The organism is Cupriavidus necator (assembly GCF_013141915.1).
Lineage (GTDB): Bacteria > Pseudomonadota > Gammaproteobacteria > Burkholderiales > Burkholderiaceae > Cupriavidus > Cupriavidus necator_B.
Map to the genome: position 1 here is coordinate 57672 of NZ_SROX01000002.1, position 111381 is coordinate 169052.

Consider the following 111381-nt stretch of genomic DNA (forward strand, 5'->3'; position numbering starts at 1 on the left):
CCGCCACCTCGCGCGCATTGGCGCCGGACTGCAGCTTGATCGCGGCCACCTGTTCGGCGGCTTCGAGCAGCTCGGGGTTGGAGGCGTTGAAGATCTGCAGGGTCTGGCCGATGGTGGTCAGCACCGGCTGCTGCGCCAGCACGTCGGCGGCGCTTTTCTCGGAGCGCGTCCATGACTGCATCGCCGCCTGCAGCAGCGGCTCGGCCGCACCGGTGGTGGCGCGCACGCGCTTTTCGTCGCTGCCTTGCTGCAGCGCGTTCAGGTCGCCCGACAGCGCGTCCCTGGATTGGCGCAGCTGGGTAAAGGCCTGCGCATTGCCCAGCAGCGCGACCGGCACCGCCTTGCCCAGGCGCTGCGAGTGCATCAGCATGTCGCCGGCAACTTCGATCTGCGCGGCGCCATTGTTGGCGATGCGGTTATCCAGGTACACCGAGCCCAGCAGCGCCACCAGCGACACCACCACGCCCACGGTCAGCAGCCGCTGCTGCGACGCGAACGGCATGCGGCCGAGCCAGCGGCCGATGTGCTCCAGCGGGGTCGCGCCCAGCCCGGCGGCGGCGGGCGGCACGGGCGCGGGTTCGGGGCCCGCGGCATAGGCTACGCCGGGTTCACGCGCGAGGCTGGTGGCAGCGTCGGCTGCCGGCGTACGCCGGCCCAGGCTGAATCTCTTGAAACCCATGGCACCCTCTTCCGTTTATCGTTGTCATGCCCGGCGGCTCGTGCCGGGTGCGGCAGGCGGTGGCCTGCGCGCGGTCATTGTCTGTGCCTGCCGTAACCGGCCCGCGCGCGTCAGGCGGCGGCCCGGCCCGCTTGCAGGAAGGCGGGCGCGTCCAGCAGCGCGCGCACATCCAGCACCTGCCAGTCGCGTCCCTCACGGTCGGCATAGCGCTGCCCTTCCCATGCCGGCGCGGCGTCGGGGCCGCAGGCCTCGGCGGCGCCGTGCGGCAAAGCCAGGTCAGCCGCATGGCGCAGCCCGGCCACGCGCGTGGCCAGGATCGCGCAGGCGCGTTCCGGGTCGCGCGACAGCACCACGATCTTGCTGCCTGGTTGCAAGGGCGTTGGCGCGCCGCCGCAGAACAGGCTGAAATCGATCACCCCCAGCAGGCTGCCGCGCGCGTTGACCAGCCCGCTGTACCAGGACTGCGTCAGTGGCACCGGGCTGGGCTCGCGCATGTCCAGCACCTCGCCGGCATCGGCCAGCTGCAGCAGCCAGTGGCGCGCGCCGACCTGCAGCGCCAGGTAGCTGTCCGCGGCCGGCAGGCTGCGCGCCTCGCGCAGGCGCCGTGCCAGCATGGCCTGGTAGTCCTGCAGGCGGGTCTGGCGGGCGCGGAGGTCTTGGCGTGGCGCGTTCATGGCGGTCCCCGGAACAGGTGGCAGTGGCTTGCCGTGCGGCCGGCGCGGGCGGCTCAGTGCGCCAGCGCGGCAATCTTGCCCAGCAGCTCTTCGCCGTCGACGGGCTTGACGATGTAGTCCGACGCGCCCTGGCGCATGCCCCAGATGCGGTCGGTGTCCAGGCCCTTGCTGGTGCACATGATCACGGGGATGTCCTTGAAGCGGTCGTCGCGCTTGATCGCGCGGGTGGCCTGGTAGCCGTTCTGGCCGGGCATCACCACGTCCATCAGGATCAGGTCGAAGGCTTCGGCCTGCAGGCGGGCAAAAGCCTGCTCGCTGTTGCTGGCCACCGCGACCTTGAAGCCGCGCTTGCCGAGCAGGTCGGACATGAACAGGGCTTCGGTCGGGGAGTCGTCGACGATCAGGATCTTGTGAATGGCGGTCATGAGGTTTTCCTTCGATTCGTACATGGCGTGCGTGCGGTTCAGGCGGGCAACGCCGCGCCCGCGGCCTGGCACGGCAGGCAGGCCTGCACGGCCTGCAGCAGCGCGTCGCGGGTGAATGGCTTGGCAAGGTGGTCATGCGCGCCGACCAGGCGGCCGCGCGAGCGGTCGAACACGCCGTCGCGCGAGGACAGCATGATCACGGGGATGGCGTGGAAACGCGGGCTCTTCTTGATCAGCGAACAGGTCTGGTAACCGTCCAGCCGGGGCATCAGGATGTCGCAGAAGACCAGGTCGGGGTGCAGCTCGCCCACCTTGGCCAGCGCCTCGAAGCCGTCCTCGGCCAGCACCACCTGGAACCCGGCCTGCGCCAGGAAGATTTCCGCGGTACGGCGGATGGTGCTGGAATCGTCGATGACCAGCACCTTGCGGCGCGGCTGCGGCGCGGTCCCCGGCGTGATGTCCGGCGCGGTACCCGGCACAGGAACGCCAGGCGCCACACCCTGGGCGCCGGCGGTATTGACCCGCTGGTTTTCTTCTCTTTGAGCGACCCGCATGTTGTTCCCGCGACCAGCGGCTCCTGGCGGAGCGCCGGCAAGCACCAGAGAACACCCGTGCGGAGCAGCGCGACCCATGCGCGCCCCGACGGACCCCCGACAATCTTTTTATTTCCCTTCCAAGGCCGGGCTGAGCCCGGCAGTGGCGATGCGTGATCCCCGCATCTGCCCGCCGTCCTCCCCACCGCGGGCGGAGGGACGGCCAGTCATTTTTGCAACAGAGTGTGACAAGACGCCGGGGGGCCGTCAATCCGGTGCGGCCAGGCCCCGGTGGCGTTCTGTCGCATCGGCGCGACGGGGAGCCCCCTGCGCTGTTGCGGTTCTTCTAGATAGCGACCGCTCAGATCGCGACCATCTCGAAATCTTCCTTGCGCGCGCCGCATTCCGGGCAGGTCCAGTTGATCGGCACGTCCTCCCAGCGGGTGCCGGGGGCAATGCCATCTTCCGGCGCGCCTGCGGCCTCGTCGTAGATCCAGCCGCAGATCAGGCACATCCAAGTCTTGTATTCCATAACAGGCTCTGGCCACTCTCCATTAAAATCCAGCGCAGATGGTACCGAAACCGTGCCGCCGGCGCCAGCCAGCGACGGCCGGATTCGGGCCAGTTCCGCCGTGTTCGCACCCGTTAGCGCCTTGTTACCGCACGATTGGCGGGCAATTGCAGCGAACTTCCGCTGTTTTCGCCTCATGTCAGCATCAGGCCCCAGGCCCGCCGAGCACGATCTCCTGCAGTCCTGTCCTCACCTCATCGCCATGTCCCGTAATCAGCAGCTTTTCGACCGCGCCCAGCAGACCATCCCCGGCGGCGTCAATTCGCCCGTGCGCGCCTTCCGTTCGGTGGGTGGCACGCCGCGCTTCATCACGCGCGCCGAGGGCGCGTATATGTGGGACGCGGACGGCCAGCGCTATATCGACTACATCGGCTCGTGGGGCCCGATGATCGTCGGCCATGCCCATCCGGAGGTGGTGCGCGCAGTCCAGGAAACCGCCGCGCACAGCTTCTCGTTCGGCGCCCCGACCGAGGCCGAGATCATCATGGCCGAGGAAATCTGCAAGCTGGTGCCGTCGATCGAGCAGGTGCGCCTGGTCTCATCCGGCACCGAAGCCACCATGAGCGCGCTGCGCCTGGCGCGCGGCTTTACCGGCCGCGACCTGATCATCAAGTTCGAAGGCTGCTACCACGGCCACGCCGACAGCCTGCTGGTCAAGGCCGGCTCTGGCCTGCTGACCTTTGCCGACACCACCCGCAACGCGCCGTCGTCGGCCGGCGTTCCGGCCGACGTGACGCGCCACACCATGGTGCTGGAGTACAACAACGTCGAGCAACTGGAACAGGCCTTCGCCAAGCATGCCGGCGAGATCGCCGCGGTGATCGTCGAGCCGGTGGCCGGCAACATGAACCTGGTGCGCGCCAGCGATGCCTTCCTGCAGGCCATGCGTGAACTGTGCAGCCGCGATGGCGCGGTGCTGATCTTCGACGAGGTCATGACCGGTTTCCGCGTGGCGCTGGGCGGCGCCCAGGCGCACTACGGCATCCAGCCCGACATGACCTGCCTGGGCAAGGTCATCGGCGGCGGCATGCCGGCGGCGGCCTTTGGCGGGCGCCGCGACATCATGGCAAAGCTGGCGCCGCTGGGCGGCGTGTACCAGGCCGGCACGCTGTCGGGCAACCCGTTGGCGGTGGCGGCAGGCCTGGCCACGCTCAAGCTGATCCAGGCCCCCGGCTTCTATGACCGCCTGGCCGCGCAGACCCGCAAGCTGGCCGATGGCCTGGCCGACGCCGCCAGCGCCGCGGGCGTGCCGTTCGCCGCGGATGCCATCGGCGGCATGTTCGGCATCTACTTCCGCGACGGCGTGCCCGCCAGCTTCGCCGAAGTGACCACCAGCGACACGGCGCGCTTCAACCGCTTCTTCCACGCCATGCTCGACCACGGCGTCTACCTGGCGCCGTCGGCCTTCGAAGCTGGCTTTGTCTCCGCACAGCACGACGATGCCATCCTGGCAGCCACGCTCGACGCCGCGCGCAAGGCCTTCGCCGCGGCCTGAGGCGGTTTGCGGCAGCGGCGCGTGGTGCGCCGCCGGCTGCACGCATGACCACAAGGACGGTGCGCTACACTTGGGATTCGTCCAACCGCCGGAGCCTCCGATGCGCGCACCCTCGTCCCACCCGTCGCCCACCCGCTCGCCGCTGTCCGTGTGGCGCTGGCTGGTGCTGGCGGTCCTGGCCAGCCTGCTGTCCGCCTGCGGCTACAACGACTTCCAGACCAAGGACGAGGCGGTCAAGGCAGCCTGGGGCGAAGTCATCAACCAGTACCAGCGCCGCGCCGACTTGATCCCCAACCTGGTCAACACGGTCAAGGGCTATGCCTCGCACGAGCGCGAGACGCTCGAAGCCGTGACCCGCGCGCGCGCCGCCGCCACCAGCATCCAGGTTTCGCCAGAAACCCTGAACGACCCCGAAGCCTTCAAGCGCTTCCAGCAGGCGCAGGGCGAATTGTCCGGTGCGCTGTCGCGGCTGCTGGCGGTGTCCGAGAACTACCCGCAGCTGAAGGCCGATGCCTCGTTCCGCGACCTGCAATCGCAGCTCGAAGGCACCGAGAACCGCATCACCGTGGCACGCCAACGCTATATCGTCGCGGTGCAGCAGTACAACGTGCTGGCGCGCAGCTTCCCGACCAACCTGACGGCGATGATCTTCAAATACCCGGTCAAGCCTTCCTTCACCGTGGAAAACGAGAAGGCCATCTCCACGCCGCCCGCGGTCAAGTTCTGAGGGGATGACCGCCATGGGCACCCCCCGGCGCGGGTCCGCGCTGCCTGGCTGGCTGGCCGCCGCCCTGCTGTGGCTGGCGGCGCTGCTGGGCGCGCCGGCGCTGGCGGCCGACGGCTTCGTCGCGGTGCCGCCGCTGACCCAGCGCGTCACCGACCTGACCGGCACGCTGACGCCGCAGCAACGCGGCGCGCTCGAGAACGTGCTGGCCGAATACGAGCAGCAGCGCGGCAGCCAGATCTTCGTGCTGATGGTACCCACCACCGACCCGGAACCGATCGACGCCTATAGCATTCGCGTAGCCGACGCCTGGCGTGCCGGGCGCCAGGGCATCGACGACGGCGTGATCGTACTGATCGCCAAGGACAACCCGCCCGGGCTGCGCAAGATGCGGCTGGAGGTGGGCCGCGGCGTGCAGGGGTCGCTGACCGACGCCATGTCCAAGCGCATCCTGCAAGACGTGATGGCGCCCCACTTCCGCCAGAACGACTTCTACGGCGGGCTGGCGGCGGGCATCTCGGCGATCCAGGCCACCATCGACAAGGAAGGCCTGGCAGCACCGCAGCGCAAGGGCCAGCAGGCATCGGCGCTGGACCAATGGCTGCCGGCGCTGCTGCCGCTGGCCATCATCGTGTTCTTCTTCCTGAGCGCCATCCTGCGCCGGCGCGGGCCGCAGATCGTCACCAGCCGGCGCGGGCGCGACGTGATCGCCGGCGGCCTTGGCGGCCTGGGCGGCTACACCATGGGACAGGACTGGGGCCGGCGCAGCGGCGGCTGGGGCGGCGGCTTTGGCGGGGGCGGTGACAGCGGCGGCGGCTTTGGCGGCGGAGGCGGCGGCGGCTTCGACGGCGGCGGCGCGTCCGGCAACTGGTGACAGCCCGAGGAACGACAACCATGCCGCATCTCAAACGCGCCCTGCACCATATCGCCACCACGGCCGGCACCGCGCGCAAGCACTTTCCGCCGGAAGCGCAGCAGCAGCTTCACCACGCCGTGCATGCCGGCGAAGCCAGCCACCGCGGCGAGATCCGCGTGGTGATCGAAGCCAGCCTGCCGGTCGGCGACGCCTGGGCCGGGGTCACGCCGCGCGAACGCGCGCGCTTCCTGTTCGGCGCGCTCGAGGTCTGGAACACCGCGGACAAGACCGGCGTGCTGCTCTACATCAACCTGGCCGACCACGCCGTCGAGCTGCTGGCCGACCGGGGCATCGACGCCAGCGTCGGGCCGGCCATCTGGCAGGAGCTGTGCGGCGAACTGGCGCAGGGGCTCAGGCAAGAGCTGTCGGTGCGGCCCGTGCTCGCAACGGTGGCGCGCATCCATGCCCTGCTGGCCACGCATTTCCCCTCGGACGGCGGGCCTAACCCGAACGAGCTGGACGATCGTCCGGTCTTTCTGTAGCGCCCACACCGGCTCAGCGGGCGGCAGCCGCCTCGCGGCGCGCGCGCCGCCCGCCGATCGCATACCACACCGCCGCCAGCGCCTGCAGCGCCACCAGTCCAGCCCATGCCGCCAGGTGCGCGGCCTTCGGGTAATGGCCGCCGGTGGCGGGCCACAGGTCCAGCACGTAGCCGACGCCCACCTGGCAGGCAAAGGTCGACAGGAATACGGTCAGCGTCAGCGCCGTCGTGGCCCGGCCGATCAGGGCGTCCGGAAAACTGCGCGCCAGCACCGCATAGGTCAGGATGCCGCTGGAACCAAAGACGCCATAGGCGGCCCACAGCAGCACCGGCGGCAGCGGCACCTGCGCCATCAGCAGCAGCTGGATCACGATAAAGCCGGTCATGCCGGTGCCGGCAAAGGCATAGAGGCTCACGCCGAGGCGTTCCAGGTGGCGCGCGGCCCAGCCCGAGCCCACGCAGCCGGCCATCATGGCAAAGCCGATCACCGACACCAGCCGGGCGCCGGTGCCCGCATCGTAGCCGGACACATCGCGCAGGAAAGCCCCCACCCACAGCGTCTGCACCGCCAGAAACACGCCCTGGTTGAGCAGCGTCAGCGGCACCACGCGCCAGAAGCGCTCGCTGCCGAGAATCTGGCGCGTGCCGCGCAGCTGCTCGCGCAGGCTTTCCTTGCCGACGCGGGGCTTGTCCGGCGCGCTGAACCACAGCAGCGCCGCCATCGCCAGCGACACGCCGGCCAGGCCGATGCTGACGGTGCGCCAGTCGGTGAACGCCAGCAGCCACGACAGGGGCGTGCCGACCAGCACCGCGCCCAGCCCGCCGATGGCCATGACCACGCCGTTGAGCAGGGGCATGCGCGACAGCGGGAACCACATCGACAGCGCCTGGATGGCGGCGCCCAGGCATACCGACACACCCACGCCGATCAGCAGCCGGCCGGCGGCCAGCCCGGCCATGCCGGGCGCGAGCGCGAACACCAGCGAGCCGGCCACCGCCACCAGCAGCATCGCCGCCTCGGTGCGGCGCGGACCGTAGCGGTCCAGCAGGATGCCCGCCGGCAGCTGGGCGCAGGCGAAGCCAAGGAAATAGAAGCTGGTGAGCAGGCCCAGGTCGGCGGCATTGAGGCCGAGTTCGCGCGTCAGGTGCGGCGCGAAGCCCAGGTTGACGCCGCGGAATATATAAGACACCAGGAAGCCCAGCGAGAACACGGCCAGCACGCGCCAGCGAGCGCTGGCTGCTGCACCGGCGGCCGGTTGCGCATGCGAGGGCTGCGAGGATGCGGAAGACAAGTTTGAAATGGAAGTCGTCATGATGGCCTGCATTGTCTTCCCCATCCCGGTGCAAAGCCAACGAAAGATACCCGCGGCAATTGTGAGTAGAATTTGACGGCCATGGCCAAATCCCCCGTCAGACCCGCCCCACGCCCCGTCCATCTGCCGCCGCTGCAAGCGCTGCGTGCACTGGAGGCCGCCGCGCGCCACCGCAGCTTCTCGCGCGCGGCCGAGGAACTGGCCCTGACCCACAGCGCCATCAGCCACCATGTCCGCGCGCTGGAAACCAGCCTCGGCACCAAGCTATTCCAACGCAGCGGCAGCCAGATGGCGCCCACCAGCGTGGGCGCGCGGCTGGCCGAACAGGTGCGCGCCGCGCTCGACGACATCGAAAGCGCGCTGCGCGAGGCGGGCAACAGCGCCGGGCCGCCGGTGATCCGGCTGCAGGTCAGCGTGATGGCCGACCTGGCCAATGCCTGGTTGATCCGGCGCCTGCCCAGCCTCCATGCCCAGGTGCCGTCGCTGGACCTGCACCTGCGGCTGCATGCGGAGATCACGCCGCCCGACCCGTACAGCGTCGATGTCGGGATCTGGCACCAGCGCATCGACCTGCCCGGCTTCGAGTGTCACAACCTGATCGAAGACCATGTGATCGCGGTGGCCAGCCCGGCGCTGCTGGCGCGCTACCCCGGCTTTACGCTGGCCGACGTGCCGCGCCTGCCGATGCTGCGCTTTGCCCTGCGCCCCTGGCGCGACTGGCTCGAAGCCGCCGGACTGCCCGGCGACGAACCGGAGCGCGGCCCGATCTTCCAGGACGCCGGCCTGATGCTGCAGTCCGCCGTGGCCGGGCTGGGCGTGGCGACGGCGCGCGCGCAACTGGCGCACGACTACCTGGCCAGCGGCGAACTGGTGCAGATCGGATCCACCCGGATCCCGTCAAGCCTGCACTATTGGGTAACCTGGCGCGAAGGCAATCCGCGCGAGAAGGCCATCCAGCAGTTCCATGCCTGGCTGCAGGAACAGGTGCGGCAGGAAGGCGCGCAAGCGGATGCCGCCACCCCCGGCCATGCCGCACCGTTTCATCCTTGAAATCGCTGGGCGCGGCGATGTTGGCAATACGAATCATTTTCGTCCAGGCCCGCGAAATCAAGGGCTTGGAGCCTGGACCGAAGCAACCGCCACGGACCATCCCCCTCCGCCGCCACCTCGTCGCCATGGTGTCCGAGTTTCACGGATGCAACCAAATCGACCAGCGTGCCAGCCGCGCTGAAAAATTTGCTCTCCCCATCCAAACAGATGAGAAGTGACTGAGTTGGCGCGACGCGATTCGTGCGAAGGCTTGTCAACGCGCCGGGTCTTTTCATCCCCCCACCGCTGCCGGCAGGGGCGCGGCACCAAAAGGCTGAGGCCCGCGGTGTCGCCAAATGTCGGCGGAAGATGTATGCACTTCAAATCCTTGTAACGGAAATGAAACTGTTCGAGGGGGCGATCACGTGCCGTATGGGAGCCCTCGGTGGTGAGCGTTTCAAATTTTTCACTCCCTCGTTCAGGGGGACTCGCTGCGCAGCAAATGCCTTGTCGTACACCGCAAGCAACGATCGAGTGCTCTACACGAATCTTTACTGCCGCAACTTCTTTTGCAACGCAACATAAAAACAGGGCACCGCGTAACAAGAGCGGAACGTTTTGGGTCGCGCGGGGCCAGCGGCGCGCGCCCCGCCACATTGCTTTATCTTTCTTTTCAAGAACTTAGCCCACTCTGGCACATTCGTCGCACCTATGTCTGCGCGAACAGAAGCCCGGCACAAAGGGGAAGTCTGAAACGACAGCGGCAAGCACACTGGCCCGCGTTCGCCGATGATCAGTTTCAGGACGACCCCCGCAACCCAGGGCGGGAATTGGACTGGCGCTGTAAGCGAGGGCCACGCGGCAGGATCTGGCCCGCATCGGCACCCGCCATGACATTGGGTGCCGACAAGATAAAGCGGAGGTCATTCAGGCACACGGGCCGTGAGCGCAAGCAAGCGGCCCGTGTCACCTGAATCCCGCGGCATGCCGGTCAACGCGGCGTTCCGCGGGCAGCAGAACGGGGTGAAACAACAGAAATTGGGGAGCGCGCCGCGCGGCATCGCCACGATGCGGCCGGTGCCAGCCTTAGAGCCAACGGAGCGAGCGGCCGGCCATGCCGGCCGCCAGTTCCGCAAAAACAAGAATCCGGGGAAATCTCATGAGCGCGTACGCCAACCGCCCGCTGCTGTACCTGTCGCAGCATCATGACGCCACGCTGTGCCGGCTGTTCGCCCAGCGCGGCTGGAAAATCAGCTTCGCGTCGAACCTGCAGGACTTGCAAGCCTTGCCACCGGGCAACCAGCCGCTGGCCGCGCTGCTGGACCTGCAAGGCGGCTTTGCGGATGCCGAGCTGGAAGCCTTCGAACCCTGGCTGGCGCAGCCGCATGTCGGCTGGATCGGCATCGTCGCCGGCCAGCACGTGCTGAGCGAAACCGCGCGCCGCTTGCTCGGCCTTTATTTCGTCGACTATCACACCGCCCCGCTCGAGCACCCACACCTGGCAGAGGCCCTGGGCCATGCGCTGGGCATGGCCCGGCTGCGGCCCGGCGCACCGCAGGAAGTCCCGCGCACGGCCCGGCCCGATGGCATGATCGGCAGCTGCCCCGCCATGCAATCGCTGTTCCGCGGTATCGAGAAGGTGTCGCGCTGGGATACGCCGGTGCTGATCTCGGGCGAGTCCGGCACCGGCAAGGAACTCGCCGCGCAGGCCATCCATCGCGCCTCGGCGCGGGCCTCGCGCCCCTTCATCGCGGTCAACTGCGCGGCGATCCCGCCCACGCTGCTGATGTCCGAACTGTTCGGCTATGAGCGCGGCGCGTTTACCGGCGCCACCAAGCGCAAGCCCGGCCGCATCGAGATGGCACAGGGGGGCACGCTGTTTCTCGATGAAATCGGCGACATGCCGATCGAAAGCCAGACCAGCCTGCTGCGCTTCCTCGAGACCGGGCGCATCGAACGGCTCGGCGGCACCGAGTCGGTCGAGGTCAATGTGCGGATCATCTCCGCCACCCACGTCGACCTGGAAGCCGCGATCGCCGCCGAGCGCTTCCGCGGCGACCTGTACCACCGGCTGTGCGTGCTGCGCGTGCGCCAGCCCCCGCTGCGCGAGCGCGGCAGCGACATCCTGCTGATCGCCGAACACGTGCTGGAAACCGTGCGCAAGCAGTCGCCGGCACGCATCCGCGGCTTCTCGCCGATGGCGCTGCGCGCGATCCAGCTGCACACCTGGCCCGGCAATGTGCGCGAGCTGATCAACCGCATCCGCCACGCCGCCGCGATGTGCGAAGACGGCGTGATCCAGCCCGAGGACCTGGAACTGGCCGCGCCCGCCGACGACCGCCCGCTGACGCTGGCCGCGATCCGCGAGGCCGCCGAACAGAACGCCATCGTCGAAGCGCTGCAGCGGCACCATGAACGGTTGATCGACGTGGCCGCCGAACTGGGGATTTCGCGGGTGACGCTGTTCCGGCTGATGCGCGACTACAAGCTGCAGGTCAGGAAGAGCGACCTTGGGCTGGTCTGCGTGCAGGGCTGAGCGCGCCTCCGGCAACATGGCCATGCCGCATGCTTCGTCCCGCGCCGCCGGCGCGCTGCGCGCTTGCCTGCCCGACCCCGACACGCTGGGGCGGTTGCTGCGCTTTGGCATCTCGGGTCTGCTCGCCACCGGTATTCACGTCGCCGTGGCCACGCCACTGATCTTCCTGCTGCATGCGTCGCAGGTGAGCGCCAACGGCATCGCCTTCGTCATCGCCAACATCGGCTCCTACCTGCTCAATACGCTATGGAGTTTCGGCGCCACACCGGGACGCGACAGCTACTTGCGCTTCCTGGCGGTTTCGCTGCTGGGACTGGGACTCACGCTTGCAATCTCCGCAGGCGCGCAGGCGCTGGCCGCGGGCTACTGGACCGGCCTGGTCGCGATCCTGGCGGTGGTGCCGCCGATCACGTTCGCGCTGCACCGCTCGTGGACATATCGATAGCCGTTGCATGTCATCACGCTTACCGGCTTTTCCCGGGGGAACAACATGCCCGTAGCAACCGAAAACGCGCACGCGTACGCGCGCGCCGCGGCAGTCCGGCACGGCTGGCTCAACGCCGAACGCGTGCGTCTGTATGCCGCCGCGCTGCTGGTCATTGAATGCGCGTTGGTGGGCGCATGGTGGTATGGCCACTGGGTACTGTCGCATCCCGAGATCCGCTCGATGGGCTGGGACTTTGCCGTCTACTGGAGCGCTTCCGGTCTGGCCCAGGCGCTTGGCGCGCCGGCCGCCTATGACTGGGAACTGCTGCGCGTTGCAGAAAGGCCGCTGCTGCACGACACCTTCGGCCCCTTTGCCTACCCGCCCACCTTTCTGCTGATGGTCTACCCGATCGCGGCGGTGTCGTATGGGGTCGCGCTGCTGCTGGTCTCGGTCGCCGGCATCGTGCTTTACCTTGGCACGGTCAGGGCGGCGCTGGGCAAGGCGCCGGCCATGTGGCTGTTTCCCGCCTTGGCGTTTCCCGGCCTGTGGGCCGCGCTGCTGGCCGGGCAGAATTCACTGATCACCGCCGCCGCCTGCTGTGCGGCGCTGCTGTTAATGCGGCGCAACGCGCTGGCCGCCGGTGCCTGTATCGCGCTGCTTTGCATCAAGCCACAGTTGGGCGTGCTGTTTCCGATGCTGTTGCTGTGCGAGCGGCGCTGGCGCGTGCTCGCCAGCGCCACGGCATGTTCGGCCCTGTTTTTGGCACTGCCCGCGCTCAGCTTCGGACCAGACATCTACGCTGCCTTCGCGCACAGCATGGCCATGTTCCGCGCCACCGTGGCCGAGCATGACACCGTGATCCTGCGCGGCGCGCCGACGGTATTCGGCGTGCTGCGTACCGCAGGGATGGATCTTGCGCCGGCTTACGTCCTGCATGCCATTGCGGCAGCCATTGCCATGGCGGTCTGCGCATGGATCTGGCTGACGCGCGCGCGCCGGGAGCTCAGCGCATCGGCGCTGGTGGTGGGCACGCTGCTGGCGCAGCCTTACATGATCTATTACGACCTGGCGTGGCTGGCGATCCCGCTGGCATTGTTGAGCGTCGACATGATGCGCCACGGCAGCCACTGGCTGGAGCGGCTGGTGCTGTTGCTGGCCTGGCTGGTGCCGGCCCATGCGCTGTTGGTGGTGATCGCGCTGCCGACGCCGCAGGTGGCCCCGGGGGTTCTGCTGGCGCTGCTGTGCGTGATTGCACGCCGCCATCTGCTGGCGCGCCGCGCGGGCCAGCCGGCATAGGCAGGCGCCGCGACCTGCGCGCGCCGGCGCTCAGTTACGCTTGCCGGCCACCAGCGAAATCACGCGCCCGTTCCCCCCTGCGCGGCCAAGAGGCGGACGTTCCTGGCGACGCTCCTGGTAGCGGCGCTTGACCAGGTAGATCGGGCGGCCCTTGGATTCGTCGTAGATGCGTCCGATATATTCGCCCACCACGCCCAGTCCGATCAGCTGCAGGCCACCGAAGAACAGCAGCAGCGACAGCACCGACGCATAGCCTGGCACGTCGACACCCAGCACCATGGTACGGACGACGATAAACATGCCGTAACAGAACGCCAGCATCGCGATAAAGCTGCCGAGGTAGGTCCAGCTCCGCAGCGGCAATGAGCTGAAGCTGGTGATCCCTTCCAGCGCCAGGTTCCACAACCGCCAGCCCGAGAACTTGGATTTCCCGGCGCTGCGCGGCGCGCGCTCGTACTGCACAACCACGGTATTGAAGCCTACCCAGGCAAACAGTCCCTTCATGAAGCGGTGCCGTTCGGGCAACTGCTTCAGTGCATTGACCACGGCACGGTCCATCAGCCGGAAGTCGCCGACATTCTCCGGGATCTTCAGCTCCGACAAGCGGTTGTGCACGCGGTAGTACGCCGCTGCGGTCATGCGCTTCAGGAACGAATCGGTGGCGCGGCTGGCTCGCTGCGCCAGCACCACCTCGGCGCCCTGGCGCCAGCGCTGGACCAGCGTGGGGATCAGTTCAGGGGGATCCTGCAAGTCAGCGTCGATGGGGATCACGGCGTCGCCGCCCGCCTCGTCGATGCCGGCGGTCAGCGCCGCTTCCTTGCCGAAATTGCGGGTCAGGTCGATCACGCGCACGCGTGCATCGCGCCGCGACACTTCCACCAGCGTGGCCAGCGTATCGTCAACGCTGCCGTCATTGACACAAACGATCTCGAAACGGACGCGCGGGATCGATTCCAGGATCGGCATGACGCGCGAGAAGAACGCGTGCAAGGCCTCGCTCTCGTTATAGCACGGCACCACCAGCGACAGCAGCGGCGACTCTGCAAAGTTGCTCATCATTGTTTTCTCCCCGGTGCGCCCTGCCTGCGCGCTTTGTCTTCAGGCATCGCGCGATGCCTTGCCTGTCCGTTCCTGGCGGATCCGCCAGACCCCCAGCGCCAGCGCCAGCATCAACCCCAGTGGCATGGGCTGGAAGCCAAACCAGCTCCCCACCGACATGCCCCATAGCGGCAGCAGCCACAACAGCACCAGCAATTCGCGCTCGCCACGCAACCAGCCGTGGCGGTGTCCATGCAACCCCAGCCACGCAATGGCCAGGCCGAGGAATGCGAGGTCGTAGTCATAGAGATAAGCCGGCACCAGCAGCCCGGCGCACACCAGCACGGCGGCGCGCAGCGCGAAGCTGCATGGACGCGCCCATGCATAGATCACCGACGCCAGCGCCGCCGCCGCGACCATGCCATGCAGCATGGTCGCCAGCACCAGGCTGTCCGACAGCATCTTCACCGCCGCGAACACGGTCGGCATGCGCGGCAGCAATGCCGCACCATGCAGCAGTTCGGCGGCGGCGCGGCCAGCGTTGCCCAGGAAAGCGGCAAAGGGCGCCGTGCCGAACGCGAGTAGCGCCACCAGCGCAAGCGCAAGCGCCGTCGCGGCCATCGCCCCCAGCGCACGCCAGTTGCGAGCGCACAGCAATGCCAGGGGAAACATCAGCGCGAGATGCGGCTTCACCGTCACCAGTCCCAGCAGCACGCCGGCCAACACCGGGCGCGAGCGCAGGCAGGCCAGCCCCAGGCCCGCGCAACCGGCCAGCCACAGCGCGTTCTGGCCTGTGGCCAGCACCACGGCGATTCCCGGAAACGCCACGCCGGCGAGCCATGCATTGCGCGGCAGCGTGCGGCACAGCGCAAGCGCATACCACCCTGCGCCGCCGGCGAGGAAGATGAACGTGGCCAGACCGTACGGCAGCAGGCCGAAGCCCAGCACGAACAGCAAGAACGTGGGCGGATACAGCCACGGCAGCACGCCGTCACCGACCGCCAGCCCCGGCACGGCCGCAAGCTCCACTTGACGCAGCATCGCGTAGTCGTAGGGTGCGGCCGCGCCGTGGGTCAGCGCCAGCTTGGCCGCGCCCCAGAAGACGACGAAGTCCGCGCCCGGGGCAAACACACCGGGCACCGCGAACACGCAGGCACGCAAGATCCAGACGCCGAAATACAGCGCATAGCAGGTCAACGCCACGCAGGAATAAAGATGCATGCGTTCGGCATCCAGCCAATGGACGGCCGGCGCGCCAAACAGCGGCCGGCGCATGCCCGAGTGCGCGGCGCTCATGTCAGGCTCCCACGGCTTGCGCCACGGGACGCGCTTGCAGCGCCCGCACGCGACGCACCGCGTTCAGCATCAACAGCGCCGATACCAGCGGCCCCACCTGCGGCAGGCCGAGCAGCGGATTGGCGTGCTCGAAGACCGGCAACAGCCAGGCCGCCACGAACAGCAGCTTCTCTCGGCCGGATAGACCATGACGCAGCCCGTCTGCAACCAGGCCGGCCACCGCGATGCCCATCCAGGTCAATTCATAGTGGCGCACATATGGTGTAGCCAGCAGTGCCCCGGCTGCCAGCACGGCGGCGCGCAGGGGCGCCTCGCGCGTATGGGACCAGACATAGGCCACTGCGCCCGCGGCGGCGAGCGCGGCCAGGCCTTGCACAACGTATGCCGCCGCCGGGCTCAACCCTGCGAGCTGGGCCGCCGCAAGCACAGACGGCATGCCGTACCAGCCTTGCGGCGTGCCCTCCATCAAGTTTTCGCGTGCCCATGCAGTACTTTGCAGGAAGGCCGGGATCGTCTCCCAACCACATACCGCTACGCTGGCGGAGACAAAAAGTACCGCGGTAACCCCCGCACTAAGCAGGGTCCGCCAATGCCGCCCGGCAAGCAGTGCCAGCGGCACCAGCAATGCCAGTTGTGGCTTGATTGCAAGCAGACCGATCAGCACGCCGGCGAGCAACGGGCGCTTGCCCAGCAGGGCGACCGCACCGCCCGCCAGCGCTGCCGTCAGCAACGCATTCTGCCCCAGCACGGCCGAGATCAACACCGCTGGCGCTGCCACCACAGGCAGCCACAGGCCGCCTTGCGTCACCGGTCCCGCGCCCAGCAAGCGTCCGATGACGCGAAGGTAAGCGTAGCCACTGCCGGCGACGAACAGCAGGTAGCTGAACGGCAGCGGCAGCAGCGCCAGCGGCAGTGCCAGCAGCAGAAACGTCGGCGGATACAGCCAGGGCAGCACAATCCCGCTGTCGGCGCCCAAAGGGCCATAGGCCTTCATCACCTCGAGATGCCTTGCGAGGTCGTAGGCGTGCACGGGCCCTTCGCTGAGCGCCAGGTAAGACGCGCTCCAGAACACAGCAAAATCGACGCCCGGCCGGCTGACATGGCTGTCGGTAAAGCCCCTGCTGAAACACGCCCAGGTCACCATCAAAAGCACAAACAGCAGCAGCACCACACCGCTGTAAAGGCGCACGCGGTCCAGTCCCAGCCATGTGCGCGCACCCTGTCCGCGCGTGACCGGCTGCATCGATATCTGCGTCATGGAAGCCCCCGTTATCTTTTCTGTACGGGCTGTCTCTACAAGACTTGCGCAGCGGATACCTGCAGCAATGAGACGCCCTGTTTTTTTTAGTCTTGTTGCGCCAGGGCATTAACGCAAGCCATTGGCAGGCCGACAGCCTGGCCGGTACGCCATGAAACGGGGCATGGACCACCAACGTTTCGATTCTGAATCACCATTACGCCAGCACCCGCCATGTCGCTGTGCGCAAGGCTCTGCAGGAGAGCACGGCATTGGGTGACCGCCATCGCGAGGCAGCATGCGCTGTGCCGATGTTTCTATCCGGAAACGTTGGCCCCGCAGGCAAACCGGCTCCTCCATCTGTCGATCTCCAGCCGGTGGCCCACCCCTTCGCTTCCCGCGTGCTCAACCAGGCGCCGTAGTCGTCGCGCCGGTCCTCATGCTTATGGTTGAGCCGCACAGGCGCAACGCGATGGCATGCACCGAGGCGGCTCCCGAAGGCCCTCATCCAAAGGTTGCGTCATCCAAATGACTTTGCCGCACAAGCGTTTCCTGGCGGTAACGAGCCTTGGCCGAGAACCGGTTTTTTCCGCCGCGCCGACGCGGGCCGGACTGCGACGTTGCCCGCCAGGCCTTGTGGCACAACGCCTTGCGTGAGGGTGGCCCGCGCTTTGCCTATGCCAGGCATGCGGCGCACTGCCTGACGCACCGCAACTGCCAGCACAGCGCTTGCCGGCAGCCAGACATACACAAGGGGAGCCTGACCATGCCAGCCGATCGCCAGCTCGCGTTTCCGCATCGCCATGCCGCGCAAGCCGCCTGCGCCCGCCGCGGCAGCAGCGTGCGACCGCGCCAACTGGATCGCGCCGGGCACAGCCATCACTCAGCTCGCTGCATGCACGCCTCGGCCGAGCGCCGGCTGCAGTCGCGCAGCCCCCGCGGCGCACGGGCCGGCGCGGGCCGCTGGCCGTTCCATGCCTGCGCCATTTGTGCACCGCCCGCGTTTCGCTTTACCCGTCGCTGAATTACCTGGCGCAAAACCCGAAGTCATGTCGCAAGAAGCCCGCAGGGGCCCCTTCCACAGTAGGAGATTGTCATGCAAACCCTGAGCCAAGCCCTGAAGCAGTTTGTCTCCGATGAAGACGGCGTCACCGCCATCGAGTATGGCCTGATCGCCGCGCTGATCGCCGTCGTGATCATTGCCACGGTAAAGACCGTGGGCACCAACCTCAGCAGCGTCTTCAGCTTCATCGGCGCGGAACTCGCCTGAGCGATTGCCGCGGACATGGTGCGGACCGCATGCGGTCCGCGCCTTTCCACCCTGTAACGCGTTGCCCTTCCCCCCGAGGAGTCAAGCATGAACCAACTGGTTACCCGCCTGCAGGCATTCCATCGCGATGAAGACGGCGTCACCGCCATCGAATACGGCCTCATCGCCGCGCTGATCGCCGTTGTGATCATTGCCACGGTGCAGACCGTCGGCACCAATCTCACCGCCGTATTCAGCTTTATCGGCGCGGAACTGGCCTGACCTGCCAGGGCGGCGCGGCACAGATGCACCGTGCCTGACGCCGCTACGCCACTGACCAGAACGGACCACCCGGAGAGCACCATGACCCCGTTCCAAGCGCGATGCAAGGCACTGATCGAGGAAGAGCATGGCGTCACGTCGATCGAATACGCGTTGCTCGGGGCGCTGATCGCGATGGTCATCATCGGCGCGGTCAGTGCACTGGGCCGCGAGGTGCATGCGCTCTTCAAGCTGATCGAGACGGAATGGCCCTGAGCCGGGCCCGCAACGAACTCCACGACTGCAAGCCATGACCACCCCCGCCCTCGCCTCTTACATCGGCCCCTGCATCGGCCCCGCCGTCATCACCATCGTGATGGCCGCGGCTGCGAGCGACCTCCATCGCAGGCGCATCCCGAATTGGCTGACCTTTGGCGCGTGGATGCTGGCGCTGCCGGCGCAGGTGGCCCTGCACGGTACGACCGGTGGCGCTGCCAGCTGGGCGCTGGGTTGGCTGGCGGGCCTCGGTGTGTTTTTACCCTTTTACCTGCTGCGCGGCATGGCCGCGGGCGATGTGAAGCTGATGGCGGCGGTCGGCGCCTGGCTGGGCGCCACGATGGCGCTGCAGATCGCGCTTGCGGCCTTTGTACTCGGCGGCGCGTGGGCGCTGGTACTGGTGATGAAGTCGCGCCGGCACGCGCAGCTGGTGCGCAATATCGGCGGCATCCTGCGCACCGGCGCTGGTGGCCCGTCGGTGGGATCCATGCCTTACGGCGTGGCCATCGCGGCCGGCACGCTGGCCATGCTCTTTACCAGTCAATGATCGAGCCAGTGGCAATGCGGCGCCCACAGGCAGCTGCCTGAAAAAGACAACGCTTGGAACGCCGAACGGGGGACAGCAATGATCGAGCATAACGAAACAGGCCGCGCAGCACGGCATCTCGAGCCGGTGCCGCCCAGCGCCCACAACGGGCACGCCGATCCCGGCATGGCCCCAACACCCTCCTGGCACGTCATGCCCCGGACCATCGCCGACACGGGACTGGATATCTCCATGCTGCTCGGCCTGCTGCTGAAGGCCGCGTACCTGCACCGCAGCGTCACCCTGGCGGTGCTGACCGACACACTGAAGCTGCCGGCCACCGTGGTCAACGAAGTCGCTGCCGTGGCGGTGCGCGAGCGCCTGCTCGAGATCGCCCACCGCGGCGCAAGCGACCTCGACGTGCGCTTCCGCCTGACCGACGCCGGCTACACCCGCGCGGCCGAAGCGATGGCGCGCTGCTGCTATGCCGGCGCCGCGCCGGTGACGCTGAGCGCTTATCTCGATGCCGTGCAGCGCCACTCGGTCAGCCATACCTCGGTGACCAAGGCCGACGTCACTGCGGCGTTCCACGACCTGGTGGTGCCGCTGCACCTGCTCGATTCGATCGGCATGGCGCTCAATACGTGCCGCGCATTGATGATCTACGGCCCCCCGGGCAGCGGCAAGACTTACCTGGCCCAGCGACTGGGCGCCCTGCTGCCCGGCGCGGTGCCGGTGCCGCAAGCGATCACGGTCGCCGGCGAGATCATCCAGGTATTCGATCCCCTCGTGCATGTGCCGTTCGACGACAGCGAAACCTCGCTCGCGCGCCGCTCGCAGGACCGCCGCTGGATCCTGTGCCACCGGCCGGTGGTGCTCTCGGGCGGCGAGCTGACCCTGTCGATGCTGGACCTGCGCTATGACGGCACCTCTGGCTTCTACCAGGCGCCGCCGCACATGAAGGCCAATAACGGCATCTACATCGTCGACGACCTGGGCCGCCAGCTGGTGGGCGTGTCCGAGCTGCTCAACCGCTGGATCGTGCCCCTGGACCGCAACATCGACATGTTCACTCTTCGCACCGGCGTGCGCTTCTCGGTGCCGTTCGACGTCTGGCCGGTGTTCTCGACCAACTTGCAACCGTCCGAGCTGGCCGATGAGGCGTTCCTGCGCCGGCTTGGCAGCAAGCTGTACGTGGGCCCTCTGTCACAGGACGACTATCGCGAGGTGTACCAGCGCACCGCCGCCGAGTTCGGCCTGTCCAGCACCGACACGGCGCTCGATTTCCTGATGCAGGGCCTGCATTTCTCCGGCGATACGCCGCTGCTGGCGTGCATCCCGCGGGACCTGTTGCGGCTGGTCGCATCGGGGGTGCGCTACCACGGCCACGCTGCGCAGGTCACCGAAGAAGCGCTGCTCAATGCCTGGCAGAGCTACTACGGGCTGCGGCCTGCACCCGACACCCCGCCGCCCGGCCTGCCGCATCGCTGGCCTGACGGACACCGCGCCGCGGGCTGACACGGCAACCCACACACACGGACCATTGCAGGGAGAGTCATCATGAAAAACACACGCGCAATCCTGATGCTGCTGATCGCCCTCGTCGCCGGCGTCGCGGCGGTGGTGTCGGCCTCACGCTGGCTGGTGCAGCAGTCTTCGAGCGCGGTCAAGCAGGTGGTCGTGGCCACCGTTGACCTGAACCTGGGACAACCGCTCAACGGCAGCCAGTTGCGGCTCGTCAGCTGGCCGTCGGGAAGCGTGCCGCCCGGCGCCTTTGACGACCTGAAAACACTGGAAGGCCGCGTGGTACGCACCAGCCTGCAGCGTGGCGAGCCCATCCTCGATGCCAAGCTGGCGCCGATCGGCACCAAGGGCGGCCTGTCCGCCGTGATCAATGACGGCAAGCGCGCGATCACCGTGCGCGTGAACGATGTCGTGGGCGTGGCCGGCTTCGCGCTGCCGGGCAACTACGTCGACGTGATCGTCAACACCAACGAGGAAGCCAGGAGCACGCAGGCCGGCAGCATCTCGAAGATCGTGCTGGAGAAGATCCTGGTGCTCGCGGTGGCGCAGCAGGTCAGCCGCGACGACACCCAGCCCAAGGTGGTCAATGCCGTGACGCTGGAGGTTACGCCGGAGCAGGCCGAGAAGCTGGACGTGGCGCGCAGCGTCGGCACGTTGTCGCTGGTGCTGCGCAACCAGATGGACGTGGCCGACATCAACACCGGCGGCGCCACCAAGGGCACGTTGCTGGGCAAGGCACCGGAAGCGGCGCCGGTCAGGGTAGTCACCCAGACCGCCACGCGCACCGTGGTCAAGACCCGCACGGTGGTAGCCCAGCCGGCACGCTCGGGCAACTGCATCGGCGTGCTGGCCGGCATGCAGGGCGGCGTCGAGTGCTTCTGAGCCAGCGCGCCAAAGATACGGCCCATTCTCGTCAAACCAGACAGGCATCACGCTCCGGGGGGAGATCCAAAATGAAACACAGCCCAACCAACGCCGCCGGCGGCACCCGCATCCTGGTGCTGGCCGCCATCCTCTGCACGCCGTTCGCCGCGGCCGCGCAGGCCGCCATGGAGGCGGGCAACCTGACCAAGGCCACCACGCCAGCCGCCGCCAAGGCGCCGGCGGGGCCGATGCAGATGACCATCAGCATGACGCCCGGAGCGCCGCCGACGGTCGCGCAGAACACGGCGCCGGCACCGGTGCCGGCCGCCGAGGCGCGCGGCCCCAACTGCACCGGCGCGATCCGCCATGAGTCCAACGTGATCGTGCCGGTCGGCAAGTCGCAGCTGATTCCGCTACCGGAGGCAGTACGCAACCGGACCCTGGGCAATCCCAACGTGGTGCAGGCCACCATGGTGTCACCGCAGACGCTTTATGTGCTGGGCCGCAGTGTCGGCACCACCAACATGATCGTGCAGGGTCGCAGCGGCTCTTGCAGCATCATCAACGTGGTCGTCAATGCCGATGCCGGCGGCCTGCAGACCTCGCTTGGGCAGCTCCTGCCCGGCGAGCCCGGCATCCGGGTGATGACCGCCGCCGACAACCTGGTGCTGACCGGCAGCGTTACCAACGCGCAGTCCGCGCAGATGGCCATGGACATCGCCCAGGCCTACGTCAACGCCGCGCAAGGCGACGGCAACAAGAAGGGCGGCGTGATCAACATGATGTCGGTCGATACACCGCAGCAGGTGATGCTGGAGGTCAAGGTGGCCGAGGTCTCCAAGACGCTGCTGAACCAGCTCGGTTCGACCGTGAACCTGCAAGGCGGCTTCGGCTCCTGGAGCGGCGGTCTGGTGACGTCGCTGCTGACCGGCGCCTCCACCGCGATCTTCGCCAGCAAGGCCAATAACCGGCCGTTCGACGTGGCCCTCGACGCGCAGAAGAACGACAGCCTGGTCAAGATCCTGGCCGAGCCCAACCTCGTCACCATCAGCGGCCAGGAAGCCAGCTTCCTCGCCGGCGGCAAGATCTACATCCCGGTGGCGCAGGCCAATGTGCTGAACGGTGCCGGCACGGTCACGCTGCAGGAAGAGGAATTCGGCGTGGGGCTGAAGTTCACGCCCACAGTGCTGGCCAACGGCCGCATCCACCTGAAGGTAGCGCCGGAGGTCTCCGAACTGTCCCCCACCGGCGCCACGGTGCGCGGCAGCAGCCTGACGGGCCAGACGGTACTGCCGGTGATCACCACCCGCCGCGCTTCCACCACCGTGCAGATGCGCGACGGCGAGAGCTTTGCCATTGGCGGCCTGCTGACGGACAGCGCACGCGGCTCACTGAAGGCGCTGCCGGGCGCGGGCGAAGTTCCCGTGCTGGGAACGCTGTTCCGCAGCACGCAGTACCAGCAGGACCTGACCGAACTGGTGTTCATCATCACGCCGCGCCTGGTCAAGCCGATGCAGACCAACAACTACCCGCTGCCAACCGACAGCTTCTCCACGCCCAACCCGCTGTCGCTGTACTTCATGGGCAATATGGAAGGCAACGGCAAGCCGATGCCGGCACCCGCGCCCGCACCGTCGCAGCCGGCCGCGCCCGCCGCAGCGCCCGCCACCGCACCGGCGGCACCGCGCAGCGAAGCCGCGCCGACGTCGGTTTCGATGGGCCCGGTACCGAACGGCCGCCCGCTGAATGAGCCGGCCGCGCCCGCGGCAGCTCCCTTGGCCATCGCCGCCGCGCCAACGCCGGCCAAGGCAGCACCGGCGCCAGCGCCGGCGGCCGCGGCCGCGCCGCCGGCCGATGACACCGCCGGGCGCATCGCGCGCATCGAAGCCACCGCCGCGCGCCTGGCGCAGGCACGGGCCGCCACTACCGCGAGCACCGCCGGGCGCAACGCCTCGGGCGGCAACTGAACCGCGCCACAGGAGAAACGATCATGAGCAAGAACCTTCAACTCCCACGCGGCGCCGCCGCCGCGGTGCTCGGCACCCTGGCCTGCCTGACGCTGTCCGCCTGCATGACCTCGACCCCCGTGTGGGATCGCCAGCGCGGCGTGGCCCTGGCCACGGTCACGCAAATGCAGATCATCAACCCCGACGCACCGGCGGGCCTGCCCACCGTCACCGGCACCGACGGCAAGACCGCGGTAGCGGCGATGCGGAATTTCGACCGGTCGCTGTCGAAGCCGCAACAGGGCGGCTCGCCCGCCATGACCATCGACTTCGGTGCCAGCGGCTATGGCGGCGTAGGCATGGGCGGCGGCTCGCGCTGATCACAACCAATCCGGGAGCGCCATCATGACCAGACCCAGGTTTCACGGCACCGCGCTGGCGCACCGCCACGCACGGCAGCGCGGCGCCGTCGCCATCATCATGGGGATTGCGATCGTGGTGCTGGTCGGCCTGGTCGGCCTGGCGCTCGATCTGGGCAAGCTCTACGTGGCCAAGAGCGAGCTGCAGAACAGCGCCGATTCCTGCGCGCTGGCTGCGGCGCGCGATCTCACCGGCGCCACGCCGCTGGCGGTGTCCGAGGCGGCCGGCATCACCGCCGGCTCCCGCAACCAGGCTTTGTTCCAGCGCGAGCAGGTGCAGCTCGTGGCCAGCCAGAGCGTGACTTACACCGATTCGCTCGACAATCCCTTCCTCAACAAGGATTCGGTTACCTATCCGCTCAATACCATCAAGTACGTGCGCTGCGACGTCGCGCGCGTGGGCATTGCCCATTGGTTCGCGCAGGTGCTCAATGCCCTGCCCGGCGTGGATATCGGACCCAGCACGGTGGCGGCTTTCGCCGTGGCGACCACCACCTCCGCGCAAACCGCCTGTGCGATTCCGGTCTTCGTGTGCCGGCCCGACACCGCCTCGCCGCCGGTGCCAGGCGGCTATACCATCGGCCAGTGGCTGATCACCAAATCAGGCACCGCGGACAAGGATAGTGTGGCCTATGGTGGCGGCAACTTCGGCTGGGCCGACCTGACCGGCGGCAGCAGCGCCAAGGACCTGGCCAGCCAGCTCAAGGGCGCGGGCCAGTGCAACCTGCCGGCCACGGGCACCGAGATCGGCACCACCGGCGACAAGGCTTCCATTGCCGACGAATGGAACAGCCGCTTCGGCATCGTCAGGGCCGGCAAGACGGTGGGAGTCGCCGATTTCACCGGCTTTGCCTATACGGACGCCACCTGGACCGCCAAATTCAACGCCTACAACGGCAGTTCGAGCGACAGCCTGGGCAATGCGCAGCCGAACTTCCTCGCCGCGCGCAGCGCCTACCGCTCGTACCAGGGCGACGCAACCACGGGACTCGACACGCAAGGCAACCCCTCCGCCAGGACCACGCACGAGGCCGGCGCTGACCGCCGGCTGGTGCTGGCGCCGATCGTCGATTGCTCCACGCTCGCCACAGCCGGCACGCACAAGGTCGCGGTCACCGCCTGGGCCTGCCTGCTGATGGTCGAGCCGATGCAAAAGGGCGGCCGCAACGACACCGTGCGGCTGGAGTACCGCGGCGACTCGACCATGGCGGGCAGTCCGTGCGCGACGCAGGGTATGCCCGGCGCGGGCGGCGGGGCCGGCCCGCTGGTTCCGGTGCTGGTGCAATAGGAGACGGCGATGACACGGCTCTTGATGCTGCGCAAGCCAACGCGCAAGCCCTCACCAAGGCGCCAGCGCGGCGTGGCCGCGGTGGAGTTTGGCATCCTGCTGGCGCCGATGGTGCTGATGGCATGCGGCGTGGCGGAATTCGGTCGCGCGATCTACCAGTACGACACGCTGACCAAGGCGACCCGCACCGCGACGCGCTATCTGTCCCAGTTTTCACCGGACGACGTCAGTTATCCGGCCGCCGCGGCCAAGTGTCTGGCGGTGTACGGCAACAGCGCCTGCAGCGGCGACACGCTCGCGCCGGGGCTGACCACCGGCATGGTGGTGATCTGCGATCGGGTCGATTCGAGCGGGTGCCCCGGCCAGTCATTCAGCAACGTCAATACCTACGATAACCCCGGCGGGGCCGGCACGCCGGCCGGTACCGTGAACCTGGTGGCGGTCCGCATTACCGGTTTTGCCTACTCGCCGCTGCAGTCGTTCATTAATGTGTCCGGCCTGACCTTCAGCGACATCACCACCGTCATGAGGCAAGTGCTATGAAATCCCGCGCTCTGTCTTGCCGTCCCACCGGGACCGGCTCCCGCCAGCATGGCGCCACCATCGTCGAGTTCGGGCTGATCGCGGCGGTGTTCTTCACGTTGCTGCTAGGCATCGCCGAATTTTCGCGCGTGCTGTTCTACTGGAATACGGCTGCCGAGGTGACACGGCTGGGCGCGCGCATGGCGGTGGTGTGCGACGCCGGCGACGCCGTCATCAAGACCCGCATGCGTAACCTGCTGCCGTTGCTGCAGAACTCGAACATCAGCCTCGTCTATAGCCCCGCAGGCTGCGACTCGGACGCGGCCACCGCGCGCGCAACCTGCCAAAGCGTTACGGTCAGCGTGACTGGCGTTACGGTCAACACGGTGATCCCGCTGGTGCCGCTCAGTCTCGGCATGCCGCCGTTCACCACCACCATGACGCGCGAGAGCCTGCGTACGGCTACCGGCGGCACCGTCTGCGGCTGAGCGGCCCCGACAGCCGAACCCTGACATCACACCCAAGCATCGACCAGAGCATCGCGAGGACATCATGCTGAAGATCCTGATCGCATCCGAAGACCCCGAAAGGCTGGCGGAAATCACCCGGCTCAGCGCCGCGGTCGGCAACTTCCAGGCCATGTCGCTCCAGGAAAACCTGGCTCGCTTTCCTTTCCACGCCAGTCGCCTGCGCATGGCGGACCTGCTGATCGTGGAAGTGCACGCCATCGGCCCGGGACAGATGCTAGCCATCGAGACGGTGCGCCAGCAGCACCCCGACCTGCCCTGCATTCTGGTCACGCAGGCGCCCGACTCCGAGGTGTTGATCAAGGCGATGCGCGCCGGCATCCGCGACGTGCTCTCCTGGCCGCTCGACAAGATCCAGTTCGCCGATGCACTCAAGCGCGTGGAGGCCACGCACGTGCCACGCGAGCAGGACGCTGCGCAGGTGATCTCGGTGATTTCGTGCAAAGGCGGCGCAGGCACCAGCTTTGTCGCCGCCAACCTGGGCGATGCGCTGGCGCGCCATCTGGGCAAGCGCGTGCTGGTGGTGGATCTGAACCGGCATTTCGGCGACCTGACCCACCTGGTCAGCGACAAGACCCCGCCTTCGACGCTGCCCGAGATCTGCAGCCAGATCGAGCGCGCCGACGCTGCCTTCCTCGACGCTTGCCTGGTGCATGTGGACACCGGCTTCGACGTGCTCGCCGGCGCTACCGATCCGGTCCAGGCGAGCCAGGTACAGAAAGACAAGCTCGAGTGGATCCTGTCAGTGATGCAGCCCGCGTACGACTTCGTCCTCTTCGATATCGGACAAAGCATCGATCCCGTGTCGCTCGGCATGCTGGACCACAGCGACCGCATCTGCGTGGTGGCCGAACCCGCCATCGCCTACGGCCCGCCGGGGCGCCGCCTGATCGAGATCCTGCGTGCCCTGCGCTATCCGGCCGACAAGATCCGGCTGGTACTGAACCGTACCGGGCGCAAGAACGAAGTGCCGCGCGCATCGATGGAAGAGATCTTCGGCATGAAGGTGGCATTCGCGCTGCCAGACGACCCCTCGGTGGTCGAGGAATCCGTCAGCCATGGCGAGCCGGTGGCCAGGGTGAGCCGACGCAGCGCCATTGCCCGCGCGCTGCACGCGATGGCCACGCAACTGGCGGCGAACCCCGATGAAGAGCGGCGTGCGCGGGCCGAGCCAGTGTCGCCGCTGCGACGGCTGATGCTGCGCGCCAAGAGCACCTGAACGCCACCTCTGCATCGCGCCCGTACGGCAAACCGGCATAACACCTACAAGGGGAAACCATCATGTCCATCCGCGAACAACTGGCCAGCGCCGCTCCAGCCTTCCATGCCAACGGCACCGCATCGATTCAGTTCGGCGGGCAGGCCACGGCGTCGACTTCGCCCGGCTACCACGCACTCAAGCGCGATGTGCACGAGACCGTGCTCGACCGGGTCGAGCTGGAGCGCCTGGCGCGCTTTCCGCAGGAACAGGTAAGGCAGGAGATCGCCGCGCTGGTCAACCTGATTGTCGATGAGCAGAAGGTGCTGCTCAACGACAACGAGCGCCGCCAGCTCACCGTCGAGATCTATGACGAGATGTTCGGCTTCGGCCCCCTGGAGCCGCTGCTGAAGGACCCCACGGTGTCGGACATCCTGGTCAACACCTCACGCCAGACCTATGTCGAGCGCCGCGGCAAGCTCGAGCTCACCGAGGTGGTGTTCTACGACGATGCGCACCTGATGAAGGTGATCGAGAAGATCGTGTCCCGCATGGGCCGCCGCATCGACGAAACCAGCCCGATGGTGGACGCGCGCCTGCCGGACGGCTCGCGCGTGAACGCCATCATCCCGCCCTCGGCCATCGACGGGCCGCTGCTGTCGATCCGCCGCTTCGCCGTCAATCCGCTGCAGGTCACCGACCTGGTCAACCTGCGCAGCCTGACGCCGCCGATGGCGCAGCTACTGCAGGCGCTGTCGACGGCCAAGGTCAACGTGCTGGTATCGGGCGGCACCGGCAGCGGCAAGACCACTCTGCTGAACATCCTGTCGGGCTTCATTCCCGAGGATGAGCGCGTGATCACGATCGAGGATGCGGCGGAATTGCAGATGCGCCAGCCCCACGTGCTGCGACTCGAGACGCGCCCACCGAATATCGAAGGCAAGGGCGAGATCAATCAGCGCGCGCTGGTGCGCAATGCGCTGCGGATGCGCCCCGACCGCATCATCCTCGGCGAGGTGCGCGGCGGCGAGGCGCTCGACATGCTCAACGCAATGAACACCGGCCACGAAGGCTCGCTCACCACCATCCACGCCAACACGCCGCGCGACGCGCTGACGCGGCTGGAGAACATGGTCAGCATGGCCGGGCTGACCATGCCCGCCAAGGCCATGCGCCAGCAGATCGCCTCGGCCATCACCGTGATCGTGCAGGCGGCACGCCTGACCGACGGGCGCCGCAAGATCGTCAGCATCTCGGAAATCACCGGCATGGAGGGCGACATCATCAACATGCAGGAGATCTTCACCTTCCAGCGCACCGGCGTGGACAAGGACGGCACCGTACGCGGCCAGTTCCGCGCCACCGGCGTCTATCCCAAGTTTGCCGAGCGCTTGCGCGTGTTCGGGGTGGGGCTGCCCGATGAAACCTATGACCCGGCCAAGCGCTTCGAAGTCTGACCCGCCTGGCCCGAGATCCGGTCAAGCAACCCGGGGGAGATACACATGAGCACGATCTTCTACGCCTTCGGCATCCTGCTGTTCGTTGCCGTGGTGCTTTGCGTCGAGGGCATCTACCTGTGGTGGAACAACGTGCACGGCCCCGCGGCCAGGCGCATCGAGGCGCGGCTGCGCGCGCTCTCGGCGGGCGGGCACGTCAACGCCGAACGCCTGTCTATCCTGAAGAAGCGCATGCTCAGCGATTCGCCGCGCATGCAAAAGCTGCTGATGAGCGTGCCGCGCATCGGCATGCTCGATCGCTGGCTGGAGCAATCCGGCAGCACGTGGTCGGTGGCGCAGCTGTTCGGCTACTGCGGGCTGGTGGTGCTCTGCACGGTGGCACTGGTGCCCCTGCTGCCGGTGCCGCTACCCATCATGCTGGCCGGCGCCTCGCTGGCGGGCGTGTTGCCGGTGCTGCACGTGATCCGGCTGCGGCACAAGCGGCTCAAGCAGATGGAAACGCAGCTGCCGGACGCGGTCGACATGATCAGCCGCGCGCTGCGTGCCGGCCATGCCTTCAGCGGCGCGCTGGGCATGGTGGGAGAAGAAATGAAGGCGCCGATCGGACCGGAGTTCCGCACCACCTTCGAAGAGATCAACTATGGCGTGGCGCTGGATGAAGCCATGACCAATCTGGCCATCCGCGTGCCGATCAACGACCTGCGCTATTTCGTCATCGCGGTGCTGATCCAGCGCGAGAGCGGCGGCAATCTGGCCGAAATCCTCGACACCATCGGCAATCTGGTACGGGACCGCCTCAAGCTGTTCGACAAGATCCGCGTGCTGTCCGCTGAAGGTCGACTGTCTGCCTGGATCCTGGGGTTGCTGCCGTTCTGCACCGCCGGCCTGATTCTGGTGGTCAATCCCGATTTCATGAGGGTCCTGTGGGAGGACCCGATGGGCTTGAAAATGGTAAGCGGTGCGCTGGTGTCCATGTTCATGGGCGTGCTGTGGATGCGCAAGATCATCCGCATCCGGGTCTGAGCACCGCACAAGGCAAGCAAGGGCCGTACAGAAACATAACAGGCAAGGACAGCCATCCTGACGGGAGTCCATCATGCAAGGCATTATCCAGGGGTTGCAGGCCGACCAGCTGATCATATTGGGCCTGATCTTCGTCGCCGCGTTCGGCATGGTGTTCGGCGTGCTGCATGTGTTCTCGCCCAACCGCATGCGCGGGCGCATGGAACAGCTCGCCGGGCAGGGTGGGCTGGTAACCGATGCGGGCAGGCAGCATGCATGGCTCGACAAGCTGGTGCTGTGGTCCAAGCCGGTTTCGCGGCTGTCATTGCCCAAGCAGGGATGGGAGAGTTCGCAGCTGCGCGTGCGCTTCATGAACGCCGGCTGGCGCAGCGCGCAGGCCGCACCGCTGTACTTTGCCGCCAAGACTGTGCTGGCGGTGGCGCTGCCGATGATCGGGCTGCTGGCGCTGAGTGGCCAGCCCGCCCTGCAGGAGCGCAACATGATGTTCGCGCTGCTGGCAGTGCTGGGCGCCATCGGCTACTACCTTCCCAACTTCGTACTGTCGCGCAAGGTCTCGCAACGCCAGCGCACCGTGTTCGAAGAATTCCCCGACGTGATCGACCTGCTGACCGTCTGCGTCGAAGCCGGCCTGGGCCTGGACGCGGCGCTGATGCGCGTGGCCGACGAACTGGCGCTGCGCTGCCCGGTGCTGGCCGATGAGCTGCAACTGATGCTGCTGGAACTGCGCTCCGGCTTCTCGAAGGAAAAGGCGCTGTCGAACCTGTCGCTGCGCACCGGCGTGGAAGACGTGGACAAGTTTGCGTCGATGCTGATCCAGGCCGACCGCTTCGGCACCAGCCTGGGCGAGTCGCTGCGGGTGCTGTCCGACATGCTGCGCACCAAGCGCCGCATGCGCGCCGAGGAGCAGGCCGCCAAGATTGCGCTGAAGCTGCTGTTCCCGCTGATCTTCACCATCTTCCCGTCGTTGCTGCTGGTACTGCTGGGCCCGGCTTTCATCCAGATCTATCGCGTCCTGTTGCCGACCATGGGGGGACAGGGCGGGTAATACGACCGGGAAACCGCGAACGTTTCCCCCGGCTGTCTCCCGGTGCAACGCCGGCAAGACAGTCACTTGCCCGGAACCGAGGTTCCGGGCTTTTTTGCTTTCCGGGCCAGGCGCAGGACTTGACCGGGCCGGCCGGGTTCTGAAAAATGCAGGCAATCCCCCGCCGCGCGCCCTACTCGCCTGGAGTCCCGATGAAGCTACGCATCCTGAGCGACCTCCACATCGAACACAATCTCCCCGACTCCGTGCCCGCGTGCGAGGCCGACGTCGTGATACTGGCCGGCGACATCGCCAATGGCCGCGACGGCATCGACTGGGCCGTCAGCACGTTCAGCCAGCCGGTGGTCTATGTGCCGGGCAACCACGAGTACTACGAGAGCAGTTTCGATGTCGTAGACCAGAAAATGGCCGAGGCCGCCGCAGCGCATCCGCAGGTGCGGCTGCTCAATGGCGGCGTGGCCGAATTCGACGGCGTGCGGGTCATCGGCACAACCTGGTGGACCGATTACACCCTGTTCGGCTTGGATCGGCGCGACGAGGCGATGCAGGCCTGCGCGAAAGCGATGTTCGACCACCGGTTAATCGAGGTCCGCGGCGACGACGGCCGGATGCGCCAGTTCACGCCGCAGGACGCCCTCGCGCGCCACCGGGCCGCGTCCGACTGGCTGTCGGCTCAGCTGGCGTTGCCTTACGCCGGCAAGACGGTGGTGGTCACGCATCACGGCCCGGACCTCGGCAGCCTGGACCCGCGCTTTTCGCACGACCTCGTCTCCGGCGGCTTCCTGTCGCGCCGGCCCGACCTGGTGGCACGGGCGGACCTGTGGATCCATGGCCATACCCACACCAGCTTCGACTACTGCGTCGATAACACGCGCGTGGTCTGCAACCCGCGCGGCTATGTCAGCCGCCGCACCGGCGAGCTGGAGAACAAGGCGTTCGACTGGTGCCGCGTGGTCGAGATCTGACCCGGCCCGGCCCACCGACGACCGCGTCGACAATCCAAACAAAAACCCCCGCGGACTCGCGCCCGCGGGGGTTTTCATTGCAGCCTGCCCTTGCGGGCAGTCGGCCGGGGATGGATTACATCATGCCTTCCATGCCGCCCATGCCGCCCATGCCGCCCGGCATTGCCGGTGCCGATTCTTCCTTCGGCGATTCGGCAACGGCGCAGTCCGTGGTCAGCATCAGCGAAGCCACCGAAGCGGCGTTCTGCAGTGCGGTGCGGGTGACCTTGGTCGGGTCCAGCACGCCCATTTCGACCAGGTCGCCGTACTCGCCCGAAGCGGCGTTGTAGCCGTAGTTGCCCTTGCCTTCGATGACCTTGGCAACGACGACCGACGCTTCTTCACCGGCGTTCAGCACGATCTGGCGCAGCGGCTCTTCCATGGCGCGCAGCACGATCTTGATACCGGCGTTCTGGTCGGCGTTGTCGCCTTGCAGGGCCGAGATCGCAGCGCGGGCGCGCAGCAGGGCCACACCACCGCCGGGGACGATGCCTTCTTCCACCGCAGCGCGGGTGGCGTGCAGGGCGTCTTCCACGCGGGCCTTCTTTTCCTTCATTTCGACTTCGGTGGCAGCGCCAACCTTGATCACGGCAACACCGCCGGCCAGCTTGGCCACGCGTTCTTGCAGCTTTTCACGGTCGTAGTCCGAGGTCGCTTCTTCGATCTGGGCGCGGATTTGCTTCACGCGGCCTTCGATCGCCGATGCGTCGCCGGCGCCGTCGATGATGATGGTGTTTTCCTTGCCGATCTCGATGCGCTTGGCCTGGCCCAGGTCGTTCAGGCCGGCCTTTTCCAGCGTCAGGCCGATTTCTTCGGCGATGACGGTGCCGCCGGTCAGGATGGCGATGTCTTCCAGCATGGCCTTGCGGCGGTCGCCGAAGCCCGGAGCCTTGACGGCGGCGGTCTTCAGGATGCCACGGATGTTGTTGACCACCAGGGTCGCCAGGGCTTCGCCCTCGACGTCTTCAGCGATGATCAGCAGCGGGCGGCCGGCCTTGGCCACTTGCTCCAGCACCGGCAGCAGGTCGCGGATGTTGCTGATCTTCTTGTCGAACAGCAGCACGAACGGGCTGTCCAGCTGGACCACCTGCTTTTCCGGGTTGTTGATGAAGTACGGCGACAGGTAGCCGCGGTCGAACTGCATGCCTTCCACGACTTCCAGCTCGTCGGCCAGCGACTTGCCGTCTTCGACGGTGATCACGCCTTCCTTGCCGACCTTGTCCATGGCTTCGGCGATGCGCTCGCCGATCGAGGCGTCGCTGTTGGCCGAGATCGCGCCAACCTGGGCGATTTCCTTGCTGGTGGTGGTGGGCTTGCTGACCTTCTTCAGCTCTTCCACGGCGGCGGTGACAGCCTTGTCGATGCCGCGCTTCAGGTCCATCGGGTTCATGCCGGCGGCGACGAACTTCATGCCTTCGCGCACGATCGACTGGGCCAGCACGGTTGCAGTGGTGGTACCGTCACCGGCGTTGTCGCTGGTCTTGGAAGCCACTTCCTTGACCATCTGGGCGCCCATGTTCTGCAGCTTGTCCTTCAGCTCGATTTCCTTGGCCACGGACACGCCGTCCTTGGTCACGGTCGGGCCGCCGAAGCTGCGCTCCAGCACCACGTTGCGGCCCTTCGGGCCCAGGGTCACCTTGACTGCGTTGGCGAGGATGTTCACGCCTTCGACCATCTTGGCACGTGCGGCGTCGCCGAACACTACGTCTTTTGCTGCCATGTTCTGAATCTCCTGAAATCTGTACGGGTGGGGCTACAAGTAACGGATTACTTGTTGACCACGGCCATGATGTCTTCTTCGCGCATGACCAGCAGTTCCTGGCCATCCACCTTCACGCCCTGGCCGGCATACTTGCCGAACAGCACGCGATCGCCGACCTTGACGTCCAGGGCGATGTTGTTGCCCTTGTCATCCTTCTTGCCGGGGCCAATCGCCAGCACTTCGCCTTGATCGGGCTTCTCGGCAGCGTTGTCGGGAATCACGATACCGGACGCGGTCTTGGTTTCGTTGTCCAGACGCTTCACGATCACGCGGTCGTGCAGAGGACGCAGATTCATACGGACTCCTAGATACAAAGTGAGTTTTTGATCACAAATCGGCCGGCTACCGAGGCGACGGCCGTCAGAAATGTTCAGGTGTCGCAGAGGCTGTTAGCACTCACCCCTGACGAGTGCTAATTATAGGGACGGGGTAGTGGCATTTCAAGACAGGTGCCGAATGCGGGTTTTCCCGTAGGAGAGGCGGACCGCTGGCCGTGGCGCAGGATTCACGGAGACATGGCAGCACTTGGTGGTCTTGCCATCGGTGTTGCCTGAGCACGTACCGCCACACCCCCCTGCGGTAAAGCCAAAGTGAAGCCGCCACTCTGCTGTCGCAGCCCCATCAGCCGCGGCTCGCTCCACGAAAAGAAAAACTATCTCGCACGGACACAATATCTGGTTTGCCCGCTCGCAAGAAATCGCCAAAAATTCCCGACATACAGTGTTCTGCTGACGCTAGAACCAGTGCCAACCCGGCATCTAAACCGTGAAGATTTCCTTCCGGTGACAAGCGTCCTTACAGACTTTGAACGGAGTAATGCGAGATGAGCAACGAATTTGCAGGTAGGAAGCTTCTGGTTGTAGGCGGCACCAGCGGCATGGGCCTGGAAACGGCGCGCATGGTGCTAGCCCAGGGCGGTAGTGCGGTGATCGTCGGCAACCGTCCGGAGAAAACAGAAGACGCCCGCAAGGAACTGGCGGCACTCGGCAACGTGTGGGCGTTGACCGCCGACCTGTCGGACGACGCCGGGCTGGCGGCACTGCGCAAGGCCATCGACGAAGACCATGCGGACATCGACCTGCTGGTCAACGCCGCGGGCGTGTTCTTTCCCAAGCCCTTCCTCGAGCATGAGGATGCGGATTACGACCAGTACATGAAGCTGAACAAGGCGTTCTTCTTCGTGACGCAGAAAGTGGCCGCGAACCTCGTTGCCGCCGAGCGCCCCGGCGCGATCGTCAACATCGGCTCGATGTGGGCGAAACAGGCCATCGCCGCGACGCCGTCATCCGCGTACTCGATGGCCAAGGCCGGCCTGCATTCGCTGACCCAACACCTGGCGATGGAACTTGCGCCCATGCGTATCCGCGTCAATGCGGTCTCGCCCGCGGTGGTCCAGACCCCTATCTACGAAGGCTTTATCCCCAAGGCGGAGGTACACAGCGCGCTGCAGGGTTTCAACAGCTTCCATCCGATCGGCCGCGTAGGCACGCCTCGCGATGTGGCCGAGGCCATCGTGTTCCTGCTCTCGGACAAGGCGAGCTGGGTCACCGGCGCCATCTGGGATGTGGACGGCGGCGTGATGGCTGGCCGGAACTGATGCGCGCGGGGCAGTGCCACGAGCCTGCCCTGCATCGCCCCCGCGAGACCCCTTTACCTGGCAAGGAGAAACAAAATTGACCTATCTGCAGATCACTCTCAAGATCGCCGAAGCCAACCGCGGCGCTGCGGCTGGCATCTACCAGAAGTACAAGGCCCCGTTCCTCGCCACCGTCGCCGGCGCCCGGTCCAAGGAACTGCTGGTGCGCGAAGCAGACCTGCAAGTGCTGCACGGCTTTGACTCCAGGGAAAGCGCCGAAGCCTATCTGCGCAGCGAGCTGTTTACCGCCGATGTGGTCGCCAGCCTCAAGCCGCTGCTCGACGCCGCGCCAGACGTCCGTATCTACCAGGTCGCATGATCCTTCATGGCGGGACGCCGTTCTGGCGTCCGCCATCCAACCCAACCGGAACCACAGCAATGATGCAAGATTGGAATGCCTATCGCGACGCCCTTCTGGAACGCGTGGGCGAGTTCGCCCAACAGAGCCCCGATGTCATGCGCGGCTTGCAGACGATCGACAACGCAGCGGTCAAGACCGGCCATCTCGATCCCAAAATGCATGAGCTGATTGCGCTGGCCGTGGCGGTGACCACCCGGTGCGACGGCTGCATTTCGGTGCACACCAAAAAGGCCGTGGAGCATGGCGCCACGCTGGGCGAAATCTCGGAAGCCCTGGGCGTCGCGGTCGCGCTGAACGCGGGTGCTGCACTGACCTACTCGGCGCGCGTGCTGGAAGCCCACGCACAGCTGCCCAGGTAGTTCACAGCGCGCTCTGGCCCGACCCGCCACGGGTACGATCGGAGCGCGCATCACCAGTCACAGGCCGCCAAACCGGGGCCGTCACTTCGCGGCGGTCGCCGTTTCATCGAACAGCCAATCGCGAAACGCAACCAGTCTCGGCAGGCTTGCGCATTCCGGGCGATATACGACGTAGTAGGCCAGCGTGGAAAGGCATTCGATGTCCGGGAAAAGCCGAACCAGCCGGCCTGACGCCAGATCGTCCCTCGCCATGACGCTGCGGCCCAGCGCCACGCCATGGCCATCGATCGCCGCCTGCAAGACCGCCGCCGAATTATTGATCCTCATGCCGCGCTTGGCGCCGACCCCCTCGATGCCGGCTGCCTTGAGCCAGGCATCCCATGAGGCAAAGCCGGCATGGCTGGGGACCGAGAGGTCATGAATCAGCGTGACGCTGGCGAGATCGGCCGGCTTTCTGATCCGTTTGCCGCGGGCATATTCGGGCGAGCAGACGGGATAGATCTGTTCGTCCATCAGCTTCTCGGCGGTCACGTCCGGCCATTGCCCCGCGCCATAGCGAACGCCGATATCGATGCCATGGGCGGCGAAATCCAGCGGTTTGAGATTGGTGTCCAGCCGCACGTCGGTATCTGGCCACCGGGCGTGAAAGCGTTCGATGCGCGGGAGCAGCCATTTGGCGGCGAAAGCCGGACTGGTTGTCACCGTCAGGATGCCGTTCGCAGAGCCCTCCTTCAGCCGGTCCAGGCCGACGGCAAGCCGGTCAAAACCCGCGCGAATGTCGGGCAGCGCGCGTTCCGCCACTTCGGTCAGAACCAGGCGTGCGCGGCCCTTTGCCTGCCGATGGAACAGCGGGGTACCAAGCCAGTCTTCCAGGCTGCGCACAAGCTGGCCAATGGCTGCGGGCGTGACATTCAGTTCCGCTGCGGCGGCCGAAAAGCTCTGATGCCGGGCACTGGCTTCAAAGGCGCGCAGGGCATTGAGATAAACCGGGGACTTCATGGGGGGAAAGTTTTTCTTGACGTACGCGAAGGTTAGCACGGTCGCGGCCATGCTGATGCAGCGGCTTTCGTGGGGAATTTAACCGCCCTATTCTGTTTGCCTGGCCTGCTGCGGGAAGGAGAAACCGACAGATTTTCTTTCTCTCGCAAAGCCCGGTTCGAGCCGGCGTTTGCGAAACATTGAGGCGGCGCTAAAAACTTGCGGCGAGGCCAAACGACACGCCGGAGACGTTATTGCCGAAGACATAGCGCACCACCGCGCGGATGCGGGTCACAAAGACTTCGTGGGCACTGGTGTCGAGCTCGAGGCCGGTGCCTAGCGTGGTGAGGTAGTTGAACCCCAGCGCCCCCGCCTGGTTGCCGAAGTAATGCGAGTGCGACAGCTCCAGCACGTAGCGCACCGGCCGGTCGAGGGCACGCATCCCGGTCGGGGCCCGCCAGCGCGCATACAGGCTGGCGGTTTGCGCGGCGGACGAGGCCTCGACCCCGGACGAACCGCCGAAGCTGCGCAGGTAAATGTTGGTATAGCGCAGTTCCACGTCGATATCGCGGTTGTCGCGGTGGCTTTCCCATTCCAGCATCACCGATCCGCCCAGGCCATAGGCATTCATCGCGCCGTCGTCGAGGAAGGCGATGTCGCGGTCGGTCTTTTGCTCGACCGCGAACTGGGCGATGGACAGGTCGCTGGCGACGCGGCCCAGCGATGCGTTGAAGATCGGGCGGAACACCAGTTCCTTGCTGGGGATGAGGGGAAAGTCCCAGCCTATGCCGACCGTGCCCGCAAAGGTGTTCCACTTCGCGGGCAGCCGGCGCGATTCCTGCCCATTGCTGGCGACAAAGGCGGGATCGTAGCGGTTATAGGCAATCGAACCCTCCAGATAGAGCGGAAATGACTGGCTTAGCGTGAAGCCGCCGCCAAGCTGCCACAGGGTCAGGTCGGGATTGTCGGTACTGGCATTGCTGATCGAAAGCGAGCTGGAAGCCAGGTCCGGCACGACCGCAAACGACATCAACGTCAGCACCGCGTTGGACTGCTTCTGCACATTGGTGCCGACCACGCGGAACGCCGGCTCTGCCTGGGCCCGGGCGGGCGTTGGCGCGGCCGCCAGGCCCGCCAGCAGCATGAACACCAGGTGGCCTTGCGCTCGCATCGTCTACCCCGTCCGCTCTTATGCCATCACACGCTACGTTGCCACGATCACAAGCCTGCCCTCGGCTGCCAGTCCAGGCTTGCGTCGCAGCCATGGTGGCGGAAGTGCGGCAACGGCAGAAGTGAATCTTCTTTCCGGCGCGTTAAAGAATCTCGAAACGCGCATGCCTTGCCCGGGACGTTTGTAGGAGCAATTCCGGCGTCTCATCGGCGCATGCCTGACAGCGGGAACCCGTCCCGCTGCCTAGACTGGCCTTGTCGCCGCATGGCCTGTCCGGCAGGCGTGTGCGGCATACGTCGCGCCTGGCCCCAGTGGCCGGCGCTTCCGACCCTAACCTGGAGGTATTCCATGGATCCGAAACAGCCCGCTCGCCATACCCGAATCGCCAGCGTGATTGCCGCAGGCCTGGCAGGCCTCAGCTGTGCCGCGGCCATCGCACAAACCACCGCCACGCCCGCCACCCCCGCTACGCCGGCAACCCCTGCCGCGCAGGGCATGCCCGCCACGCCCGCCATGCCGGCCATGCCGGCCACCGCGGCCAGCCCCGCCGGCGGCCAGGGCGTCACGCCCGGCGTGACCCAGATCCAGCCGCCGAAGGACCCGCTGGTCGAGCGCCGCGAGGCACGCCAGAAGGCGGCAGCCGAGTACAAGGCGAAGAAGAAGGCGGCCAAGGGCGAATACAAGGATGAAGTCGGCGCTGCCAAGAAGGAACGCAAGGTCGAGAACAAGGCAGCGGATGCAACGGCCAAACAGGAACTGGCTGCACCGAAGCAATAACAGCAGAGGTTCGGAGGGTGGCGGGCGCGGTCCGCCGCCCTTGTTCTTTCCGCCCCCCACTCACCACGTTCATCCCTGCGGCCCCACCCGCATGCTGGTGGCTTGCAAGCGCGCCGATCACGCCTAGACTCGATGAGAGCCAGCTGCGTGTTCGTCTGCCCGGCTTGCCATCCGCGCCATGCCCGTTGTCCGCCCACATCATTGGTTTGCAAGCCTGTTGCTCTCCGGCCTGATGGGCGCACTCAGCCTGGGCAGTACGTTTGCCGTGGCGCAGCAGAAGCCGCCGCCGGCTTCGCCCCCCGCCTCCGCCGCAGCTGCATCGGGCGCGCAGAGCATGGCATTCCCCAAGGCCCGCGCCCTCGATCTGGCCAACCAGCCTCGTACCGGCGACTTCGATGCCATGCTCAAGCGCCGCGTCATTCGCGTGCTGGTACCGTACAGCCGCACGCTCTACTTCAGCGACAAAGGCCATGAGCGCGGGCTCACCGCAGAACTGGTGCGGGACTTCGAGCGGTACCTGAACAAGACTTACGCGGATCGCCTGGGCAAGCGCCCGCTTACAGTGATCATCATCCCCACCACGCGCGACCGCCTCCTGCCGGACCTGGCGGCGGGGCTGGGCGATATTGCCGCGGGCAACCTCACCGAGACCGAGGCGCGGCTGAAACTGGTGGACTTTGCAGCCCCGCGCGACCGCAAGCCGGTGCGCGAGCTGATCGTGACCGGCCCGAAATCCCCCGCCCTGAAGAGCCTCGACGACCTGGCGGGCAAGACCGTCCACGTGCGCCGCGCAAGCAGTTATTACGAAAGCCTGACTGCGCTGAACGACAGCCTGAACCGTGCCGGCAAGCCGCGGATGCAACTGGTGTTGCTGCCGGATGCCCTGGAAGACGAAGACGTGCTGGAGATGGTCAATGCGGGCTTGCTGCCGATCGTCGTGGTCGATGACTGGAAGGCGGCGATGTGGGCGCAGATACTGCCTGGCATCAAGGTGCGCCAGGACCTGGCGGTGCGCGAGGGCGGCTATGTCGGCTGGGCCTTCCGCAAGGACAGCCCGCAGTTGCGGCAGGTGATCGACAACTTCTATGTCAACCACGTCAAGAAGCACGGCGTGGCGGAATACCTGCTCAAGCAAACCATGCGCCGGATCAAGCAGATCAAGAACAACACCGGGGACGCCGAATACAAGCGCTTCCAGCAGACCGTTGCCTTCTTCGAGAAGTACGGCAAGGACTACCGCTTCGACCCGCTGATGCTCGCCGCACAGGGCTTCCAGGAGTCACAACTCAACCAGCAGGCGCGCAGCCGCGTGGGCGCCGTCGGCATCATGCAGATCATGCCCGCCACCGGCAAGGAACTGAACGTGGGCAATATCCGGATGATCGAATCCAATATCCACGCCGGCGCCAAGTACATGGACCGGCTGATGACGAAGTACTTCCCCGACGCGCATTTCTCGGAGTCCGACCGGCCGCTGTTCGCCTTCGCCAGCTACAACGCCGGGCCCGGCAATATCGCCAAGATGCGCAAGGAGGCTGCGGCGCGCGGGCTGGACCCCGACAAGTGGTTCAACAATGTCGAGATCGTGGTGGCTGAGAAGATCGGCATCGAAACCACCACCTACGTGCGCAACATCTACAAGTACTACGCGGCCTACCGGCTCATGCAGGACAGGGAGGCCGCGCGGGAGCGGGCACTGAAGGAAGTCCGGAAGTAGCCTGCCGCCGGCGCCCGCGCTGGCGGGACGGCGGTGGAACCGGGGCGCGCCAACCTGCGCCCGGCCATGCACAAGGATCAGTCGGCCAGGCCGCTGCTGTCGATATAGCCCAGCGCATCGCGCACCGCGCGCCGGGCCCTGAGCACATAGCAGACCTGGCGCTCGCGGATGGACAGTGCCACCACTTCAGCCTGCATCAGTTCCTGGAACATGTGTGCGGCACGCGGCAGGCTGAGCCCGACCAGTTGCGCCAGAGCAGCGGCGGGCAGCCCGTCCTCGCCGGCTTCCAGCAGCGCGCGGCAGATCGTGGCCCGCGCGGGTTCGGTCATCAGGGCAAGCGTCAGCGCGCTCTCTTGGGTCTCCATGGCCACACCTCGATCCTCTGGCGTTGTGCTGCGCCGCCCACCACGAGCGGCTGCCGGCCCTCTCCAGGTGCCGTTTCCCAACGTTCTACGCGGCTCGCAGGGCAAAGGCAATAGGGCCGCCCACGGGCTGCGCGATTACAACACCAGCGCTCACGCCCGCGGGCTCGCCGGCGATCCGACGATCCGACGGGCGGCGTCTACATGACCTCGATCATGCCGTTCATGGTCTCGTGCGCCGATCCGCAGAAGATGTCGCACAGGAAGCCATAGTTGCCGCTGCCGCGCGCCGTTGCCGGCAGACGCACGGTCGCGCCTGGCGGCACGTCGGCACGCACGCCGAAGTCCGGCACGCTGAAGCCCATGATCACGTCCTGTGCCGTCAGTTCGAATACGACCGACTCGCCGGCACGCAGCGGGATGTGATTCGGGGTAAAGACGAACTTGCGCGCGTGGACGCGAATGACGCGCGGCGCAGCCGCATCGCTCGGGCCGGTGCCGGCCAGCACGGCCGCCCCGAGGCCAAGCATCCAGGCCAGCGCCGTGCGCCGCCCGACCATCGATGACATTCTCATGGCCGGCTCCGGTCAGGTCGCGATCGGCTGTTCGGCCAGCGCGAACGCGCCGGACGCCGGTTTCGCTTCGATCTCGCGCCAGCCCAGTCCGCGATAGGGCTGTGCGGCATCCCAAGGCACCGGCTGGCGCTGCGGCTGCGAGCCCGGCGGCGGCAGGGGAAACATCAGCGAGCGTGCGGCGTGATGCGCAATGTGGCCGGTCATATGGTGATGCTCCTGATGGATGTGGCCGTAGAACACGGTTACGTTCGGATAGGGCAACAGCGTGTCGAGCACCTGCGCACCGTCGCGCGTGGCCCAGTCCCATTGCGGATACAGGTCGAACAGCGGGCGGTGCGTGAACACCACGGTGCGCGCGCCCTTGGGTTGCCGCGCCAGGTCCGCCGCCAGCCACGCGCGCTGCGCATCCCCGCCCCCCCCGCCGGATCGGACACGTTGTCGAGCACGACAAAGTGCACGCCTTTGTGATCGAAGGTGTAGTGCGTCGGCCCGAACAGCTCCTGGTAGGCCGCGCCCGCATCGAGGCTGGCGTCGTGCTCGCCCGGCATCAGGTGGATCGTGCTGACGCCCAGGCCGGCAATGACGGACTGGAACTCGCGCAGGCGCCGCCGCTCCTGCGGATCGTCGGTGGTGTGCGTGAGATCGCCGGTGAACATGATGAAGTCGGGCGGCTGCCGTAGCGCATTGACGGCGGCGACGGCCTTGGGCAGCGTGCCGCGCGCATCCGGATTGGCCGGCCCCTCGAAGCCCCAGTGTGCGTCCGACAGCTGCACAAAATAGAAGTCCTCATCGCGCCCGAAACCGTCAAACCGTGGTTCAACGGGCGGCTGGATTTCACGCCCCCGGTCCCTGACATGGCGGCAGAGGGCTTCGCGCTCGTGGGCGGACGGCTCGACTACCTCCACGGGCAGCGCGTGGCGGTGCTGGTCTATCGACGCAACCAGCATCCGATCGATGTCTTCGTGCCGCGCGGCGCGGGCGCGCGCAAGGCGGCCCCGGGTTTCCACAGCACCCTGACCCGGCAGGGCTACCAGATCACGCACTGGCAGGCAGGCGGCATGGACTACCGGGCCGTGACCGATGCCTCGGCCGCCGACCTGCAACGCTTCGGCAAGGCATGGCGCATGGCCAGCGGCGGCACGCCATAGCGCTCGCGCCGCCGCCGGTCATCCTGCCAGGCCCGTCTACGCCATCACGAACGGCAACTGCCGCTGGCGCTTGCCGGTCAGCGTGAACAGCGCGTTGGCCACCGCCGGCGCGATCGGCGGCACGCCCGGCTCGCCCAGGCCGGTGGGGTTCTCCTGCGAGGGCACGAAGAACACGTCCACCACCGGTGCATCGGTGATGCGCGGCGGCGGATAGTCCGGGAAGTTGCTGTTCTTCACGGCGCCGTTCTCGATCTCGATGGCAAACCCCGGCCTGGTCATGGCCAGCCCGAACACGCAGGCACCCTGGATCTGGGCCTCGGCGGACATCGGGTTGACCACGCGGTTGGCATGCACGCCGGCGGTGACGCGATGCACGCGCGGCTCGCCCTTCACCACCGAGACGTCGACCACATAGGCCACCACGGTGTTGAACGACTCGTGCACGGCCACGCCCCAGGCATGGCCCTTGGGCAGCTTGCGCTTGCCATAGCCCGATTTGTCCACCGCCAGCTGCAGCGCGGCGCGGTGGCGCGCGTGCTTCTTCTCGTCGAGCCGCGCCAGGCGGAATGCCACCGGATCCTGCTTTGCGGCGGCGGCCATCTCGTCGGCCAGCGTTTCCTTGACGAAGGCGGTGTGCGTATTGCCGACCGAGCGCCACCACAGCACCGGCACGTCCACCTGCGGGTGGTGCACCGACATCTGCAGCGGCAGGTCGTAGTCGTTCTCGACAATGCCCTCGGTCATGGTGGCGTCGACGCCGTTCTTGACCATGAACGGCTCGAACGGCGTGCCCTTCAGGATCGACTGGCCGACGATGGTGTGCTGCCAGCCCACCACCTTGCCCTGCGCGTCCAGGCCGATGCGGGCGCGGTGCAGGTGCAGCGGGCGGTAGTAGCCGCCACGGATATCGTCCTCGCGGCTCCAGACCACCTTGAGCGGCTCGGTGTGGCCCGCGGCGACCCAGGCTTTGAGCACGTTGGCCGCTTCGACGATGTAGTCAGAGGTCGGCACCGCGCGCCGGCCGAAGCCGCCACCGGCCATCATGGTGTTGAGCACCACCTTGTCCGCCGCCAGGCCCAGCGTGCGCGCCACCGCGGCCTGGTCGACGGTCTGGAACTGCGAGCCCACCCAGACCTTGACCGACTGCACCTTGCCGCCGGCCACCTCGGGCAGCAGCGTGCAGTTGAGCGGTTCCATCGGCGCGTGCGCCAGGTACGGGAAGCGGAAGTCGGCCTCGATCTTGCGCGGGGCACGCTGGATCGCCGCGTTGATATCGCCTTCGCCCGCGCGCGCCACCGTGCCGGGCTGGCCGGCCAGCCTGGCATATTCATCGAACAGGGCCTGCGACGAGACCTTCGAGCCCGCATCCTCCCACTGGACCTCGAGCGCATCGCGGCCCATCTTGGCCGGCCAGTAGCCGCCGGCAATCACGGCCACGCCGCTGCCGCCGCGGTCGACCGGCACCTGCAGCACGCCGCGCACGCCCGGCACCGCGCGGGCCTTGTCGGCGCTGAAGCTTTTCACCTTGCCGCCAAAGCGCGGCGGACGCGCCACCACGGCCACCACCATGCCTTTGAGCTGCGTGTCGATGCCGAACGGCGTGGTCGCCTCCATCTTGCCGCGCGCATCCAGCCGCGGCGTGGGCTTGCCGACAATGCGGAACTGCGCCGGATCCTTCAGCGTAACCTGCTGCGGCACCGGCATTTCCATCGCCGCCGGTGCCAGTTCGCCGAAGGTGGCGCGGTGGCTGCCGGACGTGACCACGCCCTGTTCGACCTTGCAGCTGGCGGGATCGACCTTCCATTGCTGCGCCGCGGCTGCGACCAGCATGGCGCGGGCGCGCGCGCCCAGTTCGCGGTACTGCTGGAACGAGTGGTTCAGCGCGGTCGAGCCGCCGGTCATCTGCATGCCGAAGCCGGGATCCTTGTACGGGTCGCCCGCCGGCGCCAGCGCCGCGCGCACGTTGCGCCAGTCGGCATCCAGTTCTTCGGCCAGCGCCATCGGCAGCGCGGTATGCACGCCCTGGCCGAATTCGAGCCGGTTCACGGCCACGGTCACGGTGTTGTCCGGCGCGATGACCAGGAACGCCTGCGGCGGCGACGGCGGCGCCTTGGGCTTGGCGCCCTCCTGTGCCTGCGCCAGCGGGGCCACGCCCAGCGCCAGCCCGCCGCCGGCGAGCCCGGTCAGCTTGAGGAAGCTGCGACGGTCCAGCGTTGCCACGCCGGCGCTCGGGCTCGCCTCGCCGCTATTGCCTGCCTGGCCGCCGGCCAGGGCTTCGATGCCTCGGATACGCATATCGGTTCGCTCCCGCTCAGGCCAGCGCACGGGCGGCGTCTTTGATCGCCGCGCGGATGCGCTGGTACGTGCCGCAGCGGCACAGGTTGCCGGCCATGGCCTGGTCGATGTCGGCGTCGGTAGGCCGCGGCTTGCTGCGCAGCAGGCCGACGGCGCTCATGACCTGGCCGTTCTGGCAGTAGCCGCACTGCGCGACATCGTGCTTGAGCCAGGCGTCCATCACGGCGCGCCCGACGCGGTCGGTGCCGATGCCTTCGATGGTGGTGATGCGCGCACCGGCCACCGCGGAGGCCGGCGTCACGCAGCTGCGCGTGGCCTGGCCGTTGATGTGGACGGTACAGGCACCGCACGCGGCCATGCCGCAGCCGAACTTGGTGCCGGTCATCTCGAGGTTGTCACGCAGCGCCCATAGCAGCGGCGTGGAAGGATCCACGTCGACTTCACGGGTCTTGCCGTTGACGTTGATGGAGAGGGTGGTCATTTGGGGGACACTCCTTGGGTACGTTGCCCGCTGGTCATTGCCTTTGCGCCGCAGCCTGGCGCAACGGGCCTGGCGCAACGGACAAGTGAGGATAGTGCAATTTGCGCCACCTTGCCGGGCGCTTTGCGCCCTACCGTGCCCGCCAGCGGCTTCTGCACGAACTTTGTGCAAGGCGCGGCTGTCCCTCATGGATTGCCTTGTTATCCGTTTCGATCCGATTCCTGCCGCTGAAACAGTGCCGTCGACTATTCCAGAACCTTCATTTCCCGCTGCCAGCACGGCTGCGGCCCCGAGCGCCGCCGCGCCCGGCACGGACGCGCCCACGGCCCGCCTGCGCGCGGCACAGTCGCCGGCGGTGGCGCGGCTTGACAGCATCCAGGCGCTGCGCGGGCTGGCCGCGGCCTTCGTGGTGCTCTACCACTCCGGGTTGACGCTCGGTGGCGCCAACGCGCCGGTGCTGAACTGGCTGACCCACAACGTCATCAAGCGCGGCCATGTCGGCGTGGACGTGTTCTTTGTCATCAGCGGCTTCATCATCGCCTGGGTCGCGGTGCTGGCCCGGCCGCGCCCGGAGCGCCCGCTCAGCTTCATGGTGCGGCGCATCTGCCGGCTGGCACCGCCGTACTGGACCATGTCGGCGATCCATGCGCTGCTGCTGAACCCGGTCACGCCGGCGGTGTTCGCCGCGTCGCTGGCATTCCTGCCGACGTCCACGGACCATGCCCCCTACTACGGCTATCCGGCGCTGTACGTGGGCTGGTCGCTCAACTATGAGCTGGCGTTCTACGCGGCCTTCGCGCTCGGCCTGCTGCTGGCCGGGCGGCGCGCGCTGCTGGTGGTGCTGGCGATCTTCGCGCTGTTCACGCTGGCGCTGCCGTGGTGGCGCTTCGGCACGCTGGTGGCCGATCCCGCACAGGGCTACGCGTTCGCGGCGCCATGGCTGGCCATGGCGAGCAATCCGCTGGTGCTCGAGTTCCTGCTGGGCTGCGGGCTGGCATGGGCCTACGCGCGCTGGCGCCACTTGCTGACGCCGGCGCTGGCGCTGGCGCTGCTGGCGGTCGGCGGCGCGGCGTTCGCGCTGTCGCTGCCGCTGGTCGGGCCGGATTTCAGCCTGGCCGGACGCGGCCTGCCCGCCGCGCTGCTGGTGGCCGGCGCGGTCGCGGCCGAACACACCGGCATGCTGCGCGTGCCGCGCGCGCTGATCTGGCTGGGCGAACTGTCCTACGCGCTGTACCTGACCCATCCCACCGTGATCGAAGCGGTCAAGCGCCTGATGCCCGAACTGGGCGCGGGCCAGACCGCCATGCAGCTGCTGCGCTTTGCCATCGATGCCGGCCTGGCGCTGGCGCTGGCCTGGCTGCTGCACCGCTGGGTCGAACTGCCGGGCATCGCGGCGGGCCGCCGGCTGGCACGCGGCTAGGCTGCCGCCGCCGCTTCAGCGTTGCGGCAAGCCGGCCAGGAACAGGTACAGCGCCGTCAGCTCGGTATCGTTCATGCGCCCGAAGGAATCGAACGGCATCACGCGACTGACCGCGGTGCCGTCGGGCCGCTTGCCGCTGCGCATCATCTCGATAAACGCCGCGGGCTGGCCGTAGCGCGCCAACGCGCCGCCGGGCACCGGGCGCAGGTCCGCCGCCGGCGGCCAGTCGGGCGGCGCCCCGGGGATCTTGCCGCCACGGTACGCGGGCCCGTGGCAGCCCACGCAGACACTGGCGACATAGGCGCCATAGCGGGCGGTCGGCTCGGGCACCATCGCCGGCTGCGCCGGCAGGCTGTGGTCGATCTTGGACGCCGCGTCCTTCACCACCCCCACGCCATACAGCGCGCGCACCAGCCATGGCATGGTGATCTCGGCGGGGGCGCCCATCGCGGCCGGCAGGCTGCGCAGGTAGCCGATCAGCGCGCCCAGGTCCTCATCGCTGAGCCGGTTGTAGTCTTCGCTGGGCATCACCAGCAGCGGGCGGTGCGAGGGCGCCACGCCATGGCGGATGCTGCGCACCCAATCGACCGGCTGGTAGGTGGCGATGGCCGGATTGGCGCGGGTCAGGTCCGGCGCGCGTACGCGCAGGCCGCCCGGGTCGTCGATCACCTGCTTGCCACCCCCGCCGGCGCCATGGCATTCCATGCAGCCGCGCGATTCGTACAGGTATTTGCCATGGGCGATGGCGGCGGGATCCTCGCGGATGGCAACGGGGGCGACCTGGACGTGCACAATGCGCTGCGCCTTGCGCTCGCCCACCCAAGCCGCGGCATACGCCGTCGCCGCCACGACGACAGCCGTGGCGGCGAGCCCCCATGCCACCCTCCGCAGTACCCGCGCCATTTGCCTTCCCCTGTCCGCACTGGATGCCCCAGCTTGCCGCCAGGGCACGGGGGGCTGTCGGTGGGAAAGGGCACATAGCGGCAGCGCCTGCGGGGCTCAGGCCAGCCCGGCCGGGGCGCGGTCGATGAAGCCGGTCATGCGCGCCAGCCGGCCATCGGCGCAGACGGTGGCAAAGTCGGTGCCGACCACCAGCGCCGCTTCGCCGGCGGGACCAAGTTCCCAGCTGAAGCGCAGGTGCTCGCCATGCGCATCGACCGGACTCACGCGGGTAAAGCGAAAACCCGGAAACTTCGCCTGCACCGCGGCGATCATCGCGTCGATGCCGGCATGGCCGTCGCCGCGCATCAGCGGATCGACATAGCTCGCCGATTCGGTCCACGCCGCCGCGATCAGTTCGCGCCGGCGCGCGGCATCGGTCTCGTTCCAGGCCGCGAGGTAGCGGTCGGCGAGCGTGGCGGCGTGTGCAACCTGCGGGGACTGGGCCGGGGTGGCAGCGGACATGGCATTCTCCTTGGGTAGGGTGGTCAAGCGCTTGGGTATGGCGTGAGGCCATGGCTGCATGATCGGTGCGTGGGCGCCGCAGCGCGATTACCGGGGAGGTTATCGGCGCGGAACGGGTGCTCACGGACCACCACGCTTGCCGCGATCGCCACCGCCCCTACCAAAAAATCGCCCCCAGCACCAGAGCCAAGTAACCCCCCAACCTGCCCCTGTCCTGCCGATGGCCATGCGCCTATCCTCGCTACATTGCCCATTACGCTGGGCGGCAGTACGTCCGGGTGTTTCGGGGGCCGTGCCGCCGGGCGCGCCGGTCAAGCCCCTTCCGTCCTGACCCCAACCGCATCGCCTTTGCACCGCTATCGTCCATGACGCCCGACACGGCCCCGCCAAGCCACCAGGCCGCCCCGGCCCCTTCCGCCCCGCCGCGCCGCTGGCTGGCCTTGCTGCTGGCCGGCGCCGGCTACTTCGTGCTGGCGGCGGCGGCGCTGTGGCTGGCGCGGCTGCCTGGGACCGTGGCCTCGGTCTGGCTGCCCAACGCGTTCGGGCTGGGCCTGCTGCTGCACCGGCCGCGCGCTGAAGGGCCGTGGCTGCTGGCTGGCATGCTGGTTGCCAGCGTCCTGGCCAACCACGGTGCCGGCGACAGCGTCGGCACCGCGCTGATGCTGACCGGCGCCAACCTGGCGGAGATGCTGTCCGCGCTGCTGCTGTTGCGCGTGCTGGACCGGCATGGCTTTTCCGGGCGCCAGGGACCGCTGGCGGCGTTCTCGGTGATGCTGGCGGTAGGTGGCATCCTGGCGCCGATGGTCGGCGCCACCGCCGGCGCGGCGGCCATCGCCGCGGTCGAGGGCAGCCGCTTCGCCCCGGTCTGGTGGACGTGGTGGCAGGCCAGCGCGCTGGGCATGGCGCTGCTGCTGCCGATGATGCTGTCGATGACGGCGGGTCGCGTGCGCGCCGCCGCCGCGCGGCAGATGCTGGCGCCGCAGGCCGGCGCGCTGGCGCTGAGCCTGGCCATCGGCGCCGTGGCGCAGTGGCAGGGACACGACCCGTTCGCCGCGATGTCGCTGCCGCTGGTGCTGCTGGCGCTGGCCGGCAATCCGTTCGCCACCGCGTTGCTGGCGCTGGTGGCCACGCTGTGCCTGCAGGCGCTGATGCTGCTTTCGCACCGCCATGAAGCGGTGCCGCTGTCGGCCGCGGTGATCATGGTGCTGCCGGTCTGCATCGCCTACCTGACCGAGCAGAACCGGCACGGCCGCGCCAGCCTGCGCAGCAGCGACAAGCGCTTTCGCCAGGCCATGGAGCATTCGGCGATCGGCATGGCGCTGGTCGACATGGACGGCCGCTGGCAGACCGTGAACCGCGCCATGACCGAGTTGCTAGGCTATAGCGCGGCCGAACTGCGCGAGCTGAGCTACCAGCAGCTGACCCATCCCGACGACCTCACCGGCGACCTGCGCCAGGTCGCCAACCTGTTGTCCGGCAAGGTCGAGGCGTACCGCCTGGAAAAGCGCTACCGGCACAAGGACGGCCACTACCGCTGGGTGCTGCTGGCGGTCTCGCTGGTGCGCGACGAGCAAAGCGGCGAGCCGCAGCACTTCATCACGCAGGTGGAAGACATCCACGCGCGCAAGCTGGCGCAGCAAGAGCTGGAACGGCTGTCGCGGCGCATCCAGCTGGCGGTGGAAGCCGGCGGTGTCGGCATCTGGGAATGGGACCTCGCCGGAGCCGACATTACCTGGGATGCGCGCATGCATGCGCTGCACGGCACCGATCCCGCCGCCGGCGCGCCGCTCGCGGAGCAATGGATCGCACTGGTGCATCCGGACGATGTCCCCCGCGTGCGCGGCGAAATGCGCCGCGCCATCCGCGACGAGGCGCCGTTCGACACCGAATACCGCATCGTGCGGCCCGGTGGCGAGGTACGCCATGTGCGCGCCATGGCGATGGTGACCCGCGGCGCCGACGGCACTGCCCATGCGCTGGTGGGCACCAACTGGGACATCACCGAGCAGCGCCGCCTGACTGATGCGCTGTTCGAGGAGAAGGAACGCCTGCATATCACGCTGCGCTCGATCGGCGATGCGGTGATCTGCACCGACGCCACTATGCAGGTGACCTTCATGAACCCGATCGCGGAACAGCTGACCGGCTGGACCATGGCCGGCGCCACCGGGCTGCCGCTGGAACGGGTCTTCCGCATCGTCGACGAGGCCAGCGGCGAGCCCATCCCGAGCCCGGTCGAAGCCTGCCTGCGCACGCTCACGCCGGCCTACCTGCAGGAAGGCGCCGTGCTGCACAGCCTGACCGGCGAACGCCACGACGTGCAGGACTCGGCCGCGCCGGTGCTGACCGCGCGCGGCGAGGTACTGGGCGCGGTGCTGGTGTTCCAGGACATCACCAACGCGCGCGCGCTGCAGCGGGAGCTGGCGCGCTCGGCCATGCATGACGCGCTGACCGGCCTGCCCAACCGCACCTGGTTCGAGAAGCGCCTGCGCGAGTCGTGCGAGGCGGCGCGGCTGCACGGCCATCGCGCGGCGCTGTGCTTTATCGACCTGGACCGCTTCAAGATCGTCAACGACACCGCCGGCCACGGCGCCGGCGACGTGCTGCTGCGCGAGCTCGGCTACCTGATCCGCAACCATGTGCGACCGGACGACGTGCTGGCGCGCCTGGGCGGCGACGAGTTCGCGCTGCTGCTCAAGGACTGCACCGTCGACCAGGCCGAGCAGGTCTGCCAGGGTGTGATCGACGCCATCCGCGGCCGCCGCTTCCCGTGGGAAGGACGCGTGTACGACGTCGGCGCCAGCATCGGCATCGCCGCGATCGACCTCGACGTGCCGCCGGTCAGCGAACTGATGAGCCGCGCCGACGTGGCTTGCTACGCGGCCAAGGCCGCGGGCCGCAGCCGGGTCTCGGTCTACCGCCGCGACGAGAGCGACGCGCGCCGCCACCACCGCGAGCTGGAAGTGGCCGCCGGTATCCACTCCGCGCTGGAGGCCAACCGCTTCCGCCTGTTCGCGCAGGAGATCCGCGCGCTGCAGCCGGAACAGAACGCGGACGGCAGCGCCCACCGCCATATCGAGATCCTGGTGCGCATGGTCGACGAGCACGGCGAGTTGATCCTGCCCGGCGCCTTCATTCCCGCCGCCGAGCGCTACGACCTGATGGGGCATGTCGACCGCTGGGTCATCCGCAACGTGCTGCGCGGCTACGGCGAGCGGCTGCGGGCGATACCGGGGCTGTCGGTATCGATCAACCTGTCGGCCAACTCGCTGGGCGAGCCGTTCCTGCTGCCGTTCCTGCATGCCGAGCTGGAGGCCAGCGCCCTGCCCGCCAGCCGCATCCGGCTGGAGATCACCGAAACCGCGCTGATCAACAACATGGCCGCGGCCAACCGCCTGGTGGCGGAGATGCGGCGCGCCGGCTGCACCGTGTCGCTCGATGACTTCGGCTCCGGCCTGTCTTCGTTCGCCTACCTGAAGCAGTTCCCGGTGGACTTCCTGAAGATCGACGGCAGCTTTATCCGGCAACTGGCCGACAACGCCGTCGACCGCGAGATCGTCAGTTCGATCAACGATATCGGGCATCGGCTGGGCGTGCGCACGGTGGCGGAGTGGGTGGAGGACGAACGCACCCTCGACGCGCTGCGCGCGATCGGCGTGGACTATGCGCAGGGCTATGCGATCGGGCGGCCGGTGGCGCTGGACGTGTTCCTGGCCGGATACGCGCAACGCAATGCGCAGGCCTCGTAGCCGGCGCCGCTGAGCGTGATACATTCGGCGCCTGTCGCATGGCCGCCTGGCCGAACCCAAGGGGAACCCGTTGTCGCTCGTGTCCGACCCGATGCCGGCGCCGCTCTATGCGCGCGTCAAGCAGCACATCAGCAGCCGGATTGCTGACGGCACCTGGCCGCCCCATCACCGCGTGCCGTCCGAGACCGAGCTGGTCGAGGCGCTCGGCGTAAGCCGCATGACCGTGCACCGCGCGCTGCGCGAACTGACCGCCGAGGGCATGCTGGTGCGGCTGCAAGGGGTTGGCACCTTTGTCGCTGAACCGAAGCGCCGGACCGCGCTGTATGCGGTCAACAATATTGCCGATGACATCGCCTCGCGCGGACACCGCCATCGCGCGCGCGTGGTCAGCCTGGCGGCGGAGCGCGCCGGTCCGGCGCAGGCCGCCGCGCTGGAGGTCGCGCTGGAAGCGCAGGTGTTCCATTCGGTGATCGTCCACTATGAGGACGACGTGGCGATCCAGCTGGAGGACCGCTATGTCAATGCCGTGGTCGCGCCGGACTACCTGGCGCAGGACTTCACCAGCGAAACCCCTTACCAGTACCTGTCCCGCATCGCCCCGCTGACCGAGGGCGAACACGTGGTCGAAGCCGTGCTGGCCCTGCCGGAAGAGTGCGAGCTGCTCGCCATCGCGCGCGGCGAGCCCTGCCTGCTGATCCGGCGCCGCACCTGGTCCGCCGGCCGCGTGGTGACGTCGGTGCGGCTCGTGCATCCCGGATCGCTGCATCGGCTGGAAGGCCGGTTTACCTCCTAGGCCGGGTGCCTCAACCCAAACTCCCTGCGCATTTGTAACGAAAGCGGCGCATTTCGTCGCCGTGTCGTACGGGATTACCCCGATTCATGCGGACTTGTATATACAGGAATATACATGCCTATGCGTTGACCGACAGCGCGCGTTCCAGACCCGCCAGACCGAAGGAGTTACCCGTGAGCCAGACCCCCACCCAACCCACGCGTTTCCGCGACACCGAAATCCGCGCGCCGCGCGGCACCGAGCTCACCGCCAGGAGCTGGCTGACCGAAGCCCCGCTGCGCATGCTGATGAACAACCTCGACCCCGAGGTGGCGGAAAACCCGAAGGAACTGGTGGTCTATGGTGGCATCGGGCGCGCCGCGCGCAACTGGGAATGCTATGACCGCATCGTCGAAGCCCTGACCCGGCTGGAGGACGACCAGACCCTGCTGGTGCAGTCGGGCAAGCCGGTCGGCGTGTTCCGCACCCACCGCGACGCGCCGCGGGTGCTGATCGCCAACTCCAACCTGGTGCCGCACTGGGCCAACTGGGAACACTTCAACGAACTCGACGCCAGGGGCCTGGCCATGTACGGCCAGATGACCGCCGGCAGCTGGATCTATATCGGCAGCCAGGGCATCGTGCAGGGCACGTATGAAACCTTCGTCGAAGCCGGCCGCCAGCACTATGGTGGCGACCTGAAGGGCCGCTGGGTGCTGACCGCCGGCCTGGGCGGCATGGGCGGCGCGCAGCCGCTGGCGGCGACGCTGGCCGGCGCCTGCTCGCTCAATATCGAATGCCAGCAGAGCCGCATCGATTTCCGCCTGAAGACGCGCTATGTCGACGAGCAGGCCACTGACCTGGACGACGCGCTGGCCCGCATCGACCGCTACACCGCGCAGGGCAAGGCGATCTCGATCGCGCTGTGCGCCAACGCCGCCGAAGTGCTGCCGGAACTGGTGCGCCGCGGCGTGCGCCCCGACATGGTCACCGACCAGACCAGCGCGCACGACCCGCTCAACGGCTACCTGCCCGCCGGCTGGAGCTGGGACCAATACCGCGAGCGCGCGCAGCGCGAGCCGGCCGTGGTGGTGAAGGCCGCCAAGGCATCCATGGCCGCGCATGTGCAAGCCATGCTGGATTTCCAGAAGCTGGGCGTGCCGACCTTCGACTACGGCAACAACATCCGCCAGATGGCCAAGGAAGAAGGCGTGGCCAACGCCTTTGACTTCCCCGGCTTCGTGCCCGCCTATATCCGCCCGCTGTTCTGCCGTGGCATCGGCCCGTTCCGCTGGGCCGCGCTGTCGGGAGATCCGCAGGACATCTACAAGACCGACGCCAAGGTCAAGGAACTGATCCCCGATGACGCGCACCTGCACCGCTGGCTCGACATGGCGCGCGAGCGCATCAGCTTCCAGGGCCTGCCGGCGCGCATCTGCTGGGTCGGCCTGGGCCTGCGCGCCAGGCTGGGCCTGGCGTTCAACGAGATGGTGCGCAGCGGCGAGCTGTCGGCGCCGGTCGTGATCGGCCGCGACCACCTGGACTCGGGCTCGGTGGCCAGCCCCAACCGCGAGACCGAAGCGATGCAGGACGGCTCGGACGCAGTCTCTGACTGGCCGCTGCTGAATGCGCTGCTGAACACCGCCAGCGGCGCCACCTGGGTCTCGCTGCACCACGGCGGCGGCGTGGGCATGGGTTTCTCGCAGCATTCCGGCGTGGTGATCGTGTGCGACGGCACCGATGAAGCCGCGGCGCGCATCGCTCGCGTCTTGCACAACGACCCGGCCACCGGCGTGATGCGCCATGCCGACGCCGGCTACCAGATCGCCGTCGACTGCGCGCGCGAGCAGGGCCTGGACCTGCCGATGCTGCGCGACTGATCGGCGCTCAAGAACCCAGTGTTTGCTCCCCTCTCCCGCTTGCGGGAGAGGGGCGGGGGAGAGGGCGGGCGTTCGCAATGACGACACGCCCTCCTCTTGGAGACGCCGGCCCTCTCCCCCGGCCCCTCTCCCACTGGCGTGGGAGAGGGGAGCAAGCCAACGCATTCCTACAGGAGACAATCGCATGCCATCCGATACCACTGCACCCGCCTACGATGGTGTTGGTGTCGCAGGCGCCCAGCCCGGCGCCCCCACCCCCGCGCTGTCGCGCACGCGCGCCATTGCCGCCATCACCATCGGCAACGGCCTCGAGTTCTACGATTTCGTGGTCTACAGCTTCTTTGCCACGCTGATCGGCCGGCTCTACTTCCCCGTCGACAACCCCACCGGCCAGCTGCTGATGTCGTTCGCCACCTTTGGCGTGGGCTTCCTGATGCGGCCGCTCGGCGGCCTGCTGATCGGCATGTATGCCGACCGCGCCGGGCGCAAGCCGGCGGTGGCGCTGACACTGTGGCTGATGGGGCTGAGCTCGCTGATCTTCGTGGTGACGCCGCCGTACGCGCAGATCGGCATCCTGGCCCCGATCATGGTGGTGGTCGCGCGGCTGGTGCAGGGCTTCGCCATTGGCGGCGAGATGGGCGCCTCGACCGCGCTGCTGCTGGAATACGCCGACGACCGCACGCGCGGCTTCTATACCGCCTGGCAGCCGTTCAGCCAGGGCCTGGCCGCGCTGCTGGGCGCGGTCACCGGCCTGCTGCTGAGCAACCTGCTGGCGCCGGCCGAGCTGGCGTCCTGGGGCTGGCGCCTGGCCTTCCTGATCGGCATCCTGGTAATCCCGGTCGGCCTGCTGATCCGCCGCCGCCTGGAAGAGACCGCCACGCCCGCGCACAGCGGCGAACACGCCGCGCAATGGCCGCTGCTGCGCCGGCATGCGCGCGAAATCTTTGCCTGCATCCTGCTGATGATCGGCCTGGCGTCTTCCACTTATATCGTCGTCTACTACCTCAGCAACTACGCCGTGAGCGTGCTGAAGATGCCGCTGTCGCTGGGCATCTGGGCGGGCTGCGTAGCCGCCGCGGTGCAGGTGGCACTGTCGCCGTTCGCGGGCTGGCTGGCTGACCGCGTTGGCCGCAAGACCGTGGTGCTGTGGTCGCGCGTGGCGCTGCTGGCGATGGTCTACCCGGCGTTCGTGCTGATCAATGCCGAGCCCTCGCTGGCGCGGCTGCTGGTGGTGGTGGCCTGCCTGTCGGTGCCGATGTCGATGACCGCGCCGGCATCGATGGTGCTGGTCAGCGAGGTGCTGCCCAAGCGCCTGCGCGCCACCGGCCTGTCGATCGCCTATTGCGTGGCCATCGCCATCTTCGGCGGCTTTGCGCAGTACTTCTCGACGCAGCTGATCCAGGCCACCGGCAATGTCAACGCTCCCGCGCTTTACGTGATCGGCTGCGGCCTGGTGTCGCTGCTGGGCTTGCTGATGGTGCCCGAAACGCTGGGGCGGCGGCTGCAATGAGCGACCTGGCAGACTTCGCGCCCGCCGCGGCCGCTGCGGCCGCCTCCGGCCACGATACGGCCTGGCGCGGGCGCCGCGATACCGGCGAGGCGGGCGACACCCGCCGCCTGTTCGATATCGTCGCCGGCCCGGCCACGCCGCGCACGCCCGGCGTGCCGGTGCTGCTGGGCTTCTGCGGCGACGCCGGCGTGGTGCGCAACCAGGGCCGGCCGGGCGCTGCCGGCGGCCCGCGCGAGCTGCGCCGCGCCCTGGCCGGCGTGCCGGCGCACGGCATCGGCCGCCTGATCGATGGCGGCGACATCCACTGCGAAGGCGATGCGCTGGAGTCCGCGCAGCAGCGGCTGGGCCAGGCCGTGGCCGCCGAACTGGCGGTGGGCGCCTGGCCGCTGGTGCTGGGCGGCGGGCATGAGGTGGCGTGGGGCACGTGGCAAGGGCTGCGCATGCACCTCGATGCGCGCGGCGACCGCGGCCGCGTGCTGATCGTCAACCTCGACGCGCATTTCGACCTGCGCGGCAGCCGCCCCGGCAGCTCCGGCACGCCCTTCGACCAGATCGCCGCCGACTGCCGGCAACGCGGCATGCCATTCGACTACGCCTGCCTGGGCGTCAGCCGGCTCGGCAACACCGCCGCGCTGTTTGCGCGCGCCCACGCGCTGGGCGTGCGCCATGTCGAGGACACCGACATGCAGGAGCGCCACCTCGACGCGCGGCTGGCCGAACTGGACCGCTGGGTCGCCGATGCCGACCACGTCTACCTGAGCATCGACCTTGACGTGCTGCCCGCCGCGGTCATGCCTGGCGTCTCGGCCCCGGCCGCCTATGGCGTGCCGCTGGCGGTAGTCGAGGCCATCGCCACGCTGCTGCGCGACAGCGGCAAGCTGCGCGTGGCCGATATTGCCGAGTTCAATCCGCGATACGACCGCGACGGCTGCGGCGCGCGCGTGGCCGCGCGCCTGTGTTACCGCCTGCTGGGCGGCTAGGGCTACCGTTTTCGGGTGCTCCAAGTCGCCGGACCTTGCCCAGGCAAGGTGTTCTCCAGCAAGGAACCACCTTAAGCGGGGCCTTCGGTTTTTTCCGGCGCCGTGGCTGTGTCCGGCCCCCCTCACCTCTCCACTTTCCGCCAAAAAACCGGGGGTTAACACCTAGAACGCCGTTCGGATTCCCGAACGGCGTTTTCGCGCTCCCATCCGGGTTCCCGAACCATGCGCCGGGATCACATCATTTTCTCCTTTTCTTTCAATAACTTGCGTCGCGCAAGCAAGGCCTTTCCGCTGGCACGGCGCGTGCAATATAGGCCGCCGCTCACAGCGCCAGACAGGTACGCCGGCACGCTCCAGCGTCCCGGCCGATGCCGAAAAAACAAAGGAGGACACACCCATGACCGACCCCGCCTTGCCCACCCCAGTCGCCATCCCGGCGCATCCCCGGCTCCTGTTGCCGCGCTGAACCCCGACACGGCCGGCCCGGCGCCCCGACGTCGCCCTGCCTCCTGCAATACACAGACGCCCGTCCCGGCCCCGGAACGGGCGCACAGGCCTGATCCACGATGAAACTGAATCGACTGCCCACCCTGATCTTCATTGCGATGCTGCTAGGCGTGCTGGCCGGCACCGCCGCGCACAACCTGGCGCCGGACGCCGCCACCGCCAAATCGATTGCGGACCACCTGTCCATCCTGACCGACGTGTTCCTGCGGATGATCAAGATGATCATCGGGCCGCTGGTGTTCGCCACGCTGGTGTCCGGCATTGCCAGCATGGGCGACGGCCGCGCCGTCGGCCGCATCGGCATGAAGGCGATGATGTGGTTCATCGGCGCCTCGATCACCTCGCTGCTGCTGGGCCTGTTGATGGCCAACCTGCTCGAGCCCGGCCACGGCATGAACCTGCCGCTGCCGCCGGCCGACGCCGCCTCGAACCTGAAGACCGGCGCGCTGAACCTGCGCGACTTCATCGCCCACATGTTCCCCAAGAGCTTTGTCGAGGCAATGGCGAACAACGAGATCCTGCAGATCGTGGTGTTCTCGCTGTTCTTCGGCTTCGCGCTGGGCACGATGAAGGACGGCGTCGGCAAGCCGGTGCTGCAGGGCATTGAAGGTTTGGGCCACGTGATGCTGAAGGTCACCAACTACGTGATGGCCTTTGCGCCGGTGGGCGTGTTCGGCGCGATCGCGGCCGTGATCACGGCGCAGGGCCTGGGCGTGCTGGTGGTGTACGCCAAGCTGCTGGGCAGCCTCTACCTGGCGCTGGCGCTGCTGTGGGTGGCGTTGATCGGCGGCGGCTACTGCTTCCTGGGCCGCGACGTGTTCCGCCTGCTCAAGGGCATGCGCGCGCCGCTGATGATCGGCTTCGCCACCGCCAGCAGCGAATCGGCCTATCCCAAGGTGATCGACCAGCTGACCCGCTTCGGCGTCAAGGAGCGCATCACCAACTTCGTGCTGCCGCTGGGCTACTCGTTCAACCTGGACGGCTCGATCATGTACACCTCGTTTGCCGCGCTGTTCGTGGCGCAGGTGTATGGCATCCAGCTGTCGCTGACCCAGCAGATCACCATGCTGCTGGTCCTGCTTGTCACCAGCAAGGGTATCGCCGGCGTGCCGCGCGCCTCGCTGGTGGTGGTCGCCGCCGTACTGCCGATGTTCGGCCTGCCCGAGGCCGGCATCCTGCTGGTACTGGGCATCGACCACGTACTCGACATGGGTCGCACCGTGACCAATGTGCTCGGCAACGCGATTGCCACCGCCGTCGTCGCCAAAAGCGAAGGCGCCATCGGCGCGCCGGTACCGTCCGAGGAGGATGAACCCGCCGCGGATACCACCACCGGCCTGGCACCTGCCCAGGTCCTCGCGGGCAAGTAACACCGTCCGCCAGGCGTGCCAGGGCCCGGTTGCCGATCAGGCAACCGGGCCTTTTTGCGTTCTGTGCGGCCGATACCCCCCGTTGGTGTGGTAAAAGTAGGCTCCCGCGCCAAGCTCAAGCCACTGCCGGCGCGGCGGCTTTGCCACCTGCCTCACCCAACACCTGATGACCGGCCCGTTCCACCCTCCCGGCGAGACCACCCGCGCCAACGCCGCAGCGTCCGCCGCGGCCAACGGCTCGCGCCTGCCCCACGGCCTGCGCGGCGCCGCGCCGCTGCTCGCGCTGCTGGCGCTGGCGGTGCTGGTGGGGCTGGCCGGCGCGCTCGGCTACCGCTACACCTACGACACCGCGCTGGCGCGCCAGGCCGAACGCGGCCAGGTGCAGCTACGGCTGTACACGCAGGCGCTGGAAAGCGAGCTGGCGCATTACGACTACGTGCCCGGCCTGCTGTCGCTGGACGAGCGCATCGCCGCGCTGCTGCTGCGCCCGGACGACGCATCGCGCGCCGCGCGCGCCAACGACTACCTGAGCGCGCTCAACACCCGCGCCGGCACGCGCGTGATCTACGTGCTGGACGCGCACGGCAAGGTGCTGGCCACCAGCAACTGGCAGCGCCCGGACAGCTACCTTGGCGAAGACCTGAGCTTCCGCCCGTATTTCCGCGCGGCCATGGATGGCCAGCTCGGCCGCTTCTACGGCGTCGGCACCACCCGCAGCGAATCGGGCTACTACCTGTCGGCGCCGCTGGGCGAGCGCGACAACCCGGTGGGCGTGGCGGTGGTCAAGATCGGCCTGGAGCCGCTGGAAAACCGCTGGCAGGGCGCCGACAGCCAGATGCTGCTGAGCGACGAGAACGGCGTGGTGATCCTGGCCTCGGACCCGTCGTGGAAGCTGGCCGCGCTGCGCCCGCTGTCGACCGAGGCGCGCGAGCGCCTGGCACGCAGCCTGCAGTACAACCGCGCCCCGCTGCCGCAGCTGCCGCTGGCCCTGGTGCGCAAGCTGGACAATGGCAACGGCAGCAGCAGCGACGAGCTGGTGCGCCCGCGCCGCGGCCCGCCGATGCTGGCCCAGCATGCCGCGCTGCCCGGCACCGACTGGCAGCTGACGCTGCTGACCAATACCTCGCAGGCGCGCGTGGCCGCGCTCAACACGGCGGCGCTGGCCGGCGTGCTGACCGCCTTCGTGCTGCTGCTGGGCGCCGCCTGGAACGTGCGCCGGCGCATCATCAATGAACGCCTGGCGGCGCGCGCGGCGCTGGAGGCGGCCAATAGCGAGCTGGAGCGCAAGGTGGCCGAGCGCACCGCCGACCTGTCCACCACCAACCAGCGCCTGCAGGCCGAGGTTGCCGAACGCATCCGCGCCGAGACCGTGTTGCGCCAGGCCCAGGACGGGCTGCTGCAGGCCGGCAAGCTGGCCGCCGTGGGGCAGATGTCGACCGGCATCGCGCATGAGCTGAACCAGCCGCTGGCGGCGCTGCGCACGATCTCCGGCAATACCGGCAAGTTCCTCGAGCGCGGCGACTACGCCACGGTGCGCGCCAACCTCGACACCATCATCAGCCTGGTCGAGCGCATGGGCCGCATCACCGGCGCGCTCAAGTCGTTCGCGCGCAAGCCCGGCAATGGCGCGCGCCAGGCCCGGCTGGCCGAGGCGGTCGACAACGCGCTGTTCCTGCTGCAGACCCGCGTGGACGCGGTGCAGCCAGCGCTGCAGCGCGATGTCGCTCCGTCCCTGGCGGTGGTGTGCGACCCCAACCGGCTGGAACAGGTGCTGGTCAACCTGCTCGGCAACGCGCTCGACGCCGTGGCCGGCAGGCCCGGCCCGCGCATCGCGCTGCATGCGCACGTGGCCGCCGGCATGGTCCACCTGACCGTGCGCGACAACGGCGCCGGCCTGTCCGAACAGGCCTTCTCGCGGCTGTTCGAACCGTTCTTCACCACCAAGCCCGCCGGCCAGGGGCTGGGGCTGGGCCTGACGCTGTCGGCCGGCATCCTCAACGAGAACGGCGGCAGCCTGTCCGCCACCAACCATCCGGACGGCGGTGCCTGCTTCACGCTGGTGCTGCCGCTGGCGCCGGAAGCGAATTCACAGGATGCTGAACATGCCGGCTGATCTGACCGTGCTGGTCGTCGAAGACGATGCCGACGTGCGCCTGGGCTGTGAGCAGGCGCTGCGCCTGGAGGGCATTGCCACGCGCGGCGTGGGCAGCGCCGAGGCCGCGCTGCGCGAGGCCGGCCCGGGCTACGCCGGCGTGGTGGTCAGCGACATCCGCCTGCCCGGCCAGGACGGCATGGCGCTGCTGGCGCAATTGCGCGCGCGCGATCCCGCCCTGCCGGTGATCATGATCACCGGGCACGGCGACGTGGGGCTGGCGGTGCAGGCGATGAAGCAAGGCGCCTACGACTTCCTGGAAAAACCGTTCTCGCCCGAGCAGCTGGTCGATGCCACCCGCCGCGCGCTGGAACAGCGCCGGCTCGCGCTCGAAGTATCAGAACTGCGCGAACGGCTGGCCGGCCGCGAGAAACTGGAAACCCGCCTGATCGGCCATTCGCCCGCCGTCGAGCGGCTGCGGCGGCTGATCGCGGACCTGGCCGGCACCGACGCCAACGTGCTGATCCACGGCGAGACCGGCACCGGCAAGGAGCTGGTCGCGCGCTGCCTGCACGAGGCCAGCCAGCGCCATGCGCGCAATTTTGTCGCGATCAACTGCGGCGGCCTGCCCGAGCAGCTGTTCGAAAGCGAGATTTTCGGCCACGAGGCCGGTTCCTTCACCGGCGCTGCGCGCCGCCGCATCGGCAAGATCGAGCATGCGGAAGGCGGCACGCTGTTTCTCGACGAGATCGAGAGCATGCCGATGCCGCTGCAGATCAAGCTGCTGCGGGTGCTGCAGGAACGCGTGGTGGAACGCCTCGGATCGAACCAGCCGGTGCCGGTCAACGCCCGCGTGGTAGCCGCCACCAAGGCAGACCTGCGCGCGCAGTCCGATGCCGGCCAGTTCCGCGCGGACCTGTACTACCGCCTCAACGTGATCACGCTGGAACTGCCGCCGCTGCGCGAGCGGCGCGAGGACGTGCCGGCATTGTTCGAGCATTTCGTCGCGCAGGCCGCGTTGCGCTTCGGACGCGACGCGGTGCCGGCCACGCCGGCCGAACTGTCCGCGCTGGTGGCCTACCCATGGCCGGGCAATGTGCGCGAGTTGCGCAACCTGGCCGAGCGCCACGTGCTGGGGCTGGGCTGCAACCCTGGCCACGGCGCCACCGCACCCGAGGCCATGCCGCTGGCGCAAGCCGTCGAGCAGTTCGAGCGCGCGCTGATTGCCGACGCCATGCGCCGCCACGACGGCAACCTCAGCCGCGCCAGCGAAGCGCTGGGGGTGGCCAAGACTACGCTGTTCGACAAGGTGCGCAAGTACGGATTGTGAAGCGCCCGCTGAATTCAGCACGCGGCCGACATCGCGCCGTTGGGAACCATGACGAGGCGAGCGTGTCTGCACAGACGACCGCTTGTCATCAGAATGCACTCAATGTGCGTTAAGAAACAAAAGCTCTGCAGATTTATGTTTTTTCCTACAGATACTTTGTCGTTTGCGGCATATTATTAGCTTCCAGCAAATCCAGCATTCAAGACATCCAATACATTCGGAGTCCGCTGCACTTTGCTGGAAATGCACAAACGATCAAAACAACCACAAAAAGCAGTCCGGCCGGCGGGGGAGCGGGTCGGGCACACAGGGTCAGTCAACTGTTGGCAGTGACAATCACGCGGCGCCAGTGCCAGGGGCCGCGTGCGCCATGTCGGCGCGACTGCCATATGGACTACGGGTGATGGGATGAAACTTGATCCGGCACTGGCTGAAAAGCCTTACTACAGCACGCGGACAGCGGCAAAACTGCTCAACGTCTCCCTGGGCACGGTCCAGAAGATGGTCGAGCGCGGCGAACTGGGGGCCTGGAAGACCAATGGCGGCCATCGGCGCATCCACAAGGAAACCGTGCACCGCCTGCTGGCGACGCGCATCGGGCCCGAGTCGGCGTCGCCGCACGGGCTTGACCTGGTGGTGTTCCACCCCAACCACCAGGAGGCGCAGCGCATCCACAGCCAGCTTGGCAAGTGGGGCTTGCCGCTCAAGAGCGTGGTGGTCGACGATGTGCTCGACACCGTCATCACCTCGGTGAGCGAGCACCCGCGCGTGGTGCTGTACTACGTCGACGAGCTCAACGACGCCGAGTCGGCCACCGTCGAGAAGCTGCAGAACTTCTTCGCCAGCCAGCACGTGATCTTCGCGGTGATCACCAACCGCCAGGCCTATGAGGGCGTGGCCGATGCGCTGCAGCACTGGGGCATCATGGTGTTCCTGAAGACGCCCTCGCTCGAAGAGGTCAAGGGCTTCTTGCGGGCGCAGCTGATGATGGGCCGCGCCGCCTGAGGCTCAGGCCACGGCCGCGGGCCGTGGCATTGGCCTGCCGGCGTCACCGCCGTTTGCCTGCGCCAGCATCCAGCCGTACAGGTTGCGCGGGTCGGGCGGCATCGCCACCAGTTCCACCGCCGTGCCGGCGCGGTGCGCCTGCGCCGCGGCGTAGAGCCAGCGTAGCGCGGCATAGTCTTCCAGCGCAAATCCCACCGAATCAAACACGGTCACCTCGTCCGCCGCGGCGCGGCCGGGCGCGTGGCCGGCCAGCACCTGCCACAGCTCGGTCACGGGCGCGTCGGCCGGCAACTGCTGGATCTCGCCCTCGATGCGGGTCTGCGGTGCGTACTCCACCACGATGCGCGCGCGGCGCAGGATATCGGCATGCAGCTCGGTCTTGCCCGGGCAATCGCCGCCGACCGCGTTCAGGTGCATGCCGGGCCGCACCATGTCCGGCGTCAGGATGGTGGCGCGGGTCTTGTCGGCGGTGACGGTCGAGACGATGTCCGCGCCGGCCAGCGCGGCCTCGACGGAATCGGCACGCCGGATGGCAAGGCCGGGCACGGCGGCAAGGTTGCGCATCAGCCGCGCGGTGGCGGCGGGATCGATGTCGTAGGCGGCGATCTCGCGTACCCCCAGCATCGCGTGGAAGGCCAGCACCTGGAATTCCGCCTGCGCGCCGTTGCCGATCAGCGCCATGGTCGCGGCGCCGGGCCGGGCCATGGCGCGCGCCGCCAGCGCCGACGTGGCAGCGGTGCGCAGCGCGGTGGCCAGCGTCAGGTCTGCCAGCATCAGCGGGAAGCCGGTTTCCACCTCGGCCAGCAGGCCACAGGCCATCACCGTGGGCATGCCATGCTGTGCATTGCGCGGATGGCCGTTGACGTACTTGAACGCATACTGGCTGCCGTCGCTGACCGGCATCAGTTCAATCACGCCGCGCGCAGAATGACTGGCCAGCCGTGCGGACTTGTCGAAATCAGCCCAGCGCGCAAAAGCCAGGCGCACCTGCGCGGCCAGGTCGACGATAGCGGCCTCGGGGCCGATCACGGCCACCAGCCTGGCGACATCGGCCGCGTCGAGAAACAGCGATCGGACGGTGTTCTTCATGACCCTCTCCCTGCTATCCATGCCGGCCTGCGTTCAGGCGGCCGCCGCGGCCAATCCGCGCCCGCTGCTGCGGTCCAGCCGCAAGGTCATGCAATAGGCGCCGCCGCCCGACAGCATGAACGGCGAGAGGTCGACCTCATGCAGCTGGTAGCCGCGCCGTCCCAGCTCCGTGCGCAGGTGCGGCGTGGTGCGGGTCATTACCACCTGGTCGTCCAGATTGACGGCATTGACGCTGAAGTGGCGCAGGTCGTCGGCGCTGGCCTCGATGCGTAGCCGCGCCGGCACGCGCGCGCGCAGTTCGCGCAGCGCCGCCTCGCTGAATGCTGGCGGGTAGTACAGTACCTCGCCGCCCGACAGCGGGCAGAAGCACACGTCGAGGTGGTAGCTCTGCTCGGTGGCCAGCTCCAGTGGCACCACGTCCTTGCCGAAATAGCGCGACACCGCCAGCGCCGCCTCGTGCGACGAACGCGGGCCAAACCCGGCCCAGAAGTGGCCGCGCCCCGCGTCCCAGATGCAGTCGCCGGCGCCTTCCTGGTAGCAGCCTTCTGGCAGCAGCGCGACCTCATCGAGCAGCCCGCGCTCGCGCAGCTTGCCGAAGATGTCGGCGAATGGCGCTTCCTCGCCGCGGCGCTGCGGATAGCGGAAGCGGGCCAGCAATGCGCGCCCGTCAAGCACCACGGCGGCATTCGCCGGGAATACCATGTCGGGCAGCCCGGGCGCGCCTGGCGCCACCTCTACCGCAAAACCGGCGCGGCCAAGCGCGTCGCGCAGCGCGTGGAACGCCTCCATCGCATTGCGATGCATGCCGTGCGGATCGCGCGCCCAGGCGGCCGGATCCATCCACGGATTGATGCTGTACGACACGTCATAGAAGGTCGGCTCGACTAGCAGGATGGTCGGGGTCTGGATCACGGCGGCTCCTGGTTGGCATGGGGGTGAAGGCATCCCCGCAGGGAAAGCCATCGGTCCATTTAATTCTGGTGCAAGTCCGCGTTACCTAAAAGCCAGCAACCTGCGCAGTTTGTGCCTATCCTTGAGCAAAACGCCAGATTCCGCTGGCGCTTTGCCCAAGCACCCCCCACCCCCATGGATGCCACCGACCAGCAGCTGATTTCCCTGCTCCGTGACAACGCGCGCACGCCGGTGACGGCACTGGCGCAGGCACTGCGCGTGTCGCGCGCGACCGTGCAGAACCGCATCGACAAACTGGAGCAGGAGGGGGTGATCGTCGGCTACACCGTGCGCCTGCGGCCCGAGGCCGAGGCACACCGCATCCGCGCCTGGATGACGATCGCCGTCGAAGGCAACAAGACCCGCACGGTGCTGCAAGCGCTGCGCGGCGAGCCCAACGTGCAGGCGCTGCACACCACCAACGGCCGCTGGGATATCATCGCCGAGCTGCGCGCCGAGACCCTCGAGGCCTTCGACCGTGCGCTCGACCGGATCCGGCTGATCGACGGCATCAGCGCCACCGAGACCAGCATCCTGCTGTCGACCTACAAATAGGCGCCGCTCAGGCCGCGGCGCGCCCGCGCAAGCGCTCGCGCCGCGATTCTTCATGGAACACGCTGCCGCTGGGGCGCAGCAGGTCGCGCAGCGACACGATGCCGGCCAGGCGCATGGTCTCGACGCTTTCCACCACCGGCAGGCGCGCCACGCTGAGCGCCGCCATGCTGCCCGCAGCGGCGCGCGCAGTCTGGCCCGGCAGCAGCACCTGCGCCGGCGCGCTCAGCAGGTCGCGGCAACGCATGCCAGGCGGCATCTCGCCCGCGGCCAAGGCACGGATCGCGGTGCGTTCCAGCATGCCGAGCACGCGTCCAGCGAATACCACGGGGTAGGCGCGATGCGCCGCGTGTTCGCCGAAATAGCGCACCATCGCCTCCGCCACGGGCAGGTCGGCGTCGATGGTCACCACGTTGCGCGTCATCAGTTCGTCCACATGGGCGCGCTCGAGCGGATCGACACTGTATTCGCGATAGATATGCAGGCCGCGCCGGGCAATTTTTTCGGTCATGATCGAGCGCTTCATCGCCAGCACCGAGAAGCCGTACGCCACCGCGGTGGTCAGCAGCAGCGGCAGCAGCGCCTGGGTGTCGTGGGTCAGGCCGAAGGCGAAGACGATGGCGGTCAGCGGCGCGCCCAGCACGCTGCCCAGCACCCCGGCCATGCATACCAGCGCCCACAACTGCGGCGAACCACCTGGCAGCCACGGAGCCAGCACCACGCCCAGGCCCGCGCCCAGCATCAGCAGCGGCGCCAGCACGCCGCCCGAGGTGCCCGAACCCAGCGCCGCAATCCAGATCAAGGCCTTGACCGCCAGCAGCGCCAGCGCGATCTCGATGGCGATGCGGTTGTTCAGCAGGTCGCCGATCACGTCATAGCCCACGCCCAGCGCGCGCGGCTCGAAATAACCGCCGATGCCGACCACCAGCCCGCCCAGCGCCGGCCACCACATCCAGTGCAGCGGCAGCCGCGAGAATGCGTCCTCGGTGCGATACAGCGCCAGCGTCAGCCCCGCGCCCAGCACGCCGCACAGCAGGCCGGCCAGCACGCACGACAGCAGCGCCGGCGTACCCGCCGCCGCGGTCTGCAGCGGAAACAGCGGCCCGGCCTCGAACAGCAGCGGGCGCAGGAAACCGGCCACCGCGCACGCCAGCGCCACCGGCAGCAGGCTGCGCGGGCGCAGTTCGAACAGCAGCAGCTCCACCGCCAGCAGCACCGCCGCCACCGGGGTGCCGAAAATCGCCGTCATGCCGGCGCACGCGCCCGCCACCAGCAGCGCCTTGCGCTCGCCCGCGGTCAGGTGCAGATACTGGGCCAGCAACGACGCCAGCGAACCCCCGGTCATGATGATCGGCCCTTCGGCACCGAACGGCCCGCCGCTGCCGATCACGATCCCTGACGAGAGCGGCTTGAGCACCGCTACCCGTGGCGACATCTTGCTCTTGCCGAACAGCACCGCCTCGATCGCCTCGGGAATGCCGTGGCCGCGAATCTTGTCGCTGCCATAGCGGGCCATCAGGCCGACGATCAGGCCGCCCACGACGGGCACCGCGATCACCCACGCGCCGAGCACATGATCCGCCGGCGAGCGCTCCGCCAGCGACAGCGTCTGGTAGAAAAACAGGTTGGTGAAAAACCGGATCAGGTTGACCAGCACATCCGCCGCCAACGTGCTGAGGGCGCCGATGCCCAGCGCGATGACCGACAGCAACAGCAGGCGGCGGTTGACGGCATAGTCGCGTTTTTCGACCGGCATGACAGACGACATGGTTGGGGGCTCCTTGCTCTTGTGCGGTGCGGCATGCCCCAGTATCGGGACGCGCTGCACCAAAGGCGGCCAAATATATCACCCCGTGATATATTACGCGCACCATTCCAAAGCGCCCCCCGTCACAAGAATGCCAACCGCCCCCGTCTCCGCCCTGGCGCATAATGCCCGTGCCTGGCTGCGCACATTTGTTCCCTTACCGGTTGCCGCCAGCCGCAAAGAGCGGCTCAAGAGCTGCTTCGGCGCCCTGCTCGGCCTGCTCTGCACGGAGTGGATCAGCCACCAGACGCTGGGCGGCTTTAATCCGTGGTTTGTCGCGCCGATGGGCGCCTCGGCGGTGCTGCTGTTCGCGGTGCCGTCCTCGCCGCTGGCGCAGCCCTGGTCGATCATCGGCGGCAACCTGATCGCGGCGGTGATCGGCGTGGCCTGTGCACGCTGGATTCCGGACCCGGGTCTGGCCGCCGCCGTGGCGGTGGCCGTCGCCATCGCCCTGATGTTCCAGTTCCACTGCGTGCACCCGCCCAGCGGCGCGGTCGCCATCACCGCCGTCTTCGGCGGGCCGGCGGTCAGTGCGCTGGGCTTCGGCTTCGTGGCTGTGCCGGTGCTGTTCAATTCGATGCTGCTGCTGCTGATGGCGCTGGCCTTCAACAACCTGTCGCGGCGGCGCTACCCGCACCGTCCCCCCGAACCTGCCGTGCAGCATGGCACCAGGGACGTGCCGCCGTCGCAGCGTCTGGGCGTGACCCGTGCCGACCTCGATGCCGCGCTGAAAGTGCGCGGCGAATTCCTCGATATCGAGGAAGACGACCTCGAGCAGATCCTGGTCGCGGCGCAGCTGCGCGCCTACCGCCGTCACTTCGGCAACGTGCTGTGCGGCGAAATCATGTCGCGCGACGTGATCACCGTGACGCCGGACCAGCCCGCGCAGGAGGCCGGGCACCTGCTGTCGCGGCACCGCATCAAGGCCTTGCCGGTGGTCGACGCCACCCGCAAGCTGGTCGGCATCATCACCCAGAGCGATTTTTTTGCAGCGCAGCGCGACACTGGCGCGCGTCGCCTGGCCGGCACCGTGCGCAACCTGATGACGCGCGCCGTCGTCACCGCGCGCCCCGAGCAGCCGATGGTGGAACTGGCGCAGGCCTTCTCCGACGGCGGGCTGCACCACGCGCCCGTGATCGACGACCAACGCCGCGTGGTCGGCATGGTGACGCAGTCTGACCTGGTTGCCGCGCTGCTGAAGAGCGGGGTCATGGCGGTGCCGGACTGAGTCGCTGGCGAGTGGGGTCGGTGCCCGCCGCCGCACCCCACCATCAACGCGGTCAACCCGCGGCCTTGTGCCCATCCAAGCAACACGCCGCTCCCCGCGCAAGCGCCTCGTCCATCGTGACGACTATCCCTCTCCCCCGGGTTTCCCCTCATCCCACACCGACGTAAGCTATATTTACGCCGTCCCCGTCACACCGCCGGGGCCAAGGGAGAGCCCCACCATGAGTTCCGGCCAGTTAATTGAGAAAATCGCCGCCGTATTCGCACTGATCGTGCTGATCGGCGGCTCGCTGCTGGTGCTGGCGCCGTTCACCACGGCGCTGCTGTGGGGCGCAATCCTGGCGTTCAGCTCGTGGCACCCGTACACCGTGCTGTCGCGCTGGCTCGGCAACCGGCGCGGCCTGGCCGCGCTGATCTGCGTGCTGGTGGCCACGGTGATCGTGCTGGGCCCGTTCGTCTACGCCGGGGCCAGCTTTTCCGCGCACCTGGATGACCTGGCCGCGCTGGTCGACCGCTATATGGAGCAGGGGTTGCCGCAACTGCCGCTGTGGCTGAGCAGCCTGCCCTATGTCGGCGCCTATCTGCAAAGCTCGTGGGACAGCGTCATCAACGCCGATTCCGAGATGGTCGCCAACCTGCGCAAGCTGATCGCGCCGGTCGGGCACGTGCTGCTGGGCGCGGGCTTGTCGATCGGCGCCGGCCTGGGCCAACTGGCGCTGTCGATCATCCTGGCGTTCTTCTTCTACACTGGCGGCGAGTTCGCCATCGCCTGGCTGCGCGCCGGCATGCGCCGCATCGCCGGCGAGCGCGCCGACCACCTGCTGGAGCTGGCCGGCAGCACCGTCAAGGGCGTGGTCTACGGCGTGCTGGGCACGGCCTTCATCCAGGCCGTGCTGGCCGGCATCGGCCTGTGGATCGCGGGCGTGCCCGGCGCCGCCATCCTGGGCTTCGTCACCTTCTTCCTGTCGGTGGTGCCGGTCGGGCCCCCGCTGGTGTGGCTGCCGGCCGCGCTGTGGCTGTACCACACCGGCGCCACCGGCTGGGCCATCTTCCTGGTGGTCTGGGGCGTGGGCGTGGTCAGCATGGCAGACAACATCGTCAAGCCGCTGCTGATCAGCAAGGGCACCGGCATGCCGCTGATCTGGATCATGCTGGGCGTGCTGGGTGGCGCGCTGGCGTTCGGCTTCCTGGGCGTGTTCATCGGCCCGACGCTGCTCGCGGTGGCTTATGCGCTGCTGCGCGACTGGACCATCGGCTCGCAGGGCGAACTGCATCGCGACCTGCAGCAAGGCGCGGCGCTGGCGTCCGCGCCGGCCCCGGCGGCCCCGGCCGTGGTCGACAACCCCGATGTGCCGCCGGCCGCCACCGGCAAGCGGTCCGGCTGATGGCAGCACACGACGCACCTCCGGCACCGCCCGATACCGCGCCGCCAGACTCCTCGCCGGCGGCGCTGCACCGGCTGGTGGCATGCGAATACTGTGACGCGGTCTACGAGCGCATGCCGATTTCGCCCGGCGAGCGCGCACTGTGCCTGCGCTGCGGGGGCGAGCTCTACCGCGAGAGCCGGCGGCATTACCACCGCCTGCTGCCGCTGGTGATTACCGCGCTGATCCTGTTCCTGGTCTCCAACGCCTACCCCATCGTCGAGATGGACCTGAAAGGGGTACGCACCCAGACCACGCTGCTGGGCGCGGTGCAAGCGCTGTATGCGGACCAGATGGCGCTGGTGGCGGCGCTGGTGTTCGCCACCACCATCCTGTTTCCGCTGTCCGAACTGCTGATGATGGCTTACCTGCTGGTGCCGATGGCGCAGCACCGGATGCCGCCCGGCTTCGACCGCATCGTGCGCGGCATCCGCCAGACCCGGCCTTGGGGCATGATCGAGGTCTTCATGATCGGCGTGCTGGTCACGCTGGTGAAGCTGTCCACCATGGCGCGCGTGCTGCCGGGCATTGCGCTGTGGTCGTTCGCCGCGCTGGTGATCGTGCTGGCCGCGATGCTGTCGTTCGATCCGCGCGACCTGTGGCGTTATCTGGAAACGCCCGCCGACAACGCCACGGCGGCGGACGCGGAGCGCAGATGACAGCACCGCCGCGGCCGCCCCGTCCCCCCGCTCCACCCACGGGCCGTCTTGCCCGCCCGCGCCGGCTCGCGCGCGAGGTGGTGGCCGAGCTGACCGACGACGACGAAAGCACGCCGCTGCCGCAGGTGCCCACCGCCAGCCGTCTGGGCCTGCTGTCCTGCCACGCCTGCGACCTGGTCAGCCCGCGCACGCTGGAAGGCGCGCCCTGCCCGCGCTGCGGCGCGACCCTGCACCATCGCAAGCCCGACAGCCTGGCGCGCACCTGGGCTTTCCTGCTGGCCGCCTACATCCTCTATATTCCCGCGAACGTACTGCCGGTGATGGTGACGCGGTCCATCCTCGGCACGCAGCAGGACACCATCCTGTCGGGCGTGATCTACCTGTGGCTATCCGGCTCGCACATGCTGGCCGTGCTGGTGCTGATCGCCAGCATCGTCGTGCCGCTGCTGAAGATGGTGATCCTGACCTTCCTGCTGCTGTCCGTGCATTTCCGCTCGAGCTGGCGGATCCGCCAGCAGACCCGGCTGTACGGGCTGGTGGAGGTGATCGGCCGCTGGTCGATGCTCGATATTTTCGTGGTGGCGCTGCTGGCCTCGCTGGTGCGGGCCGGAGCGCTGGCCACTATCATCCCCGGCGGCGGCGCGCTCGCCTTCGGCGCGGTCGTGGTCATGACCATGCTGGCCTCGCTCAGCTTCGATCCGCGCCTGCTGTGGGATTCGCTGGAACCTGACAATGCCCGACACTGACAACCAAGCCCCCGCGGATGCCATGCCGCCCTCGCCACCGCCGTCCGGCCTGCCGCGGCCCGAACGCCGGCGCCGCGCCCGCTGGCTGCCGTCGCTGGTGTGGCTGATCCCGATTGTCGCGGCCGTGGTCGGCATCTCGCTGCTGGTGCATACGCTGGCCTCGCGCGGGCCCGAGATCACCGTCACCTTCCGCACCGCCGAAGGCCTCACGCCCGGCAAGACCGCGGTGCGCTACAAGGACGTCGACATCGGCCTGGTCAAGTCAGTGCGGCTGGCGCGCGACCGCTCGCACGTGCTGGCGACGATCGACCTGACCAAGGACGCCGAAAACTTCGCCGTGGCCGACACCCGCTTCTGGGTGGTGCGCCCGCGCTTCGCGGCGAGCGGCGTATCGGGGCTGGAGACGCTGCTGTCCGGCGCCTATATCGGCGTCGATGCGGGCAAGTCGAAAGAATCCGCGCGCGACTTCAAGGGCTTGGAAGTGCCGCCGGTGGTGACCACCGACGCTTCCGGCAAGCAGTTCGTGCTGCGCGCGGCCGAGCTGGGTTCGCTCGATATCGGTTCGCCGGTCTACTACCGGCGCGTGCTGGTGGGCCAGGTGGTGGCCTACCAGCTGGATCCCAACGGGCGCGACCTCACGCTGCGCGTGTTCGTCAACAAGCCCTATGACAAGCTGGTCACCGCCGACACGCGCTTCTGGCATGCCAGCGGGGTTGACCTGAAGCTCGACGCCGGCGGCCTCAAGCTGTCGACGCAATCGCTGGTGACGGTGCTGCTGGGCGGCGTCGCCTTCCAGGCGCCGGACCACACCACCGCCACCGAGGCCGCCGCCGAGAACACCCAGTTCCTGCTGGCCGGGGACCAGGCCGAGGCGATGAAGGAGCCGGAAGAGCTGGCACCCACGCTGGCGGTGCTCAATTTCGACCAGTCCGTGCGCGGGCTGTCGCCGGGCGCGCCGGTAGACTTCCGCGGCGTGATCGTGGGCCAGGTGCGTTCGATCGGCATCGAGTTCCAGCGCGAGAAGCGCGCCTTCCGCATGCCGGTGGTGGTCGAGCTGTACCCGTCGCGCATGGGCTTCCGCGAGCGCGACGTCGAAGACCGCGAACGCGCGCGCAAGATCATCCAGGGCCTGCTGCAGCGTGGCATGCGCGCGCAGTTGCGCACCGGCAACCTGCTCACCGGCCAGCTGTACGTGGCGCTCGACTTCTTCCCGAAGGCGGCACCGGCCAAGGTTGACCTGGACGCGCCGATTCCGGAGTTCGCCACCACGCCGGGCACGTTCGACCAGCTGCAGGCGCAGGTGGGCGACATCGTCAACCGCATCGACAAGGTGCCGTTCGACCAGATCGGCCAGGACCTGCGCACCACCGTGGCCAGCCTGAACCAGACCCTGGCCACCGCCGACAAGCTGGTGCAGCAGCTCAACGGCGATGTCGCGCCGCAGGTGCTCGCGGCGCTGCAGGATGCGCGCAAGACACTGAGCACCGCCAACGGCACGCTGGCGTCGGACGCACCGCTGCAGCAGGACACGCGGCGCATGCTGCAGGAGCTGACGCGCACCGCCACGTCGCTGCGCGCGCTGACCGATTACCTTGAACGCCACCCTGAAGCGCTGTTGCGCGGCAAGCCGGAGAAAGAATGATGAAGCGCGTTCCGCTCACCCTGGTCTGCGCCAGCGTCGCCGCGGCGGTGCTGGCCGGTTGCGCCTCGCCCGAGCCGCGCTACTACACGCTGGCGCAGGGGCCGGGCGCCATGGCGGCGCCGGCGCCGGCAGCGGCCCCATCGACCGACACGCTCTGGCTCGAAGTCGCGCCGGTGCGCGTGCCGGAGCGCCTCAACCGGCCACAACTGGTGGTGCGCGATGGCGGCAACGGCAGCGATGCCAGCCTGCGCCTGCTGGACCTGTCGCGCTGGTCCGCGCCGCTGCCGGACGAGCTGCGCGATGCGCTGTCGCAGCGCCTGCAGGCCACGCTGGGCGCGGTCGACACCTACCAGCAGGGGCTGTCCGACGTGCAGCCGCTGTACCGCATCACCACCGAAGTGCTGCGGCTCGATGCCGACCTGGGCCAGCGTGCGGGCGCTACCATCAACTGGACCGTGCGGCGGCTGCCCGACGGCAAGGTGGTCAGCGGCAGCACCCAGGCCGAACTGCCCGCGCCGGGCGCGGTCGAGGGCGTGGTGACGGCTTACCGCGAGATCGTGGCGAGCACGGCCCGGGATATCGCGGCCGGCGTGCAGTCGCTGCGGCGCTAGCCGTCGCGCTGGGCGGCGGCGATTGCCGCCAGGCACTCGGCCGCGCCGCCCGGCACCAGCCGGACCGAGCATGCCAGCATCAGGTTCTTGCCCAGGCCGAAGTCCTCCACGGTGAAGCCGCGCGCATCCAGCGGCGTGCCGTCCGCATCGACGGCCACCGTGACGCGCTCGCGCAGCGTGCCGGGATCGGCGCTGTAGCCCCACACGGGCTTCTGCAGTGCCACGGCAAAGCCGACCTCGAACGCCGTGCCGGAATCCGGTTCGCCGGGGCCGCGGAAGTCATCCAGGTTGGCCATCACCAGGTCCGCGCGCCGCAGCAGCGCAAGATTGGCGTCATAGATCCAGCGCGCGGTGTCGGGTCCGCTGCGGCCCGCGGGCGCGGCCTGGTCGAGCGGATACAGGCCGGTGAAACCATGCGCCGCGCACAGCGCCTTGAGGTGCTCGCCCCAGGCGCGCGCCTCCTTGCGAAACACGTCAAAGCCGGCGAGGTAGATGGTGGTCATGGCGGGTGAAAGAAGCATGGCGTGGCGGCAAGCCGCGAGGATGGCAGCATAACCCGGGGCCCGTGCACGTGGCACGCTGCCCGAACATCGCACAGCTTGCACGCCCGCGGCTGACTGCGCGCCGGCGCGGGCCGGACCCTTGCGCTAACATTGCCCGTCACGCCTCGACCTCCTCGTCCCCAATGCCCGCTCCCCAGATTCTCCAGGTCGGCCCGCTCGCACCGCAGACCAACACCACCCTGCAACAACAGTACGGCGCCGCGGCGCTGTGGCAGCAGGCCGATCCCATTGCCTGGGCGCGCAGCGAAGCGCAGCAGGCCCGCGTGGTGGTGACCTCGGCGCGCCACGGCTGCAGTGCCGCGCTGATCGATGCACTGCCGCGCCTGGAGGCCATCGTCAGCTTCGGCGTCGGCTATGACGCGATTGCGCTGGACGCCGCCCGCGCACGCGGCATCCAGGTCAGCAACACGCCCGACGTGCTCAACGACTGCGTCGCCGACCTGGCCTTCGGGCTGCTGCTGGATGCGGCGCGCGGCATCGCCCATGGCGATCGCTTCGTGCGCGCCGGGCGCTGGCCGCAGGGTGGCTTCCCGCTGACCACGCGCGTATCGGGCAAGAAGCTGGGCATCCTCGGCCTGGGCCGCATCGGCGAGATCGTCGCGCGCCGCGCGCAGGGCTTCGACATGGAGATCGCCTACCACAACCGCCGCTCGCGCGAAGGCGCGCCATGGCGCTTCGAGGCGGACCTGAAGGCGCTGGCAGCGTGGGCCGACTTCCTGGTGGTGGCGACCGTCGGCGGGCCCTCGACCGCGGGGCTGGTGTCGCGCGAAATCCTCGACGCGCTCGGGCCCCGTGGCATCCTGGTCAACGTGTCGCGCGGCAGCGTGGTCGACGAGGCGGCGCTGGTCGCGGCCCTGAGCGAAGGCCGTCTCGGCGGCGCGGGCCTCGATGTGTTCCAGGACGAGCCCAACGTGCCGCCGGCGCTGATGGCCATGGACCATGTCGTGCTGGCGCCGCACGTGGCCAGCGGCACGCACGAAACCCGCGCCGCCATGACCGCGCTGACCCTCCAGAACCTGGATGCCTTCCTCGCCGGCGGCAAGGTGCTGACGCCGGTGCTGTAGCGGCCGGCGCGCCTGCCTATACTGGATGCACCGGCCCCGCCCATGCTGCGGGCCGGCGTCAGGAGGCATCATGGCACGCAAGTTTATCGATTGCCGCGACTACCCGAGCGACACCCACTGCACGGTCGCATTGAGCGCCGACAGCGAAGACGAACTGCTGGAAGCCGCGGTCCAGCACGCAGTGGCAGTGCACCAGCATCAGGACACGCCTGAGCTGCGCAGCCAGTTGAAAACGATGTTCAAGGAAGGCACGCCGCCGGCCTGAAGCCGGGGGCCGGCTGGCGCCGGGCTGCGCCAGCCGCTTTGCGCGGGGCACATTCGCTGTCCCTGATACTCCACTTATGGCCGTCGGAATACCCATGACTGCCGTCATGGCGCATCATTGACGCGTCGCTATATACAGACGTATATTGCGCCTGACCGTCCCCTCCGGCCTGACCGCGCTTGCGATGCATGCCGGGGCCGATTCCCGAGGATTCCGATGCCTGCCTTTCGTTCCCGCCGCCGCGGGCTGCTGCTGGCCGCCGCCGCGGCGCTGGCGCTGGTGGCCCCGCCCACCTGCGCCGCCGACCTGGTGGTATCGGCCGCGGCCAGCCTCACCAACGCCTTCAAGTCGCTGGCCGAGTCCTACGAGCGCGCCCACCCCGGCACGCACGTGGTACTGAACTTCGGCGCTTCCGACGTGCTGATGCAGCAGATCGTCAAGGGCGCGCCGGCCGATGTGTTCGCCTCGGCCGACCAGGAGGCGATGAACAAGGCCGAGGCCGAGAAGGTGATCGCGCCGGGCTCGCGCCGCAACTTCGCCGCCAACCAGGTGGTGCTGATCGTGCCGGCCGACGGCAAGCTCGCCATCGCGTCGCTGCAGGACCTGAAGCGCCCAGAAGTCCGGCGCATCGCCTACGGCAACCCGGCCTCGGTGCCGGTGGGGCGCTATACGCGCGCAGCGCTGCAAGCCGATGGATTGTGGGACGCGGTGGCCGCCAAGGGCGTGCCGGCGCAGAACGTGCGCCAGAGCCTCGATTACGTCGCGCGCGGCGAGGTCGAGGCCGGCTTCGTCTTTGCCACCGATGCCACGGTGATGCCCGACAAGGTCAGGGTGGCCGTGCGCGTGCCCAGCGGCACGCCGGTGACCTACCCGATCGCCATCACCAGCCAGGCCCGCCAGCCGCAGGCCGCGGCGCAGTTTGTCGACTATGTCGCCTCGCCGCAAGGCCAGGCGATCCTGTCGCGGTTCGGCTTCCAGAAGCCCTGACGCCGCGCCGCGCACCATGGATGCCGTCTGGGTACCGTTGCTGCTGTCGCTGAAGGTGGCCGGCTGGGCCACCGCGCTGAACGCCGTGCTCGGCGTCGGCGCGGCCTGGGCGCTGGCGCGCTGGCGCTCGCCGCTGCGCGACGTGGTCGATGCGGTGCTGACGCTGCCGCTGGTGCTGCCGCCGACAGTGCTGGGCTACTACCTGCTGGTACTGGTGGGACGCCGTGGCGTGTTCGGCGAGTGGCTGGCGCGGCTGGGCATCGAACTGGTTTTCACCTGGCAGGGGGCGGTGCTGGCTTCGACCATCGTCGCCTTCCCGCTGGTGCTCAAGTCCGCGCGCGCCGCCTTCGAAGGCGTCGACCACCAGCTGGAAAACGCCGCGCGCGTGCTGGGCGTACCCGAAGCCGGCATCTTCTTCCGCGTCACGCTGCCGTTGGCCGCGCGCGGCATCATCGCCGGCGTGCTGCTGGCCTTTGCCCGCGCGCTGGGCGAATTCGGCGCCACGCTGATGGTCGCGGGCAACCTGCCCGGGCGCACGCAGACGCTGTCGGTCGCGATCTATGAGGCGGTGCAGGCCGGCGACGACAACACCGCCAACCTGCTGGTGCTGGTGACTTCCGTCACCTGCGTGCTGCTGCTGGTGGTTGCCGGACGCATGGTGCCGGCGGCCGCGCGCAACCCCGCTGAACACTATGAACGCCGGCGCTTGCGCCCGCGCGTCCGCTAACGCCAGGGCCCCGCATATCGCCATGAGCATGCACGTCAGCATCCGCAAGCAGATGGTCTCGGCCGACCGCCACTTTGCCCTGGATATCGATTTCGATTCGGCCAGCCGGCGCATTGCGCTGTTCGGCCCCTCTGGCGCGGGCAAGAGCCTGACGCTGCGTGCCATCGCCGGCCTGCTGGCGCCGGACAGCGGCCGCATCGTGCTGAACGGCCGCACCCTGTTCGACGCCGACGCCGGCATCGACGTGCGCCCGCAGCAGCGCCGCGTGGCCTACCTGTTCCAGGAATATGCGCTGTTCCCGCACCTGACCGTGGGCCAGAACATCGCCTTCGGCCTGGCGCGCGGCTGGCGCAATCCGCGCCGCGGCGCGGTGCAGCCGCAAGCGCAGCGCTGGATCGATGCCTTTGGCCTGGCCGAGATCGTCGGCAATTATCCGGCGGAGATTTCCGGCGGGCAGAAGCAGCGCGTGGCGCTGGCGCGTGCGCTGGTGGCGCAGCCCGATATCGTCTTGCTGGATGAACCGTTCTCGGCGCTGGACCCCGCGCTGCGCGCCCGCATGCGGGCGGAACTGCGCACGCTGCAGGCCAGCCTGGATGTGCCGATGCTGGTGATCTCGCACGACCCCGCCGACGTCGAGGCGCTGGGCGACCACGTGCTGGAGATCCGCGAAGGCCGGATCTTCGGCAGCGGCACCAGCCGCCACCATCCGCCGGTCTACGCGCCAGTGTCGGCGCGCGTGGCCTGAGCCGCGCGCAGCAGGTCGACGTAGGCACCTTCGATCAGGGCCGACGCAGGAATGCCCAGCCGCGCCAGCAGCGCGTGGGCCTCGGCCACGCCGTCTTCGACGCTTTCCGCATCGGCCAGCACCACTTCCAGCTCGAGGAAATCGCCCAGCGCCTCGACCCGGTCCAGGTGCACGCGCGTGCGTCCCGCCAGGTACAGCGTGCGCAGCTTGCGCACCCGCCCGCCCTCCCCGTGCGCGGCGGCCAGCGCGGCACGCAGCGTGCCGGGCGATGGCGTCGGCGACAGGATGTAGAAACTCTCTTTCGGGCCGGCCGCATCGGCGCGCGCATAAAAGATCAGTTCGCCGCGGTCGGGCGCGAACTCGCGCAGCTTGAGGCGGCCGTTGGCGCAGCGGAAGAAGGTATCGTCCTGGCGGATGTATTCCGGCCCGTGGTCGGCCAGCGCCGCGGCGCGCGGCAGCAGCGACTCGACGCTGTCGATGCGGGCCTTGATCTCGACGTTTCTTGGCATCCGTACTCCTGCGGTTCAACCGATCAGCAAACGCGCGGCAATCACCCACATGGTGATGCCAATCACCACTTCCAGCACCTGCCACGCCCGCGGCCGCGCGAACACGGGCCGCAGCAGCGCCGCGCCATAGCCTAAAGCAAAGAAGAACAGGAACGACGCGGTCATGGCCCCGGCGGCGAATTCGCGCGCATGGCCGGCGAACTGGGTCGACACCGACCCGATCAGCATCACCGTATCGAGATAGACATGCGGGTTCAGCCAGGTGAACGCCAGGCACACCGCCAGCGTCGGCGCCAGCGGTCGCGGCGCGGCATCGCTGGGGTCCAGCACCGCGTTCGAGCGCCACGCCGCGATAAAGCTGCGCGCGCCATACCAGGTCAGGAAGGCTGCGCCACCATAGCGCATCGCCAGACCCAGCCACGGCAGCTGGCGGATCATTACGGCAAAGCCGGACACGCCCAGCAGGATCAGCAGCGCGTCCGACAGCGCGCACACCAGGCAGACCCAGAACACATGCTCGCGCCGCAGGCCTTGCCGCAGCACGAACGCATTCTGGGAACCAATGGCAAGAATCAGGGAAAGACCGAGGGAAAAGCCAGCCAGCGCGGCGTGCATTGCGGGGGGAACGACATGCTTTCGGGGCGGCTATTATTGCACGCCGCGGCGGTCATCCCATCACGCCGAGGATCACGCTCGATGCCTTGAACACCGCCACCGCGGCCACGCCGGCCTGCAGGCCCAGCGCCTCGACGCTGCCGTTGGTGACGATCGCCGCGATCGTGCCGCCGCCGTCGAGTTCGATCACCACCTCGGCGTTCACCGCGCCGGGCATCACGCGCGACACCACGCCCGCCAGCTGGTTGCGCGCCGACAGCCGCATCCCGGGATCGGGCAGCCCCACCAGCACCGACGACGCCTTGACCAGCGCGAACGCCTCCACGCCCGCGGCCAGCTCCAGCGTCTCGACGCTCTCATGCGTAATCGTGGCGACGATGCGCTGGCCGCCGGCCAGTTCCAGCACGACCTCGTCGTTGACCGCCCCGCCCATCACACTGGCCACGCGCCCGAACAGCTTGTTGCGCGCACTGGTCTTGATCATCATTCGCCTCATCAGGTGGATATCGTCGGCCGCGCCCTCGCCCAGGCGCGACAGCTGCGCGACAAAGCGCCGGTGCTCGTCTTCCAGCGCGCGGTAGGTGCGGATCAGCTGTTCGCCGCGCGCGGTCAGGCGCGTGCCGCCGCCGCCCTTGCCGCCCGCGGCGCGCACCACCAGCGGCTCGCCGGCGCTGTTGTTCATCGCGTCGATGGCGTCCCACGCGGCCTTGTAGCTGATGCCGACCGCGCGCGCGGCGGCGGTGATCGAGCCGTGTGCGCCGATCGCGGCAAGCAGGGCGATGCGGTCCTTGCCGCCCCAGTCCTGCGAGCCGGAGCGGAACCAGATGGCTCCCTGGAGTTCAAGCATGGCAGTCGGGCGCCGCTGGCCGGCACCGCAGTGAAGTCCGAAACGCGGCTATGGTAATCCCGCCAATCCCATTTGGCGATCCGTCCCGCGGCCCCCGCCAGCACCGCCGCGCGGGCCTGGGCCACGCTGGACGCCAGGCCCCAAGCCCGGTACCCTGACCGCTGCCTTGTTCACGGAACATCGTCATGACCGCCGCCATGTCCGCCATGTCCGAACTTGCCGCGCCCGCCGCACCGGCGTCCGACAAATACGCCGCGCTGCTGGCACGTTGCGCCGGGCTGCCGCCGATCCCCACCGCGGTGGCGCATCCGTGCGATGCGGCTTCGCTGGGTGGCGCGCTGCAGGCTGCGCAGCTGGGCCTGATCGTGCCGATCCTGGTCGGGCCCGCGGCGCGCATCCGGCAAGTCGCGGCGGAGCACGGCATGGCGCTGGCGGACACCGCCGTCATCGACACGCCGCACAGCCACGCGTCGGCCGCGCGCGCGGTCGAGGCGGTGCGCGCCGGCGAGGCCGAGCTGCTGATGAAAGGCAGCCTGCATACCGACGAGCTGCTGCACGAGGTGACCGCGTCGGCCAGCGGGCTGCGCACCGGGCGGCGCCTGTCGCATGTGTTCGCCATGGATGTGCCGCGCTACCACAAGCCGCTGTTCATCACCGACGCCGCGGTCAATATCTTCCCCACGCTGAACGAGAAGGCCGATATCTGCCGCAACGCGATCGACCTGCTGCGCACGCTCGGGATCGAGCGCCCCAAGGTCGCGATCCTGTCCGCGCTCGAGACCGTCACCGACAAGATCCCCTCGACCATCGACGCCGCCGCATTGTGCATCATGGCGCGGCGCGGCCAGATCACCGGCGGCGTGCTCGACGGCCCGCTCGCCTTCGACAACGCCATCAGCCGCGAGGCCGCGATCACCAAGGGCATCGATTCGGACGTTGCCGGCGACCCCGACATCCTGCTGGTGCCGGACCTGGAAGCCGGCAATATGCTGGCCAAGCAGCTGACTTTCCTGGCCGGGGCAGAAGCCGCCGGCATCGTGCTGGGCGCGCGCGTGCCCATCATCCTGACCAGCCGCGCCGACAGCGTGCGCGCACGCATCGGCAGCTGTGCCATTGCAGTGCTGCTGGCGCACGCGCGCCGCAGCGCCGAAGCCGCGCCCGAGGTCTGACGCGGGCCGTGCCGACTGTGCCTTGACTACGGAGCTTTCCAGCGTGACTGCACCCCACACCGCCGCGCCTGCCGTCATCCTCGTCGTGAACGCCGGTTCGTCCAGCGTCAAGGTCTCGGTCTACGCCGTGCCCGAGGCCGCGCACGGCAACGCCGACGTCAACCCGGTGCTGAGCGCGCACGGCCAGATCGAAGGCATCGGGGTCGCGCCGCGCCTGAGCGCGCGCATGGCCGACGGCCGCGTGGTCGCCGACGAGACCTTCCCGCAGGCGCAAGTGGCCGACCACGATGCCGCCTTCCGCCTGGTGCGCCTGGTGCTGAGCGTGGGCCTGCGCGACCACCCGCCGGTGGCGATCGGCCATCGCGTAGTGCATGGCGGCGCCGGCTATGCGCAGGCGGTCTGCATCGACGACACGGTGATCGAAAACCTGGAAGCGCTGGTGCCGCTGGCGCCGCTGCACCAGCCGCACAACCTGACAGCGATCCGCGCGGTGCGCCAGGCCATGCCGGAGCTGCTGCAGGTGGCGTGCTTCGACACCGCCTTCCACGCCGGCCACGACGTGCTGGCGCAGCTGATGGCGCTGCCTTATGCGTACTTCGAGCGCGGCATCCGGCGCTACGGGTTCCACGGCCTGTCGTATGAATACATCGCGCGCCGGTTGCGCCAGGTGGCGCCCGACCTCGCCGAAGGCCGCGTGGTGGTGGCGCACCTGGGCAACGGCGCCAGCCTGTGCGCGCTGCGCGACGGCCGCAGCGTCGACAGCACCATGGGCCTGACCGCGCTCGATGGGCTGCCGATGGGCACGCGCTGCGGCGCGGTCGATCCGGGCGCGCTGCTGTGGCTGGCGCAGCAAGGCATGAGCGCCGCCGAGATCCAGTCGATGCTGTACCAGGAATCCGGGCTCAAGGGCCTGTCCGGCGTCAGCAGCGACATGCGCGCGCTACTCGCCAGCGATGCGCCGCGGGCGCGGCTGGCGGTGGATTTCTACGCCTATCGTGCCGCGCAGGAAATCGGCAAGCTGGCCACCACACTGGGCGGACTCGATGCGCTGGTATTTACCGCAGGCATCGGCGCCAACTCGCCGCCGGTGCGCGCGCGCATCTGCGAACACCTGGCCGGGCTGTTCGGCATCGCGCTCGATGCCGGCGCCAACGGCGGCAACAGCCAGCGCATCAGCCGCGACGACAGCCGCGTGCCGGTACTGGTGCTGCCGACCGACGAGGAAGGGATGATCGCGCTGAGCACCGCGCGCATCCTGCGCGACCGCGGCAAGCTGTGACTCAGCCGGCCAGGTAATGTGCGCGCAGTTGCGCCACGTCGACCTGCAGCGCGTCGCGCAGATAGTTGCCGACGCCGCCCCAGCCTGCGTCAATGGCCTGCATCGATGCCTCGAGATAGCTGGCCCGGACTTCCAGCAGCGGCGTCATCACCGCCGCGTCGATCCCTAGTTCGCCCATCTGCGCCAGCGCCGCCGCGTTGAACTGCGCATTGCGCTGGTTCGATTCCAGGTAGTTGGCCAGGATATCGTCCTGGCCCACGCCCAGTGCCGCCAGCAACAGCAGCGCGGCAAAGCCGGTGCGGTCCTTGCCCGCGGTGCAGTGGAACAGCAGCGTCTGGCCGCCCTGCACGGTCTGCATGAAGCCCCCGAAGGCCGCGCGGTAGCGCACCGGGAAATCGCGGTACACCTCGTGCATGAACGCATCCATCTGCGCCGGCGTGCTGGCGCGCAGGCGCGGCATCAGCACATCCATTGCCATGCTGCCCTCCAGGACCGGCACCGCCTGCCAGCGGAAGCGCTGGCCGAAGGCCGCTTCGCCTGGTGACTTTTCGCCCGGCGAGCGGAAATCCACCACCATGTCGAGCCCGAGCGCCTGCAGCCGGTCCAGGTCGGCGGCGCTGGCCAGCGCCGGGTTGCCGCTGCGGTACAGCCGGCCGTGGCGCACGCGGCGCCCCTCCGCGCCAACCAGGCCGCCGAGGTCGCGCGCGTTGCTGATGCGTTCGAAGACCAGGTCATGCATCGCCTGCGCGGCGCCGGCCGCCGCGGGGGATTGCGGCACGGCCGCGAAGGCGTGCGGGCATGCCGCGCGTTGAAGCCACTTGAGCATTGTTCTTTCCAGATTGTCGTTGCGAGGCGCGCGGCTGCGGCGTCGATATCGCCCCAGGCCCACGGGGGACGGCGGTCGCCTTCCTTCACGAGTTCCACGGGACGGATCTTCGCATACCGCGCCGGCGCCTTGCGCAGCGCCGCCGGGTCCAGCCCGGCCCTGAGACCGCGTAGCAGAACCTTCATGGTCGGCGCCAATTATTTCAGATCACTGCCGCTCGCGCACGCGGGGCCCGTGGCGGCTGGCACAATACGCGCCATGAAAAGCCTCTGCTCCGCCCTGGCCAGGCTGTTGCTGCTCGCCGTGATCGGCGGCGCGCTGCTGGCCGCCGTCGCCATCCTGGCCGCCAACCGGCAGCTGCCTTCGCTCGACGCGCTCACCGCGTTCCGTCATACGCCGGACTACGTGCCGATCGGCAAGATGCCGCGCGCGCTGACCGAGGCCGTGGTGGCGATCGAGGATGAACGCTTCTACCTGCACGATGGCATCGACTACGTCGGTGTCATCCGCGCCGGCGTCGCCAACCTGTCGGACGAGCTCTCGCAGGGGGCGTCGACCATCACCATGCAGGTGGCGCGCAATTTCTATCTATCGCGGGACAAGACCTACACGCGCAAGCTGTATGAGGTGCTGCTGTCGTACCGGATCGAAAAGGCGCTCAGCAAGGACGAGATCCTGGAGCTGTACCTGAACAAGATCTACCTGGGCCAGGGCGCCTATGGCTTTGCCGATGCCGCACGGACTTACTTCGGCAAGCGGCTGGACCAGCTGACGCTGGCCGAGTGCGCGATGCTGGCGGGGCTGCCGAAGGCCCCCTCGGCCAATAATCCGGTGGCGAATCCCAGGCGGGCGCGGCAGCGGCAGGTTTATATCCTGCGGCGCATGCTGGAGCTTGGCAGGATTTCGCGGGGGGAGTATGACGGGGCGTTGCTGGAGCCGTTGCGGTTGAAGTGAGGGTCCGCTGGGGCAGCCGGCAAGACGGCCCGCCCCTCCGCTACTCCAGGATCTGCCGATGCCTGCCCAGCGCTTCCCGCACAATATCGAGCAGCCCGCTGCCGGCTTCGGCATCGACATGCCCGAGCAACGCCCGGCGCATGCGCGGTTCCCAGAACCGCTTGATATGCCCGGCAATATCCGCGACGGCCTCCTCGCGATCCGGCATGGCCTCGAAGAAGCTGCCGATCTGGTTGGCCATGGTAATGAGGTTGTCGATCTTCATGCCAGGCTCGCTTCGTGTTGCAGACGTTGGGGATGGGCATAGACCACGTGCGCGCCGGCGCGCACGAAACCAGCCAGGGTAATGTTGGCCTGTTCGGCGAGCCGCACCGCCAGCGCGGTCGGCGCGGACACCGCCGCCAGCACGCCAGCGCCGATGGCGGCCGTCTTCAGGACCATTTCATAGCTGGCGCGGCTGGTCACCAGCACCGCGCCGCCGGCGATGTCCTCGCCGCCGCGGGCCAGTGCGCCGGCCAGCTTGTCCAGCGCGTTGTGGCGGCCGACGTCCTCGCGCACCACCGAAACGTGTCCGTCGGCGCGCAGCCATGCGGCGGCATGGGTGGCACCGGTATGGCGCTGCAAGGCCTGGCGCAGCTGCAATTGCATGAAGGCGGCCTGGATCACGTCGGTGTGGAAGCTCGCCGTGCTTTGCACCGGCGCGGGTGCCCGCATCACCTGTTCCAGCGATTCGGTGCCGCATAGCCCGCAGCCGGTCCGCCCGGCCAGCGAGCGGCGCCGGTCCTTAAGCCGCATGAAGGCGGCCGAGGCGATCTCCAGCCGCACGGCGATGCCCTGGGCACGCGTATCGATCTCGATGTCGTAGACCTCGCGCGCGCTGCCGACGATGCCTTCGCTCAGGCTGAAGCCGAGCGCGAAGTCTTCCAGGTCGGCCGGCGTCGCCAGCATCACCGCGTGCGAGATGCCGTTGTACTCCAGCGCCACCGGCACTTCCTCGGCCACCTGGTCGGGGCCCAGCATCAGCTCGCCGCCGCGCCAGCGGTTGACCGCGAAGGTGGTGTGGGTGGCTGTCACGGCGTCTTGCGCCGTGGCCGGATCCTGTTCCGGCGGCTGCATGCAGCGCATCATCGCGTCGCCCTCCGCTCAGCCCGCGGCCTGCGCCGGATCGGCGCTGGCCGCTTCCAGCAGCCGCAGCTGGGTGGCGTTGAAGTCATGGTACTGCTGCTGCCATGCCGACGGCTGCGCCACCGGCAGCACCTGCACCGCGGTGACCTTGTACTCGGGGCAGTTGGTGGCCCAGTCCGAGTTGTCGGTGGTGATCACGTTGGCGCCGGACTCGGGGAAGTGGAAGGTGGTGTAGACCACGCCCGGCTGCATGCGCTCGCTGACAATGGCGCGCAGCACGGTGTCGCCGGCGCGGCTCTGCACCCCGACCCAGTCGCCATCCTTGATGCCGCGCTCTTCCGCATCATGCGGATGGATTTCCAGCCGGTCCTCGGCATGCCAGTGGACGTTGTCGGTCCGCCGCGTCTGCGCGCCGACGTTGTACTGCGACAGGATGCGCCCCGTGGTCAGGATCAGCGGGAAGGCGCGCGTGATCTTCTCGGTGGTGGGCACGTACTTGGTGATGATGAACTTGCCCTTGCCGCGCACGAAGGCATCGATATGCATGGTCGGCGTGCCTTCCGGCGCGTCGGCATTGCACGGCCACTGGATGCTGCCCAGCTGTTCCAGGCGCTGGTAGCTGACACCCGCGAAGGTCGGCGTCAGCCGCGCGATCTCGTCCATGATCTCGGACGGATGCTGGTAGTCCATCGGGTAGCCGAGCGCATTGGCCAGCAGCATGGTGGCTTGCCAGTCGGCATAGCGCGCCTTGGGCGGCATCACCTTGCGCACGCGCGAAATGCGGCGCTCGGCGTTGGTGAAGGTGCCGTCCTTTTCCAGAAACGACGAGCCCGGCAGGAATACGTGCGCGTACTTGGCGGTCTCGTTCAGAAAGATGTCCTGCACCACGATGCATTCCATCGACGACAGCGCCTCGGACACGTGCTGCGTGTTCGGGTCGGACTGGACAATGTCCTCGCCCTGGCAGTACAGGCCCTTGAAGCTGCCGGCCAGCGCGGCCTCGAACATGTTGGGGATGCGCAGGCCCGGCTCCGGGCTGATCTCGACCTTCCAGGCATCTTCGAACAGGCCGCGCACGGTCGAGTCCGACACATGGCGGTAGCCCGGCAGCTCATGCGGGAACGAGCCGATATCGCACGAGCCCTGCACGTTGTTCTGCCCGCGCAGCGGGTTCACGCCCACGCCCTCGCGGCCGATATTGCCGGTGGCCATGGCCAGGTTGGCGATGCCCATCACGGTGGTCGAGCCTTGCGCATGCTCGGTCACGCCCAGGCCATAGTAGATCGCGGCGTTGCCACCGGTGGCGTACAGGCGCGCAGCACCGCGCAGTTGTTCGGGCGGGATGCCCGTGACGCTTGCCATCGCCTCGGGCGAATTCTCCGGCAACGCGACGAAGTCTCGCCACTGGTGGAAAGCGCGGTCCTCGCAGCGCTCGGCGATAAAGGCTTCGTTGAGCAGGCCTTCGGTGACGATCACATGCGCCAGCGAGGTCACCAGCGCGACGTTGGTGCCCGGGCGCAGCTGCAGGTGGAAATCCGCGCGGATATGCGGCGAATCGACCAGGTCGATGCGGCGCGGATCGACCACGATCAGCTTTGCGCCGGCGCGCAGGCGCTTCTTCATGCGCGAGGCAAAGACCGGATGGCCATCGGTCGGGTTGGCGCCGATCACCATGATCACGTCGGCCTTCTCGACCGACTTGAAGGTCTGCGTGCCGGCCGATTCGCCCAGCGTCTGCTTGAGGCCGTAGCCGGTCGGCGAATGGCACACGCGCGCGCAGGTGTCGACGTTGTTGTTGCCGAACGCCGCGCGCACCAGCTTCTGCACCAGGTAGCCCTCTTCGTTGGTGCAGCGCGACGACACGATGCCGCCGATCGAGTCCTTGCCGTGCTGCGCCTGGATGCGCTTGAATGCCGACGCGGCATAGTCGATCGCCTCTTCCCACGACACCTCGCGCCACGGATCGGTGATCTTTGCCCGGATCATCGGCTTGAGAATGCGGTCCTTGTGCGTGGCGTAGCCCCAGGCAAAGCGGCCCTTGACGCAGGCGTGGCCCTCGTTGGCCTTGCCGTCCTTGTACGGCACCATGCGCACCACTTCATTGCCCTTCATCTCGGCCTTGAACGAACAGCCCACGCCGCAATAGGCGCAGGTGGTCACGGTGCTGTGCGAAGGCTGCCCCAGCTTGATGATCGAGGTCTCGGTCAGGGTCGCGGTCGGGCAGGCCTGCACGCACGCGCCGCACGAGACGCAGTCTGACTCCATGAACGGCTGGCTGGTGCCGGGCGAGACGCGCGCGTCGAAGCCGCGGCCGCTGATGGTCAGCGCGAACGTGCCCTGCGTTTCTTCGCAGGCGCGCACGCAGCGGTTGCAGACGATGCACTTGGACGGATCGTAGGTGAAGTAGGGATTGGACTCGTCCTTCTTCATCTGCGTGTGCGTGGCGGTCGGCACGCCCGACGCGGCTTGCGGGCCGCCATCGTTGTAGCGCACTTCGCGCAGGCCGACCACGCCGGCCATGTCCTGCAGCTCGCAGTTGCCGTTGGTCGGGCAGGTCAGGCAATCGAGCGGGTGGTCGGAGATATACAGCTCCATCACGCCGCGGCGCAGGTCGGCCAGCTTGTCACTCTGCGTCCTGACCTTCATGCCAGCCTCGACCGGCGTGGTGCACGATGCCGGATAGCCGCGACGCCCCTCGATCTCGACCAGGCACAGCCGGCACGAGCCGAACGCTTCGAGGCTATCGGTGGCGCACAGCTTGGGCACGGCGATCTGCGCTTCCATTGCGGCGCGCATCACCGAAGTGCCGGCCGGCACGGTGACGCGGACGCCGTCGACTTCCAGGGTGACCAGTTCGGTCGATGGGCTGGCGGGCGTGCCGAAATCAATCTCGTTGCGGGCGTTCATGGCGGTTTGTCTCCCGTGTCTCTGCTGGACCTGGCTCAGGCGGCCCTGGCCGGATTGGATACGAGGCCGAAGTCCTCGGGGAATTCGTTCAGCGCGGACAGCACCGGGTACGGCGTCATGCCGCCCATCGCGCACAGCGAGCCGTTGAGCATGGTGTCGCACAGGTCGCGCACCAGCTTGACGTGCCTGACCGGTTGCTCGCCGGCGATGATGCGGTCCATCACTTCGACGCCGCGGGTCGAGCCGATCCGGCACGGCGTGCATTTGCCGCACGATTCGATGGCGCAGAACTCCATCGCGTAGCGCGCCTGCTTCGCCATGTCGACGGTTTCGTCGAATACCACGATGCCGCCGTGGCCGACCACGCCGCCGAAGGCGGCATAGGCTTCATAGTCGAGCGGCACATCGAAGCGCGACTCGGGCAGGTAGGCGCCCAGCGGCCCGCCCACCTGCACCGCGCGGATGGCGCGGCCGCTGCGCGTACCGCCACCGTAGTCGACCAGCAGCTCGCGCAGCGTGACGCCGAACGCCTTCTCCACCAGCCCGCCGTGCCGGATATTGCCGGCCAGCTGGAACGGCAGCGTGCCGCGCGAACGGCCCATGCCGTAGTCGCGGTAGTACTGCGCACCGCGCGCCAGGATGACCGGCACGGTGGCCAGCGAAATCACGTTGTTGATCACCGTGGGCTGGCCGAACAGCCCTTTCAGCGCCGGCAGCGGCGGCTTGGCGCGCACCACGCCGCGCCGGCCTTCGAGGCTCTCCAGCAGCGCGGTCTCCTCGCCGCAGACATAGGCGCCCGCTCCCTTGCGCACCTCGAGATGGAAGCGCCTGCCGCTGCCGCGGATGTCGTCGCCGAGCCAGCCGGCGGCGCTGGCAATGCCCATCGCGCTTTCCAGTACCGCGATGGCGTGCGGATATTCGGAGCGGCAGTAGATGTAGCCCTGCTCCGCGCCCACCGCCAGCCCGGCAATGGTCATGCCTTCGATCAGCATGAAGGGATCGTCTTCCATCACCATGCGGTCGGAGAACGTGCCCGAGTCGCCCTCGTCGGCATTGCAGACGATGTACTTCACCGCTGACTGCGCACCGAGCACGGTCTTCCACTTGATGCCGGTCGGGAACGCCGCACCGCCGCGGCCGCGCAGGCCGGAGTCGGTGACCTCCTGCACGATCCCGGCCGGCGTCATCGCCAGCGCCCGTTCCAGGCCGACGAAGCCCTCATGCGCGCGGTAGTCGTCGAGCGACAGCGGATCGGTGATGCCGACGCGGGCGAAGGTCAGGCGCTCCTGCCGTTTCAGGAACGGGATCTCCTCGGTCAGGCCGTGCCGCAGCGCGTGCACGCCGCCCTGCAGCAGGCCCGCATCGAACAGCCCCGGCACGTCGGCCGCGCTGACCGGCCCGTACGCCATGCGGCCAGCGGCGGTCTGCACCTCGACCAGCGGCTCCAGCCAGAACATGCCGCGCGAACCGTTGCGCACGATGCGAACCGGCTCGCCACGGGCCTCGGCTTCGCGCGCGATGGCGCGCGCAACGTCATCGGCGCCCAGCGCCAGCGCGGTGGAGTCGCGCGGCACGAAGATGGTGGTGGTCGGGCTCATGCCTGGGCCTCCGCGTTGGCCGGGGATGTGGTAGTGGATGCGCGCAAGGCGCGCACCAGCGTATCGAAGCGCGCGGCATCGACATACCCGTGCAGCTGCTCGCCGACCATTACCGCCGGTCCGCAGGCACACTGGCCCAGGCAATAGACCGGCTCAAGCGTCACCTGCCCGTCCGGGCTGGTTTCATGGAAGCTGCAGCCCAGCGCGCGCTGGGCGTGCGCGGCCAGCGCCTCGGCGCCCACGGCCTGGCACGCCTCGGCGCGGCACACCTGCACCACATGCCGACCGGCAGGCTGCTGGCGGAAGTGATGGTAGAACGTGATCACGCCGTGCACCTCGGCGCGCGACAGGTTCAGCGCGCGGGCGATCAGGGGCACGGCGGTGTCGGGGATAAAGCCCTGGGTGTCCTGGATCTCATGCAGGATCGGCAGCAGGGCACCCGGCATGTGCTGGCGTGCCGCGACGATGCCGGCAATGCGCGCGGCAGCGTCGGGGGCTGCCGGGGCACCGGCTGCACCCGGTGCGTGGGGGGCAATATCTGGCATGGCGTCTCCTGTGAGGGCTCGCCAGGACCGGCGGCAATGCCTGCCTGGATCCCGCTTATATGCTATTTTTTTCCTATTTCCGAGCTACCGGATCGCCGTTTCGCCCGTTAGGCGGACTATATGAGAGTGACAGCGACCGTTCAATAAGCTATTTTCTACATATGCTTCGTATCTCGATCCAACCCCACTTGCAGATCCGCGACGACGCCCATCCGGGCGGCGAGCCGCTGGACGTGTCCCGGCTGGTAGCCCTGCTCGGCCATATCGGGGAATCCGGCAGCATCAGCCAGTCAGCGCAGGCGGTCTCGCTGTCGTACCGCTATGCCTGGGGCATCCTGCGCGATGCCGAGGCGCTGTTCGGCGGCCCGCTGATCGACAAGACGCGCGGTCGCGGCAGCGCGCTGACGCCGCTGGCGCAGCAGCTGGTGTGGGCCAGCAAGCGGATCGGCGCGCGGCTGTCGCCGACGCTGGACAGTCTCGCGTCCGAGCTGGAGATCGAGCTGAAGAAGCTGATGGCCCAGCCCGAGGCCACCGCGCGGCTGCATGCCAGCCACGGCTTCGCGGTGGCGGCGTTGCGCGACTTCCTCGACGAGCAGCAGGTGCGCCACGACCTGAAGTACTGCGGCAGCGTCGAGGCCGTGGCAGCGCTGGCCGAAGGCGCCTGCGACATCGCCGGCTTCCATGTGCCGGTGGGCGAGTTCGAGCACGGCATGTGGCGCCACTTCACCACCTGGCTCAAGCCCGAGACCCATTGCCTGGTGCATCTGGCAGTGCGCAGCCAGGGGTTGTTCGTGCGCCCGGGCAACCCGCTCGCCATCCATACGCTCGAAGACCTGACCCGGCGCGAAGTCCGCTTCGTCAACCGGCAGGTCGGCTCGGGCACGCGGCTGCTGCTGGACCTGATGCTGGCGGCGCGCGGTATCGACGCCGCGCGCATCGAGGGCTACAGCAATGGGGAGTTCACCCACGCCGCGGTGGCCGCGTACATCGGCAGCGGCATGGCGGACGTGGGCTTTGGCGTGGAAACCGCGGCGCGGCGCTTCGGGCTGGCCTTCGTGCCAGTGATCAAGGAGCGCTACTTCTTCGCGATCGAGCGCGCCAAGCTGCGCAGCGCGGCGCTGGCAGGTGCGGTCGGGGCCCTGACCAGCGAGGCCTTCCGCCAGCGCGTCAATGCGCTGCCCGGCTATGACGGCACGCTGACCGGAACCGTGCAGACCTTGCCAGAAGCGTTCCCGAACTACCGTGACAACTACAGCGATACGCCGCCGCGCTAGCGCCGCAGCAACGACAGGCGCTCAGGATGGCCGGCCCACTGCTCATGGCCATCGATCGGCCCCTTGGCCTTCAACAGCGGCAGCCAGTCCGGCCGCCGCGACAACTCGGCATTGAGCGCGATGAAATGGCGCTGGTGTTCCGGTACATCATGCTCGGAATAGATCGCGCCGACGGGGCACAACGGCACGCACAGCGAGCAGTCGATGCATTGGTCGGGATCGATTGCAAGGAAGTTCGGCCCTTCATGGAAGCACGACATCGGGCAGACTTCGACGCAATCGGTATGGCGGCACTGGATGCAGGCATCCGTCACGACAAAGGTCATGGGGCAGTCACGGGACGGCAGGAAATCAGGGCGTGATGTTAACGCCCGGCCGGCGCCCGTGGGAGGCACCGGCTTGTGCGAGTCCTTCAAATCCGCTGAAGCGGCGGGGCGCCGCGCACGCCCCGCCCGGCAACGCGGCGTCAGGCGGTCTCGCGCATCAGCTCTTCCTTGCGCGCGGCCATGGCCTGCGCCACGTCGCGCAGGTTGATCTTTTCCTTGATCACGTTCTTGAACAGCTCGCCTTCCTCTTCCTCGATGTGGTGGGAGACGTATTCCGACAGCACTGTGTAGTTGGCCTCGAGCATGTCGCCGGCCGGATCTTCCTCGATCGCGGCGATCAGGTCCTTGGCCACCTGGTGCTCCACCTGGGCTTCGTCGAGCATGTCGTCGATCTCGTCGCTGACACCCCGCAACGCCGGATAGAAGATTTCTTCCTCGATGGTGGCATGCACGGTCAGCTGGTGGCACACCTCGAGCGCGATCGATTCCTTCTCGCCGCGGTCCTCGGTGTCCTTGAACGCCTTGAACTGCTTCTTCGCTGCACGGTGATCGTCCATCAAGGCACCGAGGGCCTCGGCCTGGTCTGCGGGGATCTTCGACTTGTCCACGGTTTTCTCCTGGTGGGGAGCCGGCACTCCGGCTTCGCCCCGGAACGCAGGCAGGTTCCGTGCCCGCGCCGCATCAGCGCGGCGGCGCGCACACGGCGAGCCGGCCTGCCAGTCATTGCAATTCCTGCGCGAAGCCTTGTAATTGTGCCCGCGGCGGCGCGTGAGGCAACGCCCGAAGTCCCGCATCGCGTTGCCGCGCCGGTATCACGTTGCGCCGGCCAGGCCATGCGCCGCGACGCGCGGCATGAAAGTTGCGGCAGGACCCGCAAGCCGGAACAGACCCTCTGTCCGAACCGCCATCACCAGCGTGCGGCGTCCGCGCCGTCCGACACCATCATGCCGACCACCTTCCTCTACTCGAATTGCGCCGATGCCGTGTCGGCGGTCCAGGATGAACTGCAGGGCGCCAGCGCCGCCGGCTATGGCATCGACCCGCAACACGTCTTCTGGGAAGCCGCGCCGGCGTCGGTGGCGGCGTTGCAGCGCCCGCGCCTGCGCGCGCTGCAGCACCAGGTGCAGGCGGGCGACGCGGTAGTGGCGCTGCGCCTGTGCAGCCTGGGCTGGAGCGTGCCCGAAGTGCTGGCCACGGTCCGGCGCTTCCGTCTGCTGGGCGTGGCGCTGTACTGCGTGCAGCTATCGCGCGACGACCTGGCCAACGCAACACCGCCTGAAGCCGTCGAGGTGTTGCGCGCGGTGGCCGCGCTGGAAGGCGCGACGCGCAGCGTACGCGTGCGCGAGAGCTTGGCCGCGGCCAAGGCCATGGGGCGCCAGGTCGGCCGTCCGCCCAAGCACACGCCTGAACAGCGCCATGCCATCCTGAGCGCGCTCGCCGCGGGGTATTCGGTCAGCGAGACCGCGCGGCGCTTCAGCACGTCGCGCCAGACCGTGCTGCGCATCCGGGCCGCCGAGCCACTGGCGCAGCCCGCGGCGGCCGTCGCCATGGCCGACGCCGAAGAATCCGTCCCCGAAGCGGCCACGGAATGAAAGCCGCGGCTGTCACGTGCTGGGTGGTCGTGTCGCGCCCGGCTGCGCCAGGCTGTCCGTCATGACCGACCGCTCGCCCAACGCCACGCCCCTGCCTGCGGCACTGGTCGATGCCGCGGCAACGCCCGCCGTGCCCGCGACGTCCGCTGCATCGGCAACGCACGAGGCAGCGTCTCCCACCCGCTTTGCGCGGCCCACCATGCTGCTGGAAACGCTGCTGGCGACGCGGCTGGAATTGCTGAGCCGCGACCACGCCTGGCCCCCGCATACGCTGGCGCAGCGGCGCGCCGTGCTGATGCGCTTGTGGGAGCAGCGCGCGCCCGGCCTGTTCGAGCAAGGCGGCACCGCCGACAGCATCGCGCGCTGCCTGCAGGCGGCCTTTGACGAGGCTGCCGCCGGGCGCAGGCTCGAAGCGGCGCTGCATTTCAAGCGCGCATATTTCCTGGTGTGCTGCACGGCATCGTCCGGCACCCGCGCACGGCTGCACGGCAGCCACGATGGCGGCCACGGCGGCAACCACGGTGAGCCGGGTTAGCCTGCAGGTATCGGTTCACGCGCAGAGCGCGCGCAAGGTCTCGTCCCACTCCGCGACGAAGCGGCCGATGCCGAAGCGCTCGCGCGCCACCCGGCAGCCACGCTCCCCCCAGACCCGCGCCAGTTCAGGATCGTCGAGCAGTTCGCGCATCACGCTGACCAGCACATCGAGGCGCGTATCGACATAGCCGTTGTTGCCGCTCTGGATCACCGTCGCCAGCTCGGTGGTGGCCAGCCCTACCACCGGCACGCCCAGCATCATTGCCTCCACCACCGCCAGCCCCAGGCTGGTGTAGCGGATCGGGTTGAAGAAGAAGCGGTAGCGCGCGATGAACGCCGCCAGTTCGGGGTTGGGCACCTCCCCCAGCCCGCCCGCCTGCTGCGCCGCCATGCCCACCAGGTCCAGCGGCACCTGCTCGCGCACCCGCGCGAACAGGTCGGCGCCAAGGCGACGGCCGCGCCGCGACAGGTTGTTGACCACGCTGATGCCGCGCGCCAGCTCACCGCTGTAGCGCACCGCCTCGTCGACCAGCACGCCGTGCTCGATCACGCGGCACGGGGTGACGCCGCTGTCCCACATCAGCGCATTGAACGGCGTCACGTGTACCAGCAGCATCGACGGGTCCTGCACCAGATGGCGCGTGTTGGTCGGATGTTCCTGGGGCGGGTCGTGCTCGAGGTAGATCGCTGGCAGCGCGCGCTGCGCGGCACTCAGCAGCGCGACCCGGTCGTGCGCGTAATGGTCGCGATGCTGGTACAGCACGCAATCAAAGCGGCCGGCCGGGACGGCGTCGTAAGGCACCTCGTGCACGTTGGCGCCCCACGGCAGCGCGCCCCCGGCGCCGGCATAGCCCGGCGTGCCGTCATCGCGCGTAACCAGGTACAGGTCGTGCGGGATCTGCGACAGGTAGTACAGGTAGTTCCCGTGCACGTGCCAGGTCAGGATGCGCAGCCGCCTAGCCATGGCCGCGCCCCTGCTGCGCCAGCGCCAGCGCGGCCTCGACCACGCATGCCACGCTGATATTCGACGCGCACGGGTGCCCCGCGACCGGGCAGCGCTGGTGCATGCACGGACGGCATGCCGGCTGGTCGGCCAGCACGCGGTGCAGCGTGGTGTCGAGCGGTGCCCAGCGCGCGCTGTCGCTGCCGCAGGAAACCACCACGCTGGGCGTGCCGACCGCCGCGGCGATATGCGAGGCGCCGGTATCGTTGCACAGCAGCAGCCGCGCATCGCGGATTAGCGCGGCCAGCGTGCCCAGCGCGGTCTGCCCGCACAGGTTGACCACCGGCTTGCCGACGCGCCGCGCCAGCTGCGCCACCAGCGCAGACTCGTCGCGGCTGCCAGTCAACACCACCTTCCAGTGGCGCCGCAGCGCGCGGCCCGCCTCGGCAAAGCGCTCCACTGGCCAGCGCCGCGACAGCATGCGCGCGCCGGCGTGCAGGCAAACGTATTCGCCCGCCACCAGCCCGTGCTCGGCCACCAGCAGCCGCCAGCTGGCATGGTCGATCGGACGCAGCGGAAACGCCAGGCTGCGGTCCGCGCACGGATAGCCCAGCACCTGCATCAGCGCCAGCAGCCGCTCCACCTCGTTGCCCTGCGGCCAGGGCACCAGCACGCCGGCGCGATCGCAGCGCGCCGCGGCGGGATCGGGGCAGAACCCGGCCATGCGCTTCGCGCCCAGCCGCTGCACCACGTCGTTGGTCAGCGCGCCGCTGCCGTGCAACTGGATCGCCAGGTCGAAGCGCGCGGCGTGCGCAGCGGCGTAGAACGGGCCCGCCGCGGCCTCTGCGCACGGTTGCTCGGGCATGCCCGGGGCGCCGGGAAAGACCATCAGGTCATCCACCAGCGCGCTGAAGCGGGACACGAACTCCTGCGCCCACGGCAAGCCGATCAGCGTGATGCGGGCCTCGGGCTCGCCGGCGCGCAGGGCACGCAGCGCCGGCACCGCGCACAGCATGTCCCCCAGCTGCAGCGCGCGGAACACGGCGATGCGCCGCGCGCGCGCCGGCGCCGCGCGGCGCCGCTGCGGCGGCTGTGACAGCGGCAGGGCCTTGACCGGTTCGACGCAGGCGCTCATAGGAACACCACCCGGAACGCCAGCGCGCCGCGCAGCCGCCAGTACAGCGACAGCGGCGGGATCAGCATGGAGGTGACCGCCATCTCGGCGACGTGGGCCGGCGTCAGCGCGGCGCCGCGCAGGCGCTGTACGCAGAATGCCGTGGTCAACCCCAGCCATAGCAAGCCTGCCGCCGCGGCCAGCACGGGTGCGCCCGCCAGCCACGCCGTGGGCGCGGCCAGCAGCGCCAGCATCGTCAGGTAGTAATGCCATGGCGGCACGCGCCGGATGCGCTGCCGGTACAGGCGCGGGTGCTTCTTGTACAGCAGCGCGTCGAAGTACACCTTGGCCTGCGCCGCCATGCTGCTGCCCCATGCGGCCGGCCGCACCGGATGCGCCACCACGGCCGCCGGCGCACGGCCGACCGGGCACACCTGCTCGATCAGCCGGAACTGCAGGTCCGAATCCTCGCGCCACGCGCGCGTGAAGCGCTCGTCGAAGCCGCCGATGCGCTGCAGCGCGTCGCGTCGGACGAAGCAATTGGCGGTGACGAACTCGGCGTGCGCGAGGCCGCCGGTATCGCGCTCGTGGTCGGTGGGCCGGGGCGGCAGCGGCACGAACACCGTGCCCGCCACCGCGCAGCACTCCGGCTGGTCCGCCAGCGCGGCGCAGCCCGCTTCGAGCCAGCCGGGATCCGGAACGGTGTCGTCGTCGGTGAACGCGATCACCGGCGCGCGCGCGCGGCGCCAGCCGGCGTTGCGGGCGCCCGAGGGCCCCTGCGTTCCCGGCACCGGCACATAGCGTAGCGCATGCTGCGGATGCTGCGCGGCCATCAGCGCCACCAGCCGTTCAATGCGCGCCTCGCAGCCGTCGTCGGCGACGATCACTTCATACGCGCACGCGGGCAGGCGCTGCGCGCACAGCGCCTGCAGGCAGCGCGCCAGCAGCGCCGGACGTCGCCAGGTGGGAATCACCACCGAGACCAATGGCTCAGCCCTGTCCATGGGAGCCTCCGGTGGCGGGCTTTTCCAGCAAGAACGGGCCGATCACCAGCGCGTCCAGCGGCGAGGTCCAGAAGCATTCCACCGCATCGCGCGGCGTGCAGACGATGGGCTCGCCGCGTGTGTTGAACGAGGTGTTGACCAGGATCGGCACGCCGGTGCGACGCTCGAACGCGGCCAGCAGGTCGTAGTAGGCGGGATTCTGCTCGCGGCGCACGGTCTGCACGCGCGCGGTGCCGTCGACGTGGCAGACCGCGGGGATGCGCGGCGCCTGCTCGGGTCGCACGTCGTAGATAAACAGCATGAACGGCGCTTCGCCGCGGCCGGGCTTGGCCGCGCTGAACCAGTCCGGGGCGCGCTCCTGCATCACCACCGGCGCCACCGGCCGGAAGTCTTCGCGGTCCTTGATCTGGTTCAGCCGCTGCTGCATGCCGGGATCGATCGGCGAGGCCAGGATCGAGCGCGCGCCCAGCGCGCGCGGGCCGAACTCCATGCGGCCCTGGAACCAGCCGATGATCTTGTTCTGCGCCAGCAGCTCGGCGGTCTCTGCGGCGAGGTCATTGAGCCGGCGGTAAGGCAGCCTGGCCCAGTCGAGGAAGGCCGCGATTTCGTCCTCGTCATAAGCCGGCCCGAGGTAGGCATGTTCCATCGACCAGTGCCGCGCCGGCCGTCCCCTGTGCACGAAGTCGGTCCACAGTGCCGCGCCCAGCGCGGTGCCGGCATCGCCGGCGGCCGGCTGCACCCAGACCTCGTCGAACGGGCTCCGGTCGCGCACGCGCGCGTTCATCACGCAGTTCAGCGCCACGCCGCCGGCCATGGCAAGCTGCCGTTCGCCGGTGGTTTCTGCCAGCCACGTGGTCATGCCGACCACGGTTTCTTCCAGCACCTCCTGCAGCGAGCGCGCGATATCGAAATGCGCGGCGCCGAAGGCCTCGCCGCGCTGGCGCGGCGGCCCGAGCAAGGCGGCCAGGTCGGCATGCGCCACGCGGTAGCCGCCCTCGGCATCGCGCCGGACCATGTCGCGGAACACGCCCAGATGCGCCGGCTGGCCGTATGAGGCCAACGCCATCACCTTGTACTCGTCCGACGAATGCAGGAAGCCGAGGTGGCGGGTGACGCGCTCATACAGCAGGCCTAGCGAGTCCGGCAGGTCGATCTGCTTGATGCGCCGATAGTCCTTGCCGTCGAACACGCCATAGCTGGTGGTGGCGCGCTCGCCGCGGCCGTCCATGGTCAGCACCGCGCAGCGCGCGAACGGCGCCGCCAGGAAGGCGCTGGCTTCATGCGCCATGTGGTGCTCGACAAAATGCCAGCGGAACGGCCCGTCATGCGTCACGCCGCGAAAGCGCGCGGCCAGGTGATGCGGCGCGCCGCTGGCCAGCTGCCGCGGCGCATTGACCACGTAGGAAAGGAACAGCGGATCCCACGGCGACTCGTGCCCGGTGGCCGCGCCCTGTGCCGACGGCTCCAGTGGCAACGTCACGGTGGCGTCATGCCGGCGCGCCCCGAGCATCAGCGCGGGATCGTACGAGTAGGCGACGTGGTCGACGTCGCGCAGCACGATGCCGGCTTCGCCGAGGCAGTAGTCGATCGCGTGGAACGGCAACTCCCACGCCGTGAACGGAACCGGGCGCTTGCCGTGCTTGATATGCGTGAAGCGCTCGTCCTCCGCGGCGGCGACGACCTCGCCATCGCGCACCAGGCAGGCGGCGGAATCATGGTAGGCGGCGTTAATGCCAAGGGTGTACATGGGCGGCCTCGTCGTGAGGAACAGGGTTGGTCGATCCGGCGTCCGGAATCGCCGGCGCGGTATCGGGGCGGGCCGGCGCCGCTGCGGTGCCCGCGTGCGGCATGCCGGCGCCGGGCCACGGCAGCTCGACCGCGGGCATGCCGTCGGCATTGCCGCCCAGCAGCGCCAGCGCGGCCTGCACCGCGTGCGCGGCCGGCACGTCTTCGAGGCAGCGATGATGTCCTTGCGGGCACAGGCTCTTGTAGCAATAGCGGCACGGCACGTCGGCAAAGAGCGTGCGGTGCGGCACCTGCCACGGCGTGTGCTGCGGATTGGTCAGCGCGTACAGGTCTACCACCGGCGTGCCCAGCGCGGCGGCCAGGTGCACCGGCCCGGTGTTGTTCGAGACCATCAGGTCGGCCGCTTCCAGCAGCGCGCCCATCTCGCCCAGGCGCAACGCGCCGGCCAGCGGCACCACGCGCGCGTGGCCGGCGGCGGCGCATACCGCGCGCACGATGTCGCGCTCGGCGGCATCGCCAGTCACCAGCACGTGCGCGCCGGCCTTTACCGCGAGCGCGTGCGCCACCTGGGCAAAGCGCGCGGGGGGCCAGCGCCGTGACGGCGCGCTAGCGCCGGGATGCACCACCACCACGGGGCCGCTGCGGCCCGCGCGGATGGCAGCCAGGCGCGCGGCCACCGCGGCGCGGTCAGGCGCCAGCACCCGGAAGCGCAGGCGCGTATCGCGCGCGATCGCCCCGACATGCGCGACCAGGTCCAGCTGGCGCTGCGTCTCGTGGCGCGGGCGCGGTCCCGGCTGCGTGCCCGGCTCGGTATCCGGCACCCAGTCGCTCAGCAGCGTGTACGGATTCTCGCGGCAGCACGCCAGCCGCAGCGGAATGCCCGCGAGCGCGCACAGGATCGCGGCCGGCAACGGGCTCTGGCTGTAGACGGTGAAGATCACGGCCGCATCGAAGCGAAAGCGCGCCAGCCAGCGTGCGCACGCGGCAATCTGCGGGCCTGGCGCGGGCGCCGCATGGGCTTCGCCGTGCCTGGCCCATGGCGCATCCCAGGGCAGAACGCGGCTGACCATCGGCAGGTGCGGCGCCAGCCCCGCCGCGCTGTGCGAGGTCAGCAGCGTCAGGCGCCGTTCCGGCAGCGACTCGGCCAGTGCCTGCATGGCCGGCGTGCTCATCAGCACGTCGCCCATATTGTCCAGGCGCACGCACAGCACGCTGCGCGCGGATTGCCAGCCGCTCATGGCGCCTCCGCGTAGCGTTGGGCCGCGGCGCGGGTGCGGGCGACGACTATGCGCGCAGCGGCATCGAGCGTGGGCACCACGTAGTCCGCCTGGCGCGCGGGCGACATCTGCCATTCGGTCTCGTTGCCGCAATCGACCAGCACGGTGCTGCACCCCGCACGCTTGCCGGCCTCGACGTCATTGAGGATGTCGCCGATCATCCATGAGCGCGCCAGGTCGAGCCGCAAGGCCGTGGCGGCCTGCAGCAGCAGTCCCGGCATCGGCTTGCGGCACAGGCATGCGCGCGCATAGGACACCACCTGCCCCGCGGGATGATGCGGGCAGTAAAGGAAGCCGGCGAGCGCGGCACCGTGCTCGGCGAACATGGCCGCCAGCCGCTCGCGCACTGGCGCGAGATCCGCCTCGGTGTGCATGCCATGGGCCACCCCGGGCTGGTTCGTCACCACCACCAGAGGCAGGCCCAATCCGCCGAACAGCCGCAGGGCGGCGCCGGCGCCGGGCGCCAGCCGCATGCGCGCCGGATCCACGTTGTAGGGAACGTCGTCCAGCAGCGTGCCATCCTTGTCGAGCAGCACGGCGGCGCTGAGCGCGCGCCCGGGCACGATCGCGGCGCTCATGGCCAGGAGGTCTCCTTCATGGGCAACACCATCACCTCGGGAATCACGGTCTCTTCCGGCTGCGTCAGCACGAAGCGCACCGCGTTGGCGACGTTGGCCGGATCCTGCAGGTTGCCCTGGTCGATATCCGGAAAGCGGTCGAGCAGGAACGGCGTGCGCATGCCACCCGCCACGATCGCCGACACCTTGATACCGTGCGGCCGCAACTCCGCATGCAGCGCATGCGAAAAGCCCAGCAGGCCCCACTTGGTGGCGTGGTAGGCCGAGGCATTGGGCCACGCACGCTTGGACGCGGTCGAGGCAATGTTGACGATGTGCCCCCCGCCCTGCGCCTTCAGCAGCGGCACGGCAGCATGCGCCATCAGGTACGGACCGTACAGGTTGACCATCAGCACTTTGCGCCAGGTCTCGGCATCGACCTCGTCCACCGGCAGCGTGATGTCAATGGCAGCGTTGTTGACGATGCCGTCGAGGCGCTCGCCGCGCGCACGCACCGCCTCGAAGGCGGCGCGCACGGAAGCGGGATCGGCGACATCCAGGTGCAGCGGCCACGCGTGCGCGCCGGCTTCCGCCAGCCCGCCGGCGCTGTCGTGCGCCAGTTGGTCGTCGATATCGGCCACGATCACGGCCGCGCCGGCCGCGCTCAGCGTGCGGCAAATGGCGGCGCCCAGCCCCCTGCCCGCGCCACTGACCAGGAAAGTGCGGCCCTGCAGCGGCATGGCGGCCTCGGTGTGCGCGGCAGGGCGGGGCGGATGCGAAGTTTGCATGGTGGGTTCCTTGGCCTTGGGTGTGTGGTGGACGGTGATTCGGACAACAAACGGACATCAGCGCTGGTGCCCTGGCGGTGGCGGCATGCTGCGTTCAGGGCAGGCATCTCTTCGTGCGCAGGCTTGCTGTCGGTGCGAAATGTGTGCCAACAGTCAGGCGAAGCCGCGCGCGCCGCCATCAGCCGGGCGGCTGGGCTCGCACGCAAGCGCCTTGCGCCACGGCCCGCAGCAGCATCGCCACGCAGCCGGCAAAGGCCTCGTCGTACCAGGCGTTGGCACCGCTCACCGCCACCACGATGCCGTCCACCACCACGGCCCCGCCAAGCAGCGTGTCATCGCTGCGCAGCCGGTGCGGGCTGCAGTGCACGACCTGCGCGCTGGCCATGCCGGTGCGCCAGCTGAGGCTGGCCTTGGCGCGCGCATAGCGGCTGTAGTCCGCGTCCCAGGCCTCGCGCGACGGCAGCGAATGCTCATAGAGGATGGCTTCCTCGAAGGCGCAATCGCCGGGCTGCAGCGTCGGATCCATCACGACCACATGCATGCAGCCGCTTTCGCCGACGGCCTGGTCGCACAGCGAAGCTTGCAGCATCGGCAACGCCAGTTCGACCGCGCGCCGCGCCGCGGCAGGATCGCTGAACCGGCTTGCGCCGGCATGGGAGGCGCGGGGCGCCTGGCCCGCTTCAGGGTTGAGTGGCATGGGCAGCTCCATCGAGGGTTGGCACCGCACGCCGCGCCGGCATCGCGTGCAGCGCGGCTTGCATCGGAGCCATCGACCCAGCAAACATCGGGCCGGTTGCAAGCCTGCGCTGGATGCGCTCGCCAATGAAAGATCCGTACGCGCAAATTACAAAGCGGCGGCGTAAGAATGACCAAAGCGGGCCGAGAACGGGCGGGTGCGTCTTCTTCGCAATGCGGGAACCCGTACGACGAAAGAAGCGTTATATCGCCTCTCCATCGGTTCCCTCGTCCAATGAATTTTTTCGCCTGAATTGCGGCAGTTGCGGATGGCACGCTAGCTGCAAGAGCCACGACCTCCCAGCCCGCCCGCGTTCGCGGGCACGGCCACAAAATACCGGAGCCCACCATGCGCAAGATCGCGCTGATCAGCGAACATGCCTCGCCACTCGCCAGTGTCGGCAGCACCGACTGCGGCGGACAGAACATCTATGTGGCGCATCTTGCAAGGCAGCTTGGCAGCCGCGGCTACCAGGTCGATGTGTTCACGCGGCGCGATAAGGCGCTGTTGCCCGAGGTGGTGGCGTTCGCACCCAACGTGCGCGTGATCCACGTCACCGCCGGGCCTCCGGTGCAGATCCCGAAGGAACAGCTGCTGCCCTATATGGAAGACTTCGGCGCGTTCCTGGCCGACTTCGTGCGGCGCGATGTCACCGGCTACGACGTGCTCCATGCCAACTTCTTCATGTCCGGGCTGGCGGCGCTGCGCGCCCGCCACGCGCTCGGCATCCCCCTGGTGATGACCTTCCACGCGCTGGGCAAGGTGCGCAGGTTGCACCAGGGCAGCACCGACGGCTTCCCCGACGAGCGCTTCGAGATCGAGGACACGCTGGTGCGCGAGGCCGACTGCGTGGTGGCGGAATGTCCGCAGGACCTCGACGACCTCGTCAATTTGTACAGCGCCGACCCCGCGCGCGTGCAGACCGTGCCGTGCGGCTTCGACGCCGCCGAGTTCGCGCCGGTGCCGCGTGACGCGGCGCGGCGCGCACTGGGCTGGCCGCAGCCAGGGTTCCGCGTGCTGCAGCTGGGCCGGCTGGTGCCGCGCAAGGGCATCGACAACGTGATCCGCGCGCTGGGCTGCCTGCGCCGCGACACCGACCTCGATGCCACCTTGTACGTGGTGGGTGGCAACGCCGAGCAGCCCAGCGTGCAAGCCACGCCGGAGATCGGCCGGCTGCAGGACGTGGCCAGCGCCGAGGGCGTGGCGGACCGCGTGGTGTTTACCGGCCGGCGCGGGCGCGACACCCTGCGCCTGTTCTACAGCGCCGCGGATGTCTTCGTGACCACGCCGTGGTATGAGCCTTTCGGCATCACGCCGGTGGAGGCGATGGCGTGCGGCGCACCGGTGATCGGTGCCGACGTCGGCGGCATCCGCTCCACGGTGGTGGACGGGCACACCGGCTTCCTGGTGCCGCCCAAGGCGCCGGCGGCGCTGGCGGCGCGGCTGGCGCAGCTGGCCGCGAATCCCGCCCTGGCGCGCCAGTTGGGCGAAGCCGGCCGGCGCCGCGCGCAGGCGCATTTCACCTGGGCCGGCGTGGCCCGGCAGATGGAAGCGGTCTATGCGCGCGTCTGTGCCGGCGCCCCGGCGCTGCAGGGAGCGGCCGGCCGTGCCGCGGCCTGAGGCTGGCGGGAAATGCAAGCCAGCCAGTGCAAGCCAATCGAAGGAGAGCGGAAATGAAGGAAAGCGATCGCAAGCGCATCCTGGTGACCGGTGGCGCGGGATTCCTCGGCTCGCACCTGTGCGAGCGGCTGGTGCGCGCCGGGCAGGACGTGCTGTGCGTGGACAACTTCTACACGGGCACCAAGGAAAACATCGCGCACCTGCTCGGCCGGACCAATTTCGAGCTGCTGCGCCACGACGTCACCTTCCCGCTGTACGTGGAAGTCGACGAGATCTACAACCTGGCGTGCCCGGCCTCGCCGGTGCACTACCAGCACGATCCGGTGCAGACCACCAAGACCAGCGTCAACGGCGCCATCAACATGCTGGGACTGGCCAAGCGGCTCAGGGCGCGCATCCTGCAAGCGTCCACCAGCGAAGTCTATGGCGACCCCGAGCACCATCCGCAACAGGAAGGCTACTGGGGCCACGTCAATCCCGTGGGCATCCGCTCCTGCTACGACGAAGGCAAGCGCTGCGCCGAGACCCTGTTCATGGACTACCACCGCCAGCACGGGCTGGACGTGCGCATTGCGCGCATCTTCAACACCTACGGGCCGCGCATGCATCCCGCCGACGGCCGGGTGGTATCGAACTTCATCACCCAGGCGCTGGCCGGGCAGCCGCTGACCGTGTACGGCGACGGCGCACAGACTCGTGCCTTCTGCTATGTCGACGACATGGTCGACGCGCTGGTCCGTCTGATGGAAGCGCCAGCGAGCGGCACGCCGGTCAACCTGGGCAACCCGTGCGAGACCACCATGCTGCAGATTGCGCAGGCGGTGCTGCGCGCCACCGGTTCCCAGTCGGCCATCGAGATGCGCCCGCTGCCGGCCGACGACCCGCACCAGCGCTGTCCCGACATCACGCTGGCGCGCCAGTTGCTGGGCTGGGAGCCGCACACCGCGCTGGAAGACGGCCTGCGCCGCACCGTGGATTATTTTGCCGCGCGGCTCGCCGCCCAGGCGCATGCCGCCGGTGCGCCCGGCAACGTGGTGCCGGTGTCGGCCACCGCGCGCGAAGCGCGTGCCGCGCTCAGTTGACGGCGTGCCGGAGCGCGCGAGGGGGCGGCATGGGCACGGCGCTGGTGGTCGATCTCGCCGCCGCGGTAACCGTGGTCTCGCCGCACCTGGACGATGCCGTGTTCAGTTGCGGCGGGCTGATCGCGGCCGCGCGCGCGGCGCGCGTGGTGACCGTGTTCGCGGGCGTGCCGCCCGCGGACCTGCCGGCCCCCGACTGGGACCAGGCCGCCGGCTTTGCCAGCGCCGAACAGGCGGTGCTGTCGCGCCGGCGCGAGGACAACCACGCGCTGACCATGCTGGGCGCGCACGCGGTGTGGCTGGACTTCTGGGACAGCCAGTATGGTCGCCGCTACACCCCTCAACAGCTTGCCGACGCCCTGCACACCGTGCTGCTGACGCAGACCGAGGGCGTGGTGGTGGCCCCCCTCGGGCTGTTTCATTCCGACCATGCGCTGGTGCATGATGCCTGCCGGCTGCTGATGCTGGCCGCGCCCGCGCACGGTCCGGCGTGGAGCACACCGCCCGTGCAGTGGCTCTACTACGAGGACGCGATCTACCGCCGCATGCCCGGCCTGCTGCAGCAACGGCTGGCGCAATGCCGGGACAGCGGCCTGTGCGCCACGCCGGTCAACCTGCCGGTGACGCAGTACCTGACGCAAAAGAGCTACGCGCTGAACGCCTATCAGAGCCAGCTGCAGCTGTTCAGCGAAGACAAGCTCTGCGACCTGTGCGCGCCCGAGCGCTACTGGATGCTGCAGCCGGCCGGCGCCGACCCTGCCTGAGCCATGCCTACCCCAAAGCCGATACCAGCCAACGCTCCCCCGGCCCGCCTATCCGCGCGCGCCGACCCTTGCGACATCAGCGTCGTGGTGCTGACGCATAACCGTCGCGATACGGTGCGCACCGCGCTGGCGCGCCTGAGCGCGCTGCCCGAGCGCCCGCCCATCGCGGTGGTCGACAACGCCTCGGACGATGGCACCGCGGCCATGGTGCGGCGCGAGTTTCCGCACGCGGCGCTGCTGTGCAGCGCGTGCAATCTCGGCGCGGCCGGCCGCAACCTCGGCGCGGACTGGGCCCGCACCCGCTATGTCGCCTTCTGCGACGACGATTGCTGGTGGGCGCCGGGATCGCTGTCGGCCGCCTGCGCGATGTTCGAGCGCCATCCGCGCGTTGGCGCGCTGACGGCGCGCATCCTGGTGGGCGAGCATCGCGGCGAAGACCCGACCTGCGCGCGCATGGCGGCCAGCCCCCTGCCCTCGGCCATGCTGCCCGGCCGCGCCATCCTGGGCCTGATGGCGGGCGCCACCGCATTCCGCACCGATGCGTTCCGGCAGGCCGGCGGCTACCATCCGCGCTTCTTCCTTGGCGGCGAGGAAACGCTGCTGGCGCTGGATCTGGCCGCGCATGGCTGGCAGCTGGTGTATGCGCCGCAGCTGGTGGTGCACCACCATCCCAGTCCGCTGCGCAACCCTGCGCAGCGCCGCTCGCTGCTGGCGCGCAATGCCATCTGGTCCGCCTGGCTGCGCTTGCCGTGGCATATGGCGCTGGAAGAAACCGCGGCGGCCTTGCCGCAGCTGTGGCGCTGCCAGGGATGGCGCGGCGTGGCCGAAATGCTGGGCGGCATGCCGTGGGTATGGCAGGAGCGGCGCGTGATCCCGCCAGAGGTGCTGACATTGCGGCGCCGGCTGCGCGAGCCGCGCGCCTGAGGCGCGGCCGGCGCGGCCGCGCTACGCCTCCTGCGTCGAGCGCACCGCCAGCGACCGGATCGCCGCCACCAGCTCGCCCACCCGCACCGGCTTGGACAGGTGCAGCTGGAAACCCGCCATCAGCGCACGCATGCGGTCCTGGGGCTCGGCGTGCCCGGACAGGGCGATCGCCGTCATGCGCTTGCCCAGCGGCACCTGCATCTGCGCTTCCAGCCGCCGCACCCGGCGCAGCACGGTGTAGCCGTCTTCCTCGTCGAGCGCGAGGTCGCACAGCAGCACCTGCGGCCACTGGCCCGGATGCGTGCCCGCCAGCAGCGCGATCACGTCGTCGCCGCGCTGCTGCGCGATGGCATGGGCACCGTAGTCTTCCAGCGAGGCGCTGAGCACCTCGCGCGTGGGCTCGTCGTCGTCCAGCAGCAGCACACGCAGGCCCTTGAGCGCCTGCGCATCCGGCGCCTCGGGCGCGGCCTCGGCGGTTGGCTGCGCGGCCGGGGCGCGGCGTGGCTCGGCTTCCTGCACGGCGCGCATCGGCATCAGCAACTGGTAGGCGTGCGCCGACCCGTCGGCAGCCAGCGTGACGCCGTGCTCGGCCAGCCACTCGTGCAGGCCCTGCACATCCGGCAACGGCAGTTCGCCCGGCGTGGAAGACAGCCGCAGGCCGGCCTGGCCGTCAAGCCGCTCGAGCCGCAACTCCAGCCGCCCGCCCGGCTCGATGGTGGCGATCATGTGCTGGCACAGCTCCCAGATCGCCTTCTGCAGCACGCCGGGGTCGCCGGTGACGCGCAGCTCCGACTCGCTCTGCACCGTGAACAGGTTGATGTGGCGCTCGGCAATCAGCTCGCGCAGCCCGTCGACCACGCTCGCGACCAGGATCTCGAGCCGCACCGGCTGCAGCGCCAGGCGCCGCTCGGCGCGTTCCAGTTCGCGCTGCTGCTGCTGCAATTGCCACATCTGCGTGTAGATGCCGCCACGCTCCAGCAGCGTGGCGTGGTTGCCGTCTTCGACGATGCGGCCGTGCTCCATCACCAGGATGCGGTCGGCATCGACGATGGTCGAGAGCCGGTGCGCGATGATCAGCGCGGTGCGTCCGCGCGCCACTTCGGACAGCTCCTGCTGGATCGCGCGCTCCGAGCGCGTGTCCAGCGCCGAGGTGGCCTCGTCGAAGACCACGATCGGCGGGCGCTTCAGCATCGCGCGCGCAATCGCCACGCGCTGGCGCTCGCCGCCCGACAGGCGCACGCCGCGCTCGCCCACCTGGGTTTCATAGCCGTCGGGCAGCCGGTCGATAAAGGCGTCGAGTTGCGCCGCGCGCGCCGCGGCGACGATGTCGGCGCGGGTGGCGCCTTCGCGGCCATAGCCGATGTTGTAGGCGATGGTGTCGTTGAACAGGATGGTGTCCTGCGGCACGATGCCGATCAGTTCGCGCAGGCTGCGCTGGGTCACCAGGCGCAGGTCCTGGCCGTCGATGCTGATGCTGCCGCTGTCGGGCTGGTACAGCCGGAACAGCAGGCGCGCCAGCGTCGACTTGCCCGAGCCGCTGCCGCCCACCACCGCCACGGTCTGCCCGGCCCCGGCACGGAAGCTGACGTCCCACAGGGTCTGGTGGCTGGGGTCGTAGCTGAAGTTGACGCCGTCGAACACGATCTCGCCGCGGGTCACGCGCAATGGCCGCGCGGCCGGTGCGTCGCTGTCCTCGCCGGGCTTGCCGTGGGCATCCAGCAGCGCGAACAGCCGCTCCACGTTGGTCATGGCGTCGTTCGACTCGCGAAAGATGAAGCCGAGCGTATTCAGCGGCAACACCACCTGGATGATGTAGGCGTTGATCAGCACCAGGTCACCCACCGACAGCGAGCCCTGGATCACCCGTTGCGTGGCCAGCAGCATCACCGCGCCGACGCCCACGGCAATGCACAGGCTTTGCCCGATATGCAGCGCCGACAGCGCATACTGGTTTTCCACGCTGATGCCGACCCAGCGCTGCAGCATCCCGGACAGCCGCCGGGTTTCAAAGGACTCGCGCGCGAAGAACTTGACGGTGTCGTAGTTGAGCAGGCTGTCCACCACCTTGCTGTTGGTGGTCGCTTCCACCGCATTGACCTCGCGCTGCACCCGCATGCGCCGCTGCGTGAAAACGTAGGTAAAGCCCGCGTACAACACGAACACGCCCAGGATGATGGCAGCGAAGGCCGCGCCATAGGCGCCGATCATGATGGCCAGCACCGACACGATCTCCATCAGTGTCGGCACAATGGTGAAGACCGCCACGCCGAGCAGGAAGCCGATCGCCGCGGTACCTTTCTCGAGGTCGCGGATCACGCTGCCGGTGGCCCGCTGCGCGTGGAAGCGCGCGCCCAGCGCATGCAGGTGCGCAAAGGCGCGTTCCATGAAGCCCGCCACCGTGCTCTGCGTCACATAGGCAAAGACCACGTCGCGCAGCTCGCTGAAGGCGTTGCCGAGCAGCCGCAGGATGGCATAGGCCAGCACCAGGAACACCGGCATGGTGACCAGCCCCAGGCGCGCCGCGTCGGTGCCGGCCGCGGCCGGCGTAACTTCATCGACCACCAGCTTGAGCATCAGCGGCACGGCCACCGCGCAGGCCTTGGCCAGCAGCAGCAGGGACACCGCGACCAGCACGCGGGCGCGGAAGCGCCAGATCGCGCGGAACAGTTCCGCGGCGATGCGGCGGCGGGAAGCGGGGCGGATGGTCTGGGGCATGCGCGCGGATCAGGCGTCAGGCGTTTGGTGCAGCAGGCAAGGCTCCCGGCGCGGTGGCGTGGCCGCCGCGGGGTCTTGGGGCAAGGCAAGTTCCATACCGATGACCATGCGGCGCGGGCGGCTCGCAGCGCGCGCGCCGCCATGGCGCGGAACGTGCTGCAAACCGGCAGCAGCGCCTGCACGCGCTGCGCCATTGCCATCCGCCATGCCCGAGCGAAACAAGCCGCCTGTCAGCCGCGGCGAACTGAACGAATGCCGGCGCTGCCCGTTGTGGCGCAACGCCACCCAGGGCGTGCCCGGCGCCGGCGCGGTCCACGCGCGCATCATGCTGGTGGGAGAACAGCCGGGCGCGCAGGAAGACCTGCAAGGCTCGCCTTTTGTCGGGCCGGCCGGACATCTGCTGGACGAAGCGCTGCAGGCCGCTGGCCTAGACCGCGACAAGCTCTTCATGACCAATGCGGTCAAGCATTTCAAGTTCGAGTGGCGCGGCAAGCGCCGGCTGCACAAATCGCCGGCGCAGCAGGAAATCGAAGCCTGCAACCTCTGGCTGGAGCGCGAGCTGGAGCAAGTGCATCCCACGGTCGTGGTGGCGCTGGGCGCCACCGCGGCGCGCGCGGTGCTGGGCCGCAAGAGCGTGACGCTGGCGGGCATGATGGAGACACCGGTAGAGCATGAGGGGCGGCTGGTCATCGCGACCTACCACCCCTCTTTCGCCCTGCGCCAGCGTAGCGACGAGGCGCGGGCCGCCGCCTTCGACCGCATCGTGCGCAGCCTGCGTGCCGCCGCGCGGCTGGCGCGCGGCGGCACGCAGGCCGGCTGATTGGTCAGGACCGGTTTACGGTCGGCGGTGCGTCGGGATCGCGGCTGCCGGGATCGTGCAGGTCACGCGAGCCGACGCCGGGGGGCGTTTCGCCCTTGCCGGGCGGCGGCGCCTTCGGCTTCTTCGGTTCGTCCTTGCGGTGTGATGCGGCATTCTCCCAATCGGCCCGTGCGCGTTCGCGGGCGCGCTGGTTATCCGCCGCGTTTTCCTTCAGTTCACGGTCATCCAGGCCCTGGCGCCGGTCGAGCGAAGGGTTGTTCGACGTATCGTGCTTGCTGTGCTTCATGGCGCCTCCGGTAATACCGGCTGCAAGTGCCGGCCATCACCAGGATGCGCGCAAGCTTCGTTCCCACCGTGGCGCCACGCCCGTGCGCGGATCCGGCCGCCGCGCCGTGCCGCTTGCTTGTAACAACCGCCGGCGCTTGTAGAAAGTGCTTTGCGCCGGGCCGCAGCCCCGCCCGGAGCGGCAGCGCGCGGGTTGGCCCGGCAAATGCTTTTCCCGTACCACATGCCCGCGTTCACCAGGAGAATCCAGATGCGATCCACGATCCCACATGCGGCAGCGCTCGTGCTGCTATCCGCGCTGGCAGGGGCGGCGCCGGCACAGCCGGCCGATACCGGCGTGCGTACCGACAAAGGCCCCAAGGGCAGCCAGACCATTCCGCCGCCCGGTGCGAGCGCCACGCCGGGCAGCA

Annotated in this window: 108 protein-coding genes and 1 pseudogene (2 of these 109 running past the window's edge); 64 read left to right on the forward strand and 45 right to left on the reverse strand. The window is 68.6% G+C overall.

Features of this window, described 5'->3' with window-relative positions:
* The 5 genes from E5S69_RS05210 to E5S69_RS05230 form a co-directional block, all read right to left on the reverse strand.
* Nucleotides 1–679, reverse strand: partial view of a methyl-accepting chemotaxis protein gene (locus E5S69_RS05210; protein WP_171513971.1) — the 5' end (the start) only. The gene continues 1535 nt to the left of window position 1, outside the view; the window shows 679 of its 2214 coding nt (coding positions 1–679); the start codon lies at nucleotides 677–679; the stop codon falls past the left edge of the window.
* A 110-nt stretch (nucleotides 680–789) separates the two neighbouring features.
* Nucleotides 790–1353, reverse strand: a complete 564-nt coding sequence (locus E5S69_RS05215; protein WP_171513972.1) for a chemotaxis protein CheW — start codon at nucleotides 1351–1353, stop codon at nucleotides 790–792.
* A gap of 53 nt (nucleotides 1354–1406) precedes the next feature.
* Nucleotides 1407–1778, reverse strand: coding sequence for a response regulator (locus E5S69_RS05220; protein WP_012352035.1), 372 nt, complete (start codon nucleotides 1776–1778; stop codon nucleotides 1407–1409).
* 38 nt (nucleotides 1779–1816) lie between these two features.
* Complete coding sequence (locus E5S69_RS05225; RefSeq protein WP_171513973.1) at nucleotides 1817–2332, reverse strand: response regulator; 516 nt, start codon at nucleotides 2330–2332, stop codon at nucleotides 1817–1819.
* 340 nt (nucleotides 2333–2672) lie between these two features.
* The gene (locus E5S69_RS05230) at nucleotides 2673–2843 is read right to left on the reverse strand and encodes a rubredoxin (protein ID WP_010813017.1); all 171 of its coding nucleotides are present in this window, start codon (nucleotides 2841–2843) and stop codon (nucleotides 2673–2675) included.
* Nucleotides 2844–3084: 241 nt separating this feature from the next.
* On the opposite strand from E5S69_RS05230, the gene hemL reads away from it, so the two are divergent.
* The 4 genes from hemL to E5S69_RS05250 all read left to right on the forward strand — a co-directional run bounded on the left by hemL (nucleotide 3085) and on the right by E5S69_RS05250 (nucleotide 6499).
* Complete coding sequence (hemL, locus tag E5S69_RS05235; protein ID WP_171513974.1) at nucleotides 3085–4377, forward strand: glutamate-1-semialdehyde 2,1-aminomutase; 1293 nt, start codon at nucleotides 3085–3087, stop codon at nucleotides 4375–4377.
* Nucleotides 4378–4477: 100 nt separating this feature from the next.
* Complete coding sequence (locus E5S69_RS05240; protein WP_171513975.1) at nucleotides 4478–5104, forward strand: LemA family protein; 627 nt, start codon at nucleotides 4478–4480, stop codon at nucleotides 5102–5104.
* A gap of 13 nt (nucleotides 5105–5117) precedes the next feature.
* On the forward strand, nucleotides 5118–5975 hold the full coding sequence (locus E5S69_RS05245; protein ID WP_171513976.1) for a TPM domain-containing protein: 858 nt from the start codon (nucleotides 5118–5120) through the stop codon (nucleotides 5973–5975).
* 20 nt (nucleotides 5976–5995) lie between these two features.
* The gene (locus tag E5S69_RS05250) at nucleotides 5996–6499 is read left to right on the forward strand and encodes a TPM domain-containing protein (RefSeq protein WP_171513977.1); all 504 of its coding nucleotides are present in this window, start codon (nucleotides 5996–5998) and stop codon (nucleotides 6497–6499) included.
* Between the two features lie 13 nt (nucleotides 6500–6512).
* Here E5S69_RS05250 and E5S69_RS05255 read toward each other — a convergent pair whose 3' ends face one another.
* On the reverse strand, nucleotides 6513–7811 hold the full coding sequence (locus E5S69_RS05255) for an MFS transporter (RefSeq protein ID WP_171513978.1): 1299 nt from the start codon (nucleotides 7809–7811) through the stop codon (nucleotides 6513–6515).
* Nucleotides 7812–7892: 81 nt separating this feature from the next.
* Here E5S69_RS05255 and E5S69_RS05260 point away from each other — a divergent pair, with 81 nt between their 5' ends.
* The 4 genes from E5S69_RS05260 (at nucleotide 7893) to E5S69_RS05275 (ending at nucleotide 13099) form a co-directional block, all read left to right on the forward strand.
* Complete coding sequence (locus tag E5S69_RS05260; RefSeq protein WP_171513979.1) at nucleotides 7893–8861, forward strand: LysR substrate-binding domain-containing protein; 969 nt, start codon at nucleotides 7893–7895, stop codon at nucleotides 8859–8861.
* Between the two features lie 1138 nt (nucleotides 8862–9999).
* Nucleotides 10000–11376 (forward strand): sigma-54 dependent transcriptional regulator, encoded by a 1377-nt coding sequence (locus tag E5S69_RS05265; protein ID WP_171513980.1) that lies wholly within the window; start codon nucleotides 10000–10002, stop codon nucleotides 11374–11376.
* A gap of 22 nt (nucleotides 11377–11398) precedes the next feature.
* Nucleotides 11399–11821, forward strand: coding sequence for a GtrA family protein (locus E5S69_RS05270; RefSeq protein WP_236901230.1), 423 nt, complete (start codon nucleotides 11399–11401; stop codon nucleotides 11819–11821).
* Between the two features lie 45 nt (nucleotides 11822–11866).
* On the forward strand, nucleotides 11867–13099 hold the full coding sequence (locus E5S69_RS05275) for a glycosyltransferase family 87 protein (RefSeq protein ID WP_171513982.1): 1233 nt from the start codon (nucleotides 11867–11869) through the stop codon (nucleotides 13097–13099).
* A 30-nt stretch (nucleotides 13100–13129) separates the two neighbouring features.
* Here the strand turns inward: E5S69_RS05275 and E5S69_RS05280 are convergent, their stop codons facing one another.
* Genes E5S69_RS05280 through E5S69_RS05290 form a run of 3 tightly spaced genes read right to left on the reverse strand, consistent with a single transcriptional unit; the run spans nucleotide 13130 to nucleotide 16604 of the window.
* On the reverse strand, nucleotides 13130–14155 hold the full coding sequence (locus E5S69_RS05280) for a glycosyltransferase family 2 protein (RefSeq protein WP_423766616.1): 1026 nt from the start codon (nucleotides 14153–14155) through the stop codon (nucleotides 13130–13132).
* 42 nt (nucleotides 14156–14197) lie between these two features.
* Nucleotides 14198–15433, reverse strand: coding sequence for a glycosyltransferase family 87 protein (locus tag E5S69_RS05285; protein ID WP_171513984.1), 1236 nt, complete (start codon nucleotides 15431–15433; stop codon nucleotides 14198–14200).
* 1 nt (nucleotide 15434) lies between these two features.
* Nucleotides 15435–16604: a glycosyltransferase family 87 protein gene (locus tag E5S69_RS05290; protein WP_336510568.1), complete on the reverse strand. Its 1170-nt coding sequence runs from the start codon at nucleotides 16602–16604 to the stop codon at nucleotides 15435–15437.
* Between the two features lie 1162 nt (nucleotides 16605–17766).
* Here E5S69_RS05290 and E5S69_RS05295 point away from each other — a divergent pair.
* From E5S69_RS05295 to E5S69_RS05370, 16 genes are all read left to right on the forward strand, one after another.
* Nucleotides 17767–17940, forward strand: a complete 174-nt coding sequence (locus E5S69_RS05295) for a Flp family type IVb pilin (RefSeq protein WP_171513986.1) — start codon at nucleotides 17767–17769, stop codon at nucleotides 17938–17940.
* An 87-nt stretch (nucleotides 17941–18027) separates the two neighbouring features.
* Nucleotides 18028–18201, forward strand: a complete 174-nt coding sequence (locus E5S69_RS05300) for a Flp family type IVb pilin (RefSeq protein WP_171513987.1) — start codon at nucleotides 18028–18030, stop codon at nucleotides 18199–18201.
* An 81-nt stretch (nucleotides 18202–18282) separates the two neighbouring features.
* Nucleotides 18283–18456 (forward strand): Flp family type IVb pilin, encoded by a 174-nt coding sequence (locus tag E5S69_RS05305; RefSeq protein ID WP_171513988.1) that lies wholly within the window; start codon nucleotides 18283–18285, stop codon nucleotides 18454–18456.
* A gap of 34 nt (nucleotides 18457–18490) precedes the next feature.
* Nucleotides 18491–19003 carry an A24 family peptidase gene (locus tag E5S69_RS05310; RefSeq protein ID WP_171513989.1) on the forward strand — a complete coding sequence of 171 codons (513 nt, stop codon included), beginning with the start codon at nucleotides 18491–18493 and terminating at the stop codon, nucleotides 19001–19003.
* Nucleotides 19004–19081: 78 nt separating this feature from the next.
* On the forward strand, nucleotides 19082–20500 hold the full coding sequence (locus E5S69_RS05315; RefSeq protein ID WP_171513990.1) for an ATP-binding protein: 1419 nt from the start codon (nucleotides 19082–19084) through the stop codon (nucleotides 20498–20500).
* Nucleotides 20501–20542: 42 nt separating this feature from the next.
* Nucleotides 20543–21388, forward strand: a complete 846-nt coding sequence (gene cpaB, locus E5S69_RS05320; protein ID WP_171513991.1) for a Flp pilus assembly protein CpaB — start codon at nucleotides 20543–20545, stop codon at nucleotides 21386–21388.
* 71 nt (nucleotides 21389–21459) lie between these two features.
* Complete coding sequence (locus E5S69_RS05325; RefSeq protein WP_171513992.1) at nucleotides 21460–23337, forward strand: type II and III secretion system protein family protein; 1878 nt, start codon at nucleotides 21460–21462, stop codon at nucleotides 23335–23337.
* A 23-nt stretch (nucleotides 23338–23360) separates the two neighbouring features.
* Complete coding sequence (locus E5S69_RS05330) at nucleotides 23361–23696, forward strand: hypothetical protein (RefSeq protein ID WP_171513993.1); 336 nt, start codon at nucleotides 23361–23363, stop codon at nucleotides 23694–23696.
* Nucleotides 23697–23721: 25 nt separating this feature from the next.
* The gene (locus tag E5S69_RS05335) at nucleotides 23722–25023 is read left to right on the forward strand and encodes a TadE/TadG family type IV pilus assembly protein (RefSeq protein ID WP_171513994.1); all 1302 of its coding nucleotides are present in this window, start codon (nucleotides 23722–23724) and stop codon (nucleotides 25021–25023) included.
* Between the two features lie 9 nt (nucleotides 25024–25032).
* Nucleotides 25033–25566, forward strand: coding sequence for a TadE/TadG family type IV pilus assembly protein (locus E5S69_RS05340; RefSeq protein WP_236901231.1), 534 nt, complete (start codon nucleotides 25033–25035; stop codon nucleotides 25564–25566).
* Nucleotides 25563–26033 (forward strand): TadE/TadG family type IV pilus assembly protein, encoded by a 471-nt coding sequence (locus E5S69_RS05345; RefSeq protein ID WP_236901232.1) that lies wholly within the window; start codon nucleotides 25563–25565, stop codon nucleotides 26031–26033. The genes E5S69_RS05340 and E5S69_RS05345 overlap by 4 nt, the downstream gene beginning before the upstream one ends.
* A gap of 64 nt (nucleotides 26034–26097) precedes the next feature.
* A complete protein-coding gene (locus E5S69_RS05350; RefSeq protein WP_171513995.1) occupies nucleotides 26098–27291 on the forward strand; it encodes an AAA family ATPase in 1194 nt (397 codons plus the stop codon).
* Nucleotides 27292–27353: 62 nt separating this feature from the next.
* Nucleotides 27354–28727, forward strand: coding sequence for a CpaF family protein (locus tag E5S69_RS05355; protein ID WP_171513996.1), 1374 nt, complete (start codon nucleotides 27354–27356; stop codon nucleotides 28725–28727).
* 45 nt (nucleotides 28728–28772) lie between these two features.
* Nucleotides 28773–29750: a type II secretion system F family protein gene (locus tag E5S69_RS05360; protein ID WP_171513997.1), complete on the forward strand. Its 978-nt coding sequence runs from the start codon at nucleotides 28773–28775 to the stop codon at nucleotides 29748–29750.
* Between the two features lie 73 nt (nucleotides 29751–29823).
* Nucleotides 29824–30795: a type II secretion system F family protein gene (locus tag E5S69_RS05365; protein ID WP_171513998.1), complete on the forward strand. Its 972-nt coding sequence runs from the start codon at nucleotides 29824–29826 to the stop codon at nucleotides 30793–30795.
* A gap of 191 nt (nucleotides 30796–30986) precedes the next feature.
* Complete coding sequence (locus tag E5S69_RS05370; RefSeq protein ID WP_171513999.1) at nucleotides 30987–31760, forward strand: metallophosphoesterase; 774 nt, start codon at nucleotides 30987–30989, stop codon at nucleotides 31758–31760.
* A 115-nt stretch (nucleotides 31761–31875) separates the two neighbouring features.
* On the opposite strand, the gene groL is transcribed toward E5S69_RS05370, so the two are convergent.
* Nucleotides 31876–33519, reverse strand: coding sequence for a chaperonin GroEL (groL, locus tag E5S69_RS05375; protein WP_171514000.1), 1644 nt, complete (start codon nucleotides 33517–33519; stop codon nucleotides 31876–31878).
* 47 nt (nucleotides 33520–33566) lie between these two features.
* Nucleotides 33567–33857 (reverse strand): co-chaperone GroES, encoded by a 291-nt coding sequence (groES, locus tag E5S69_RS05380; RefSeq protein WP_008644494.1) that lies wholly within the window; start codon nucleotides 33855–33857, stop codon nucleotides 33567–33569.
* 527 nt (nucleotides 33858–34384) lie between these two features.
* Here groES and E5S69_RS05385 point away from each other — a divergent pair.
* From E5S69_RS05385 to E5S69_RS05395, 3 genes are all read left to right on the forward strand, one after another.
* Nucleotides 34385–35158 carry an SDR family NAD(P)-dependent oxidoreductase gene (locus tag E5S69_RS05385; RefSeq protein ID WP_171514001.1) on the forward strand — a complete coding sequence of 258 codons (774 nt, stop codon included), beginning with the start codon at nucleotides 34385–34387 and terminating at the stop codon, nucleotides 35156–35158.
* A 76-nt stretch (nucleotides 35159–35234) separates the two neighbouring features.
* Entirely contained in the window at nucleotides 35235–35516 is a 282-nt protein-coding gene (locus E5S69_RS05390; protein ID WP_171514002.1) for a hypothetical protein, read from the forward strand.
* A gap of 59 nt (nucleotides 35517–35575) precedes the next feature.
* Nucleotides 35576–35917, forward strand: coding sequence for a carboxymuconolactone decarboxylase family protein (locus E5S69_RS05395; RefSeq protein ID WP_171514003.1), 342 nt, complete (start codon nucleotides 35576–35578; stop codon nucleotides 35915–35917).
* A gap of 81 nt (nucleotides 35918–35998) precedes the next feature.
* Here the strand turns inward: E5S69_RS05395 and gcvA are convergent, their stop codons facing one another.
* Nucleotides 35999–36916 (reverse strand): transcriptional regulator GcvA, encoded by a 918-nt coding sequence (gene gcvA, locus E5S69_RS05400; protein ID WP_171514440.1) that lies wholly within the window; start codon nucleotides 36914–36916, stop codon nucleotides 35999–36001.
* A gap of 190 nt (nucleotides 36917–37106) precedes the next feature.
* A complete protein-coding gene (locus tag E5S69_RS05405) occupies nucleotides 37107–38066 on the reverse strand; it encodes a hypothetical protein (protein ID WP_236901233.1) in 960 nt (319 codons plus the stop codon).
* Between the two features lie 348 nt (nucleotides 38067–38414).
* On the opposite strand from E5S69_RS05405, the gene E5S69_RS05410 reads away from it, so the two are divergent.
* Nucleotides 38415–38843 carry a hypothetical protein gene (locus tag E5S69_RS05410; protein ID WP_171514004.1) on the forward strand — a complete coding sequence of 143 codons (429 nt, stop codon included), beginning with the start codon at nucleotides 38415–38417 and terminating at the stop codon, nucleotides 38841–38843.
* Between the two features lie 178 nt (nucleotides 38844–39021).
* Nucleotides 39022–40560, forward strand: coding sequence for a transglycosylase SLT domain-containing protein (locus tag E5S69_RS05415; RefSeq protein WP_171514005.1), 1539 nt, complete (start codon nucleotides 39022–39024; stop codon nucleotides 40558–40560).
* A gap of 77 nt (nucleotides 40561–40637) precedes the next feature.
* On the opposite strand, the gene E5S69_RS05420 is transcribed toward E5S69_RS05415, so the two are convergent.
* From E5S69_RS05420 to E5S69_RS05430, 3 genes and pseudogenes are all read right to left on the reverse strand, one after another.
* Entirely contained in the window at nucleotides 40638–40925 is a 288-nt protein-coding gene (locus E5S69_RS05420) for an ArsR family transcriptional regulator (protein ID WP_171514006.1), read from the reverse strand.
* A gap of 197 nt (nucleotides 40926–41122) precedes the next feature.
* Complete coding sequence (locus E5S69_RS05425) at nucleotides 41123–41497, reverse strand: cupredoxin domain-containing protein (protein ID WP_171514007.1); 375 nt, start codon at nucleotides 41495–41497, stop codon at nucleotides 41123–41125.
* Between the two features lie 12 nt (nucleotides 41498–41509).
* Nucleotides 41510–42330 (reverse strand): annotated as a pseudogene (locus E5S69_RS05430) (metallophosphoesterase family protein).
* A 21-nt stretch (nucleotides 42331–42351) separates the two neighbouring features.
* Between E5S69_RS05430 and E5S69_RS05435 the strand changes: the two are divergent.
* Nucleotides 42352–42645 carry an anti-sigma factor family protein gene (locus E5S69_RS05435; RefSeq protein WP_423766618.1) on the forward strand — a complete coding sequence of 98 codons (294 nt, stop codon included), beginning with the start codon at nucleotides 42352–42354 and terminating at the stop codon, nucleotides 42643–42645.
* Nucleotides 42646–42681: 36 nt separating this feature from the next.
* On the opposite strand, the gene E5S69_RS05440 is transcribed toward E5S69_RS05435, so the two are convergent.
* Both E5S69_RS05440 and E5S69_RS05445 read right to left on the reverse strand, forming a co-directional pair.
* Nucleotides 42682–44940: a xanthine dehydrogenase family protein molybdopterin-binding subunit gene (locus E5S69_RS05440; protein ID WP_171514008.1), complete on the reverse strand. Its 2259-nt coding sequence runs from the start codon at nucleotides 44938–44940 to the stop codon at nucleotides 42682–42684.
* A 16-nt stretch (nucleotides 44941–44956) separates the two neighbouring features.
* Nucleotides 44957–45421, reverse strand: coding sequence for a (2Fe-2S)-binding protein (locus tag E5S69_RS05445; protein ID WP_171514009.1), 465 nt, complete (start codon nucleotides 45419–45421; stop codon nucleotides 44957–44959).
* A 331-nt stretch (nucleotides 45422–45752) separates the two neighbouring features.
* On the opposite strand from E5S69_RS05445, the gene E5S69_RS05450 reads away from it, so the two are divergent.
* Nucleotides 45753–46841 (forward strand): acyltransferase family protein, encoded by a 1089-nt coding sequence (locus E5S69_RS05450; RefSeq protein WP_171514442.1) that lies wholly within the window; start codon nucleotides 45753–45755, stop codon nucleotides 46839–46841.
* 15 nt (nucleotides 46842–46856) lie between these two features.
* Here the strand turns inward: E5S69_RS05450 and E5S69_RS05455 are convergent, their stop codons facing one another.
* Nucleotides 46857–47744 carry a c-type cytochrome gene (locus tag E5S69_RS05455; RefSeq protein WP_171514010.1) on the reverse strand — a complete coding sequence of 296 codons (888 nt, stop codon included), beginning with the start codon at nucleotides 47742–47744 and terminating at the stop codon, nucleotides 46857–46859.
* 96 nt (nucleotides 47745–47840) lie between these two features.
* Nucleotides 47841–48245, reverse strand: coding sequence for a nuclear transport factor 2 family protein (locus tag E5S69_RS05460; protein WP_171514011.1), 405 nt, complete (start codon nucleotides 48243–48245; stop codon nucleotides 47841–47843).
* 365 nt (nucleotides 48246–48610) lie between these two features.
* Between E5S69_RS05460 and E5S69_RS05465 the strand changes: the two genes are divergently transcribed.
* The 9 genes from E5S69_RS05465 to E5S69_RS05505 all read left to right on the forward strand — a co-directional run bounded on the left by E5S69_RS05465 (nucleotide 48611) and on the right by E5S69_RS05505 (nucleotide 63440).
* Nucleotides 48611–51994, forward strand: a complete 3384-nt coding sequence (locus tag E5S69_RS05465; RefSeq protein WP_171514012.1) for a diguanylate cyclase — start codon at nucleotides 48611–48613, stop codon at nucleotides 51992–51994.
* 91 nt (nucleotides 51995–52085) lie between these two features.
* Nucleotides 52086–52787 carry a histidine utilization repressor gene (gene hutC / locus E5S69_RS05470; protein WP_171514443.1) on the forward strand — a complete coding sequence of 234 codons (702 nt, stop codon included), beginning with the start codon at nucleotides 52086–52088 and terminating at the stop codon, nucleotides 52785–52787.
* Nucleotides 52788–52960: 173 nt separating this feature from the next.
* Nucleotides 52961–54646: a urocanate hydratase gene (hutU, locus tag E5S69_RS05475; RefSeq protein WP_171514013.1), complete on the forward strand. Its 1686-nt coding sequence runs from the start codon at nucleotides 52961–52963 to the stop codon at nucleotides 54644–54646.
* Between the two features lie 184 nt (nucleotides 54647–54830).
* Nucleotides 54831–56156: an MFS transporter gene (locus E5S69_RS05480; protein WP_171514014.1), complete on the forward strand. Its 1326-nt coding sequence runs from the start codon at nucleotides 54831–54833 to the stop codon at nucleotides 56154–56156.
* Entirely contained in the window at nucleotides 56153–57136 is a 984-nt protein-coding gene (gene hutG / locus E5S69_RS05485) for a formimidoylglutamase (protein WP_171514015.1), read from the forward strand. The genes E5S69_RS05480 and hutG overlap by 4 nt, the downstream gene beginning before the upstream one ends.
* Nucleotides 57137–57702: 566 nt before the next feature.
* The gene (locus tag E5S69_RS05490; RefSeq protein ID WP_171514016.1) at nucleotides 57703–59013 is read left to right on the forward strand and encodes a dicarboxylate/amino acid:cation symporter; all 1311 of its coding nucleotides are present in this window, start codon (nucleotides 57703–57705) and stop codon (nucleotides 59011–59013) included.
* 166 nt (nucleotides 59014–59179) lie between these two features.
* Entirely contained in the window at nucleotides 59180–61126 is a 1947-nt protein-coding gene (locus E5S69_RS05495; protein WP_171514017.1) for a sensor histidine kinase, read from the forward strand.
* Entirely contained in the window at nucleotides 61116–62435 is a 1320-nt protein-coding gene (locus E5S69_RS05500; RefSeq protein WP_171514018.1) for a sigma-54-dependent transcriptional regulator, read from the forward strand. Before E5S69_RS05495 ends, E5S69_RS05500 begins: the two co-directional genes overlap by 11 nt.
* A 408-nt stretch (nucleotides 62436–62843) precedes the next feature.
* Complete coding sequence (locus E5S69_RS05505; protein WP_171514019.1) at nucleotides 62844–63440, forward strand: helix-turn-helix domain-containing protein; 597 nt, start codon at nucleotides 62844–62846, stop codon at nucleotides 63438–63440.
* A gap of 3 nt (nucleotides 63441–63443) precedes the next feature.
* Here E5S69_RS05505 and E5S69_RS05510 read toward each other — a convergent pair whose 3' ends face one another.
* Entirely contained in the window at nucleotides 63444–64529 is a 1086-nt protein-coding gene (locus tag E5S69_RS05510; RefSeq protein WP_171514020.1) for an ornithine cyclodeaminase, read from the reverse strand.
* 33 nt (nucleotides 64530–64562) lie between these two features.
* Nucleotides 64563–65441, reverse strand: a complete 879-nt coding sequence (locus E5S69_RS05515) for an arginine deiminase-related protein (protein WP_171514021.1) — start codon at nucleotides 65439–65441, stop codon at nucleotides 64563–64565.
* A 174-nt stretch (nucleotides 65442–65615) separates the two neighbouring features.
* Here E5S69_RS05515 and E5S69_RS05520 point away from each other — a divergent pair, with 174 nt between their 5' ends.
* Nucleotides 65616–66035 (forward strand): Lrp/AsnC family transcriptional regulator, encoded by a 420-nt coding sequence (locus E5S69_RS05520; protein WP_171514022.1) that lies wholly within the window; start codon nucleotides 65616–65618, stop codon nucleotides 66033–66035.
* 7 nt (nucleotides 66036–66042) lie between these two features.
* Here the strand turns inward: E5S69_RS05520 and E5S69_RS05525 are convergent, their stop codons facing one another.
* Nucleotides 66043–67800, reverse strand: coding sequence for a chloride channel protein (locus tag E5S69_RS05525; RefSeq protein WP_171514023.1), 1758 nt, complete (start codon nucleotides 67798–67800; stop codon nucleotides 66043–66045).
* Between the two features lie 130 nt (nucleotides 67801–67930).
* Between E5S69_RS05525 and E5S69_RS05530 the strand changes: the two genes are divergently transcribed.
* From E5S69_RS05530 to E5S69_RS05555, 6 genes are all read left to right on the forward strand, one after another.
* Nucleotides 67931–69067, forward strand: coding sequence for an HPP family protein (locus E5S69_RS05530; protein WP_171514024.1), 1137 nt, complete (start codon nucleotides 67931–67933; stop codon nucleotides 69065–69067).
* Nucleotides 69068–69287: 220 nt separating this feature from the next.
* Nucleotides 69288–70451: an AI-2E family transporter gene (locus E5S69_RS05535; RefSeq protein WP_171514025.1), complete on the forward strand. Its 1164-nt coding sequence runs from the start codon at nucleotides 69288–69290 to the stop codon at nucleotides 70449–70451.
* Nucleotides 70451–71149: a paraquat-inducible protein A gene (locus tag E5S69_RS05540; RefSeq protein WP_171514026.1), complete on the forward strand. Its 699-nt coding sequence runs from the start codon at nucleotides 70451–70453 to the stop codon at nucleotides 71147–71149. Before E5S69_RS05535 ends, E5S69_RS05540 begins: the two co-directional genes overlap by 1 nt.
* Nucleotides 71146–71895 (forward strand): paraquat-inducible protein A, encoded by a 750-nt coding sequence (locus E5S69_RS05545; RefSeq protein ID WP_171514027.1) that lies wholly within the window; start codon nucleotides 71146–71148, stop codon nucleotides 71893–71895. Before E5S69_RS05540 ends, E5S69_RS05545 begins: the two co-directional genes overlap by 4 nt.
* Complete coding sequence (locus E5S69_RS05550; RefSeq protein ID WP_171514028.1) at nucleotides 71882–73537, forward strand: intermembrane transport protein PqiB; 1656 nt, start codon at nucleotides 71882–71884, stop codon at nucleotides 73535–73537. Before E5S69_RS05545 ends, E5S69_RS05550 begins: the two co-directional genes overlap by 14 nt.
* Nucleotides 73534–74148, forward strand: a complete 615-nt coding sequence (locus tag E5S69_RS05555; protein ID WP_171514029.1) for a PqiC family protein — start codon at nucleotides 73534–73536, stop codon at nucleotides 74146–74148. The genes E5S69_RS05550 and E5S69_RS05555 overlap by 4 nt, the downstream gene beginning before the upstream one ends.
* On the opposite strand, the gene E5S69_RS05560 is transcribed toward E5S69_RS05555, so the two are convergent.
* Nucleotides 74145–74651 (reverse strand): nucleoside 2-deoxyribosyltransferase, encoded by a 507-nt coding sequence (locus E5S69_RS05560; RefSeq protein ID WP_171514444.1) that lies wholly within the window; start codon nucleotides 74649–74651, stop codon nucleotides 74145–74147. The genes E5S69_RS05555 and E5S69_RS05560 overlap by 4 nt on opposite strands.
* Nucleotides 74652–74833: 182 nt before the next feature.
* Between E5S69_RS05560 and E5S69_RS05565 the strand changes: the two genes are divergently transcribed.
* From E5S69_RS05565 to E5S69_RS05585, 5 genes are all read left to right on the forward strand, one after another.
* Nucleotides 74834–75775 carry a 2-hydroxyacid dehydrogenase gene (locus E5S69_RS05565; protein ID WP_171514030.1) on the forward strand — a complete coding sequence of 314 codons (942 nt, stop codon included), beginning with the start codon at nucleotides 74834–74836 and terminating at the stop codon, nucleotides 75773–75775.
* A gap of 70 nt (nucleotides 75776–75845) precedes the next feature.
* The gene (locus E5S69_RS05570; RefSeq protein WP_171514031.1) at nucleotides 75846–76040 is read left to right on the forward strand and encodes a DUF1059 domain-containing protein; all 195 of its coding nucleotides are present in this window, start codon (nucleotides 75846–75848) and stop codon (nucleotides 76038–76040) included.
* A 216-nt stretch (nucleotides 76041–76256) separates the two neighbouring features.
* Nucleotides 76257–77027: a molybdate ABC transporter substrate-binding protein gene (gene modA / locus E5S69_RS05575; protein ID WP_171514032.1), complete on the forward strand. Its 771-nt coding sequence runs from the start codon at nucleotides 76257–76259 to the stop codon at nucleotides 77025–77027.
* Nucleotides 77028–77043: 16 nt separating this feature from the next.
* Complete coding sequence (gene modB, locus E5S69_RS05580) at nucleotides 77044–77754, forward strand: molybdate ABC transporter permease subunit (protein ID WP_171514033.1); 711 nt, start codon at nucleotides 77044–77046, stop codon at nucleotides 77752–77754.
* A gap of 22 nt (nucleotides 77755–77776) precedes the next feature.
* The gene (locus tag E5S69_RS05585; protein ID WP_171514034.1) at nucleotides 77777–78499 is read left to right on the forward strand and encodes an ATP-binding cassette domain-containing protein; all 723 of its coding nucleotides are present in this window, start codon (nucleotides 77777–77779) and stop codon (nucleotides 78497–78499) included.
* Here the strand turns inward: E5S69_RS05585 and E5S69_RS05590 are convergent.
* Genes E5S69_RS05590 through E5S69_RS05600 form a run of 3 tightly spaced genes read right to left on the reverse strand, consistent with a single transcriptional unit; the run spans nucleotide 78469 to nucleotide 80470 of the window.
* Nucleotides 78469–79008 (reverse strand): class IV adenylate cyclase, encoded by a 540-nt coding sequence (locus tag E5S69_RS05590; protein WP_171514035.1) that lies wholly within the window; start codon nucleotides 79006–79008, stop codon nucleotides 78469–78471. The genes E5S69_RS05585 and E5S69_RS05590 overlap by 31 nt on opposite strands.
* A 15-nt stretch (nucleotides 79009–79023) precedes the next feature.
* On the reverse strand, nucleotides 79024–79623 hold the full coding sequence (locus tag E5S69_RS05595; protein WP_171514036.1) for a LysE/ArgO family amino acid transporter: 600 nt from the start codon (nucleotides 79621–79623) through the stop codon (nucleotides 79024–79026).
* Between the two features lie 52 nt (nucleotides 79624–79675).
* Nucleotides 79676–80470, reverse strand: a complete 795-nt coding sequence (locus tag E5S69_RS05600; RefSeq protein WP_171514037.1) for a TOBE domain-containing protein — start codon at nucleotides 80468–80470, stop codon at nucleotides 79676–79678.
* 185 nt (nucleotides 80471–80655) lie between these two features.
* Here E5S69_RS05600 and E5S69_RS05605 point away from each other — a divergent pair, with 185 nt between their 5' ends.
* Nucleotides 80656–81639 carry a phosphate acetyltransferase gene (locus E5S69_RS05605; protein ID WP_171514038.1) on the forward strand — a complete coding sequence of 328 codons (984 nt, stop codon included), beginning with the start codon at nucleotides 80656–80658 and terminating at the stop codon, nucleotides 81637–81639.
* Nucleotides 81640–81682: 43 nt separating this feature from the next.
* Nucleotides 81683–82918 (forward strand): acetate/propionate family kinase, encoded by a 1236-nt coding sequence (locus E5S69_RS05610; protein WP_171514039.1) that lies wholly within the window; start codon nucleotides 81683–81685, stop codon nucleotides 82916–82918.
* Nucleotide 82919: 1 nt separating this feature from the next.
* Here E5S69_RS05610 and E5S69_RS05615 read toward each other — a convergent pair whose 3' ends face one another.
* On the reverse strand, nucleotides 82920–83744 hold the full coding sequence (locus E5S69_RS05615; RefSeq protein WP_171514040.1) for a tyrosine-protein phosphatase: 825 nt from the start codon (nucleotides 83742–83744) through the stop codon (nucleotides 82920–82922).
* A gap of 258 nt (nucleotides 83745–84002) precedes the next feature.
* Between E5S69_RS05615 and E5S69_RS05620 the strand changes: the two genes are divergently transcribed.
* Nucleotides 84003–84698, forward strand: coding sequence for a transglycosylase domain-containing protein (locus E5S69_RS05620; protein WP_171514041.1), 696 nt, complete (start codon nucleotides 84003–84005; stop codon nucleotides 84696–84698).
* A gap of 40 nt (nucleotides 84699–84738) precedes the next feature.
* Here E5S69_RS05620 and E5S69_RS05625 read toward each other — a convergent pair whose 3' ends face one another.
* From E5S69_RS05625 to E5S69_RS05645, 5 genes are read right to left on the reverse strand one after another with little or no spacing between them, the layout of a single operon-like run.
* Complete coding sequence (locus E5S69_RS05625) at nucleotides 84739–84963, reverse strand: formate dehydrogenase subunit delta (protein ID WP_171514042.1); 225 nt, start codon at nucleotides 84961–84963, stop codon at nucleotides 84739–84741.
* The gene (gene fdhD, locus E5S69_RS05630) at nucleotides 84960–85826 is read right to left on the reverse strand and encodes a formate dehydrogenase accessory sulfurtransferase FdhD (protein ID WP_171514043.1); all 867 of its coding nucleotides are present in this window, start codon (nucleotides 85824–85826) and stop codon (nucleotides 84960–84962) included. The genes E5S69_RS05625 and fdhD overlap by 4 nt, the downstream gene beginning before the upstream one ends.
* Nucleotides 85827–85841: 15 nt before the next feature.
* Nucleotides 85842–88730: a formate dehydrogenase subunit alpha gene (gene fdhF, locus E5S69_RS05635; protein WP_171514044.1), complete on the reverse strand. Its 2889-nt coding sequence runs from the start codon at nucleotides 88728–88730 to the stop codon at nucleotides 85842–85844.
* A gap of 35 nt (nucleotides 88731–88765) precedes the next feature.
* The gene (locus E5S69_RS05640; protein WP_171514045.1) at nucleotides 88766–90328 is read right to left on the reverse strand and encodes a formate dehydrogenase beta subunit; all 1563 of its coding nucleotides are present in this window, start codon (nucleotides 90326–90328) and stop codon (nucleotides 88766–88768) included.
* Entirely contained in the window at nucleotides 90325–90873 is a 549-nt protein-coding gene (locus E5S69_RS05645) for a formate dehydrogenase subunit gamma (protein WP_171514046.1), read from the reverse strand. The genes E5S69_RS05640 and E5S69_RS05645 overlap by 4 nt, the downstream gene beginning before the upstream one ends.
* A gap of 161 nt (nucleotides 90874–91034) precedes the next feature.
* On the opposite strand from E5S69_RS05645, the gene E5S69_RS05650 reads away from it, so the two are divergent.
* On the forward strand, nucleotides 91035–92147 hold the full coding sequence (locus E5S69_RS05650; RefSeq protein WP_171514047.1) for a substrate-binding domain-containing protein: 1113 nt from the start codon (nucleotides 91035–91037) through the stop codon (nucleotides 92145–92147).
* Here E5S69_RS05650 and fdxA read toward each other — a convergent pair.
* Complete coding sequence (gene fdxA, locus E5S69_RS05655) at nucleotides 92144–92473, reverse strand: ferredoxin FdxA (RefSeq protein WP_171514048.1); 330 nt, start codon at nucleotides 92471–92473, stop codon at nucleotides 92144–92146. The genes E5S69_RS05650 and fdxA overlap by 4 nt on opposite strands.
* A gap of 140 nt (nucleotides 92474–92613) precedes the next feature.
* Complete coding sequence (locus E5S69_RS05660; RefSeq protein WP_171514049.1) at nucleotides 92614–93081, reverse strand: hemerythrin domain-containing protein; 468 nt, start codon at nucleotides 93079–93081, stop codon at nucleotides 92614–92616.
* Nucleotides 93082–93417: 336 nt separating this feature from the next.
* On the opposite strand from E5S69_RS05660, the gene E5S69_RS05665 reads away from it, so the two are divergent.
* Nucleotides 93418–94065: a recombinase family protein gene (locus E5S69_RS05665; RefSeq protein WP_171514050.1), complete on the forward strand. Its 648-nt coding sequence runs from the start codon at nucleotides 93418–93420 to the stop codon at nucleotides 94063–94065.
* A gap of 61 nt (nucleotides 94066–94126) precedes the next feature.
* Nucleotides 94127–94600 (forward strand): hypothetical protein, encoded by a 474-nt coding sequence (locus E5S69_RS05670; protein ID WP_171514051.1) that lies wholly within the window; start codon nucleotides 94127–94129, stop codon nucleotides 94598–94600.
* A gap of 15 nt (nucleotides 94601–94615) precedes the next feature.
* Here the strand turns inward: E5S69_RS05670 and E5S69_RS05675 are convergent, their stop codons facing one another.
* The 8 genes from E5S69_RS05675 to E5S69_RS05710 all read right to left on the reverse strand — a co-directional run bounded on the left by E5S69_RS05675 (nucleotide 94616) and on the right by E5S69_RS05710 (nucleotide 102725).
* Nucleotides 94616–95563: a glycosyltransferase family 4 protein gene (locus E5S69_RS05675; protein WP_171514052.1), complete on the reverse strand. Its 948-nt coding sequence runs from the start codon at nucleotides 95561–95563 to the stop codon at nucleotides 94616–94618.
* Complete coding sequence (locus E5S69_RS05680) at nucleotides 95556–96557, reverse strand: glycosyltransferase family 9 protein (protein ID WP_236901246.1); 1002 nt, start codon at nucleotides 96555–96557, stop codon at nucleotides 95556–95558. Before E5S69_RS05680 ends, E5S69_RS05675 begins: the two co-directional genes overlap by 8 nt.
* 116 nt (nucleotides 96558–96673) lie before the next feature.
* Nucleotides 96674–97660, reverse strand: a complete 987-nt coding sequence (locus E5S69_RS05685) for a glycosyltransferase family 2 protein (RefSeq protein WP_171514053.1) — start codon at nucleotides 97658–97660, stop codon at nucleotides 96674–96676.
* The gene (locus tag E5S69_RS05690; RefSeq protein ID WP_171514054.1) at nucleotides 97647–99407 is read right to left on the reverse strand and encodes a carbamoyltransferase family protein; all 1761 of its coding nucleotides are present in this window, start codon (nucleotides 99405–99407) and stop codon (nucleotides 97647–97649) included. The genes E5S69_RS05685 and E5S69_RS05690 overlap by 14 nt, the downstream gene beginning before the upstream one ends.
* Nucleotides 99388–100644: a glycosyltransferase family 9 protein gene (locus tag E5S69_RS05695; protein ID WP_171514055.1), complete on the reverse strand. Its 1257-nt coding sequence runs from the start codon at nucleotides 100642–100644 to the stop codon at nucleotides 99388–99390. The genes E5S69_RS05690 and E5S69_RS05695 overlap by 20 nt, the downstream gene beginning before the upstream one ends.
* Nucleotides 100641–101261 carry a D-glycero-alpha-D-manno-heptose-1,7-bisphosphate 7-phosphatase gene (locus E5S69_RS05700; RefSeq protein ID WP_171514056.1) on the reverse strand — a complete coding sequence of 207 codons (621 nt, stop codon included), beginning with the start codon at nucleotides 101259–101261 and terminating at the stop codon, nucleotides 100641–100643. Before E5S69_RS05700 ends, E5S69_RS05695 begins: the two co-directional genes overlap by 4 nt.
* A complete protein-coding gene (locus E5S69_RS05705) occupies nucleotides 101258–102028 on the reverse strand; it encodes an SDR family oxidoreductase (RefSeq protein ID WP_236901235.1) in 771 nt (256 codons plus the stop codon). Before E5S69_RS05705 ends, E5S69_RS05700 begins: the two co-directional genes overlap by 4 nt.
* A gap of 178 nt (nucleotides 102029–102206) precedes the next feature.
* Complete coding sequence (locus E5S69_RS05710) at nucleotides 102207–102725, reverse strand: hypothetical protein (RefSeq protein ID WP_171514057.1); 519 nt, start codon at nucleotides 102723–102725, stop codon at nucleotides 102207–102209.
* A 387-nt stretch (nucleotides 102726–103112) separates the two neighbouring features.
* Between E5S69_RS05710 and E5S69_RS05715 the strand changes: the two genes are divergently transcribed.
* The 4 genes from E5S69_RS05715 to E5S69_RS05730 are packed head-to-tail and all read left to right on the forward strand — an operon-like array spanning nucleotide 103113 to nucleotide 107151.
* Nucleotides 103113–104384 carry a glycosyltransferase family 4 protein gene (locus tag E5S69_RS05715; protein ID WP_171514058.1) on the forward strand — a complete coding sequence of 424 codons (1272 nt, stop codon included), beginning with the start codon at nucleotides 103113–103115 and terminating at the stop codon, nucleotides 104382–104384.
* A 53-nt stretch (nucleotides 104385–104437) separates the two neighbouring features.
* Complete coding sequence (locus E5S69_RS05720) at nucleotides 104438–105466, forward strand: UDP-glucuronic acid decarboxylase family protein (RefSeq protein WP_171514059.1); 1029 nt, start codon at nucleotides 104438–104440, stop codon at nucleotides 105464–105466.
* 29 nt (nucleotides 105467–105495) lie between these two features.
* Complete coding sequence (locus tag E5S69_RS05725) at nucleotides 105496–106227, forward strand: PIG-L deacetylase family protein (protein WP_171514060.1); 732 nt, start codon at nucleotides 105496–105498, stop codon at nucleotides 106225–106227.
* A 3-nt stretch (nucleotides 106228–106230) separates the two neighbouring features.
* Nucleotides 106231–107151 (forward strand): glycosyltransferase family 2 protein, encoded by a 921-nt coding sequence (locus tag E5S69_RS05730; RefSeq protein WP_216621243.1) that lies wholly within the window; start codon nucleotides 106231–106233, stop codon nucleotides 107149–107151.
* A 21-nt stretch (nucleotides 107152–107172) separates the two neighbouring features.
* Here the strand turns inward: E5S69_RS05730 and E5S69_RS05735 are convergent, their stop codons facing one another.
* On the reverse strand, nucleotides 107173–109866 hold the full coding sequence (locus E5S69_RS05735; RefSeq protein WP_171514061.1) for an ABC transporter transmembrane domain-containing protein: 2694 nt from the start codon (nucleotides 109864–109866) through the stop codon (nucleotides 107173–107175).
* Nucleotides 109867–110071: 205 nt separating this feature from the next.
* On the opposite strand from E5S69_RS05735, the gene E5S69_RS05740 reads away from it, so the two are divergent.
* A complete protein-coding gene (locus E5S69_RS05740) occupies nucleotides 110072–110686 on the forward strand; it encodes a UdgX family uracil-DNA binding protein (RefSeq protein WP_171514062.1) in 615 nt (204 codons plus the stop codon).
* Between the two features lie 4 nt (nucleotides 110687–110690).
* Here E5S69_RS05740 and E5S69_RS05745 read toward each other — a convergent pair whose 3' ends face one another.
* A complete protein-coding gene (locus E5S69_RS05745; RefSeq protein WP_171514063.1) occupies nucleotides 110691–110972 on the reverse strand; it encodes a hypothetical protein in 282 nt (93 codons plus the stop codon).
* A gap of 249 nt (nucleotides 110973–111221) precedes the next feature.
* Here E5S69_RS05745 and E5S69_RS05750 point away from each other — a divergent pair, with 249 nt between their 5' ends.
* On the forward strand, nucleotides 111222–111381 hold the 5' portion of the coding sequence (locus E5S69_RS05750) for a hypothetical protein (protein ID WP_171514064.1). The gene runs 224 nt beyond the window's last position; the window shows 160 of its 384 coding nt (coding positions 1–160); the start codon lies at nucleotides 111222–111224; its stop codon lies off the right edge, out of view.

Excerpts from the sequence above, each read along its gene's own strand:
- E5S69_RS05625 (WP_171514042.1), bottom strand. The coding sequence starts at position 84,963 with ATGAAGATCGACAACCTCATTACCATGGCCAACCAGATCGGCAGCTTC.
- E5S69_RS05460 (WP_171514011.1), bottom strand. The coding sequence starts at position 48,245 with ATGTCCGCTGCCACCCCGGCCCAGTCCCCGCAGGTTGCACACGCCGCC.
- E5S69_RS05570 (WP_171514031.1), top strand. The coding sequence starts at position 75,846 with ATGGCACGCAAGTTTATCGATTGCCGCGACTACCCGAGCGACACCCAC.
- E5S69_RS05525 (WP_171514023.1), bottom strand. The coding sequence starts at position 67,800 with ATGTCGTCTGTCATGCCGGTCGAAAAACGCGACTATGCCGTCAACCGC.
- E5S69_RS05230 (WP_010813017.1), bottom strand. The coding sequence starts at position 2,843 with ATGGAATACAAGACTTGGATGTGCCTGATCTGCGGCTGGATCTACGAC.
- E5S69_RS05620 (WP_171514041.1), top strand. The coding sequence starts at position 84,003 with ATGAAAAGCCTCTGCTCCGCCCTGGCCAGGCTGTTGCTGCTCGCCGTG.
- E5S69_RS05725 (WP_171514060.1), top strand. The coding sequence starts at position 105,496 with ATGGGCACGGCGCTGGTGGTCGATCTCGCCGCCGCGGTAACCGTGGTC.
- E5S69_RS05555 (WP_171514029.1), top strand. The coding sequence starts at position 73,534 with ATGATGAAGCGCGTTCCGCTCACCCTGGTCTGCGCCAGCGTCGCCGCG.
- E5S69_RS05340 (WP_236901231.1), top strand. The coding sequence starts at position 25,033 with ATGACACGGCTCTTGATGCTGCGCAAGCCAACGCGCAAGCCCTCACCA.
- E5S69_RS05355 (WP_171513996.1), top strand. The coding sequence starts at position 27,354 with ATGTCCATCCGCGAACAACTGGCCAGCGCCGCTCCAGCCTTCCATGCC.
- E5S69_RS05415 (WP_171514005.1), top strand. The coding sequence starts at position 39,022 with ATGCCCGTTGTCCGCCCACATCATTGGTTTGCAAGCCTGTTGCTCTCC.
- E5S69_RS05370 (WP_171513999.1), top strand. The coding sequence starts at position 30,987 with ATGAAGCTACGCATCCTGAGCGACCTCCACATCGAACACAATCTCCCC.
- E5S69_RS05345 (WP_236901232.1), top strand. The coding sequence starts at position 25,563 with ATGAAATCCCGCGCTCTGTCTTGCCGTCCCACCGGGACCGGCTCCCGC.
- E5S69_RS05695 (WP_171514055.1), bottom strand. The coding sequence starts at position 100,644 with ATGAGCGGCTGGCAATCCGCGCGCAGCGTGCTGTGCGTGCGCCTGGAC.
- E5S69_RS05410 (WP_171514004.1), top strand. The coding sequence starts at position 38,415 with ATGGATCCGAAACAGCCCGCTCGCCATACCCGAATCGCCAGCGTGATT.
- E5S69_RS05650 (WP_171514047.1), top strand. The coding sequence starts at position 91,035 with ATGCTTCGTATCTCGATCCAACCCCACTTGCAGATCCGCGACGACGCC.
- groL (WP_171514000.1), bottom strand. The coding sequence starts at position 33,519 with ATGGCAGCAAAAGACGTAGTGTTCGGCGACGCCGCACGTGCCAAGATG.
- E5S69_RS05500 (WP_171514018.1), top strand. The coding sequence starts at position 61,116 with ATGCCGGCTGATCTGACCGTGCTGGTCGTCGAAGACGATGCCGACGTG.
- E5S69_RS05665 (WP_171514050.1), top strand. The coding sequence starts at position 93,418 with ATGCCGACCACCTTCCTCTACTCGAATTGCGCCGATGCCGTGTCGGCG.
- E5S69_RS05350 (WP_171513995.1), top strand. The coding sequence starts at position 26,098 with ATGCTGAAGATCCTGATCGCATCCGAAGACCCCGAAAGGCTGGCGGAA.
- E5S69_RS05495 (WP_171514017.1), top strand. The coding sequence starts at position 59,180 with ATGACCGGCCCGTTCCACCCTCCCGGCGAGACCACCCGCGCCAACGCC.
- E5S69_RS05315 (WP_171513990.1), top strand. The coding sequence starts at position 19,082 with ATGATCGAGCATAACGAAACAGGCCGCGCAGCACGGCATCTCGAGCCG.
- E5S69_RS05305 (WP_171513988.1), top strand. The coding sequence starts at position 18,283 with ATGACCCCGTTCCAAGCGCGATGCAAGGCACTGATCGAGGAAGAGCAT.
- E5S69_RS05705 (WP_236901235.1), bottom strand. The coding sequence starts at position 102,028 with ATGCAAACTTCGCATCCGCCCCGCCCTGCCGCGCACACCGAGGCCGCC.
- E5S69_RS05240 (WP_171513975.1), top strand. The coding sequence starts at position 4,478 with ATGCGCGCACCCTCGTCCCACCCGTCGCCCACCCGCTCGCCGCTGTCC.
- E5S69_RS05550 (WP_171514028.1), top strand. The coding sequence starts at position 71,882 with ATGCCCGACACTGACAACCAAGCCCCCGCGGATGCCATGCCGCCCTCG.
- modA (WP_171514032.1), top strand. The coding sequence starts at position 76,257 with ATGCCTGCCTTTCGTTCCCGCCGCCGCGGGCTGCTGCTGGCCGCCGCC.
- E5S69_RS05565 (WP_171514030.1), top strand. The coding sequence starts at position 74,834 with ATGCCCGCTCCCCAGATTCTCCAGGTCGGCCCGCTCGCACCGCAGACC.
- E5S69_RS05275 (WP_171513982.1), top strand. The coding sequence starts at position 11,867 with ATGCCCGTAGCAACCGAAAACGCGCACGCGTACGCGCGCGCCGCGGCA.
- E5S69_RS05715 (WP_171514058.1), top strand. The coding sequence starts at position 103,113 with ATGCGCAAGATCGCGCTGATCAGCGAACATGCCTCGCCACTCGCCAGT.
- cpaB (WP_171513991.1), top strand. The coding sequence starts at position 20,543 with ATGAAAAACACACGCGCAATCCTGATGCTGCTGATCGCCCTCGTCGCC.
- E5S69_RS05740 (WP_171514062.1), top strand. The coding sequence starts at position 110,072 with ATGCCCGAGCGAAACAAGCCGCCTGTCAGCCGCGGCGAACTGAACGAA.
- E5S69_RS05720 (WP_171514059.1), top strand. The coding sequence starts at position 104,438 with ATGAAGGAAAGCGATCGCAAGCGCATCCTGGTGACCGGTGGCGCGGGA.
- E5S69_RS05325 (WP_171513992.1), top strand. The coding sequence starts at position 21,460 with ATGAAACACAGCCCAACCAACGCCGCCGGCGGCACCCGCATCCTGGTG.
- E5S69_RS05260 (WP_171513979.1), top strand. The coding sequence starts at position 7,893 with ATGGCCAAATCCCCCGTCAGACCCGCCCCACGCCCCGTCCATCTGCCG.
- E5S69_RS05365 (WP_171513998.1), top strand. The coding sequence starts at position 29,824 with ATGCAAGGCATTATCCAGGGGTTGCAGGCCGACCAGCTGATCATATTG.
- E5S69_RS05585 (WP_171514034.1), top strand. The coding sequence starts at position 77,777 with ATGAGCATGCACGTCAGCATCCGCAAGCAGATGGTCTCGGCCGACCGC.
- gcvA (WP_171514440.1), bottom strand. The coding sequence starts at position 36,916 with ATGAAGTCCCCGGTTTATCTCAATGCCCTGCGCGCCTTTGAAGCCAGT.
- E5S69_RS05310 (WP_171513989.1), top strand. The coding sequence starts at position 18,491 with ATGACCACCCCCGCCCTCGCCTCTTACATCGGCCCCTGCATCGGCCCC.
- E5S69_RS05435 (WP_423766618.1), top strand. The coding sequence starts at position 42,352 with ATGGCGGCAGAGGGCTTCGCGCTCGTGGGCGGACGGCTCGACTACCTC.
- E5S69_RS05545 (WP_171514027.1), top strand. The coding sequence starts at position 71,146 with ATGACAGCACCGCCGCGGCCGCCCCGTCCCCCCGCTCCACCCACGGGC.
- E5S69_RS05710 (WP_171514057.1), bottom strand. The coding sequence starts at position 102,725 with ATGCCACTCAACCCTGAAGCGGGCCAGGCGCCCCGCGCCTCCCATGCC.
- hutC (WP_171514443.1), top strand. The coding sequence starts at position 52,086 with ATGCCGGCGCCGCTCTATGCGCGCGTCAAGCAGCACATCAGCAGCCGG.
- E5S69_RS05285 (WP_171513984.1), bottom strand. The coding sequence starts at position 15,433 with ATGAGCGCCGCGCACTCGGGCATGCGCCGGCCGCTGTTTGGCGCGCCG.
- E5S69_RS05395 (WP_171514003.1), top strand. The coding sequence starts at position 35,576 with ATGATGCAAGATTGGAATGCCTATCGCGACGCCCTTCTGGAACGCGTG.
- modB (WP_171514033.1), top strand. The coding sequence starts at position 77,044 with ATGGATGCCGTCTGGGTACCGTTGCTGCTGTCGCTGAAGGTGGCCGGC.
- E5S69_RS05670 (WP_171514051.1), top strand. The coding sequence starts at position 94,127 with ATGACCGACCGCTCGCCCAACGCCACGCCCCTGCCTGCGGCACTGGTC.
- E5S69_RS05745 (WP_171514063.1), bottom strand. The coding sequence starts at position 110,972 with ATGAAGCACAGCAAGCACGATACGTCGAACAACCCTTCGCTCGACCGG.
- fdhD (WP_171514043.1), bottom strand. The coding sequence starts at position 85,826 with ATGATGCGCTGCATGCAGCCGCCGGAACAGGATCCGGCCACGGCGCAA.
- E5S69_RS05420 (WP_171514006.1), bottom strand. The coding sequence starts at position 40,925 with ATGGAGACCCAAGAGAGCGCGCTGACGCTTGCCCTGATGACCGAACCC.
- hemL (WP_171513974.1), top strand. The coding sequence starts at position 3,085 with ATGTCCCGTAATCAGCAGCTTTTCGACCGCGCCCAGCAGACCATCCCC.
- E5S69_RS05425 (WP_171514007.1), bottom strand. The coding sequence starts at position 41,497 with ATGAGAATGTCATCGATGGTCGGGCGGCGCACGGCGCTGGCCTGGATG.
- E5S69_RS05385 (WP_171514001.1), top strand. The coding sequence starts at position 34,385 with ATGAGCAACGAATTTGCAGGTAGGAAGCTTCTGGTTGTAGGCGGCACC.
- E5S69_RS05530 (WP_171514024.1), top strand. The coding sequence starts at position 67,931 with ATGCCAACCGCCCCCGTCTCCGCCCTGGCGCATAATGCCCGTGCCTGG.
- E5S69_RS05730 (WP_216621243.1), top strand. The coding sequence starts at position 106,231 with ATGCCTACCCCAAAGCCGATACCAGCCAACGCTCCCCCGGCCCGCCTA.
- E5S69_RS05505 (WP_171514019.1), top strand. The coding sequence starts at position 62,844 with ATGAAACTTGATCCGGCACTGGCTGAAAAGCCTTACTACAGCACGCGG.
- groES (WP_008644494.1), bottom strand. The coding sequence starts at position 33,857 with ATGAATCTGCGTCCTCTGCACGACCGCGTGATCGTGAAGCGTCTGGAC.
- E5S69_RS05440 (WP_171514008.1), bottom strand. The coding sequence starts at position 44,940 with ATGCGTATCCGAGGCATCGAAGCCCTGGCCGGCGGCCAGGCAGGCAAT.
- E5S69_RS05735 (WP_171514061.1), bottom strand. The coding sequence starts at position 109,866 with ATGCCCCAGACCATCCGCCCCGCTTCCCGCCGCCGCATCGCCGCGGAA.
- E5S69_RS05215 (WP_171513972.1), bottom strand. The coding sequence starts at position 1,353 with ATGAACGCGCCACGCCAAGACCTCCGCGCCCGCCAGACCCGCCTGCAG.
- hutG (WP_171514015.1), top strand. The coding sequence starts at position 56,153 with ATGAGCGACCTGGCAGACTTCGCGCCCGCCGCGGCCGCTGCGGCCGCC.
- E5S69_RS05330 (WP_171513993.1), top strand. The coding sequence starts at position 23,361 with ATGAGCAAGAACCTTCAACTCCCACGCGGCGCCGCCGCCGCGGTGCTC.
- E5S69_RS05675 (WP_171514052.1), bottom strand. The coding sequence starts at position 95,563 with ATGGCTAGGCGGCTGCGCATCCTGACCTGGCACGTGCACGGGAACTAC.
- E5S69_RS05535 (WP_171514025.1), top strand. The coding sequence starts at position 69,288 with ATGAGTTCCGGCCAGTTAATTGAGAAAATCGCCGCCGTATTCGCACTG.
- E5S69_RS05685 (WP_171514053.1), bottom strand. The coding sequence starts at position 97,660 with ATGGACAGGGCTGAGCCATTGGTCTCGGTGGTGATTCCCACCTGGCGA.
- fdxA (WP_171514048.1), bottom strand. The coding sequence starts at position 92,473 with ATGACCTTTGTCGTGACGGATGCCTGCATCCAGTGCCGCCATACCGAT.
- E5S69_RS05645 (WP_171514046.1), bottom strand. The coding sequence starts at position 90,873 with ATGCCAGATATTGCCCCCCACGCACCGGGTGCAGCCGGTGCCCCGGCA.
- E5S69_RS05265 (WP_171513980.1), top strand. The coding sequence starts at position 10,000 with ATGAGCGCGTACGCCAACCGCCCGCTGCTGTACCTGTCGCAGCATCAT.
- E5S69_RS05690 (WP_171514054.1), bottom strand. The coding sequence starts at position 99,407 with ATGTACACCCTTGGCATTAACGCCGCCTACCATGATTCCGCCGCCTGC.
- E5S69_RS05540 (WP_171514026.1), top strand. The coding sequence starts at position 70,451 with ATGGCAGCACACGACGCACCTCCGGCACCGCCCGATACCGCGCCGCCA.
- E5S69_RS05615 (WP_171514040.1), bottom strand. The coding sequence starts at position 83,744 with ATGCTCAAGTGGCTTCAACGCGCGGCATGCCCGCACGCCTTCGCGGCC.
- E5S69_RS05245 (WP_171513976.1), top strand. The coding sequence starts at position 5,118 with ATGGGCACCCCCCGGCGCGGGTCCGCGCTGCCTGGCTGGCTGGCCGCC.
- E5S69_RS05455 (WP_171514010.1), bottom strand. The coding sequence starts at position 47,744 with ATGGCGCGGGTACTGCGGAGGGTGGCATGGGGGCTCGCCGCCACGGCT.
- E5S69_RS05405 (WP_236901233.1), bottom strand. The coding sequence starts at position 38,066 with ATGCGAGCGCAAGGCCACCTGGTGTTCATGCTGCTGGCGGGCCTGGCG.
- E5S69_RS05510 (WP_171514020.1), bottom strand. The coding sequence starts at position 64,529 with ATGAAGAACACCGTCCGATCGCTGTTTCTCGACGCGGCCGATGTCGCC.
- E5S69_RS05250 (WP_171513977.1), top strand. The coding sequence starts at position 5,996 with ATGCCGCATCTCAAACGCGCCCTGCACCATATCGCCACCACGGCCGGC.
- E5S69_RS05300 (WP_171513987.1), top strand. The coding sequence starts at position 18,028 with ATGAACCAACTGGTTACCCGCCTGCAGGCATTCCATCGCGATGAAGAC.
- E5S69_RS05590 (WP_171514035.1), bottom strand. The coding sequence starts at position 79,008 with ATGCCAAGAAACGTCGAGATCAAGGCCCGCATCGACAGCGTCGAGTCG.
- E5S69_RS05270 (WP_236901230.1), top strand. The coding sequence starts at position 11,399 with ATGCCGCATGCTTCGTCCCGCGCCGCCGGCGCGCTGCGCGCTTGCCTG.
- E5S69_RS05465 (WP_171514012.1), top strand. The coding sequence starts at position 48,611 with ATGACGCCCGACACGGCCCCGCCAAGCCACCAGGCCGCCCCGGCCCCT.
- E5S69_RS05560 (WP_171514444.1), bottom strand. The coding sequence starts at position 74,651 with ATGACCACCATCTACCTCGCCGGCTTTGACGTGTTTCGCAAGGAGGCG.
- E5S69_RS05605 (WP_171514038.1), top strand. The coding sequence starts at position 80,656 with ATGACCGCCGCCATGTCCGCCATGTCCGAACTTGCCGCGCCCGCCGCA.
- E5S69_RS05445 (WP_171514009.1), bottom strand. The coding sequence starts at position 45,421 with ATGACCACCCTCTCCATCAACGTCAACGGCAAGACCCGTGAAGTCGAC.
- E5S69_RS05335 (WP_171513994.1), top strand. The coding sequence starts at position 23,722 with ATGACCAGACCCAGGTTTCACGGCACCGCGCTGGCGCACCGCCACGCA.
- E5S69_RS05700 (WP_171514056.1), bottom strand. The coding sequence starts at position 101,261 with ATGAGCGCCGCGATCGTGCCCGGGCGCGCGCTCAGCGCCGCCGTGCTG.
- E5S69_RS05600 (WP_171514037.1), bottom strand. The coding sequence starts at position 80,470 with ATGCTTGAACTCCAGGGAGCCATCTGGTTCCGCTCCGGCTCGCAGGAC.
- E5S69_RS05640 (WP_171514045.1), bottom strand. The coding sequence starts at position 90,328 with ATGAGCCCGACCACCACCATCTTCGTGCCGCGCGACTCCACCGCGCTG.
- E5S69_RS05520 (WP_171514022.1), top strand. The coding sequence starts at position 65,616 with ATGGATGCCACCGACCAGCAGCTGATTTCCCTGCTCCGTGACAACGCG.
- E5S69_RS05480 (WP_171514014.1), top strand. The coding sequence starts at position 54,831 with ATGCCATCCGATACCACTGCACCCGCCTACGATGGTGTTGGTGTCGCA.
- E5S69_RS05220 (WP_012352035.1), bottom strand. The coding sequence starts at position 1,778 with ATGACCGCCATTCACAAGATCCTGATCGTCGACGACTCCCCGACCGAA.
- E5S69_RS05680 (WP_236901246.1), bottom strand. The coding sequence starts at position 96,557 with ATGCTGTGCGCGGTGCCGGCGCTGCGTGCCCTGCGCGCCGGCGAGCCC.
- E5S69_RS05295 (WP_171513986.1), top strand. The coding sequence starts at position 17,767 with ATGCAAACCCTGAGCCAAGCCCTGAAGCAGTTTGTCTCCGATGAAGAC.
- E5S69_RS05595 (WP_171514036.1), bottom strand. The coding sequence starts at position 79,623 with ATGCACGCCGCGCTGGCTGGCTTTTCCCTCGGTCTTTCCCTGATTCTT.
- E5S69_RS05280 (WP_423766616.1), bottom strand. The coding sequence starts at position 14,155 with ATGAGCAACTTTGCAGAGTCGCCGCTGCTGTCGCTGGTGGTGCCGTGC.
- fdhF (WP_171514044.1), bottom strand. The coding sequence starts at position 88,730 with ATGAACGCCCGCAACGAGATTGATTTCGGCACGCCCGCCAGCCCATCG.
- E5S69_RS05490 (WP_171514016.1), top strand. The coding sequence starts at position 57,703 with ATGAAACTGAATCGACTGCCCACCCTGATCTTCATTGCGATGCTGCTA.
- E5S69_RS05225 (WP_171513973.1), bottom strand. The coding sequence starts at position 2,332 with ATGCGGGTCGCTCAAAGAGAAGAAAACCAGCGGGTCAATACCGCCGGC.
- E5S69_RS05255 (WP_171513978.1), bottom strand. The coding sequence starts at position 7,811 with ATGACGACTTCCATTTCAAACTTGTCTTCCGCATCCTCGCAGCCCTCG.
- E5S69_RS05360 (WP_171513997.1), top strand. The coding sequence starts at position 28,773 with ATGAGCACGATCTTCTACGCCTTCGGCATCCTGCTGTTCGTTGCCGTG.